95 protein-coding genes, 1 tRNA gene and 1 pseudogene (1 of these 97 running past the window's edge) are annotated in these 89,905 nt (G+C 67.8%); 61 read left to right on the top strand and 36 right to left on the bottom strand.

Annotated features, from left to right (window positions below):
- Positions 1 to 124: 124 nt before the first annotated feature.
- Positions 125 to 820 (top strand): annotated as a pseudogene (locus ACWETB_RS14450) (class I SAM-dependent methyltransferase); the annotation flags it as partial.
- Between the two features lie 459 nt (positions 821 to 1,279).
- On the opposite strand, the gene ACWETB_RS14445 reads toward ACWETB_RS14450, so the two are convergent.
- The 3 genes from ACWETB_RS14445 to ACWETB_RS14435 all read right to left on the bottom strand — a co-directional run bounded on the left by ACWETB_RS14445 (position 1,280) and on the right by ACWETB_RS14435 (position 2,631).
- Positions 1,280 to 1,352 (bottom strand) — tRNA-Ala (locus tag ACWETB_RS14445).
- Between the two features lie 118 nt (positions 1,353 to 1,470).
- A complete protein-coding gene (locus ACWETB_RS14440) occupies positions 1,471 to 2,115 on the bottom strand; it encodes a DsbA family protein (protein ID WP_348804562.1) in 645 nt (214 codons plus the stop codon).
- Between the two features lie 174 nt (positions 2,116 to 2,289).
- Positions 2,290 to 2,631, bottom strand: coding sequence for a histone-like nucleoid-structuring protein Lsr2 (locus ACWETB_RS14435; RefSeq protein WP_348804310.1), 342 nt, complete (start codon positions 2,629 to 2,631; stop codon positions 2,290 to 2,292).
- A gap of 755 nt (positions 2,632 to 3,386) precedes the next feature.
- Between ACWETB_RS14435 and ACWETB_RS14430 the strand changes: the two genes are divergently transcribed.
- The 7 genes from ACWETB_RS14430 (at position 3,387) to ACWETB_RS14400 (ending at position 9,168) form a co-directional block, all read left to right on the top strand.
- A complete protein-coding gene (locus ACWETB_RS14430; protein WP_449743137.1) occupies positions 3,387 to 3,593 on the top strand; it encodes a hypothetical protein in 207 nt (68 codons plus the stop codon).
- Positions 3,594 to 3,603: 10 nt separating this feature from the next.
- Positions 3,604 to 4,488, top strand: a complete 885-nt coding sequence (gene trhO / locus ACWETB_RS14425) for an oxygen-dependent tRNA uridine(34) hydroxylase TrhO (RefSeq protein WP_348804307.1) — start codon at positions 3,604 to 3,606, stop codon at positions 4,486 to 4,488.
- Positions 4,485 to 5,600 (top strand): CobW family GTP-binding protein, encoded by a 1,116-nt coding sequence (locus ACWETB_RS14420; protein WP_452211820.1) that lies wholly within the window; start codon positions 4,485 to 4,487, stop codon positions 5,598 to 5,600. Before trhO ends, ACWETB_RS14420 begins: the two co-directional genes overlap by 4 nt.
- Positions 5,601 to 5,794: 194 nt before the next feature.
- Positions 5,795 to 6,868 (top strand): N-acetylmuramoyl-L-alanine amidase, encoded by a 1,074-nt coding sequence (locus tag ACWETB_RS14415; protein WP_348804305.1) that lies wholly within the window; start codon positions 5,795 to 5,797, stop codon positions 6,866 to 6,868.
- A gap of 30 nt (positions 6,869 to 6,898) precedes the next feature.
- Positions 6,899 to 7,834: an SDR family oxidoreductase gene (locus tag ACWETB_RS14410; protein WP_452211817.1), complete on the top strand. Its 936-nt coding sequence runs from the start codon at positions 6,899 to 6,901 to the stop codon at positions 7,832 to 7,834.
- 6 nt (positions 7,835 to 7,840) lie between these two features.
- Positions 7,841 to 8,614 carry a fructosamine kinase family protein gene (locus ACWETB_RS14405; protein WP_452211815.1) on the top strand — a complete coding sequence of 258 codons (774 nt, stop codon included), beginning with the start codon at positions 7,841 to 7,843 and terminating at the stop codon, positions 8,612 to 8,614.
- Positions 8,614 to 9,168, top strand: coding sequence for a nucleosidase (locus tag ACWETB_RS14400; protein ID WP_449743132.1), 555 nt, complete (start codon positions 8,614 to 8,616; stop codon positions 9,166 to 9,168). The genes ACWETB_RS14405 and ACWETB_RS14400 overlap by 1 nt, the downstream gene beginning before the upstream one ends.
- 54 nt (positions 9,169 to 9,222) lie before the next feature.
- Here ACWETB_RS14400 and ACWETB_RS14395 read toward each other — a convergent pair whose 3' ends face one another.
- The 4 genes from ACWETB_RS14395 to ACWETB_RS14380 form a co-directional block, all read right to left on the bottom strand.
- Positions 9,223 to 10,089, bottom strand: a complete 867-nt coding sequence (locus ACWETB_RS14395; RefSeq protein WP_452211813.1) for a DUF6542 domain-containing protein — start codon at positions 10,087 to 10,089, stop codon at positions 9,223 to 9,225.
- 59 nt (positions 10,090 to 10,148) lie between these two features.
- Positions 10,149 to 11,324 (bottom strand): DNA recombination protein RmuC, encoded by a 1,176-nt coding sequence (locus tag ACWETB_RS14390; RefSeq protein WP_452211811.1) that lies wholly within the window; start codon positions 11,322 to 11,324, stop codon positions 10,149 to 10,151.
- A gap of 75 nt (positions 11,325 to 11,399) precedes the next feature.
- On the bottom strand, positions 11,400 to 11,954 hold the full coding sequence (locus ACWETB_RS14385) for a methylated-DNA--[protein]-cysteine S-methyltransferase (protein ID WP_449743129.1): 555 nt from the start codon (positions 11,952 to 11,954) through the stop codon (positions 11,400 to 11,402).
- The gene (locus ACWETB_RS14380) at positions 11,951 to 13,531 is read right to left on the bottom strand and encodes an AlkA N-terminal domain-containing protein (protein WP_452211808.1); all 1,581 of its coding nucleotides are present in this window, start codon (positions 13,529 to 13,531) and stop codon (positions 11,951 to 11,953) included. The genes ACWETB_RS14385 and ACWETB_RS14380 overlap by 4 nt, the downstream gene beginning before the upstream one ends.
- Before the next feature lie 130 nt (positions 13,532 to 13,661).
- On the opposite strand from ACWETB_RS14380, the gene ACWETB_RS14375 reads away from it, so the two are divergent.
- From ACWETB_RS14375 to ACWETB_RS14350, 6 genes are all read left to right on the top strand, one after another.
- Entirely contained in the window at positions 13,662 to 13,925 is a 264-nt protein-coding gene (locus ACWETB_RS14375; protein ID WP_449743127.1) for a hypothetical protein, read from the top strand.
- Between the two features lie 44 nt (positions 13,926 to 13,969).
- Positions 13,970 to 15,193: an AI-2E family transporter gene (locus ACWETB_RS14370; protein WP_452211806.1), complete on the top strand. Its 1,224-nt coding sequence runs from the start codon at positions 13,970 to 13,972 to the stop codon at positions 15,191 to 15,193.
- Between the two features lie 49 nt (positions 15,194 to 15,242).
- Positions 15,243 to 16,322, top strand: a complete 1,080-nt coding sequence (gene ychF / locus ACWETB_RS14365; RefSeq protein WP_452211804.1) for a redox-regulated ATPase YchF — start codon at positions 15,243 to 15,245, stop codon at positions 16,320 to 16,322.
- 51 nt (positions 16,323 to 16,373) lie between these two features.
- The gene (locus ACWETB_RS14360; RefSeq protein ID WP_452211802.1) at positions 16,374 to 16,496 is read left to right on the top strand and encodes a hypothetical protein; all 123 of its coding nucleotides are present in this window, start codon (positions 16,374 to 16,376) and stop codon (positions 16,494 to 16,496) included.
- Positions 16,497 to 16,778: 282 nt separating this feature from the next.
- On the top strand, positions 16,779 to 17,216 hold the full coding sequence (locus tag ACWETB_RS14355; protein ID WP_452211800.1) for a VOC family protein: 438 nt from the start codon (positions 16,779 to 16,781) through the stop codon (positions 17,214 to 17,216).
- A gap of 112 nt (positions 17,217 to 17,328) precedes the next feature.
- On the top strand, positions 17,329 to 18,264 hold the full coding sequence (locus ACWETB_RS14350) for a glycoside hydrolase family 43 protein (RefSeq protein ID WP_449743277.1): 936 nt from the start codon (positions 17,329 to 17,331) through the stop codon (positions 18,262 to 18,264).
- On the opposite strand, the gene ACWETB_RS14345 is transcribed toward ACWETB_RS14350, so the two are convergent.
- Positions 18,265 to 19,890: a cation:proton antiporter domain-containing protein gene (locus ACWETB_RS14345; protein ID WP_452211798.1), complete on the bottom strand. Its 1,626-nt coding sequence runs from the start codon at positions 19,888 to 19,890 to the stop codon at positions 18,265 to 18,267.
- 131 nt (positions 19,891 to 20,021) lie between these two features.
- Positions 20,022 to 20,987, bottom strand: coding sequence for a pseudouridine synthase (locus ACWETB_RS14340; protein WP_452211796.1), 966 nt, complete (start codon positions 20,985 to 20,987; stop codon positions 20,022 to 20,024).
- A 58-nt stretch (positions 20,988 to 21,045) separates the two neighbouring features.
- Here ACWETB_RS14340 and ACWETB_RS14335 point away from each other — a divergent pair, with 58 nt between their 5' ends.
- On the top strand, positions 21,046 to 21,558 hold the full coding sequence (locus ACWETB_RS14335) for a nitroreductase/quinone reductase family protein (RefSeq protein WP_452211794.1): 513 nt from the start codon (positions 21,046 to 21,048) through the stop codon (positions 21,556 to 21,558).
- Positions 21,559 to 21,564: 6 nt separating this feature from the next.
- On the opposite strand, the gene ACWETB_RS14330 is transcribed toward ACWETB_RS14335, so the two are convergent.
- Both ACWETB_RS14330 and ACWETB_RS14325 read right to left on the bottom strand, forming a co-directional pair.
- The gene (locus ACWETB_RS14330) at positions 21,565 to 22,929 is read right to left on the bottom strand and encodes a diacylglycerol/lipid kinase family protein (protein ID WP_452211792.1); all 1,365 of its coding nucleotides are present in this window, start codon (positions 22,927 to 22,929) and stop codon (positions 21,565 to 21,567) included.
- A gap of 88 nt (positions 22,930 to 23,017) precedes the next feature.
- On the bottom strand, positions 23,018 to 23,371 hold the full coding sequence (locus ACWETB_RS14325) for an HNH endonuclease (RefSeq protein ID WP_449743118.1): 354 nt from the start codon (positions 23,369 to 23,371) through the stop codon (positions 23,018 to 23,020).
- A gap of 145 nt (positions 23,372 to 23,516) precedes the next feature.
- Between ACWETB_RS14325 and ACWETB_RS14320 the strand changes: the two genes are divergently transcribed.
- Both ACWETB_RS14320 and ACWETB_RS14315 read left to right on the top strand, forming a co-directional pair.
- Complete coding sequence (locus ACWETB_RS14320) at positions 23,517 to 24,065, top strand: hypothetical protein (RefSeq protein ID WP_452211790.1); 549 nt, start codon at positions 23,517 to 23,519, stop codon at positions 24,063 to 24,065.
- A complete protein-coding gene (locus tag ACWETB_RS14315; RefSeq protein WP_452211788.1) occupies positions 24,019 to 25,209 on the top strand; it encodes a type III PLP-dependent enzyme in 1,191 nt (396 codons plus the stop codon). Before ACWETB_RS14320 ends, ACWETB_RS14315 begins: the two co-directional genes overlap by 47 nt.
- A gap of 267 nt (positions 25,210 to 25,476) precedes the next feature.
- Here ACWETB_RS14315 and ACWETB_RS14310 read toward each other — a convergent pair whose 3' ends face one another.
- From ACWETB_RS14310 to ACWETB_RS14300, 3 genes are read right to left on the bottom strand one after another with little or no spacing between them, the layout of a single operon-like run.
- Positions 25,477 to 25,830, bottom strand: a complete 354-nt coding sequence (locus ACWETB_RS14310; RefSeq protein ID WP_452211786.1) for a Fe-S protein — start codon at positions 25,828 to 25,830, stop codon at positions 25,477 to 25,479.
- 26 nt (positions 25,831 to 25,856) lie between these two features.
- Complete coding sequence (locus ACWETB_RS14305; protein WP_452211784.1) at positions 25,857 to 26,912, bottom strand: 2Fe-2S iron-sulfur cluster-binding protein; 1,056 nt, start codon at positions 26,910 to 26,912, stop codon at positions 25,857 to 25,859.
- Position 26,913: 1 nt separating this feature from the next.
- On the bottom strand, positions 26,914 to 28,125 hold the full coding sequence (locus tag ACWETB_RS14300; protein WP_452211782.1) for a cytochrome P450: 1,212 nt from the start codon (positions 28,123 to 28,125) through the stop codon (positions 26,914 to 26,916).
- 206 nt (positions 28,126 to 28,331) lie between these two features.
- Here ACWETB_RS14300 and ACWETB_RS14295 point away from each other — a divergent pair, with 206 nt between their 5' ends.
- From ACWETB_RS14295 to ACWETB_RS14285, 3 genes are all read left to right on the top strand, one after another.
- Complete coding sequence (locus tag ACWETB_RS14295; RefSeq protein WP_452211780.1) at positions 28,332 to 29,297, top strand: AraC family transcriptional regulator; 966 nt, start codon at positions 28,332 to 28,334, stop codon at positions 29,295 to 29,297.
- Positions 29,298 to 29,417: 120 nt separating this feature from the next.
- Positions 29,418 to 30,659, top strand: coding sequence for an acyl-CoA dehydrogenase family protein (locus ACWETB_RS14290; protein WP_452211778.1), 1,242 nt, complete (start codon positions 29,418 to 29,420; stop codon positions 30,657 to 30,659).
- A 33-nt stretch (positions 30,660 to 30,692) separates the two neighbouring features.
- Positions 30,693 to 31,838, top strand: a complete 1,146-nt coding sequence (locus ACWETB_RS14285; protein ID WP_449743111.1) for an acyl-CoA dehydrogenase family protein — start codon at positions 30,693 to 30,695, stop codon at positions 31,836 to 31,838.
- A gap of 12 nt (positions 31,839 to 31,850) precedes the next feature.
- On the opposite strand, the gene ACWETB_RS14280 is transcribed toward ACWETB_RS14285, so the two are convergent.
- Positions 31,851 to 32,945, bottom strand: a complete 1,095-nt coding sequence (locus tag ACWETB_RS14280) for an oxygenase MpaB family protein (RefSeq protein WP_452211776.1) — start codon at positions 32,943 to 32,945, stop codon at positions 31,851 to 31,853.
- Between the two features lie 112 nt (positions 32,946 to 33,057).
- Here ACWETB_RS14280 and ACWETB_RS14275 point away from each other — a divergent pair, with 112 nt between their 5' ends.
- Positions 33,058 to 33,669 (top strand): TetR/AcrR family transcriptional regulator, encoded by a 612-nt coding sequence (locus ACWETB_RS14275; RefSeq protein WP_449743109.1) that lies wholly within the window; start codon positions 33,058 to 33,060, stop codon positions 33,667 to 33,669.
- A gap of 29 nt (positions 33,670 to 33,698) precedes the next feature.
- Here the strand turns inward: ACWETB_RS14275 and ACWETB_RS14270 are convergent, their stop codons facing one another.
- The 3 genes from ACWETB_RS14270 to ACWETB_RS14260 form a co-directional block, all read right to left on the bottom strand.
- The gene (locus tag ACWETB_RS14270) at positions 33,699 to 34,811 is read right to left on the bottom strand and encodes a S1C family serine protease (RefSeq protein WP_452211829.1); all 1,113 of its coding nucleotides are present in this window, start codon (positions 34,809 to 34,811) and stop codon (positions 33,699 to 33,701) included.
- Positions 34,812 to 35,187: 376 nt separating this feature from the next.
- Positions 35,188 to 35,997 carry an ABC transporter permease gene (locus ACWETB_RS14265; protein WP_449743108.1) on the bottom strand — a complete coding sequence of 270 codons (810 nt, stop codon included), beginning with the start codon at positions 35,995 to 35,997 and terminating at the stop codon, positions 35,188 to 35,190.
- Positions 35,997 to 36,917 (bottom strand): ABC transporter ATP-binding protein, encoded by a 921-nt coding sequence (locus ACWETB_RS14260; RefSeq protein WP_449743107.1) that lies wholly within the window; start codon positions 36,915 to 36,917, stop codon positions 35,997 to 35,999. Before ACWETB_RS14260 ends, ACWETB_RS14265 begins: the two co-directional genes overlap by 1 nt.
- Positions 36,918 to 37,041: 124 nt before the next feature.
- Here ACWETB_RS14260 and ACWETB_RS14255 point away from each other — a divergent pair, with 124 nt between their 5' ends.
- Together ACWETB_RS14255 and ACWETB_RS14250 are read left to right on the top strand one after the other, a co-directional pair.
- Positions 37,042 to 38,223: a sensor histidine kinase gene (locus ACWETB_RS14255; protein WP_452211773.1), complete on the top strand. Its 1,182-nt coding sequence runs from the start codon at positions 37,042 to 37,044 to the stop codon at positions 38,221 to 38,223.
- Between the two features lie 16 nt (positions 38,224 to 38,239).
- Positions 38,240 to 38,890: a response regulator gene (locus tag ACWETB_RS14250; protein WP_452211771.1), complete on the top strand. Its 651-nt coding sequence runs from the start codon at positions 38,240 to 38,242 to the stop codon at positions 38,888 to 38,890.
- Positions 38,891 to 38,915: 25 nt separating this feature from the next.
- On the opposite strand, the gene ACWETB_RS14245 is transcribed toward ACWETB_RS14250, so the two are convergent.
- Complete coding sequence (locus ACWETB_RS14245; protein WP_452211769.1) at positions 38,916 to 40,172, bottom strand: multidrug effflux MFS transporter; 1,257 nt, start codon at positions 40,170 to 40,172, stop codon at positions 38,916 to 38,918.
- Between the two features lie 22 nt (positions 40,173 to 40,194).
- Here ACWETB_RS14245 and ACWETB_RS14240 point away from each other — a divergent pair, with 22 nt between their 5' ends.
- From ACWETB_RS14240 to ACWETB_RS14230, 3 genes are all read left to right on the top strand, one after another.
- Positions 40,195 to 40,704: a MarR family winged helix-turn-helix transcriptional regulator gene (locus ACWETB_RS14240; RefSeq protein WP_348804268.1), complete on the top strand. Its 510-nt coding sequence runs from the start codon at positions 40,195 to 40,197 to the stop codon at positions 40,702 to 40,704.
- A 223-nt stretch (positions 40,705 to 40,927) separates the two neighbouring features.
- Positions 40,928 to 42,187 carry a DUF222 domain-containing protein gene (locus tag ACWETB_RS14235; protein ID WP_449743103.1) on the top strand — a complete coding sequence of 420 codons (1,260 nt, stop codon included), beginning with the start codon at positions 40,928 to 40,930 and terminating at the stop codon, positions 42,185 to 42,187.
- A 253-nt stretch (positions 42,188 to 42,440) separates the two neighbouring features.
- Complete coding sequence (locus ACWETB_RS14230) at positions 42,441 to 42,857, top strand: hypothetical protein (RefSeq protein WP_348807195.1); 417 nt, start codon at positions 42,441 to 42,443, stop codon at positions 42,855 to 42,857.
- A gap of 21 nt (positions 42,858 to 42,878) precedes the next feature.
- On the opposite strand, the gene ACWETB_RS14225 is transcribed toward ACWETB_RS14230, so the two are convergent.
- Positions 42,879 to 43,304, bottom strand: coding sequence for an acyl-CoA thioesterase (locus tag ACWETB_RS14225; protein ID WP_348807256.1), 426 nt, complete (start codon positions 43,302 to 43,304; stop codon positions 42,879 to 42,881).
- Positions 43,305 to 43,464: 160 nt separating this feature from the next.
- Between ACWETB_RS14225 and ACWETB_RS14220 the strand changes: the two genes are divergently transcribed.
- Positions 43,465 to 44,733, top strand: coding sequence for a cation:proton antiporter (locus tag ACWETB_RS14220; protein ID WP_449743274.1), 1,269 nt, complete (start codon positions 43,465 to 43,467; stop codon positions 44,731 to 44,733).
- Between the two features lie 95 nt (positions 44,734 to 44,828).
- Here the strand turns inward: ACWETB_RS14220 and ACWETB_RS14215 are convergent, their stop codons facing one another.
- Positions 44,829 to 45,158, bottom strand: coding sequence for a transglycosylase family protein (locus ACWETB_RS14215; protein ID WP_452211766.1), 330 nt, complete (start codon positions 45,156 to 45,158; stop codon positions 44,829 to 44,831).
- 395 nt (positions 45,159 to 45,553) lie between these two features.
- Between ACWETB_RS14215 and ACWETB_RS14210 the strand changes: the two genes are divergently transcribed.
- The gene (locus tag ACWETB_RS14210) at positions 45,554 to 46,339 is read left to right on the top strand and encodes an enoyl-CoA hydratase (protein ID WP_452211764.1); all 786 of its coding nucleotides are present in this window, start codon (positions 45,554 to 45,556) and stop codon (positions 46,337 to 46,339) included.
- A 34-nt stretch (positions 46,340 to 46,373) separates the two neighbouring features.
- Here ACWETB_RS14210 and ACWETB_RS14205 read toward each other — a convergent pair whose 3' ends face one another.
- Positions 46,374 to 47,624 (bottom strand): AI-2E family transporter, encoded by a 1,251-nt coding sequence (locus ACWETB_RS14205; protein ID WP_452211762.1) that lies wholly within the window; start codon positions 47,622 to 47,624, stop codon positions 46,374 to 46,376.
- Between the two features lie 246 nt (positions 47,625 to 47,870).
- Here ACWETB_RS14205 and ACWETB_RS14200 point away from each other — a divergent pair, with 246 nt between their 5' ends.
- Entirely contained in the window at positions 47,871 to 49,079 is a 1,209-nt protein-coding gene (locus ACWETB_RS14200; protein WP_452211760.1) for an acyl-CoA dehydrogenase family protein, read from the top strand.
- A gap of 136 nt (positions 49,080 to 49,215) precedes the next feature.
- Here the strand turns inward: ACWETB_RS14200 and ACWETB_RS14195 are convergent, their stop codons facing one another.
- Both ACWETB_RS14195 and ACWETB_RS14190 read right to left on the bottom strand, forming a co-directional pair.
- Positions 49,216 to 49,671: a hypothetical protein gene (locus ACWETB_RS14195; RefSeq protein ID WP_452211758.1), complete on the bottom strand. Its 456-nt coding sequence runs from the start codon at positions 49,669 to 49,671 to the stop codon at positions 49,216 to 49,218.
- 2 nt (positions 49,672 to 49,673) lie between these two features.
- Positions 49,674 to 50,291 carry an RNA polymerase sigma factor gene (locus ACWETB_RS14190; protein ID WP_348807202.1) on the bottom strand — a complete coding sequence of 206 codons (618 nt, stop codon included), beginning with the start codon at positions 50,289 to 50,291 and terminating at the stop codon, positions 49,674 to 49,676.
- Between the two features lie 239 nt (positions 50,292 to 50,530).
- On the opposite strand from ACWETB_RS14190, the gene ACWETB_RS14185 reads away from it, so the two are divergent.
- The 8 genes from ACWETB_RS14185 (at position 50,531) to ACWETB_RS14150 (ending at position 55,402) form a co-directional block, all read left to right on the top strand.
- Positions 50,531 to 51,025 carry an Asp23/Gls24 family envelope stress response protein gene (locus ACWETB_RS14185; protein WP_348807203.1) on the top strand — a complete coding sequence of 165 codons (495 nt, stop codon included), beginning with the start codon at positions 50,531 to 50,533 and terminating at the stop codon, positions 51,023 to 51,025.
- Positions 51,025 to 51,393, top strand: coding sequence for a hypothetical protein (locus ACWETB_RS14180; RefSeq protein ID WP_452211756.1), 369 nt, complete (start codon positions 51,025 to 51,027; stop codon positions 51,391 to 51,393). Before ACWETB_RS14185 ends, ACWETB_RS14180 begins: the two co-directional genes overlap by 1 nt.
- Positions 51,386 to 51,568: a DUF2273 domain-containing protein gene (locus ACWETB_RS14175; protein WP_452211754.1), complete on the top strand. Its 183-nt coding sequence runs from the start codon at positions 51,386 to 51,388 to the stop codon at positions 51,566 to 51,568. Before ACWETB_RS14180 ends, ACWETB_RS14175 begins: the two co-directional genes overlap by 8 nt.
- A gap of 2 nt (positions 51,569 to 51,570) precedes the next feature.
- Positions 51,571 to 52,131, top strand: a complete 561-nt coding sequence (locus ACWETB_RS14170; RefSeq protein WP_452211752.1) for an Asp23/Gls24 family envelope stress response protein — start codon at positions 51,571 to 51,573, stop codon at positions 52,129 to 52,131.
- A gap of 4 nt (positions 52,132 to 52,135) precedes the next feature.
- Positions 52,136 to 52,792: a DUF6286 domain-containing protein gene (locus ACWETB_RS14165; RefSeq protein WP_449743097.1), complete on the top strand. Its 657-nt coding sequence runs from the start codon at positions 52,136 to 52,138 to the stop codon at positions 52,790 to 52,792.
- Positions 52,789 to 53,343 carry a hypothetical protein gene (locus ACWETB_RS14160; RefSeq protein WP_449743096.1) on the top strand — a complete coding sequence of 185 codons (555 nt, stop codon included), beginning with the start codon at positions 52,789 to 52,791 and terminating at the stop codon, positions 53,341 to 53,343. Before ACWETB_RS14165 ends, ACWETB_RS14160 begins: the two co-directional genes overlap by 4 nt.
- Positions 53,344 to 53,512: 169 nt before the next feature.
- Positions 53,513 to 53,710 carry a CsbD family protein gene (locus tag ACWETB_RS14155; protein WP_348807209.1) on the top strand — a complete coding sequence of 66 codons (198 nt, stop codon included), beginning with the start codon at positions 53,513 to 53,515 and terminating at the stop codon, positions 53,708 to 53,710.
- Between the two features lie 297 nt (positions 53,711 to 54,007).
- The gene (locus tag ACWETB_RS14150; RefSeq protein WP_452211749.1) at positions 54,008 to 55,402 is read left to right on the top strand and encodes a hypothetical protein; all 1,395 of its coding nucleotides are present in this window, start codon (positions 54,008 to 54,010) and stop codon (positions 55,400 to 55,402) included.
- Between the two features lie 12 nt (positions 55,403 to 55,414).
- Here the strand turns inward: ACWETB_RS14150 and ACWETB_RS14145 are convergent, their stop codons facing one another.
- Both ACWETB_RS14145 and ACWETB_RS14140 read right to left on the bottom strand, forming a co-directional pair.
- Positions 55,415 to 56,362, bottom strand: a complete 948-nt coding sequence (locus tag ACWETB_RS14145; protein WP_452211747.1) for a hypothetical protein — start codon at positions 56,360 to 56,362, stop codon at positions 55,415 to 55,417.
- A gap of 97 nt (positions 56,363 to 56,459) precedes the next feature.
- Positions 56,460 to 57,023: an HhH-GPD-type base excision DNA repair protein gene (locus ACWETB_RS14140; protein WP_449743093.1), complete on the bottom strand. Its 564-nt coding sequence runs from the start codon at positions 57,021 to 57,023 to the stop codon at positions 56,460 to 56,462.
- 104 nt (positions 57,024 to 57,127) lie between these two features.
- Between ACWETB_RS14140 and ACWETB_RS14135 the strand changes: the two genes are divergently transcribed.
- Both ACWETB_RS14135 and ACWETB_RS14130 read left to right on the top strand, forming a co-directional pair.
- Entirely contained in the window at positions 57,128 to 57,610 is a 483-nt protein-coding gene (locus ACWETB_RS14135; protein WP_452211745.1) for a hypothetical protein, read from the top strand.
- Between the two features lie 164 nt (positions 57,611 to 57,774).
- Positions 57,775 to 59,253, top strand: a complete 1,479-nt coding sequence (locus tag ACWETB_RS14130; RefSeq protein WP_449743091.1) for a sugar porter family MFS transporter — start codon at positions 57,775 to 57,777, stop codon at positions 59,251 to 59,253.
- A gap of 15 nt (positions 59,254 to 59,268) precedes the next feature.
- On the opposite strand, the gene ACWETB_RS14125 is transcribed toward ACWETB_RS14130, so the two are convergent.
- The 4 genes from ACWETB_RS14125 to ACWETB_RS14110 form a co-directional block, all read right to left on the bottom strand.
- Positions 59,269 to 59,958, bottom strand: coding sequence for a lysoplasmalogenase family protein (locus tag ACWETB_RS14125; RefSeq protein ID WP_452211743.1), 690 nt, complete (start codon positions 59,956 to 59,958; stop codon positions 59,269 to 59,271).
- Positions 59,955 to 61,211: an alpha/beta hydrolase family protein gene (locus ACWETB_RS14120; protein ID WP_449743089.1), complete on the bottom strand. Its 1,257-nt coding sequence runs from the start codon at positions 61,209 to 61,211 to the stop codon at positions 59,955 to 59,957. The genes ACWETB_RS14125 and ACWETB_RS14120 overlap by 4 nt, the downstream gene beginning before the upstream one ends.
- Positions 61,208 to 62,146, bottom strand: coding sequence for a hypothetical protein (locus tag ACWETB_RS14115; protein WP_449743088.1), 939 nt, complete (start codon positions 62,144 to 62,146; stop codon positions 61,208 to 61,210). The genes ACWETB_RS14120 and ACWETB_RS14115 overlap by 4 nt, the downstream gene beginning before the upstream one ends.
- 203 nt (positions 62,147 to 62,349) lie before the next feature.
- Positions 62,350 to 63,186, bottom strand: coding sequence for an Rv1157c family protein (locus ACWETB_RS14110; RefSeq protein WP_449743087.1), 837 nt, complete (start codon positions 63,184 to 63,186; stop codon positions 62,350 to 62,352).
- Between the two features lie 351 nt (positions 63,187 to 63,537).
- Here ACWETB_RS14110 and ACWETB_RS14105 point away from each other — a divergent pair, with 351 nt between their 5' ends.
- From ACWETB_RS14105 to ACWETB_RS14085, 5 genes are read left to right on the top strand one after another with little or no spacing between them, the layout of a single operon-like run.
- Positions 63,538 to 64,566, top strand: coding sequence for a thiamine ABC transporter substrate-binding protein (locus tag ACWETB_RS14105; RefSeq protein ID WP_452211827.1), 1,029 nt, complete (start codon positions 63,538 to 63,540; stop codon positions 64,564 to 64,566).
- Positions 64,566 to 66,194: an ABC transporter permease gene (locus ACWETB_RS14100; RefSeq protein ID WP_452211740.1), complete on the top strand. Its 1,629-nt coding sequence runs from the start codon at positions 64,566 to 64,568 to the stop codon at positions 66,192 to 66,194. The genes ACWETB_RS14105 and ACWETB_RS14100 overlap by 1 nt, the downstream gene beginning before the upstream one ends.
- Positions 66,194 to 67,264 carry an ABC transporter ATP-binding protein gene (locus ACWETB_RS14095; protein WP_449743084.1) on the top strand — a complete coding sequence of 357 codons (1,071 nt, stop codon included), beginning with the start codon at positions 66,194 to 66,196 and terminating at the stop codon, positions 67,262 to 67,264. The genes ACWETB_RS14100 and ACWETB_RS14095 overlap by 1 nt, the downstream gene beginning before the upstream one ends.
- Positions 67,261 to 67,677: a (deoxy)nucleoside triphosphate pyrophosphohydrolase gene (locus ACWETB_RS14090; protein ID WP_348807221.1), complete on the top strand. Its 417-nt coding sequence runs from the start codon at positions 67,261 to 67,263 to the stop codon at positions 67,675 to 67,677. Before ACWETB_RS14095 ends, ACWETB_RS14090 begins: the two co-directional genes overlap by 4 nt.
- A complete protein-coding gene (locus ACWETB_RS14085; protein ID WP_452211737.1) occupies positions 67,674 to 68,603 on the top strand; it encodes an EamA family transporter in 930 nt (309 codons plus the stop codon). The genes ACWETB_RS14090 and ACWETB_RS14085 overlap by 4 nt, the downstream gene beginning before the upstream one ends.
- Positions 68,604 to 68,798: 195 nt before the next feature.
- On the opposite strand, the gene ACWETB_RS14080 is transcribed toward ACWETB_RS14085, so the two are convergent.
- The gene (locus ACWETB_RS14080) at positions 68,799 to 69,446 is read right to left on the bottom strand and encodes a lysophospholipid acyltransferase family protein (protein WP_452211735.1); all 648 of its coding nucleotides are present in this window, start codon (positions 69,444 to 69,446) and stop codon (positions 68,799 to 68,801) included.
- A gap of 61 nt (positions 69,447 to 69,507) precedes the next feature.
- Between ACWETB_RS14080 and ACWETB_RS14075 the strand changes: the two genes are divergently transcribed.
- The gene (locus ACWETB_RS14075; RefSeq protein ID WP_452211733.1) at positions 69,508 to 70,128 is read left to right on the top strand and encodes a TetR/AcrR family transcriptional regulator; all 621 of its coding nucleotides are present in this window, start codon (positions 69,508 to 69,510) and stop codon (positions 70,126 to 70,128) included.
- Between the two features lie 92 nt (positions 70,129 to 70,220).
- Here the strand turns inward: ACWETB_RS14075 and ACWETB_RS14070 are convergent, their stop codons facing one another.
- Positions 70,221 to 70,397, bottom strand: a complete 177-nt coding sequence (locus tag ACWETB_RS14070; RefSeq protein WP_452211731.1) for a hypothetical protein — start codon at positions 70,395 to 70,397, stop codon at positions 70,221 to 70,223.
- A gap of 143 nt (positions 70,398 to 70,540) precedes the next feature.
- Between ACWETB_RS14070 and typA the strand changes: the two genes are divergently transcribed.
- The 7 genes from typA to cofG all read left to right on the top strand — a co-directional run bounded on the left by typA (position 70,541) and on the right by cofG (position 79,642).
- The gene (gene typA / locus ACWETB_RS14065; protein WP_348807226.1) at positions 70,541 to 72,451 is read left to right on the top strand and encodes a translational GTPase TypA; all 1,911 of its coding nucleotides are present in this window, start codon (positions 70,541 to 70,543) and stop codon (positions 72,449 to 72,451) included.
- A gap of 113 nt (positions 72,452 to 72,564) precedes the next feature.
- Positions 72,565 to 74,448 (top strand): ABC transporter family substrate-binding protein, encoded by a 1,884-nt coding sequence (locus ACWETB_RS14060; RefSeq protein ID WP_452211729.1) that lies wholly within the window; start codon positions 72,565 to 72,567, stop codon positions 74,446 to 74,448.
- Positions 74,445 to 75,317: an N-acetyl-1-D-myo-inositol-2-amino-2-deoxy-alpha-D-glucopyranoside deacetylase gene (gene mshB, locus ACWETB_RS14055; protein ID WP_449743081.1), complete on the top strand. Its 873-nt coding sequence runs from the start codon at positions 74,445 to 74,447 to the stop codon at positions 75,315 to 75,317. Before ACWETB_RS14060 ends, mshB begins: the two co-directional genes overlap by 4 nt.
- Positions 75,317 to 75,691: a facilitated glucose transporter gene (locus ACWETB_RS14050; RefSeq protein WP_449743080.1), complete on the top strand. Its 375-nt coding sequence runs from the start codon at positions 75,317 to 75,319 to the stop codon at positions 75,689 to 75,691. Before mshB ends, ACWETB_RS14050 begins: the two co-directional genes overlap by 1 nt.
- A gap of 76 nt (positions 75,692 to 75,767) precedes the next feature.
- A complete protein-coding gene (locus tag ACWETB_RS14045) occupies positions 75,768 to 76,892 on the top strand; it encodes an FO synthase (protein WP_452211726.1) in 1,125 nt (374 codons plus the stop codon).
- Positions 76,889 to 78,388 carry a flavin-containing monooxygenase gene (locus ACWETB_RS14040; RefSeq protein WP_452211724.1) on the top strand — a complete coding sequence of 500 codons (1,500 nt, stop codon included), beginning with the start codon at positions 76,889 to 76,891 and terminating at the stop codon, positions 78,386 to 78,388. Before ACWETB_RS14045 ends, ACWETB_RS14040 begins: the two co-directional genes overlap by 4 nt.
- A 9-nt stretch (positions 78,389 to 78,397) precedes the next feature.
- On the top strand, positions 78,398 to 79,642 hold the full coding sequence (cofG, locus tag ACWETB_RS14035) for a 7,8-didemethyl-8-hydroxy-5-deazariboflavin synthase CofG (RefSeq protein WP_348807231.1): 1,245 nt from the start codon (positions 78,398 to 78,400) through the stop codon (positions 79,640 to 79,642).
- A gap of 28 nt (positions 79,643 to 79,670) precedes the next feature.
- Here the strand turns inward: cofG and ACWETB_RS14030 are convergent, their stop codons facing one another.
- Both ACWETB_RS14030 and ACWETB_RS14025 read right to left on the bottom strand, forming a co-directional pair.
- The gene (locus tag ACWETB_RS14030) at positions 79,671 to 80,039 is read right to left on the bottom strand and encodes a rhodanese-like domain-containing protein (protein WP_348807232.1); all 369 of its coding nucleotides are present in this window, start codon (positions 80,037 to 80,039) and stop codon (positions 79,671 to 79,673) included.
- An 11-nt stretch (positions 80,040 to 80,050) separates the two neighbouring features.
- Positions 80,051 to 80,701: a cupin domain-containing protein gene (locus tag ACWETB_RS14025; protein ID WP_348807233.1), complete on the bottom strand. Its 651-nt coding sequence runs from the start codon at positions 80,699 to 80,701 to the stop codon at positions 80,051 to 80,053.
- A 359-nt stretch (positions 80,702 to 81,060) separates the two neighbouring features.
- Here ACWETB_RS14025 and fdxA point away from each other — a divergent pair, with 359 nt between their 5' ends.
- Positions 81,061 to 81,393 carry a ferredoxin gene (gene fdxA / locus ACWETB_RS14020; RefSeq protein WP_348807259.1) on the top strand — a complete coding sequence of 111 codons (333 nt, stop codon included), beginning with the start codon at positions 81,061 to 81,063 and terminating at the stop codon, positions 81,391 to 81,393.
- Between the two features lie 9 nt (positions 81,394 to 81,402).
- Positions 81,403 to 82,506 carry a succinyldiaminopimelate transaminase gene (dapC, locus tag ACWETB_RS14015; RefSeq protein WP_348807234.1) on the top strand — a complete coding sequence of 368 codons (1,104 nt, stop codon included), beginning with the start codon at positions 81,403 to 81,405 and terminating at the stop codon, positions 82,504 to 82,506.
- Between the two features lie 19 nt (positions 82,507 to 82,525).
- Here the strand turns inward: dapC and dapD are convergent, their stop codons facing one another.
- Positions 82,526 to 83,491 carry a 2,3,4,5-tetrahydropyridine-2,6-dicarboxylate N-succinyltransferase gene (dapD, locus tag ACWETB_RS14010; RefSeq protein WP_348809083.1) on the bottom strand — a complete coding sequence of 322 codons (966 nt, stop codon included), beginning with the start codon at positions 83,489 to 83,491 and terminating at the stop codon, positions 82,526 to 82,528.
- 73 nt (positions 83,492 to 83,564) lie between these two features.
- Complete coding sequence (locus ACWETB_RS14005) at positions 83,565 to 83,840, bottom strand: hypothetical protein (RefSeq protein WP_452211720.1); 276 nt, start codon at positions 83,838 to 83,840, stop codon at positions 83,565 to 83,567.
- A 222-nt stretch (positions 83,841 to 84,062) separates the two neighbouring features.
- On the opposite strand from ACWETB_RS14005, the gene ACWETB_RS14000 reads away from it, so the two are divergent.
- The 7 genes from ACWETB_RS14000 to ACWETB_RS13970 form a co-directional block, all read left to right on the top strand.
- A complete protein-coding gene (locus tag ACWETB_RS14000; RefSeq protein ID WP_348809117.1) occupies positions 84,063 to 84,569 on the top strand; it encodes a DM13 domain-containing protein in 507 nt (168 codons plus the stop codon).
- 54 nt (positions 84,570 to 84,623) lie between these two features.
- Complete coding sequence (gene dapE / locus ACWETB_RS13995; RefSeq protein WP_449743271.1) at positions 84,624 to 85,718, top strand: succinyl-diaminopimelate desuccinylase; 1,095 nt, start codon at positions 84,624 to 84,626, stop codon at positions 85,716 to 85,718.
- Positions 85,719 to 85,740: 22 nt separating this feature from the next.
- On the top strand, positions 85,741 to 86,571 hold the full coding sequence (locus ACWETB_RS13990) for an LOG family protein (protein WP_348807237.1): 831 nt from the start codon (positions 85,741 to 85,743) through the stop codon (positions 86,569 to 86,571).
- Positions 86,568 to 87,107, top strand: a complete 540-nt coding sequence (locus ACWETB_RS13985) for an LOG family protein (protein ID WP_348807238.1) — start codon at positions 86,568 to 86,570, stop codon at positions 87,105 to 87,107. Before ACWETB_RS13990 ends, ACWETB_RS13985 begins: the two co-directional genes overlap by 4 nt.
- 57 nt (positions 87,108 to 87,164) lie before the next feature.
- Positions 87,165 to 88,943, top strand: coding sequence for a long-chain-acyl-CoA synthetase (locus ACWETB_RS13980; RefSeq protein ID WP_452211718.1), 1,779 nt, complete (start codon positions 87,165 to 87,167; stop codon positions 88,941 to 88,943).
- 61 nt (positions 88,944 to 89,004) lie between these two features.
- Positions 89,005 to 89,883: a dihydropteroate synthase gene (gene folP / locus ACWETB_RS13975; RefSeq protein ID WP_452211716.1), complete on the top strand. Its 879-nt coding sequence runs from the start codon at positions 89,005 to 89,007 to the stop codon at positions 89,881 to 89,883.
- Positions 89,880 to 89,905: the start of a glucosyl-3-phosphoglycerate synthase gene (locus ACWETB_RS13970; protein ID WP_348807241.1), read on the top strand. It continues 1,039 nt past the right edge of the window; 26 of the gene's 1,065 nt are visible here — the first part of the coding sequence; its start codon is at positions 89,880 to 89,882; the stop codon falls past the right edge of the window. Before folP ends, ACWETB_RS13970 begins: the two co-directional genes overlap by 4 nt.

The raw sequence follows: 89,905 nt of genomic DNA, 5'->3' as shown, positions 1-89,905 counted from the left end.
CCACCCGTCGAGTACGAGGCCGCCTACTGGTCGACCTACACGGTCACCAGCTACCGTGAGAACCCGGTCCCGGCATCCGCTGGAACCAACTAACCAAGCCTCCAGCAAACCCGGGGCGATTCACTTCTCCTGGGTGGATGGACGAGCAACCGAGGAACGCCCCGCCTGGGGTTATGCCCGCCAGCTCGCCGAGCGGGTTGGCAGGGCATCAGCGTCGTTGGATGTCCAGACCGGCGGCGGCGAGGTTCTCGCCGAGGCCGAGTCCTTCCCTCCCACCGCTGTCGCGACGGAGTCGTGGCCGCCGAACGTCGCGAAGGCCACCCGGCTGCTGCATCCTCGCGGTGTTGTCGTCGTGGCAGGCCCGGACGAGCCTCCGTTGCCGTTTGCTGACGAGGGGTTCGATCTGGTCACCAGCAGGCATCCCGCGACGATCTGGTGGGAGGAAATTGCCCGCGTGCTCCGGCCCGGCGGCACCTACTTCGCCCAGCACGTCGGACCGGCGAGCGTGTTCGAGCTGATCGAGTTCTTCCTCGGCCCGCAACCCCAAGCCAGGCGAGGACGCCACCCTGACGACGAGGCAGCCGCGGCAGAGGCCGCCGGGTTGGAGATCGTCAATCTGCAAACAGCGAAGCTGCGGATCGTGATCCACGATGTTGCGGCCGTGGTGTACCTGCTGCGGAAGGTGGTCTGGTGGGTGCCAGGGTTCACGGTGGAGAAGTACCGGGATCGGCTCCGTGACCTCGACGAACTCATCCGGCAGGACGGACCGTTCATCGCCCACTCCACTCGTCACCTGATCGAGGCCAAGCGTTCGTCGTAGTTGTGCATTGCGCGAATGTCGGAGGCGCGGAAGCGGAGATTTGCGCCGGTTAACACGAGCTGCACGGCCTTCAGGGTGCGTCTGACCTGGATGGTCTGTCGCTTACTCCACGCGTACTCGCGGGCCCTGCGATAGAAGAAGTGGTCGGTGCGGCTGGTGATATCGCGCAGCCAGGGTCCATTTCATCGCGTGGTCATCCCTTCGAATCGGGCTTCCGGCTGTTGGTCGCAATCGTCTCAGTGATGGTTCAGAGATCCAGAATTGAAGTGACGGAATGGATTCTGCGTCTGGAGCACCTAGCCCGCTGAGCGATAGAGCTACCGCGGGAGCGTCTGGCCCCCGCCGCGGTCACGATCTCGAATGCGAAAAGACAGGGCCAGGACAGACCGGCCGCGGCCGAGTCCGCTCAGGACAGAGAAAAACCCGCTCCGACCGAAGTCAGAGCGGGTTTCTCGATTGTGGAGCTAAGGGGACTCGAACCCCTGACCCCCACACTGCCAGTGTGGTGCGCTACCAGCTGCGCCATAGCCCCGTATTGTGTTGATCTCGCCCCTCGAAATGGGCACTGAGGAAGTTACACCATTGTGTCGGCGGGCAACAAATCGCCTGGTCAGTGAGTTGGTTGGCGACGCCGCGTATTCACCGGAACGTCACTGGGTCTCCTTGGTCAGGATCGTTGCCAACCACTGCGGGCCCTCTGTGATGTCGGGCACCGATTCTCCGTTGAGCAACACCGTCGGAGTGGCGACGGCACCGTCGAGTGCCTTCTGCAACTGCGTCGTCGACTGTTTTGCGGCCGCCTTGGCCTCGACGAGCTTCGCGTTGGCGGAGATGCATTGCTGGGTGGCCGGCGACGCCCCCTGGGTGGCGGCGATCCGGGCGAGATCGGCGTTGGAATGATCGGTGTCGCCGCCCTCTTTGGGCTGGTCGACGAACAGCGCCGTGTGGAATCGGAAGAACAGGGCGGGGTCTTTGGCATCGCCGATACATTGCAGTGCTCCGGCGGCTCGTTCGGAGTAGTCGCCCGACGCCGACTTCGAGTTGAGGAAGGTCAACATGTGGTACCGAACGCGCAGTGTGCCGGCGTTCACGGCGTCGACGATCGCCTGCCCGGACTCCTTCTCGAACTCCTGGCAGACCGGGCACAGGAAATCCTCGAAGACATCGATGGTGGTGGTTGCTGCCGGTTCGCCGACGATCAGTGCGGCGTTCTCGTTGAGAACGGTGTCGCTGACCGGCCCCAGATCCTTCTTGTTCGCGTTGAAGATGATGCCCATCACCACGAGCGCGGCCACCACGACCACGGCGACGCCGAGGAGGACGTAGGTGGCCTTACTCGACGTCGCTTTCGGCTGATGCCGCGTCGATGTATCGGTTTTCCGACGGCGCGAGGCGTCGGCGTTGGCCTTCTTCCGCGAGTCGGTCACGCACTCGACTGTAATGGGTGCGGCGCGGACCCCGTCGTCGGCTCAGTGGGCGGCTTCGAATGCCTCGAGGACATTCGCCGGGATGCGACCCCGGTCACTGATCTCGAAACCGTTAGCCACCGCCCACTTGCGGATGGCCTGGGTCTGCTCCTTGCTGCGGGCGCCGCCGACGATGCGACGCTTGGCGGCCACCGCACGACCGGCATCCGCGGTCCGCGAGACCTCGAGATACTTCGCCACCGCATCACGGAATTGCTGAGCGTGCTTGGTCGAAGTATCGAATTCGTACTCCTTGCCGTCAATCGCCCAGCGCACCGTTTCGTACTTGTCGAGAACCTTGCCGTCGATGTCGTCGACGATCTGGACGGACTGAACCTTTGCCATGTCAAATCTCCTGAGTCTGCGTGGGCAAATCGCTGTGGACAAATCGTGGGGACGCGTCTCGGTGAATGTCAAACCCTCTTCCGGAGACGGCTCCTCTGAGTTACCGCTGCCAGCGTCGATCATAGCCCCCGACTTTAAGACTTGGCTGAATTCGTGGACGTGAGCCTTACTGATTTTCGCTCCGTCGATTCGGTTATGATTCGGCGAATCAACTGGGGGTGGCGGTTGTCGATGGAATGGAATCTGTATCACTGGTTCCGATCAACGCCGCCGGGGCTCGTTCGTTTGCGTATATCTTGCGGTAACCCGTTGTGGTGAGCGCGAATCCGGTATCCGAACTCGATTCCAGGCAGTAAGTTCCATCGGTCTCGACCAAGCATGAGAATCGTCCGATTGCGATAGTCGTTCCGAAGTCGACTATCGCCGAACGGTAGAGCACCGTGGTGTCGTCGGCGCAGGCGCCGCGCTGGGGTCCGGAGGAGTCCAACACGGCGAGATTTGCCTCCCACTGGCACCCGGAGGGGGTCGACGCCGGCGGGTTTCCCTCGGCCGGCTGATCGTTGAGCCGACAGGCGAGTGTTGTGTTGCCGTTGACGCCGGTTGAGCAATTGACCGTGCGGTCGGGGGTGGAGAAATGGAAACCCGATGTCTGTTCCAGTGGCTGCTGCGGCCCGGTGGCCCCATCGTGATATCGAGAATTATCGGCGCGGGGTGCGAGTGAGATCACTCGGCCGATACTCCAATCGGGTAACTCGGTGGCGGTCTCCGCTATGCGGGAGGTCGATGACGACGAGGAACTCGATGTGTCCGATTCGGTTGTCAATTGGTCGGTCGGCGGCAGCACCAACGAGGTGGATTCGGTGTCGTTCGACATCGCACACGCGGTGATCACTGCGCCGGCTCCGACGATGAGCGCGGCACTCGCCGGGAGTGCCAGACGCCGACGTCGTCGAACTCCGTAATCTGACAACTGTGTCGACCCCCAAGATCGTCCTGTTCTATGTGTTCACCCCCTTGCCGGATCCCGAGGCGATTCGACTGTGGCAGCAGACGCTCTGTGAGTCGCTCGGGCTCCACGGCAGGATCATCTTGTCACCTCACGGCATCAATGGCACCGTGGGCGGAAATCTGGCCGAGGTCAAACGTTACGTCAGAGCGACCCGCGGTTACCGGCCATTCGCCGATGCCGACATCAAATGGTCCGAGGGCATCGGTGATGACTTTCCGCGATTGTCCGTGCGCGTGCGCCCGGAGATCGTCACCTTCGGTGCTCCGCAGGAGGTCGCCGTCGACGTGCACGGCGTGATCGACGGGGGAACCCGGCTCAGTCCCACCGAACTCCACGAGCTCATCGCCGCCCGGGGCGACGACGTGGTGTTCTTCGACGGCCGCAATCGCATCGAATCGTCCATCGGGCGGTTCGCCAACGCCATCACCCCGGATGTGGAGACCACGCGGGACTTCCTTCCGCTACTCGACAGCGGCGCATTCGACGATCTCAAGGACCGGCCGGTGGTCACCTACTGCACCGGCGGTGTCCGCTGCGAGGTACTCACCGCACTCATGCGCCATCGCGGGTTCGAGGAGGTCTACCAACTCGACGGCGGCATCGTCACCTACGGGGAACAGTTCGGCGACGACGGGCTCTGGGAGGGATCGCTGTACGTCTTCGACAAGCGGATGACCGTCGACTTCACCGAACGCGCCACCGTGATCTCCACCTGCGTCGAATGTGGCAGTCCGACAAGTAATGTGGCCAACCATCCCGACCGGCTGGGACGCGATCTCGCGGTGATCTGTGCCGAATGTTATTCGGCGAGTGCGGAATCGGTGTCCGGCCTCGTCGGGGAGCGATGAGTCGAGCCCCCATCCCGGTCATCGTGGTCGCCGGGTTCCTCGGATCGGGCAAGACGACCCTGCTCAACCATCTCCTGCGTACGGGAGGTGCGGCGTCCGGTACGCGAATCGGTGTGCTGGTCAACGACTTCGGGGCGGTGAACATCGACGCGATGCTCGTCGCCGGGCAGGCGGACGGGGCGGTCAGCCTCACCAACGGCTGCATGTGCTGTTCGGTCGACCGTGACGGTCTGGAAGCGGCGCTGGACTCGCTGTTGCGACCGTCGGCACGTCTGGACGCGATCGTCATCGAGGCGAGCGGGATCGCCGAGCCGAAGGCCCTGATCCGGATGGTCGTCTCGGCCGCCGATCCACGGATGCGCTACGGCGGTCTGATCTACGTCGTCGACGCCGCCATGTTCGCGCGTATCCGGACCGAGCATCCCGAGATCGACGGCCACGTGGGGGTTGCCGATCTGGTGATGGTCAACAAGGCCGATCTGGTCGACGCGGACGCCCTGGCGCACCTGCGCACCGCGCTGGCCGAGCTGAATCCGACCGCGGCGCAGGTGACGGTCACCGATGCCCGGATCGACCCGCAGGTGTTGTTCGATCCGGTGGCGGCCGACGGTGCGGGCACGGCCGGCCCAGGCCGTGGACCGCAACAGTTGACGCTCGATGCGCTGCTCGCCGAATCCGACGACGACCATGCCGGTGGCCTCGATCCCGACGACCATCATGCCGACGACCACGTCGGCCATGGCCATCCGCACCCGCACCTGCACGATTCGTTCACCTCGGTCCACTTCGGCACCGACGAGGCGATGGACCCACGAGCTCTGGCGGCCTTTCTGGAGCGGCCACCAACCGGCTGCTACCGCATCAAGGGAATCGTGTGGTTCGATCTGCCCGGATACCGGCAGCGTTTCGTCGTGCACGGGGTCGGGGGATTCGTGGAGGTCCGGCGCGAATCGTGGTCGGGTCGTCCACGATCGACGTCGCTGGTGGCGATCGGTGCGGGGATGGACGAGCAGCAGGTGCTCACGGGGCTGCGGGCGGCCGTCGCGACAGCGGCCACCGGCGACGATGAACACGGCATTCTGCACATCACCCGACATCTGCCGACGCGGTGACCGTCGCCGCTCGGTCTCGGCGCAGTCCGCGTCACGTCACAGCTGGCTAACGAATCCGATCGGGTCAGGTCACCGATTTCCCCTTCCGGACCAGGACTGTTTGACTGTGTGACAGCTGTGACTATTGTGGCCACTGTTGCTGGATGGAAGGAGTGTGGTGCGACTGCCGACCGGGCATGCGCACCCGTACCGCAATGACCCAGACACGATTCTCGCGACTGCGGCTGTCGATCGCGGCGGTCACCACCGCCACCCTGGCCGGTTCGGCGCTGCTGACCGCGACAACAGGAACCGCACCCGCCGCGGCGGCCCCGACGGTAGGAGCCCTGACCGGCAAGACGATCTTCCTCGATCCCGGTCACCAGGGCAGCGCCGCCGGACATGACCTCGCCAAGCAGGTCCCCGACGGTCGCGGCGGCACCAAGGACTGCCAGACCACCGGCGCGACGGGAGTCAACGGCACACCGGAGCACACGGTGAACTGGGACATCGCCCAGCTGGTGAAGGCCGGACTGGAAAGTCAGGGCGCCCGCGTGGTGCTCAGCCGCAACGACGACACCGGCTGGGGAGGATGCGTCGACGAGCGGGCCGCGGCGGCGAGCCGCTCGGGTGCGGCCGTCGCGGTGAGCCTGCACGCGGACTCCACGACAACCGGATCGGATGCCACCAAGAAGGGCTTCCACATGATCGTGCCGACGCTGCCGGTGCCGGACGCCACGGTCAACCAGGTCCAGGGCAGTGGCGGACGCACCGCGTCGAACCTGATGCGCGATGCGTTCCTCAAGGCCGGGTTCCCGGCAGCCAACTACGCCGGGGTCGTCAATGGCATCCAGACCCGCTCCGACATCGCGGCGGTCAACCTGACCAAGGTGCCCGCGGTGTTCATCGAGATGGGCAACCTGTCCAACCCGCAGGAAGCCGCAGCGTTGTCCGGGCGTGACGGCCAGCTCAAGTACTCGATGGCCATCACCGACGGCATCCTCAACTACGTCTCGGGTGCTGCGGCCACCTCGGGGTCGAGCGCCCCGACGACAAGCGCTCCCGGCGCGGCGGCGACCACACCGCCGACGACCACGACCACGCCGTCGGGGGACGACTCCGAACTCTCGGCCGTGCTGCCGTTCATCCAGAAACTGCTGGGCACCGAGGATCCGGCCGAGATCGCCCAACTGATGCTCACCGAAGGGCAGGACGCCTCCGCGCAGGTGCTCAACGCGATGCTCGAGGTGATCTACGGGCTGTTCGGCGGAAAGCTCCCGATCGGCTGAGTGATCCGAACCCACGATTAGGGTCGAGGCATGGCACTTCGAGATCTCGTCTGGATGGCTCCGCCCGTACCGACCCTGCGCCGGCGCCGGGTCCTGATCACCGGAGCGGCGAGCGGGATCGGTCTGGCCACCGCGCGCGCTGCGGCGCGTGAGGGCGCCGAACTGGTTCTCACCGACCTACACGCGGATGCGCTCGATCGTGCCGTCGCCGATCTGGTGGGCGACGGCGCGAGTGTGGTGTTCCATGCCGCCGGCGACGTCTCCGACTTCGACTGGGTGTGCGGGTTCGCGCGGGAGGTCGACGCCGAGGTCGGCGTGATGGACGTGGTGATGAACATCGCCGGCGTCTCGGCGTGGGGAACGGTGGAGAATCTGGAGCACCGGCACTGGCGCACGATGGTCGATGTGAACCTGATGGGGCCGATCCACATCATCGAATGCTTTGTGCCGCAGATGGTCCGGCGAGGCCGCGGTGGGCAGCTGGTCAACGTGTCGTCGGCGGCCGGGCTGCTCGCGTTGCCCTGGCATGCCGCCTACAGCGCCTCGAAGTTCGGTATCCGCGGGGTGTCGGAGGTCCTCCGTTTCGACCTGCGGCGTCATCACATCGGGGTGTGCCTGGTCTGTCCCGGCGGCGTGGACACCCCGCTGGTCAACACCGTGGAGATCGCCGGCATTGATCGCGCGGATCCGCGGGTGGCCCGTCAGATCGACAACTTCCACAAGGTCGCCGTCAGTCCGGACAAGGCGGCGTCGTCGATCATCAAGGGCATCAAGAAGAATCGGTTCCTCGTCTACACCTCGTTCGACATCCGGTTCGGGTACTGGTGGGCGCGCAAGTTCGCCCTGCCCTACGAAATCGTCATGCGGATCGCCAACGACCGTTTCGCGCGACTGGCCCGGATCAGCGCTTCCGCCCGGGGCGAGGCGGTCGACTCCGACTCCGGGATCGGCTCCCCGCAAAGCTGATCTCCATTGACCGACAACGTCTTTCGGAAGTCGAGTCGCGGCTCCGATCCCGACTTCTTTGCCGCCGAAGCCGCCGGCCTGCGCTGGCTGGCGGCGGCCGGTGCCCCGGTCGTCGAGGTGATCTCGGTGTCCGGCGACGCCATCGAGCTGCGTCGACTGGCCGCCACACGACCCGACCCGGTCGCGGCCCGCACCTTCGGGGCCGCACTCGCGGCGATGCATGATGCGGGTGCGCCGGCATTCGGGTCGCCGCCGCAGGGATACACCGGCCGCCAGTTCATCGGGGAACGACCGCTGAGTTCCCGTACCCACGACCGGTGGGGCGAGTTCTATGCGCGCGAGCGAGTGGAGCCCTACCTCGACACCGCGGTGCGGGCCGGGTACCTCACGCGCGCGGACGACCGACTCACGCGACGCGCCTGCGAGGCGATCGCCGACGGCGCCTTCGACGACGACGAGGCGCCCAGCCGTCTGCACGGCGACCTGTGGAGCGGGAACGTGATGTGGACACCCGACGGGGTGGTGATGATCGATCCCGCCGCCCACGGCGGGCACCGCGAAACCGACCTGGCGATGCTGGCACTGTTCGGGACGCCGCAGCTGTCGGCGATTCTCGACGGCTACCTCGCGGCCCACCCGTTGCGCGCCGGATGGCGTGAGCGGATACCGGTACATCAACTTCATCCGCTCGCCGTCCACGCAGCCGGGCACGGACCGTCCTACGGTGATGAACTGGGGCGGGCGGCGCGGGCGACGCTGGACTTGGCGACAATCATCTGATGCACACCGATTCCACGGTCCTGATCGTGTCCGCCACACGGTCGGAGGCGGCTCACGTTCCCCCGGGCGCCCGTCTGCTCATCACCGGTATCGGGAAGGTGGCCACCTCACTGGCGCTCACCCGTGAACTCGCGACCGGACCCGCGGTCCGCGAGGTCGTCAACATCGGGACCGCCGGCGCGTTGCGCACGCACCACAGTGGGCTGTTCGTGCCGTCGGTGGTCGTCGAACACGACATCAGCAGCGCCGAACTGATCGCGATGGGCTATCCGGTCACCGATCGCTGGGATCTTCCCGAGGGCGACGGCACGGTACTGGCGACCGGCGACACCTTCGTCGCCGACCCGGCGCACCGGGACCGTCTCGCGCAGCAGGCCGACCTCGTCGACATGGAGGGCGCCGCGATCGCCCACGTCTGTGCCGCGTTCGGCGTCGGATGCCGGTTGGTCAAGGTCGTCACCGACACCGCCGACGAAGGCGCGATGGACTGGCCGGCGCTGGTCGACGACGCGGCCGCGCGCCTGGGGGCCTGGCTGACCGACAACGTTCGCTGATCGGCACCGTGCGCTGACCGACACCGGGCGCTGACCGCCACCGTGTCCTGGGGTTCAGGCGCGGTTGCCGCCCTCGCGGCTCGTCCGATAGGGCGCCGCGCCGGCGGCCCGGGGTTCGTATCGATCGAGATCGGCGGCGGCGGATCGGGCACGTCGGCGACCGGGGTCGGCGGATTCGGTTGCCGCGACCGGACGTTCGGTCCCGCGCGGCGGCGTCTCACCGGCGGGGCGACGGGTCGACGGACTCGCCGTGGCGGCAACCGCGGTCGGTTCGTCGGAGCGTCGGCGTCGGGGACGCTCACCTGCGCGCGACGCCCGTGTCGCGCTGCTTTTCTGAGCGCGCACCGTATCCGGGCGTGGCGACTGCTGACCCGCGGCGTCGGCCCGGGCCCGGGTTCGGCGACCGGGCTGGGCCTCGGGCGCCGGCGATCCGGACGCACGACGCCGGGTGGGTGTGCGCTTCGCCGTGGTCGGGGTCGGTGTGGAGGCGGGACGCGTCAGGTACCACCGCAGCAGCACCAGGATCAACGTCACCACGAAGGTGATGGCCATCCAGGGGAAGTTCGCGGTGATCGGTAGCAGCACCTTGAGCACCAGCGACCGCAGACCCGACGAATCGTCGGCGTTGAGTCCGTAGAGCGCGAGCATGCCGACGACGAAGGCGATCAGCGGAGGCTGAGCCGCTGCGGTGAACAGCGCGCGGCGACGCACCGCCAGCGCAGCGAGGCAGCAACCGACGAGCAGACAGAAGTTGAAGGTCGCACCCAGGCTGTCATTGTTCTTCGCGTCGATGACGGCACCGATCGCGGTCAGGATCGTCGCAATGAGGACGGCGCCCCACCAGGGCACACCACGGACGGTCGGCAGCACCGACTGCTGATCCAGTGGTACCGCGGAGGAGCTTCGTTGCGGAAAGGGCACCCCTAGACGGTACCGGTTGTGGGCTGCTTTCCCGGCAACCGACGTGTCGTGGTGATCCGTCAGGTATCGATGCCGACGCCGTGTGTCCGACTCGCGGTGCGGATGGGATCGTCGACATGACGTGGTGCCGTCGGCTCGGGCAGGTCGCCGAGCGCCTCGAGGGAGGCGAGTCGGCGGGCCGTCACACCCACGCGCGAATCCAGTGCCCCCACGGTCGAGTTGTACGCCTCGACGGCTCGACGAAGGCCCACGCCCACCCGATCGAGGTGGCCGAGGACGGTCTCGAGTCGGTGATGCAGTTCGACGCCGAGCTCGTGGATCACCGCCGCGTCGCGGGCCATCGCGTCGTGACGCCACCCGAGGGCGACGGTTCGCAACAACGACACCAGGCTCGACGGGGTGGTCAGGACCACATTCTTGGTGATGCCGAATTCGATGAGTGTCGGGTCGGCGCGGGCCGCCCACTCGAGCACGCCGTCGGCGGGCACGAACAGCACGACGAGTTCCGGTGACTGGTCGAAGGCCGACCAGTACGCCTTCGACGACAACGCCGAGATGTGCGACCGAACCGCCCGCGCATGATCGGACAGCAGGTCCCGATGCATCTCGGGATCATCGCAGTCGGCGGCCTGCAGGTAGGCCTGCAGCGGCACCTTCGCGTCGACGACGATGTCGCGGCCCCCGGCGAGGTGGACGACCATGTCCGGGCGCAGATCCCCGGTCAGCGTCGATCGCACCGAAACCTGCGTGTCGAAATCACAGTGCCGGGTCATGCCGGCAAGTTCCACCACCCGCTCGAGCGCCACCTCGCCCCACCGGCCGCGCAGGTGCGGGGTGTGCAGCGCGGTGGCCAGCGCCTGGGTCTGATCACCGAGACGCATCGACGCCACATGCATCCCACGCACCTGCTCGCTGAGTCCCGCGTAGGCGCTGGTCCGGTCGCGCTCGACGCGACGGAGCTCGTCTCCCATCTGCCCGACCAGCGAATGCAGTGGTTCGACGATGTGGGTCAGTTGCGCGCCGATCGCGGCCGACTGCCGCCGCGCGGCGTCCTCGGAGGCCGCGGCCAGGGACTGGCCGACGAGATCCTGCGACGACCGCAACGCCTTGGCCTCGGCGCGCGCCGCGGCGACGGCACCGGCGGATCGTCCGGTGCATGCGAGCCAACCGAGCACCACGCCGAGTGCGACGCCGACGGCGAGTCCGATGACGAGAGCGACGAGGGTGGATGTCATGGCCACGATCCTGTCGGATGCCACCGACAGAAATCGCCGACTGAATCGCCGACCACGAGCAGCACCTCGTCGACGTCAGTTCGTGGGCGTGGTGGCCTCGCGGTCGATCAGCCGCTGCTTGAGCTCCACCCCGTAGCGGAAACCGCCGAGTTTGCCGTCACGGCGCAGCACTCGATGACAGGGGACGAACAACGCCGCCGCGTTGCGGGCGCACGACGTGGCCGCGGCGCGTATCGCGGCCGGTTCGCCGGCGAGCCCGGCCAGATCGGAGTAGGTGACCGGGGCGCCGGCACGCACGGTGCGCAGGGCGGTCCAGGACTTCTCGAGGAACGGTCCACCATGCTGGAACACCGGGACCGACTGCGGTGCGTCGTGCTCACCCGCGTAGTACGCGTCGACGACCTCACCGATCGCCGACAGGCCGGCGGACCGGCCGATGTCGGCCGGCCGAAGGTCACGATGGACAAGTTGGAGGAGGTATTCGGGTTCCGACGTCCAGCCGGACGCCAGAACAGTGCCGGAATCGTTCACGACGACGGTGAACGGTCCGTCGGGGGTGGACACCGTCGTCCAGCCGGCCGTGGGCGCCGCGTCGGTGGTGTCGGAGCTGTCGGGTGCGGTGATCGTCATCGGGGATGTCCTGTCATTTCGGGGAATATGGTGGAGAGCAGCGGGGGCGGTGGCGTCGACACGCTCGGTGCCGGTGTGTCGGGTGCGGGTGATCGGGGCAGCAGGCGATGGCGCCACAGATGCATGGACGCATACGACCGCCAGGGCGCCCACCGGACGTGATCGTCGAGGTCGAGACCGAGATCGTCGGCGGCGTGCCGGATCACGAGGTCGTGGCGGAGCAGGATGTCGGGGTTGCCGGTGACCTGCATGGTGACGTAGTCGGCGGTCCACGGACCGACACCGGGAAGCTCGAGGAGGTGCGCACGTAGATCTGACGCAGCGGCCCCCGCATTCGGTTCCACCCAATTTTCGGCAATCGCCCGCGCGGCGTGGACGACCGCGTCGATCCGACGGCCCGGACCGCGCAGCACCTCGGTGCCGTGTTCGGCGATGGCGGTGGGCGTGGGGAACTGCCGCCACGAACCGTCCGCCCATCCGGTGGGCTCGCCGAGCGCCTCGACCAGGCGGGTGATGTGCGCACGCGCCGCCTTCACACTGATCTGCTGGCCGATCATGGTGCGGATGAGGGTCTGTGCGCCGTCGTCGGTTCCGGGAACCCGAATGCCGGGTGCGGCGGCCACCAGCGGCGCCAGGGCCGGATCGTCGGCGAGGACGTCGGTGGCGGCCACGATGTCGGCGTCGAGATCGAACATCCGCCGCACCCGGTTGACGGCGACGCCGAGATCGCGCAGGTCCAGATGATCGAGGACGACGCGCAGAAACCCTGTCGCAGGCCGTATCTCGGCGAGTGCGGGCCCATGGGGCAGGGTCAGCACCCGGCGATGGGTCCAGCCGCCGTCGGCGTCGACGTCGAGATGCTCGAGTCCGTCGACGGCGTGTGCCCCCAGATACCACCGGAACCAGGCGGGATCGAAGGGCTCCCGGAAAGCCAGCCGCAGTGACACCCCCGACGCCGACACCCCCGACGCCGACACCCCCGACGCCGACCCGGTGCCCGACTGCCCCGGACGCAGACTGCGCAGTGCCCGCGGCGTCGACGCGAACACCTCGCGGATGGTGTCGTTGAACTGACGCACGCTGCTGAACCCGGCGGCGAAGGCGACGTCGGCCATGGGCAGGTCGGTGCACTGGATGAGGACCCGGGCATTGGCCGCGCGGTGCGCGCGTGCCAGGGCGAGTGGACCCGCACCCAACTCGGTCGTGAGTACCCGGGTGACATGGCGTGGTGAATAGCCCAGTCGGGCGGCCAGGCCGTCGACCCCCTCGCGTTCGATGATGCCGTCGCCGATCAGTCGCATCGCGCGTGCCGACAGATCCTCGCCGAGATTCCATCGGGGTGATCCGGGTACCGCATCGGGCAGGCAGCGTCGGCAGGCACGGAAACCGCGGGCCACCGCGCTCGCCGCGGTCACCACGAAGTCCACGTTGTGTGTCCGGGGGGTTTGCGCCGGGCACGATGGCCGGCAGTAGATCCCGGTGGTGCGGACGGTGACGAAGAACTGGCCGTCGAAGCGCGCATCGCGTGCGCACAGTGCGCGGTAGCAGCTGTCGAAATCCAGGTCGGTCGTCGTCACCCCTCCACTCTGGCATTCCCGAACCGGAGAAATCTGGCGGGAATCGGACACGGCCGCACGACAGCTCTCCGTGCTCAATCAGTTCACCGATTCGGGTGACGTAGATCATATTTCATGTCACGATGTGCGCATGGGCACGTACTCTCGCGGCGTCCGACAGGTTCGGGGCGCACACATGGACCTGCACGACTTCCCCGAGTGGGCACTGGACATCATGCGCGGCCTGTACGGCCCGGATACCGTCGCCGCGGAATGTGAACGCGGGCGCGCGCGGACCCGGCCCGAGCCGCCGCCGGTGGACCGGGCCGAACCCGCCATCACCGCCCTGGAGGCCGAACTCCTGGCGTTCGACGCGCTCGGCGCGTTTTTCATGCGGCTCGTTCGTCGTCGCTGAGACACCCGCGTGCCCGGGTGTGCCGGGTATGTGAGGATCGACGCGTGACCGCAACTGGCGACGCGACCCCGGACGGACCGCCCGAGAACCCGACCCCACCCACGCGGCTGCGGGTGCTGCTCAACGGACTGCGGTCATCCGCCGTCGTCGGAGCGCAATTCGTCATCGTCGTCGCCGCCTTCGCCGTGCTGATGTGGGTGGTCGGCCGCGCCTGGGTGGTTTTGTTGCCGGTCCTGCTCGCGATCATCGTCTGTACGTTGCTGTGGCCGCCGGTGCGATGGATGCGTGACCGCCACGTCCCGGCGGCCGCGGCCTCATTGGTGATGATGCTGGTGGGGATCGGTGTGCTCGCGGGGGTCATCGCGGTGATCGTGCCGTCGATCGTCGATCAGTCGCCGCAGCTTGCCGACGGCGCCGTGAAGGGGGTCCACGAACTGCAGGAGTGGGTGCAGGGGCCGCCGTTCAATGTGCGCGACGAGCAACTCAACGACGCAGTGGCCGCGATCACCAGCAAGGTGAAGTCGAGTGCGAGCACCATCGCGGCCGGTGTGTTCACCGGTGTGGGCACCGCGACGTCGATGCTGGTGACCGTGTTCACCACGATCGTGCTGGTGTTCTTCTTCCTCAAGGACGGCCCGAAGTTCGTGCCGTGGCTTCGTCGGACGGTCGGCCACCCGGCCGGTGCGCACATCGGGGAAGTGTTGCAGCGCATGTGGAATGCGCTCGGAGGTTTCATCCGGACCCAGGCGATCGTCAGCTTCGTCGACGCCTCCCTGATCGGTATCGGCCTGCTCGTCCTGCAGGTGCCGCTGGCCGGTGTGCTGATCGTGATCACCTTCCTCGGCGGGTTCATCCCGATCGTCGGTGCGTTCGTCGCCGGGGCCCTCGCGGTGCTCATCGCGCTGGTCTCCAATGGATTCACCACCGCGCTGATCGTGCTCGCGATCATCATCGCCGTGCAGCAACTCGAGGGAAATGTCCTGCAACCATGGCTGCAGGCGAAGTCGATGGATCTGCATGCGGTGATCGTGCTGCTCGCGGTCACGCTCGGCGGCAGCCTGTTCGGCATCACCGGCGCGTTCCTCGCGGTGCCGGCCGCGGCGACGATCGCGGTGATCCTGCGTTACCTCAACGAGCAGATCGCCCTGCGTGCCGGGGAGGCCCTGCCGCCGTCGGGGGAGCCGGGCGACGGGGATGACGATGGCGGCGGTGGCGATGACGCCGATCCCGTCGATGACCCGGAACCGTCCGGCGCGCCGGCCACCTGAGGTGAGGGCGCGGCCTACCGCCGGCCCGCGGCGGATAGACTGATCGCCCGTGAGTCTTACCCTCGGTATCGTCGGATTGCCCAATGTCGGCAAGTCCACCCTGTTCAACGCGCTGACCCGCAACGACGTGCTGGCCGCGAACTACCCGTTCGCGACCATCGAGCCAAACATCGGTGTGGTCGAGCTGCCCGACGCCCGGCTGGGCCGGCTCGCCGAGATCTTCGGCAGCGAGCGCATCTTGCCCGCGACGGTGTCCTTCGTCGACATCGCCGGCATCGTGAAGGGTGCCTCCGAGGGGGAGGGGATGGGCAACCAGTTCCTGGCCAACATCCGCGAGGCCGACGCGATCTGTCAGGTGGTGCGCGTGTTCGCCGACGACGACGTGGTGCACGTCGACGGTCGCGTCGATCCGCTCGCCGACATCGAGGTCATCGAGACCGAGTTGATCCTCGCCGACATGCAGACCCTGGAGAAGGCGATCCCGCGGCTGGAGAAGGAGTCGCGCAAGAACAAGGACCTCGCCGAGACCCTCGCCGCCGCCAAGCAGGCGCAGGAACTCCTCGACAGCGGCAAAACCCTGTTCTCGCAGAAGGGTTCGTTTGACCTCGGGTCGGTGCGCGAACTGCACCTGATGACGGCCAAGCCTTTCCTTTACGTCTTCAACGCCGACGAGTCGGTCCTCACCGACGACGCGAAGAAGGCGCAGCTGCGCGAGACTGTGGCGCCGGCGGATGCGGTGTTCCTCGACGCCAAGGTGGAAAGCGAACTCCTCGAACTCGACGAGGAGGACGCGCAGGAACTGCTCGACTCGATCGGGCAGGACGAGCCCGGACTGCGGTCGCTCGCCCGCGCCGGTTTCCACACCCTCGGACTGCAGACCTACCTCACCGCCGGTCCAAAAGAGTCCCGCGCGTGGACAATTCACCAGGGCGACACCGCCCCCAAGGCGGCCGGCGTCATCCACACCGACTTCGAAAAGGGCTTCATCAAGGCCGAGATCGTCTCCTTCGACGACCTCGATGCCGCGGGCTCGATGGCCGCGGCCAAGGCCGCGGGCAAGGTGCGCATGGAGGGCAAGGACTACGTCATGGCCGATGGTGACGTGGTGGAGTTCCGGTTCAACGTGTAGTTGAGTGTCGAGCGTGCCCGAGCCCTCACGGGTGAGCGCTCGAACCGGGCCGTGATCGACCTCGCGTTGCGCAGGCTCATCGCCTCGAAGCAGCAGGCTGCGATGATCGAGGGCATCGCTGGACTGACCGACCTTGAAAGCGAACTCGGCACGTCCAGTGGCCTCACCGAGTGACACAGATTCTGCGTGACCGATTTCCCGTTCTCACTCATGTGGAGTTGCTGCACCTGGTCGAGGCTCGGCAACTGACGCCGTCGGTGGTCACGCGAAATGCGCGGGTGGGAACCACCTATCAGGCGAGGGGTGCTCGGATTGAGGAGATCGCAGACCGGTGAATCTGCGGGATCCGGCGCGCCGGTTCTGGCCGTTGGTCACGCGGCGCAAACCCCGAAAGAACTGAGCCGACGACTGCCGAAGGCAGGGGAAGGAATCTTGCTCCGCAGTAGGGTGTCGCCCATGGCCATCACACTCGAGAACGTCGGTATCGCAGTGGAAGATCTCGACGCCGCGATCGCCTTCTTCACCGACCTCGGCCTCACCGTCGTCGGGCGGGACACCGTCAGCGGCGAGTGGGCCGACACCGCCGTGGGACTCGACGGCAATCACGCCAAGATCGCGATGCTGCAGACCCCGGACGGGCACGGCCGCATCGAGCTCTTCGAATACATCCACCCCGAGGCGATCGCCACGTCACCCACCCTTCCCCACGAGATCGGCATGCACCGCGTCGCCTTCTCCGTCGACGACATCGATGCGGCCCTCGAGGTGGCGGCCGGGCACGGGTGCCATCCACTGCGTGGCGTCGCCACCTACAACGACGTCTACAAGCTCACCTACCTGCGCGGCCCGAGCGGCATTCTCGTCATGCTCGCCCAGGATCTGACCAAGGGCTGACATCTCGGGCCGGCGCCGTCGCGCATAACGATGTGGTGCGTCCGAGGCCGAAGTGATGCGCGGTGGGCCGGTCCTCACCGATACTGCTCCGGTGAGGTTTCCCGCTCGAACCATGCTGTCCATCGCGTCGGTGGCGTTGCTGACCGTCGCCGCGCTGCTGATCGCGGTGCCCGGAGTCGGTGCGGCGGCACCGCCAGCCGGGTGGCGCTACACGATGGTGGCGTTCAGCAACGCCAGCGACCGCGCCATGGACGTCTACGAATCGTCGGACGGCACCACGTATCACGTACTCAAGAAGGACGCGTTCACCCCTCCGGCCGGCAGCGTGCGCGATCCGAGCATCTTCCGCCATTCCGACGGGTGGTACTACGTCACCTACACGACGGCCGACGGGGCGAACATCGGGTTCGCGCGCAGCAAAGACCGCATCAACTGGACATTCCTGCAGAACCACCCGGTCCCGCTGTGCTGCTTTCTGCTTCCCGGAACGGGAGATGGCACGGGGTCGCTCGGGTCGGCGGGGTCGGTCGACATCCCGTCGCTCTCGCCGTTCACCACCAAGGCGTGGGCGCCCGACTGGTTCGTCGACGGTGGGCGGGTCCACGTCATCCTGTCGATGTCGACCGGCGGTGGCTTCGTGCCCTACCTGATGACCGCCAACGACTCGTCGTTGCGATCGTGGAGTGCGCCCGTCCCGATCCTCGGCATCGGCGCCGACCACATCGACACCACCATCGTCAAGGTGGGATCGACCTATCACGCATTCACCAAGAACGAGACGCACAAATTCGTCCAACACGCCGTGTCGTCGTCGCTGATCGGTCCGTATTCCTTTGTGACGCCCGGCAATTGGGGAACCTTCGTGGAAGGCCCCGAGGTTGTCCAGTTGCCGAACGGAACCTGGCGCATCTACCTGGACTCCTACAAGGCCGGGAAGTATCTCTACTCCGACAGCGGCGACGGGATGCGGACCTGGACCGCCCCGTCGGTACTGCCGGAGGTGTCGGGCATCGTGCGACATGCCGGGGTGATGCGAGAACCGGCGTGATCACCGGTCGGTGTCGGGTGCGGGGTCGGGTGGAGGCGGGGCAGGTGGCGGCTCCGTGGCACTGCGACCCACCTGATCCGCCAGTTCCAGGCCGGCACCCGAGTACACGTTGAACGCGATGTCGACGCCGTGATCCTTGGCCCATTGCACTTCGTCCTCGTATCGAGCAGCCGACGCGATGCGACCACTGAAACCGGACTTTCGCAGGCACTCGAGTGCGACCACATTGGCGCTGTGACTGGGCATGGCCAGCACCGCGTACCGGACCGAGTCCGAATGACGTAGCCGGATCCAGAAGTCCAGGTCGGTGCCGTCGGCCTCGATGACCCGGATTCGGCGATCGGAGAGTCGCTGAATCCGGCTGCCGTCGTAATCGACGCCGACCACGCGTAAGCGGTGCTGTTCGGTCAGGCGCTGGTAGGCGGCAAATCCGACGCGACCCATGCCGATGACGACGACCTCGGCGTCGCCGGCGTCGCCGGGCCGTTCCTCTGGCTGCAGAGTGTGTTCGTCCTGGTCGGGCAGACGCGCCACGATCTTCTCCGCCAGCGCATTCGCGCGCCCGTTGACCAGCGCGGAGATGACGAAGCTCAACGCGACGGCGATGGACAACTCGACCAGCCAGGCCTGGGTCAGCAGTCCGGCACTCACCCCGACGGACACCACGATCAGGCCGAACTCCGAATAGTTCATCAACCCCAGCCCGGCCAGAATCGCGGTGCGATACCTCAGCTTCAGCACGGCCAGCAGTGCGGTGTATCCGATCGCCTTCATGGGCAGCAGCAGCATCATCAGCAACGCGACACCGATGGTGGGTGCATCGGGGAGACCGGTCAGGCCGATCGACACGAAGAACGCCACCAGCAGCAGTTCCTTGATGTGGAACAGCGACCGGGACAGTTCGGTGGCGGCCGGGTGCGAGGCGAGCAGGACACCGACGATGAGCGCCCCGAGATCGCCCTTGAGCCCAACCGAGGAAAACCACACGTAGCCGGGCACCAAAGCCATGACGATCCCGAACAGTGACTGCATCTCACCGTGGCCCAGGCCGCCCCAGACCCGACGGGCGAGCAGGGTGACCGGCCACAGAGCCACCAGCGTCAGTGCCCACGGGCTGGGCGCGTGACCGCTGGTGGCCGTCAGGAAGATGACGGCGATGAGGTCCTGCATCACGAGGATGCCGATGCAGACACGCCCGTACAGCGAGTGCGATTCGCCGCGTTCGTCGAGGATCTTGACGACGAACACCGTGCTGGAGAACGACAACGCAAAACTCAACAGTGCGATGGTCGTCAGGCTCGCGCCGGAGAGCATCGTCACGCCGACGACCGCGGCCAGCCACAGGAACGCACCCCCGATGACGACGCTGACCAGCATGTGGATCGAGGTGGTCAGCCACACCTCCCGGCGCAACAGGATGCGCACGTTGAGCTTGAGACCGATGGCGAACAGGAGCAGGGTGACGCCGAGATCGGCGAGGGTGTCCAATCCCGAGAGATGTTCGACGTGCACCGCGTTGAGTACGAATCCGGCGGCCAGGAAACCGACGAGCGGCGGCAGGCGGATCGCGAGGGCGAGGCCGCCCAGTCCGAAGGTGACGACCAGATAGATGGCGACGACGCTCACACGTCCCCCTTTCTCACTCGGTGGGTGACGATCACGACCGACGTCGACCGGCGGTCACGACCGCCCGCGGTGCGCTGCTGACGGACTCTCAGTATCGACGATTCGTCACCTGGCATGAACGACCCATCGGCTCAGCCGTGTCGCACGGGCACCTCGCTCAGCGTCCGGCGGGTGACGAACCGGCGTCGTCGTCCGGTCAGTGGATCGGTGAAACCCAGTTCGCGGGCCAGTAATTGGAGGGGCAGCCGATGATCGTCGGGCTCCTCGGGTTGCAGGTCGGGATACCAGCGGTCGCCGAGGATGCCCAGATCGAGAGCGGCGAGGTGGACGCGCAACTGATGCATGCGTCCGGTGTGGGGCCGCAGCCTCGTGTGTACGACGGTCCGTCCCGAGGCGCTGGTACCGGTACCGTGCACCTCGATCAGCGTCTCCGCGTTGGGTTCTCGTGTGTCGTCGACGATCACCCGCAGTTCCCCACGGCGCGAACAGATGTGGTTGCGGTACGCGAACGGAGTGGCGTATCGCGCCGGGATCTGCGCGTCGGCATCCCAGGCGGCCGGCCGCCCCGAGACCGCCTCGTAGACCTTGGTGACTTCCCTCTTCTCGAACAGCGACTGGTAGGCGCCGCGCGACGCCGGCCGGGCCGAGAACATCACCAGCCCGGCCGTCGCACGATCGAGCCGATGGATGGGCGTCACGTCGGGGTTGTCGAGGCGGGTGCGCAGTCGGACGAGGGCCGACTCCCGAAGGAAGCGGCCGCCCGGTGTGGTCGGCAGGAAGTGTGGTTTGTCGATGACGACGAGGTCGTCGTCGACATACAGGATCTCCTCGTGAAATGGCACCGGCTCCTCGGCCGGAAGTTGTCGGTAGTACCAGAGGAATTCGATTGTGCCCAGCGGGGTCTCGCGTGTGATCGGCGTTCCGTCGTCGTCGACGATCTCGCCGGCGTCGAATCGTCGGCGAAGGTCGTCGGGGTCGAGGTGGTCGAACCGCTCGACGACGAAGTCGGCGACCGTCGACCACGGTCCCGACGTCGGGACGCGCAGGCGCGTGGGACCGACACCGTCGCGGACCGGCAGGGGAGCAGACAGGGCCACCACGGGGAGGCTATCGGATACGCGGGCCGGTCCACACCGGCGCACTACACTCGGCGGTATGACGTTCGACCGGGCGGTCCGCGCGCTCGTCACCCGCCGCGGCGACGCGTTGCGCGCGATGTATGCCGGCGGCAAGGGCAATGCCACCGCACGACGGTTCGCCCGGGTCTGGGCGTGGGCGTTCGGCAAGGGCATCATGCCGGGCAGGCGCTGGGTGACGCTGGAGGTGCCCGGCCGAAAGACCGGGAATCCCAACCGGTTTCCTCTCGGAATGGCCACCGTCGACGGGCAGGACTATCTGGGCGCGATGCTGGGCAACGACTGCAACTGGGTGCGCAACGTCCGCGCCAACAACGGTGACGCGATCATCGAGAGACGCGGGCGACGCCGGGTGCACCTGGTGGAGGTTCCGGTCGCGGCGCGCCCACCCCTGCTCCGGGAGTACCTTCGGCAGGTTCCCGGAGCCCGTACTCACATACCGGTGGCCTACACACAACCCGTCGCCGACTTTGAGTCGATCAGCGCGGACTACCCCGTCTTCGCGGCCCGGTCCGCGCGCCCGGTCGATTGAGGCGGATCAGCGAACGGTGCTGTGCTGCAGCGCGATCTGGACGATCGCCCGCAGATCCACGTTACGGGCGCGCCGACGCGACTCGGCCAGCGGATTGTCGGCGGGCACCAACAGTCGCAGACCGCGGTGATGACTCCGGAATACCAGGGGCGTGGCGAGATCGAGTGCCTCGCCGTCGATTCCCGCATACGCCTGGCCGCCTCGGGAGCGCACCTCGAACTCGTCGGTGGTGAACTCGTGCCACGCCGGGCTGGTCTTGCGCAGGCCCACCGCCGACAATGCGACCAGTCGGGCGGCGTCGGCGCCGGTCTGTGCCGAGACGGCGACCACCCCGAGGGTGCCGGTGTCCATCCGCCGGCGACTCCCGGCGTCGAACAGCGCACCCGAATACGGATTGTTGGACACCAGGATCAGGAAGGACCCGTCGATGTCACGGCCGTCCGGGGTCCGGAACTGCAGATCGAAGGGTTGCGCCGTGCTGCCGAGCAGTTCGGGCAGCATGGCCGCGGTGGTCTGGGCCTTCTCGTTGCGATACGAGTCCTGCTGCACGATCGCGGCGTACACGCCGAGGGAGACGTTGTTGACGAAGACGCGGTCGTTGACCGTCGCGTAGTCGACGTGTCGTTGCACCCCGTCGACGAACGCCGTCAGGTTCGTGCGTGGATCGAGCCGGTCCAGGCCGAGATCGAGGGCGAAGTGATTGCGTGTTCCCGCGCTCACGCACACGAACGGGACGTCGTGTTCGACGGCCACCGAGCACACCAGCGCCTGTGAACCGTCGCCACCGGCCATCCCCAGACAATCGGCACCCCGGGCGATCGCATCACGGGCGAGTTGTTCGAGATCGTCGCCCGGCGCCAGGACGATCGTCTCCACACCCAGATCCCGTGCGTGCTCGACGAGGCCGAAACGTTCGACCTTGCCGCCGCCGGACTTGGGATTGCAGATCAGCACCGGATGGCGTGGCCGCAACGGTTGGTGCAGCCGGTCGAGTTCGTGCAGATGTGGTGTCAGTGCGTGCCGGGCACAGCCGGTGGCCACCGCGAAAAGCCCGACCAGGACGATGATCGTGATGACGAACCGTCCGGTGTCGACGATGGCGAGCACCAAGGCGAGGATGACGATCGCCAACCCGATGATCGCCACGGACGAACCGATGATCCTTCGCCGGTCGCGCTCGGTGATCGCGAACCACGCGCCCGTGGCGGCGATCCCCAGACCTAGGAGTCCGAACACCAGGTACACCCCGTGGTGGATCAGGAACAGCGCGGTGACGACGATGAGGGCGGCACCGGCGATCAACGCAAGAGCGGCGCTGAGCCGTCGTTCGGTGCTCACCGGGGCCGGTGCGTCGGGCCGGTCGGTCTGCATGGAGATTCCTTTTCGTCACGGGCTCGGCGTATTGCCGCCAGAAGTATCACCATCGACTCCGGTGATGAGGGTTCCGTGAGTGAAACCCTCACTCGTCGTCGGAGCCGATCAGCGCGCAGATCTCGGCATGGCGCAACAGGAACCGGCGTTCGTCGAGACGCTTGCGGCGCATCCAGGCGGTGACCTCGAGATTGCACTTGCCGGCGTTACAGGATCGGCAACTCGGCACCACGTTGGTCACCGTGTAGCGCCCGCCTCGGGAGATGGGCAGCACGCAATCCTTCTGGACGGGTGTCCCCGTCTGTCCGCAGTAGGCACACCCGTCCCACAGCGACGTCAGCCGATACCACTGCGCCGCGGTGAGGTCGTGCTCGACGGCATCCATCCGGCGTTTGCGGCGTCGAGCGTATCGGCGTGCGCGGGTGCGGTTGGGCGTGGCCACGACGACCACCGTAATCCGACCGGCGTACCCGACCTTTCGCGACGCGCCGATGAGGTAGTGGATGCGACGCGCTCGGCTTCGGCCGGCGTCGGACGGGTAGCGGCCTACTCGTGCCGTTTTCCTTCGCAGCCGCGACGGTTGTGCCATGTCCGAACAGAGGTGGCGGCACAAGGCCCTCGAGTGGTGCACACGGTATCTACCCGGCGAGATCATCGGCACCGCAGCCGAACTCGGCGGCGCGGCGCTGGTCTATCTGGCGACCGGGTCGCTGGTGGCGGCCGCGGTCGCGGCCACGATCAGTGCCACGGTGGGCTATTACGCGACCAACTATGTGCGGGCGATCCGTGCCTATCGGGCACAGGGCGTCGGGATCCTCGCCGCGAACGGATGGTCGTTGCGCAGCATCCTCATCGAGTTCGGGCCGGGTGAGATCGTCGACTCGATGATCATCCGTCCCCTTGCCTACTATCTGCTGCCGCTGCTGCTGGCCGGCTCGGCGTCGTCGGGTTCGGCCGGCTGGACCGCGCTCGGCTGGGTCATCGGAAAGCTGTTGTCGGACAGCATCTTCTACGCCTGCGCCATTGTCTCCTACGAACTGAATCGTTCTCGCGTCGTGCGCTACGACGCAACCCCGGAAGGACACCCGCATGGACTCACGGTATCGCCGGCAGCTGGTGAGGACGCTGGCCGATAGCGCCGCTCGCCACGACTGGTCGCGACTCGTCGCCGAGCACGGTACCCCGCTGCTGGTGTTCGACCCGGCAGCGGTCGGCGACGTCATCTGCGAGCTGCGCTCGCTGATGCCCGACATCGACTGGCATTTCGCGGTGAAGTGCCAATCGCACCGGGAAATGTTGTCGGTGTTGCGGGATCATTCGGCGGCATTCGACCTCGCGTCGCGGTCGGAGGTGACGCTGGCGGTGACGTCGGGCATCGCACCGGATCGCTGCATCGTGACCAATCCCCACCTGACACGCTCGGACGTCGAGTACGCCGTCGCCGCCGGGATCCGGACCTTCGTGGTCGATTCCGAGGAACAGATCGAGCGGTTCGCGGCGCTGCCGGTCGTCCCGGAGCTGCTCGTGCGGTTCGCGCCGCCGGATACCGGCGACGCCGCTATACCGGCCGCTCACCTCGATCTCTCCGCCAAGTTCGGCGTTACGCCCGACGAGGTGGTCGCGCTGGTCAAGCGCATCCTGGCCGTTGGAGCGCGGCCGGGCGGGGTGAGCTTCCACGTCGGCAGCCAATGCGTGCACCCGGCCGCGTTCTCGGTCGCGATCGGCACCGCCCTCGAGATCGTCGACGCCGTCGCCGCGGCCACCGGTGCGTCGATGGCGACGATCGACATCGGAGGTGGTTTCCCGGTGGCCTACCGGGCGGCGTTGCCGTATTCGCTGGCCGATTTCGCGGTGGCGATCGACGCGGCATTCGGCGCGCGGCGTACCGACTTCCGGATCATCGCCGAACCCGGACGAGTGCTGGCCGCCCCGGCGATGACGCTGCTGAGCAGTGTGATCGGGTCGACCACTCGGGCCGGTCGGCGGTGGCATTTCCTCGACGACGGGATCTACGGCACGTATTCCAACATCCTCACCGAACGGATCTGGCCGGCCATCCTCGCCGGCGCCGAGCTCTTCGACGGTGTGGACGCCGTCACGCCGGTGGTGCTCGCCGGCCCCACCTGTGACAGCACCGACGTCATCGTCGTGGATCATCCGATGCCGCCCATGGCCGCCGGTGAATTGGTGATCAGCCCGATGATGGGGGCGTACACGACGGTCACCGCGTCGGCGTTCAACGGGTTCGGTGCGGCTCGGGTGGTCACCGTTCGGCACTGACCTCACATGCACTGACCTCACGTGCGCTGACCTCACATGCGCTGACCTCACATGCGCTGACATCATGGGGCGGTCACGACCACCGCCCCGCCGCACCGCGGTCGCCACCACCGTGGGCGTGTTGTCGGCGTTGTCCTTCGCCCAGAGTTTAGGTAGTAGTCTGCCGATCTCCGGGATCGGTTGTGGTACTGATTCTGGCGCTCGACCGCGGTGCCGGGACCGCCGGCGTGCGGGCCGGATACCGCCTGCGGTGGTGACCGGGCGCACTCACCAGATGACCGCGACCGCCGCTGCCCCCGCCGACAGGACCATCGCGAGGACGAACAGCGCACGTGCAACGGGTTCACCGGTCCGACGCTGACGTGCGCTGCCCATCCCCAGCACACCCCCGAGGATCAGCAGAATGACCAGCTTGACGCCGATCTTCGGGTAATTCGGCTCGAAGTCCGCGGGCCACGGTGCGGCCAGGGCAATGCCGGTCAGCAGCGACACCAGCAGTCCGTAATCCATCACGCGGGTGAAGCGGAACCGGCGTGCCGCGGCCTCGGCGACCAGCGCGCCGAAGGTCACGGCGAAGCCGATGATGTGCACCAGGACTATGACGCTGCGTAGTACATCCACGGTGTCAGGGTAGCGAGCGTCACGGATCAGGCGGTGAGTTCCGTCGACTCGGGGGTGGTGGCGGCAGCGGAGTACCGCTCTCGGTTGATGTTTCGTCCGGCCATCCGGCGGCGCTTGCACGCCTTGACCGTCGCGTCGACCATCGCCGGCGGCCCACACAGGTAACCGACATATCCCCGCAGCGATGCGAAGTCCTCGAGCAGTGCATCTCCCACGTAGCCACGCCGACCGTCCCACTCCTCGCGACTCAGACACGGCGTGAACCTCACGTGCGGATGGTTCCGCGTGAGTTCCGCCCAAAAGTCCAGGTCGTAGAGATCCCCCTGGTGGCGAACGCCGTGATACACATGTATCTCGTGGTCGGGGTTGATCGTGAGTGCTTGCCGCGCAATCGCTTTCAAGGGTGCGAGCCCGGTGCCGCCGGCCACCAGGACCAACGGTGCATCGGTGGCGTCGTCGTGGACGAAGTCACCCCACGGGCCGCGTACCCGGACGCGATGGTCCACCGCCAGCTCGGCGAAGATCCAGTTGTCGGTGGCCGCGCCGCCCGGCACCCGCCGGATGTGGAACTCCAGCGTCGAGTTCTCCGATGGTGTGTTGGCCATCGAATACTGGCGTCGATGACCTGTCCCCGGAATCTCCACCTCGACGTACTGTCCGGCCGAGAACTCCAGCGGCTCATCGAGTTCCAGATGCATCGCCACGGTGTCCTCGGCGACGCGCCGCAGTGCCGTGACGGTGCCGTCCACATCGCGAAGACGGTGTGCCGGACCGGAAACGCTTGCGGTGTCCACGACGATCCGGGCGGCCGACCGTGGCCGCGACTGGCACGCGAGAACGTGGCCGGCGGCCCGGTCGTCGGCTCCGAGGACGGTGTCGGGGATGTCAGGCGTGTCGACGCTCCCGGTGCACAGTCGCACCTTGCAGGTTCCGCAGGTGCCCTGATTGCAGGAGTTGGGCAGGTAGACACCGTTGCGGAGAAAGGCGTCGAGCAGCGTCTGATCCTCGGTGCAGTCCACCGAGCGTTCGGCATCTCCGGCGACCGCGCCATCGATGACGATCTGATGGGTCACGGGGTCCATCTCAGGCCTCCCACACCACGTTCAACGAGGTCGGTCCGCGGAAACCCCAGCCCCAGAACTCCACGTCGGAGGACGTGTCACGCTCGAGGTTCGGGATGGACTCGAAGAGTTCCTCGAGACCGATCCGGCATACGTGATTGGCGAAGTAGATGCCGGCGCAGGCGTGGTTTCCGGCACCAAAGGCCAAGTGCGGCAGCGGTGGTCGCGACAGGTCGTACTCCGACGGCGCGGTGTAGGTGGCGCTGTCGTGATTGGCCGACCCATATGACATCAGCACCACGGTGCCCGCCGGCAGTTCGACGCCGGCCACTTCGACGTCGGTGATCGCGACCCGCGCGGTCGCCGACCAGATGGGGGAGGTCCAGCGCATGCCCTCGGAGATGGCGCGCGGGATGAGGCCGGGCTCGTCGACGACCTGCTCCATCTGATCGGGCCGGGTGAACAGTCCGACCAAGGTGGAGGCCATCGCGTGGCCGGGTTCCTGCATCGCGCCGAGCAGGTACACATACAGCGTCGGGTAGATGTAGTCGCGATCGCGGGTCTGGCCGTCGGGCATCCCGTCGTGCAGCCAGTGCGAGATCGCGCTGTCGTCGGGATGGGCGATCCAGTGATCGATCTTGGGGTCCACGATCGCCCGGATCTCGGCCTTCGCCGCGTCGCCCTCACGGAATCCGTCCGGGTTGGTGAACTCGCCGTTCTCGTCGACCCCGGCGTTGGTGAACGAGTGCGACAGTTTGTGGAACCACTCGCGCAGCGTGTCGGAGCTGACGTCGTGCAGTCCGAGCAGGTCTCCGAGGGCGCGAACGCTCACCGGTTCGCAGTACTGGGCCACCAACTCGGCGCTGCCCACGTCCTCGAACTGCTCGAGGTAGCGTCGCGCGATCGGACGGACCAGATCGTCGATCCACCGATCGACCTCCTGCGGCTGCAAGGCCGGATCGACCATCGACCGAAGGTCCTCGTGGATCGGCCCGTTGACGCCGATGACGGCGGGATGCCCGAAGGTACGGCCGCCGGCCTTGGTGATGATCGCCTCGAACCGATCGCTGGTGGCGATCGTCCGGCAGATCTCCGCGGTGCTGGCGACGTAGGAGCCCAGCACCGGGATGTAGGCGAGCGGTGCCTCGGCCCGCAGCCGTTCGTACACCGGGTACGGGTTGCGTTCGAGTTCGGTCATGGTGATCTCGTCGATCCAGGTCAGCCTCGTGGTCATGGTGCGTTCCTCACAAGTCGGGGACTGATGACGTGTCGCCGACGGTAGGGGTGTGCGGCGTCGGTCCACGACACCGACCACGCGGCGGTGGTACGAAATGCGCGGCGAGATTGTGACGGGCATCGCTATCGCGGGTGACTGTGAGGTAGACAAGGTGTGGGTCGGTTCAGCCCGCCGACTCCAGAACAGACCGAAAGACGCACTCGATGTCCACCGAACGCGCTCACGGTGACGGCTCCGCCACCCGTGACTGGGACAGCGCCCACCGGGCGGTCGCCGCTGCGTACTTCCCGCACGAGCTCACCGATCTCGACGGCGACGGAAAGGTCGACCTGTCGCTGCAGACCGTCGAACTCGGCGCGGTGACCATCGGCCGCCTGTCCTGGGGCACCGACGTCGCGATCGAATGCGCCTATCCGGGTGCCTACGAGGTCAACATCCCGCTGTCGGGACGCCTGCATTCCCGGTCGCGGGCGTCGCGCGGTGACGTCACCGACATCGTGTCGACACCCGGCCGGGGCACCGTGTTCACCGCGGGCCGGGCGTCGCTGATCAGTCGCTGGACGGCCGACTGTGACGTGATCGGCGTGAACTTCGACGCCGCTCATCTGGAGCGGGAGGCCGACCGCGTGCACGCGGCGCGCTCGCACGGACGACTGGTCCTCCCCGAGCAGGTCGACCTGCGGACCGACGAGGGCCGCTCGTGGCTCAACCTGGTGACCGCGTTGTCGGCGCAGCAACGTGAACCCGTCGATCTGCTGGCGAATCCGCTGGTCGGTCCACAACTGGCGACCGCGGTCACGGCGGCGTTCCTGCTGATGGTGGGTCCCGAACCCGTCGACGCCGCGCGGCCGCTGCGTCCGCGCACGGTCAAACGTGTCCTCGATGCCCTCGAAGCGGACCCCGCGCATCCGTGGACCCTCGCGGAGATGGCCGCGCAGGCGCCGACGAGTGTGCGGCGCCTGCAGGAAGCGTTCGCCGAACATCTCGGGGTGAGTCCGACGGTGGCGCTGCGTGACATCCGGCTCGCGCGGGCACACCGCGACGTGGAGGCCTGCGCGGGAACGGTCAGCGACATCGCGGCCCGCTGGGGATTCAGCAGCGCGAGCCGGTTCGCGGCGGCGTACCGACGACGGTACGGCCGTCCACCGTCGACGGCGCTGCGGAGTTGAGTTCGCGCATGGGCTGTGTGAGGCGGCCCCGCGGTGTACGCAGAGTGATCTATGTCGTAGATTGAGTGCGATCATATATGTGATACGTATACTGGCCGACACGGACAAGGTGGCACACCGATGGACATGAACTTCTCGGACGCGGACATCGCGTTCCGCGACGAGGTGCGCGAATTCCTCGACGCCGAACTCACGCGAGAGCTGCGAGAGGCGGGCCGCCTGCGCACCAGCGTCTACACCGACCACGAGGCGTCGATGGAGTGGCAGGCGATCCTGCACAAGCGGGGGTGGGCCGCTCCGGCATGGCCGGTCGAGCACGGCGGCTGTGACTGGTCGCTGACCCAGCACTACATCTTCAGCCGGGAATCGGTGCTCGCCGGTGCGCCCGCGCTCTCGCCGATGGGTATCCGGATGGTGAGCCACGCGATCATCGCCTTCGGCACCCAGGAGCAGAAGGACTACTTCCTGCCCGGCATCCTCACCGGGGAGGTGTTCTTCTGCCAGGGTTACTCCGAACCCGAATCCGGCTCGGACCTCGCGTCGTTGTCGATGTCGGCCGTTGAGGACGGTGACGACCTCGTCTGCACCGGCTCGAAGATCTGGACAACCCATGCCGCAGAGGCGAACTGGATCTTCTGCCTGGTGCGCACCTCACGCACCGGGAAGAAGCAGGAGGGCATCACCTTCGTCCTCATCGACATGAACTCGCCGGGCATCGAGGTGCAGCCCCTGGTGATGGCCTCCGGTGAGAAGGTGCAGGCGCAGGTCTTCTTCGACGGAGTTCGCGTGCCCAAGAAGAATGTCCTCGGCAAGATCGACGACGGCTGGACCGTCGCCAAGTACCTGCTGGTGTTCGAGCGTGGCGGCGGCGCGGCCGCACCCGCCCTGCAGGTGATGGTGGAAAACCTCACCGAGCACGCGGCGACGGTCATCGGGCCCGCCGGCGTTCCGTTGGCCGACGATCCGGCGTTCTCCGCGAAGATCTCCGATGCGCGGGCACGCGCCAAGGTTCTCGAGATTCTCGAGTTCCGTGCCCTCGCGGAGATGAACGCCGGCCGCAACCCGGGTGCCATCTCGTCGATGCTCAAGGTGCTCGGCACCGAACTGAGCCAGGAGATCACCACCCTCGCCGTGGAGGCGGCCGGAACCCGCGGTCGCGCCTACCAGCCCGGTGCGGCCAAGCCGGGCGGCCCGATCGCCGACTACGTGCCTCCGGCCGACGGATACGTCTCCGGCGAACCGTGGCAGGCGGTTGCGCCGCTGCTGTACCTCAACGATCGCGCCGGCTCGATCTACGCCGGCAGCAACGAGATTCAGCGCAACATCCTCGCCAAGGCCGCTCTCGGCCTGCCCCAATTCTGACCGGCCGCGCGGCCCGATACCGAGTAGGAACCCATGGACTTCGATCTCACCGCCGAGCAGCAGTTGCTCTCCGACGGACTCACGAAATTTCTCGACTCCCGATATGACCTCACCGAGAGCCGCAAGGCCGCGAAGGTCGGCGACGGCTGGCAGCCGGCGATCTGGCGTGCCTTCGTCGACGAACTAGGCGTGGTCGGCGCCTGCCTTCCGTCGTCGGTCGGTGGTTTCGACGGCGGCCCCGAGGAACTGATGGTGGTCACCGAGGCGCTCGGCCATGCGCTGGTCGTCGAGCCGTTCGTCGACACCGTGGTGTTGGGTGCGGCCCTGCTGGCCCGGACCGGACACGAAGGCGCCCTCGCGGTGGCCCGTGCCGTCGCCGAGGGCGGCGAACTGCTCGCCACCGCGGCACTCGAGGAGGGTTCGGGCGGTCGGCTCCATCACGTCACCACCACCGCCGATCGCTCCGGTGACGAATGGATCATCAACGGCGCCAAGACCGTTGTCACCACCGCCCCGATCGCCGGGCATCTGATCCTGACCGCGCGCACCGCAGGCGAGGCCGACGACCGCGACGGCACCGCGCTGTTGTTGATCCCGCTCGGTGACGCGACACCGGACGGTTTGACGCTGCACGCGTTCCGCACCGTCGACGACCGGCAGGCCGCCGACATCAACCTCGACGGTGTGCGCCTGCCGGATTCGGCGCTCATCGCCTCCGGCGAGGAGGCACTGGGCCTGCTCGAGCAGGCCTGGGACACCGCCACCGCGGCGGTCGTGTCGGAGGCCGTCGGCCTGATGCGCAAGGTGCTGGCCGACACCGTCGAGTACACCAAGCAGCGTCAGCAGTTCGGCCGCCCCCTGGCCGGATTCCAGGCACTGGCCCATCGCATGGTGGACATGTACATCGAACTCGAACAGGCCGTTGCCGCACAGTATCTCGCGATACTGTCACTGAATTCTGAACCGGCCGAACGTGCGGCGGCGGTGTCGGCGGCCAAGGCCACGATTAGTCGGGCGGCACGGTTCATCGGGCAGAACGCGGTGCAACTGCACGGCGGGATGGGGATGACCGAGGAACTGGCGGTGGGACACTACTTCCGTCGGCTGACTGTCATCGAGTACGAATTCGGTTCCGCCGATGCGCATCTGGCTCGATTCGAGCGGCTGTCGCGGGCCTGATCGCCCGGCGACTCAGAACTGGGCGGCGGAGATGCGGCGCTCGACCTCGGTCCGATCCAGTGGGAGGTCGCTACCGGGAACGTGTGTGGGCTCGGTGTGGTCGGCGGTCGTCCCGGCCGGCACCCGCCGTCGGGCCTGCTCGAACTCCGGGGTGACGCCCATCGTGGCCCGCAGACCGTTGAGCAGACTCCACACGATCGCGCGACGCGCGCGCCGTTCGATCGGTGACGGCGGCCGGTGCATCACCAACTGGGCCGCCCACCGTGGCATGGTGTCGCGGATGGCCCAGTCCACGGCGGCCTGAGTGGGATCGGTGACGTTGCTGCCGGTCGCCATGGCGGCGCCGTAGGTGAGGGACAGTCGGGGAAGATATTCCCGCAGACAGGTGAGGGTGTCGGCCTTGGTCGCCGGCAGGTCGGTGGCGCCCAACGCGTGCCCGACGCGCACGAACTCGGCGTAGTACCGATCAAGGTCGTCGCCGCGCAGCGGGCGCGGGTGATAGATCTCGTGGGCGGTGGCGATTCCCCAGACGACCGTCGCATAGTTCCAGCGCAACCAGTCCGGGTCGTCGGCGTCGTAGGCCGCGCCGTCGGGCCGGGTGCCCTTGATCGTGTGGTGCATCGCGCGCACGGTTCGCGCCAGACGTTCGGCGGTGTCGGTGGTGCCGTAGGCGGTGCCGATGAAGAAGGCGAGCGAGTGGCCGAGTCGGGTGGCCGCGCCGTCGGGATCGAGACGTGGCAGTGCTGCTGGGTCGTCGGACTGCTCGACGAGTCGGGAATGGTGCATTCCCATCCAGTAGATGCTCGGATCGAGGCGTTCGAGATACGACGCGCACTGCAGGCCGAAGATCAGCGCCGGCGTGTGCGAGTGGACATACCACGTGGCGCTGTCGGGACCGAACCACCCGGGATCGCCGGTGGGCTGATCGAACACCATGCCGCGGAAGAACTTCGAGCGCACGTTGGTATCGAAGAACTGGTTGAACCACTGTCCGAGGAGCTGGTGTGGCAGGGGGACCGGCGACCCGACGGGCACGACCGGCAACTCGGGCAGGCGCAGCGGGCCGGTGGGTGTGAGCCGGCGGGGCAGTGTGGCGAGCGACAACATCGGCAGGGCCTCCCGGGTAAGAGGGTCTGGTCACAGGTGTACCCAGACTACATTCTGGTCACGGACGTGACCAGGGTTTCGCCGGGCGCCGATCCCGTCGTACGGTGATGCGATGGCGAATGCGACCCGATGGGCGGGGGTGCCCCTGAGTGATCGGCGTGCCGATCGGCGCGCCCGGCTCATCGATGCCGCGTTTGCCGAAGTCGGCGGCGAGACCCCCGATGTCCTGTCGGTGCGGTCGGTCTGCCGCGCCTGCGGGTTCAACACGCGATACTTCTACGAGAGTTTCACCGGCGTCGACGAATTGCTCGGAGCAGTCTATGACGAGGTCGCACGGGACTTGGCCGGGGAGGTGTCGGCGGCGGTGACGGCCGCCGGCCGTTCGGCTCGGGCGCGTACGGCCGCCGGAATCCGTGCGGTTCTCGGATTCTGCTCGCAGGACGTGCGCCGTGGCCGCATTCTGTTCACCCACGGTCGGGCCAATCCGGTGCTGGCGGAGCGCCGAGCGGCCACCGAGGAACTGCTGATGACCTCGGTGCTCGCGGAAACGCTGAGCAGACAGCAGATCTCGGGTGGTCGGGGTCGGGATGTCGTGGGCGGCAGAGTGGCTGCGGCGATGTACACCGGTGCGATGACCGCGCTCGCCGAACAGTGGATCGGCGGTCACCTCGGTGACGACCTCGACGAGGTGGCCGCCGCCGCAGTGACATTCATCCTGCGGTGACGGCTGCTCGTCGTCGGGTCTCGAGGCGCTCAGGGTGTGCCGTTGCCGGGCACCGTGGTCTGCTCGGTGTCGACGGCGCTGCCGAGCGTCACCGACACGGTGCGTTCGCCCCCGCTGCCGGACACGGTCACCGGGACGGACTCACCGGGCGTGTGGGTGAGGACTTGGGCCATCAGATCGGCATACGAGTCGACCTTTTGGTCGCCGACCTTGGTGATGACGTCGCCGGCACCGATACCCGCCGCTGCCGCGGCGCCGTCGCGGGTCACGCCGGTCACCTGCGCGCCACTGACCCCGCCGGCGGCGGCATTGCGCGTATCGCTGATCGAACCGGTCACGCCCAGAACGGGTTTGGTGGCCTTCCCGTCCTGGAGTAGTTCGTTGGCGACGCGTCGTGCGGTGTCGATGGGAATGGCGAAACCGAGGCCGAATGCCTGGACGCCACCCTGCGCGGACTGGCCGGTGTCGACGGCCGAGTTGACGCCGATCACCTGTCCGGACAGGTTGACCAGCGGCCCACCGGAATTGCCGGGATTGATGGGCGTGTCGGTCTGCAGGCCGTTGTACACCGTCACCTGCGAACCCTGCTCGTCGCCGGCGGTCACCGTCCGCGACAGCGCGCTGATGATGCCGGAGGTCACCGTGTTCGAGAGGCTCTCGGGGCTGCCCACGGCGACGACTTGCTCGCCGACCTGGAGATTCGCCGAGCTGCCCAGTGGTGCCGCGGTGAGACCGGATACGTTCTGCAGCTTGATGACCGCGAGATCGTAGGACGGTGAGGTGCCGATAACCGTTGCCGCATGGGTGTTTTGATCGGCAGTGGTGACCTGGATCCGGGCACCGCTACCCACACCGTTCACGACGTGATTGTTGGTCAGGACGTAGCCGTCTGGGGACAACACGATCCCGCTGCCGATCGCGGTGCCCTGGGCCGTCGCCACCTCGATGTCCGCGGTGAACTTCGAGGCCTGAGCCGCCGCGTAAGTCACCGAGCCCGGTTGTGACGGTAGCGCCGGAGCGGTGGCCGCCGTCCCCAGTTGTGGTGTAGCGGTGGTGGTGTGATCGATCAACGTGGCGCCCCCGAGCGCCACCGCCCCGCCGAAGAGGCCGGCGATGAGGGCGGTGGCGATGATCGGCTTCAGCGTCGATCTCCGTCGCGCGACGGGTGCAGGTGCGGCGTGGTGCGGCAGCACTCCGGTGACCGGAGGCATCGGCGGCGGCGCGTATCCTCCCGGCACCTGGTGGGTGCCGGGAGGATACGGGTCGGTCCACTGCGTGTCCGGACGGCGCCACTCCGGCGGGACGTCGGCGGTCGGGCCGGGGTGGGCGCCCTGTGTCATCGGGATGGTCGGCTGGGGTCCGATCGGTCCGGTGGTGTCCGGTCCGGTGGTGCCCGGTCCGGTGGTCTCGGAATGGGGATCGCTGGTCACCAGACCACGTTGCCGACGCTCGCTGAGAGGAGGCCAAGCGAAACATCAAGAATTCTCTGACACTTCGCCGTCATCTGCGGGTGCAGATCTATTTGATCTCACTGCGCAGGATGCGTGCGACACCGATCGCGAGGGGGACGGCGATCCAGATGAGCGCGGTGACCGCGATCCTGGCCCACTCGCCGCCGCTCGGCCAGAACTCGGTCTGGAACGGTTCCTGGGTGGCGGCCATGTCGATCCACTGGCCGAGGTGGTCGGCAAACCACGGGACGACCTGGCTGATGAGGGTGAACAGGGTGGGCAGGGCGAAGTACGCGACGATCGCACCGGGAGTACTGAGCAACAGGGCGGCGAACCCGAAACCGAGGAGCAGGCCGAACAATTGTGTGACAAAGGAATTGACGAGTCCGGCGGCAGTGAACGACCACGCGCCCGCCGGGTCGGGCAGGGCGATCGCGGCGATCACGTTGCCGAGGGCTCCCATGGCCAGCGCCACCGCGACGGCCCCGACGGCCGCGAGGAGCGCCGTCGTCAGCTTCGCCGCGACGATGCGCTCACGGCGGGGTTCCATGGTGAAGGTGGTCAGTGCGGTGCGCTGGCTCCATTCACCGGTGACCAGCAGGATCGCCATCACCGGCAGAATGATGCTGATCGGGATGTTCATCATGCCGAAAAACTGGCCGAAGGTGAGGTTCGCGGGGTTGTCGCGGTTGGCGATCAGCATGGCGACCATGACGATCACCGAGCCGAGTCCGATGGAGGCGGCGAGCCAGAATCCGGCACGGGTGTCGACGAGCTTGCGGAGTTCGACCCGAATCAGACGGCTCATCGGAATGGCGGTGGCCCGTTCGGGGGCGACGGCCATGGTGGCGGTGGGGGATGCGGCGAGTGCGGTCATCAGAAGGCTCCTGCGGTGAGTCGTTGTTCGCGTTGGGTATCGGCGGTCAGGGACAAGAACATCTCCTCGAGTTGTGCTCCGTCGCCGCGCCGCAACTCGGTGAGCGCGATGGAGTGTTCGGCGGCGATGCGTCCGACGTCGACGGGTTCGGCGTCCACGGACAGGCCACCGGTCGCGGTCTGCGTGACGGTGAGGCCGGCGCGATCGAGCGCGTCAGCCAGTGTTCGGTCGTCGGTGGAGGCGACGACGGTGCCGGTGCCGGCGAGCAACTCCGACTTGGTGCCCTGGGCGACGATATGGCCGTTGCCGATGACGACGAGGTCGTCGGCGATGATCTCGATCTCGTGGAGCAGGTGGGACGACAACAGGACGGTGCCACCGCGATCGGCGTAGTTGCGCAGCAGTGACCGCATCCAGTGGATGCCTGCGGGGTCGAGACCGTTGGCGGGTTCGTCGAGGATCAGGATGCGTGGGTCACCCATCAACGCGTTGGCCAGACCGAGACGCTGACGCATGCCCAGGGAGTAGTTCCGGACGCGTCGTCCCGCCTCGTCCGGGGTGAGGCCGACGAGTTCGAGCATGTCGTCGACCCGGCTGCGGGGTGCGCCGATGGTCATGGCCGCGAGGCGGAGGATCTCGTCGCCGGTACGCCCGGCATGCTGGGCGGACGCGTCGAGCAGGACGCCGACCTCGGCAGCCGGATTCGGGATGTCGCGGTAGGCGACCCCGTCGATGAGTGCGGTGCCCGACGTCGCGGGAGTGAGCCCGGTCATCACGCGCATGGTGGTCGATTTCCCTGCGCCGTTGGGGCCCAGGAAGCCGGTGACCTGCCCCGATCGGCAGGTGAAGGTGACGTTGTCGACGGCGGTGTACTCGCCGTATCGCTTGGTGAGTTCGGTGACGGTGATCATGTGACCCATCGTCGGCGTGACGAATGGTCGTGTGCATCGGGCATGAGGCCGGGATCGGTCTACGACCAAAGTCGGATGCACGGTGGCCGCCGGTGGGACGCGGATCAGGGTTGCCCCCCACTACGGTGAGGGGGTGCGCCCCGAGGACTATCAACCACCACTGACGTGGTGGAGTCACATCTGGCGTCTGCTGCTCATGCTGGCGATCTCGGGCCTGGTGGTGAGCTCACGGGCCGACACCGGATTGGGCGGTACCACGTGGTGGTTGGCGGTGGACCTCGGACTCGGCGTGGCGAGTTACGTGGCCACCTGGTGGCGGCGCTCGCACCCGGTTCTGGTGTGCACGTTCACCACCCTGTGTGGTGCGGTGTCACTGAGTTCGACCGGTGCCGGTGCGCTCGCCCTGGTGTCGCTGTCGACGCGGCGGCGCTGGCGGGAGATCATCCCGCAGGCCGTGCTGGGTCTGGTCTGCGGGCTGATGTCCGAGGAGATCTTCCGGACGTCGAGCGATGGCGGTGCGAGAGAACCCCTTCTGGTGCTGCTGGTGTTCCTCACCGCCATCACCGCGGTCATGGTGGCCTGGGGTATGTACATCGGATCGCGTCGAGAACTGCTGGCCACCTGGCGATCTCGGGCGATGCTCGCCGAACAGGAGCAGCAGGCCAAGGTCGCCCAGGCGCGCTCGGTGGAGCGGGCGCGTATCGCACGGGAGATGCATGATGTTCTGGCGCATCGGATTTCGACCGTCAGCATGTTCGCCGGGGCGTTGGCCTACCGTACCGATCTGAGCTCGGACGAGGTGGCCGACACCGCGAGGACCATCGAGGAGAATTCCCGGCTCGCGCTGACCGAACTGCGTGAGGTGCTCGGCGTGCTGCGTGAGGGTCCGGGTGACGCCGATCCGGAGCAGCCGCAGGTGGGTCCGGCCGAGATCGATGATCTCGTCGCAGCGGCCGACGACACCGGTATTCGGGTGACCTACACGCGCACAGCGGATCTCGACGAGATGCCGGCGAGCACCGTGCGAACCCTGTATCGCTGTGTGCAGGAGGGGTTGACCAACGCGCGTAAGCACGCTCCGTCGTCGGCGGTGACCGTGCGGATCGAGGCGGGTGCGCAGTCGGGGGTGGATCTGCTCGTGGTCAATCCGTTGCCGATCGGCGGTGTCCCCGCGGCCCTGCCGCGTTCGGGTCTCGGGCTGATCGGTGTCGCCGAACGAGTGGAACTCAGCGGCGGTCGGCACTCGACGACGCGCACCGACGACGGGATGTTCATTCTGCATGTGTGGCTGCCCGGCACGGGTGCGCCCGAGTGAGGGAGTGGTGACCGCCATGGCACGTCTGATGATCGTCGACGACGATCCACTGGTCCGATCGGGGCTGAAGTTGTTGCTCGGTGGCGATCCGGCGTTGTCGATCGTGGCCGAGGCACCCGATGGTCGTGCGGCACTGGAGGTCTTCGCCGCCGATCCGGTGGATCTGGTGCTGATGGATCTGCGGATGCCGGTGATGGACGGGATCGCGGCCACCGCGGCGCTCAAGGAACTCGAGGCACCGCCCGCGGTCATCGTGCTGACCACCTTCGACGCCGACGACTATGTGATGCGTGCGTTGGCCGTCGGCGCCGACGGATTCCTGCTGAAGGACACCCCGCCGGAGAAGATCGTCGCGGCGATCGCCGATGTGCTCGCCGGTCAGCCCGCACTCAGTCCGTCGGTCACGGCGGCGTTGATCAAGCAGGTGGTGGATTCCCCCGACCGCGCGGGCACGGTCCGGGCCCGGGCGAACCTCGACTCGCTGACCGAACGGGAACGGACCGTGGCGATCTGGTTGGCCAAGGGGGCATCGAATGCGGAGATCGCGGCGGCGCTCTACATGAGCGTGGCGACGGTCAAGGCACACATCACCCACATCTTCGCGAAACTCGGTGTCGCGAACCGGGTTCAGGTGGCGATCCTCGTCCACGATGCCGGGTGGGAGTAGCGGGGTCGGCCCGGATCTGTCCGTGTCAGACGGGTTCGGGGACCGGTGTCGGCCTCCCGCGTCCGGCGGCGAGGAAGGAAGCGATCGCGATCACGGCGGCGATCAGCATGACCACGGCCAGTGGGGCGGCGGTGTCCGGGCCCTGGATGCTGACCAGTGGGGACACCAGTGCGCCGAGACCGAATTGCAGCGCGCCCAGCACCGCCGAGGCGCTGCCGGCGTGCGAGCCGACCGCCGACATCGCGAGGGCGGTCGCGTTGCCGAAGATCATGCCGAGGCTCCCGACCATGACGAACAGCGGCGCAGCCAGCCACATCGCCGGTGCAGCGGTGACGACGAGAACTCCGAAGGTGATGACCGCCAGGGACATCACCGATAGTCCGATGCCGACCAGGTGGCGGACCTGGCGGGTGGCGACCAGTCGTGCGGCCAGTGCACTGATGGCCATCAGGGCGAGCGCGTTGGCGCCGAATGCCAGCCCGTAGCCGCCGCTGCTGAGTCCGATCATGTCCTGATAGACGAACGGCGACGCGGAGATGTAGGCCATCATGACCGCGAACGAGAACGCGAATGTGCCGGCGTAGCCGAGGAATCCCGGCCGGAGCAGCTCACGCGGTGAGGCCGCGGCGGCGGCCGTGGCGGTGGTGGCCGCGGCATCGCGCCGACGTCGGTCCGGGGGCAGTGTCTCGCGGACGACGCCGATGATCGACACCAGCATGAGGACCGAAATGCCCAGTACCACAACGAGAATCCCGCGCCAGCCGATCGGGTTCACCAGGAATCCGCCCAGCAGTGGTGCGAGGACAGGGGCCACGCCACCGACGATCATCATCAGGCTGAACGCCCGTGCCGCGGCCCGGCCGGCTGTCAGGTCGGAGATGATCGCCCGGCCGATCACCATTCCGGCCGCACCGCCGAATCCCTGCGCGAAGCGTGCGGCCACCAGGACGCCCACCGACGGCGCGATCACCGCGACGATGCCGGCGGCCACGCACAGTGCTGCGCCGAACAGCAGGGGACCGCGACGACCGAACCGATCCGACAGCGGGCCGAACGCCAACTGCCCGGTCGTCACGCCGACCAGAAAGGCGGTCAGCGTCAGCTGGATGGCGGTCGCCGAGGCCGACAATTCGCCGGTCATCTCGGGGAATGCGGGCAGGTACAGGTCGGTGGCGAAGGGTGCGACCGCCGACAGCAGCGCGAGTACCAGCAGCAGCGGACCGGTGATCGCTCGCTCGGTGCGCGGTTCGCTGGTCACGGACGCGGTGGTCGACGAGGTCATATAGTTATGAGATCATATCCAAATGAGTGATGTCGAATCGTACGGCCCTGCTGCGGGGTCGATGGGCGACGCCGGGTTGAGCGTGAACCTTCTCGTCGATATCGCCGAGGTGGTTCTGCGGGTGGCACGAGAGATCGAACCCCATGGGCCGGCCGGAGTCAGTGGGGTCGTTCCGCTCAATGGCAGCGAAGTCCTGGTGATGCGCTGGATTCATCACAATCCCGGGACGTGTCCCGCCGAGGGGGCCACGGCGACGGGCCTCAAGCGCAGCAACTTCTCGGCCGTGCTGCGTTCACTGGAGGCCAAGGACATGGTGCGACGCAGTCCCGATCCCGACGACGCGCGGTCGGTGCGGTTGTATGCGACACGACGAGCCGAGACCTCGATCGCGCGACTCCACGACTTCTGGCGGCGGCGACTGACCGGTGCTCTCGACCAGGCTTCCGCGGATTCATCCCTCTCTGAAGCTGAATTACTCACCGCGCGAATGGTTCTCGAGCGACTCTCGGCGGGCCTGCGCACCGCGCGCTGAGTTGTTGATCGGGTCGGGGCTTCGTCGGAGGGGCGTACATGCGCGCCCGTGTGAATTCTGTTCACCACAGGGGCTTGCGTTCACCACAGTTCACCGCAGGGGAAACTGTTCACTGAAGGTACGAAATGCATTGCAACCGTTACATATTCATCTTGTGATCCACCCCATGGCGAACTGGTGATCGGCTATAATAGATGGCAGCGGCACTCACACAGGGGGACGAATGAGCGACCACGATCTCGCCGAGATTCTCGACGTCATCATCGACAACCTCACCGAACCGAGCATCGACCAGAAGTCGCTGACCGACCGGCACGCCACCGAGGTGATGACCCAACTGCGCCTCATCCGCAACCTCGTCGACCACCTGTGCGTGGTGTTCACCGGACACCTCGAACAACTCCACGTCGCCACCCGCCAAGGACGGAAACTCCGAGAACTGTTGATCTGCATGGGATATCCACCCGCCGTCGCACAGCGCTACCTCAGACTAGCCGCCGCCACCGACATCCCCCGCGTCACCGCAAGCACCGCACTCGGCTCCCTCAGCTCCGAACACGCCGACGCCATCATCCGCGGACTGACCCACATCGCCCACCGCTCCCCCGAAGACGTCACCTCCGACATGCGGCACGACCACACCATCACCCTGCTCTCCCACGCCGGAGCCGGAATGGCCCCCTCCGACATCCAGAAGTACGCCCGACAACTCGGCAACCACCTCGCCGCCGACGCCGACGGCGGCCTCCCCGCCGCCGAGGACCGCAGCGTCAACGAACTGTCCCTGCACCATGATGCGGACGGACGACTCGCCGTGAAAGCCGACCTGGATGTCACCGTCGGAGAGAAACTGTGCACCGCGATCGACGTGCTGTCCGCCCCCGTACCCCAACCCGACGGCAGCAACGATCCCCGCTCCACCGAACGCCGCCAAGCCGACGCCCTCGAAACCCTCCTCGACGCGGCCGTCCGCGGCCTGGCCGATGACACCATCCCCACCACCGCCCGCCTCGAGGTCCTCATGATCCGCTCCGCCGACGACCCGGCCGCAGCGTCACTGCCGCACTCCGGGCCCGTCACCGAATCCACCGCCGACATGCTCAGCTGTGACAGTGCCGTCACCGACATCACCACCAACGGTGACGGCGTCCCACTGAACGTCGGCCGCCGCAAACGGTTCTTCACCAACGCCCAACGCAAGGCCTACATCGTCCGCGACGACGGCTGCATCAAATGCGGCGCACCCGCCTCCCGCTGCCACGCCCACCACATCCAGGCGTGGAGCGAGGGCGGCGCCACCGACCTCGACAACGGATGCCTGCTCTGCCCGTCGTGTCACGACGACATCCACCACGGCGGATGGGCCGTCATCATGGGCGCCGACCGACACCCATGGCTCATCCCACCAGCCACCGTCGACCCCAAGCAACGTCCTCAGCCCGCCTACAACCGCCGCACCATGCGACTCGACGACGCCGCCTGACCCACCCCCGCAACAGACCAGCGCGCGACGTCTGACCCGGTACCAAACGGGCCACCACAAGTCTTCGTTCTTTGACAAGTCCACAGAGAAACTGCGCGGGTTCGCATCCGACGATGAGCAGCACACCACTGCGGCACTCGGATCCGAACCCGGCCGGCCCCGCCATGTGGTGGCGAAGTCGCTCGTCCGTCGGCACACTGGATCGCAGTAGATGCCTGTCACCGATGCCGGGCCGCGACAAGGGAGGCCCTCGATGGCTGGTCAGAACGGACCCTTCGGATTCGATCCCGAGGATTTCGACCGCTTCGCGCGGGAAGCCGGGGAAGGGCTGCGGCAGGTCTTCGGACGTGCGATGTCCGAACCCGGTGCGGCGAGTGTGTTCTCGACGTTCATGGAGGGATCGTCGGCGCGACGGTCCGCACCCCAGCCGAAGACCGCCGGCGAGGCCGGCGCCGGCGTGTGGGCCGTGTTCGTCGTCGACGAGCCGGGCGGTGCCCGAGTCGAGCAGGTGTTCTCCAGTGAGATCGACGCGCTGCGCGCCAATCAGCACAACACCGACCCCAAGCGCCGGGTCCGCTTCCTCCCGTACGGGATCGCCGTCAGTGCGCTGGAAGGATCCGCGCTGGATTCAAGCGACGGAGATGCCGACAACGGCGCCGATCGCGGCTGATATGCAGCGGCACTGGTGAACTCACTGCGCTGAGCGCAGCGCCTCGCGGCGCGCCTTCGCCTCGGCGAATCGTCGCTGGGCCACCGGTGTCTGCGGATTCAGCTGCGGTACCTCGATGGGGCGACCGTCGTCGCCCATCGCGACCATCGTGAAGTAGCAGCTGTTGGTATGACGGCGCTCCCCGGTCTGGATCGACTCGGTCTCCACCCGGATGCCGACCTCCATGGACGTGCGGCCGGTGAAATTGACCGACGCCGACAGGATCAGCAGTTCCCCGACGCGGATCGGTTCGCGGAAGATGACCCGATCCACCGACAGCGTGACGGCGTAGTGCCGCGAGTACCGACTGGCACAGGCGTAGGCGACCTGGTCGAGGAGTTTCAGCAGTGCTCCGCCGTGCACGTTCCCGGCGAAATTCGCCAGGTCCGGCGTCATCAGCAGCGACATCGACAACGTGCACCGGTCGGCTCCGGGCTGGACGGACGGGTCGACGTCAGGGCCCGCCGTCGTCGGCGTGCTGGGGGAGGACATGGGCAATCTTAGGCACAGACACCGGGGCCCTGCAGGACCATCGACTGCACCCGGACTCGCCGCCTGCGGCAGGATGATGCGGGTGCTCACACTCGCCGAGGCCGCGGTCAGTCCCGACCGCACCAGCGCCGTCACCTTATTCTGGATCGCCCTGGCCGCGGTGATCGCACCACTGGTCGCACGCGCAACCCGCCGGTACGTGCCGGAGGTGGTCGTCCTGCTGGTGCTGGGGATGGTGGTGGGTCCGCACCTTCTCGATTTCGCGGACCCGGCATCGGTGTCGGCGGTCAGTCAGTTGGGTCTGGGCATGCTGTTCCTGCTCGCGGGATACGAACTCGATCCGCAGTTGTTGCGCGGCAAGCCGGGTGCGGTGGCGGGCGGTACCTGGCTGATCAGTCTGCTCATCGCGACCGCGGTGGTGGCCGTGCTGACCGGTATCGGCGACTTCTCCGCCCATGTCGCGATCGCCATCGCGATGACGTCGACGGCACTCGGCACCCTGCTGCCGATCATCAAGTCCGACGGACTGCTCGATCAGCCGTTGGGGCGTGCGGTGATGTCGCACGGTGCTGTCGGCGAACTGGGCCCGATCATCGCCATGTCGTTGCTGTTGACCAGCCGCAGTGTGGGCTCGGCGGCGTTCGTGCTGGTGTTGTTCGCTGCGGCCGCGGTGGTCATCGCCGCCGTTCCGCGTCGTGCGGCCCACGTCCCGGCCCTGCGTGCGGCCGTCGAGGAGATGAACGGCGGCACCTTCCAGCTACCGGTTCGGGTGGTGGTGGCGCTGCTCGCGGCCCTGATGGCCGTGGCCGCGGTCTTCGACCTCGACGTGGTGCTCGGTGCCTTCGCGGCGGGAATCGTGTTGCGCCGCTTGCTGCCTCAAGGGACGACGGTCGTCGAACGGTTGGAGACCATCGGTTTCGGCATGCTGATCCCGGCCTTCTTCGTGACCTCGGGCATGAACATCGATCCCAGTGCGGTGATCTCGCAACCGCTGGTGTGGGTGCTGCTGGTGCTGGGAATCGGTGTGGCGCGCGGGCTTCCGGTATGGATCGCCGAACGCACGATCACCCACGAGGCGAGTCTGCGGGTGGGACGGGAACGCGTGCAGCTGGCGCTGTACGCGGCGACGGGATTGCCGATCATCGTCGCCGTCACGCAGGTTGCTGTTGCGGCGGAACTGATGTCGCAGACCCTGGCCTCCACCCTGGTGGCGGCCGGGGCCACGACCGTGCTGGTGTTCCCGATGGTGGCGCGGCTGATCACGCGCGCCGACGCGGCGGACCCGGCCGGGCCCGACGTCGTCGCCGACCGCGCTGACGACGGCCGGCCGGGCGTCGGCGGCTGACGCCCGAGACCGCGCGGCGGCGTCAGACATGGGCGAGGGGGCGACCCACGATGTGGATCGCCCCCTCGCCGTCATGCGTGTGGCGCGGCGCTACCTCAGAGGTACTGGCCGCAGACCGGCCAGGCGCCGGGACCCTGGGTGGCCAGGGTGTTCTCCGCGACGCGGATCTGCTCCTCGCGCGAGGCGTTGGCCGGGTTGCCGTAGCCGCCGTTGGCCTGCCACGTCGACTGCGTGAACTGCAGGCCGCCGTAGTAGCCGTTGCCGGTGCTGATGCCCCAGTCTCCGCCGCTCTCGCACTGTGCGACGGCATCCCAGTTGTGGCCGGTGTCGGCCGACGCGGTCGCGGTGGCGACTCCGAAAGGTGCCACGGCCAGGGCGCCGATGACTCCGGCGCGGACGGCGAGCTTCTTCATGGTGGTCGTCATCTTTCCTCCTCTCATCCACCCGGTGTGGGGTGGGTGATTCTCGGACCGGTGGCGACCATACGGGCTCGGTAACGGCAAGGTCACGTCGGACATCGCGACCTGCGGCTTGTTGATCACGGTGAGATAACGCTGTGAACCCACCGGGAAACCCCTGCGCATCGCGGCGTGTCGGTCGGCGGCATTCCGGCGAGCGATCCGCCCCTGACGTGACCAAGGTCACGGCCGATATGTGGTGCCCGTCACCGCGGCTGGTGGCCCCCTGTGGCTCCTCGATGCGGCTCCGGCGCTGCCGCGATCGCGAGCGTGAACCGGGCCCGGTGAGGCAGTCTGATTGGCGGCCACCACCGGACACCGCATCGGAATCCGGGGACCACCGCACCTCGAGGAGCATCGGCATGACGCAGACGGACACAGCATCGATCGAGACCATCGTGGACGGCCCACTGGGCATTCTCACGCTGGCCAACCCGCGTCGCCGCAACCCCCTGTCGACGGGCACGATGCGTGCGATCACCGCGGCCCTGCGGGCGTTCGCCGAGAATCCCGCAGTCCGCGTCGTCATCATCCGCGGCGACGGCCCCGCATTCTCCGCCGGACACGACCTCGGCGAACTCGTCGAGCGCACCCTCGACGACGAGCGCGCCGTCTTCGACACCTGCGTGGAGATGATGACCGCCGTCCACGAACTCGACAAACCGGTGATCGCCGAGATCGCCGGTGCGGCCTTCGCGGCGGGATGTCAGCTGGTTGCGACGTGTGATCTCGCCATCGCCTCGTCGGCGGCGACCTTCTCGACCCCCGGCGTGCGCATCGGGCTGTTCTGCTCGACGCCGATGGTGGCGCTGACCCGCGCCGTCGGCCGGAAAAGGGCGATGAAGATGCTGATGACCGGTGACCCCATCGACGCGCAGACCGCCGCCGACTGGGGTCTGGTCAACGATGTGGTCGCCCCCGAGAAGCTCGCCGAGACCGTGCGAGAGCTCGCCCTGCGGATCGCCTCGTCGAGTGCGTCCACCCTCGCCATCGGCAAGCGTGCGTTCTACCGGCAGATCGATGAGAGTGAGTCGCGCGCTTACGAACTCATGGCGGAGACGATGGCGACCAATGCGGTCACCTGCGACGCGCAGGAGGGGATGTCGGCGTTCCTGGGCAAGCGCACGCCGGTGTGGACCGACAGCTGAGGGCCGCCGGGGTGCGGCTCGGCCCACTGCATGATCAGCCGCGGTCCGAGGCGTCATCCGCGGGCGGATCGGCCGGGCCGGCGGGCGAATCGCCGTCGCCGGGCCGGTCGGCGTCGGGAACCGACGCGCCGACGGCGTCGTCCGCCGGGGCGTCGGGCGTGCTCGCGTCATCGTCGGCCGGCGTGGCGGGATCACCGCGCTTGGGTAGCGAGGAGCTCAGCAGCACGTCGGCCCAGCGGGTCGACGGGTCGATGTCGAGCAGCAGGGCCTTGCACATGATGGTCAGCGGTACTGCGAGGATCGCGCCGAGCGGCCCGAGCACCCACGCCCAGAACATCAGCGACACGAACGTCAGCGTCGTCGACAATCCGACAGCGTCGCCGACGAACTTCGGCTGGATCACCGACTGGATCACCACGTTGATCACGCTGTAGACCGCGATCACCACGATCATCTGGGACACGCCGCCATCGAGGAGCCCGAGCAGGGCCGGCGGGACCAGACCGATGATGAACCCGATGTTGGGGATGTAGTTGGTGATGAACGACAGCAGGCCCCACAGGATCGGCAGCGGAGTGCCGATGATCGCGAGGGCGACACTGTCGAAGACCGCGACGATCAGACCGAACACCGTCGACACCCAGAGGTAGCTGCGGGTGGCCTGGGCGAAGGCGCTGAACGCGGCGGCGATATCCGGCCGTTCGGCGGTCAGGATGTTGATGCGGTCACCGAAGTTGACGGTGTCGGCGGCCATGAACAGCAGCAGTGCGAGGACCAGCACCAGCATCGAGGCGACACCGGCCGTGGAGGACACGACGTCGCCGACCGCACTGATGATCTTGCTGGAGTCCACGTTGTGGACCATGTCGTGCACTTTTTGCTGACTCACACCGTGGGAGGTGAGGAAGTCCTGGAACTGCTTGACGAGGTCGTTGAACTTGTCGCTGTAGGTGGGGAGGATCGTCGCGAACCGGGCGATGGAGAAGGCCAGCGACGCGAAGAGCCCGATGATGATCGCGTAGACCAGCAGCAGGGTGACCAGGAATGCCACCCACGCGGGTGCGCCCTTCCGGCGTATCCAACTCGCAACCGGGGACACCGCGACGGTGAGCATCATCGCCAGGAAGATCGGCGCCACCAGACCCGCGATCGACCGGATGCCCGCCACCGCCACCACCAGACCGGCCAGGGTGATCAGGATGATGGTGCCGCGCGGCATCGACCATGCCGGGGCGTCCATCCGGATCGCCATCTCCGTGGGCTTCGACTTGTGGCCTTTGGCCATCGTGGTGCCTCTCGTCCGGACCGGTGCCGCACACGGGAATCCGCGGACGCACACAGGTGGTGTCGCAAACGGTGATGTTAGGCCAGAGATGCCGGATCCGGGAGGGTCGCCGCGATATGGCGGCCGACAATCATCCGGGAGGGATGAGACCCGAATCGTGCTTACGCGCGCGGTGATCGCAAGGGTGGGCGCGAGATTGCCGCGGGGGCAGACTGTCGTGGCTTGGTTCGCGATGAAAGGAACTACGTGAGCACCACGACCGTTCGTGAATACACCGACACCGACCTCGACGAGATCTTCGCCCCGGTGTTCGCCCGGATCGCGCAGGGGGCGGTGAGCCGCGAAGAAGACCGGCGACTGGCCCACGACGAGATCGGCTGGCTCAAGGACGTCAAGTTCGGTGCACTGCGTGTGCCCGTCGAATTCGGTGGGTACGGGGCGTCGGTGCGCTCGCTGTTCCGCCTCCTGATCGACCTGGCGACCGCGGAATCCAACCTGCCCCAGGCCTTGCGGGTGCACTGGTCCTTCGTCGAGGATCAGCGCCTCTCCACCGACGCGGCCGAGCGTGAACAGTGGCTGCGGGCCGTCGCCGACGGCACGCTGGTCGGCAACGCGATCACCGAACCCGGTGTCGGTGCGGTGGACCGCTACCGCACCACCGTCACCGACGTCGACGGCGGATACCGGCTCGACGGCACCAAGTACTACAGCACCGGCAGCCTCTACTCCGATCACATTCTGGTGGCCGCCGACCACAATGGCGAACGTGTCTCGGTGCTGGTCGACGCCGACGCCGAGGGCGTGCACCGGCACGACGATTGGGACGGCTTCGGGCAGCGTCTGACCGCCAGTGGCACAACGGAATTCACGGGCGTCCAGGTCCGGCCGGAACGGCTTCTCGGTGCCGGATACGGCGCGCCCGGCCGCACCTACGCCACCTCGTACCTGCAGCTGGTGCAGCTGTCCGTGCTCGCCGGGATCGCCGCCCGCGCACTGGATGACACCGTCGAATGGGTACGTGCGCGCACCCGAACCTTCACCCACGGTTCGGCGGATCTGCCCCGAGAGGATCCGTTGGTCCAGCAGGTCATCGGCCGACTGACCTCGGCCGCCTACACCTCCCGTACCCTCGTCCTCGACATCGCCGAGAAGCTCGATCTGCTCCTCGACGGCGGGGCGACCGACGAGGCGCTGCTCGACGAGCTCGAATTCGATGTCGCCAGAGCGCAATACGCGGTCATCACCACCGTGCTCGATGCCACCACCGAGCTGTTCGAGGTCGGCGGCGCGTCCATCACCTCCGAACGACTTCGCCTCGACCGGCACTGGCGCAACGCGCGGGTGATCTCGGCGCACAACCCGTTGATCTTCAAACTGCGTGCCCTCGGCGATCACGAACTCAACGGCACCGAACTGCCCTACGCGTGGAGCGCGGGAAGTCGCAAGACCGCATAACCCACCCGGAAGTGGCTATTCGGCAGGGATATTGACTCGGCAGGGATATTGACTCGGCAGGGACATCGACTCGGCAGGGACATCGACTCACCGGCCCGGAGCCGCCGACACACCGTCGGAGGCCCCGGGCCGGTCGTCATTCGCCGGTGTCGAGATCGCCCCAGCGCACGTCGATGGCGCCGGCGGCCGTGCGTGCGTGATCAGGTCCCAGCAGCAGCGTCAGCACATCGGTGACGACATCGCGGATCAGATCGGATTCCTCGGGCAGGATGTCGTGGTAGCGGGCGACGAGTCCCAGCCGAATCCGCTCGACGCGGCCGTCGCTGCCCTCGGCGGTGATGCCGACCACCAGCCGACCCACGGTTTGCCGCACCCGCACGGCCACCACCTGGGTGAGCACACGGTCGGAGATCCACACGCCGGGGGAGTCCGTGAGCAGCGGACGCCCGGGGCGCCGAGCGCGGGGCAGGCGCGCGCTGATCGAGGCGACCAGGCGCGACGCATCGAAATTCTGCCCGTCGGCGGGGTCGAGTTGTCGACCGGCATCGCGCAGCCAGACGTCTGTGTGGTCGTCGTCCATCCGAGAGGTCATGTCTACGCTCCTTCCGGTGCGCCGGTGTGGGTGCGATCGGGCCGCCACGGTTCCAGCCGGGTCGCCAGATACTTACGACTGCGTTGCAGGTGTCCCCGGACCGAGCCGGTCGAGATGTTCAGTACCCGCGCGATCTCGGAGAGGGACATGCCCTCGACCTCACGCAGCCACCACACCGCGCGGGAGGTCTGTGGCATCGACCGCAATTCGACACCGAGGGCGTCGACCAAGGTGTGCCGCAGTGCCTCATCCGACGGTAACGGTTCCGCCGCGGCGAGGTCGACGAAACGGGTGTCATCGGTCGGGATGTCGCGCTTCTTGCGGCGGTGATCGACGGTCTTGCGATGCGCGATGGAAAACATCCAGGTCTTGAACGTGGAACGAAATGCGAAGTCCGGCAGCCCTCGCCACGCATCGAGCAGGGTGTCCTGGGCGAGATCCTCGGCGACCTGAGGATCATTGACCATCCGGCGGAGGTAGCGCAGCAGTACCGGCAGCAGCCGGGTCACCAACTCGGTGAAGGCCTCGGTGTCACCGACTCCGGCGGCCGCCGCCAGCTCCTCGTCGGACAGGTCGGCCACGGCCAGCGGCGATCGCGGCGACTCATCGGTGGCAGGCACCCCCGGTGCGGCCGAGAGTGCCCTGTGATCAGGGTCACCCGAACTCACGCGTGCAGATTTCGGTTCCACTACGACTGACTTTATACCGGCACGCCGATACCGGGATCTCGCCGAGGATGGGACCCGCACACGGTCTTTCATCACGTGGAGTGCACCGATCGGCGTACCGGACGACCGCAGTGTCCACTGCGGGCCGGCCCATGGGGCAGCGGCCCGCGCCCGAGTACAGAGGAGTTCTCATGAGCGACGCAGCCCAGACCGACACCCGGACCACCACCGCAACGGGTCCCGACACCGACGCCGCCGGCAAGGGCCTCGCCTTGGCCCGCACCGACACGCCGGCAGGTGATCGAGGTAAGACGATGATCGCCGACGCCGTGGTCGCCAAGATCGCCGGCATCGCCACCCGCGAGATCGACGGTGTGCACGACGTCGGCGGCGCCGCCGAGCGTGTGGTCGGCAAGGTTCGCGGGGTGATCCCGGGTACCTCGGTCAGCACCACCCAGGGCATCGGCGTCGAGGTCGGCGAGCGACAGGCCGCCGTGGACGTCTCCATCGTCGCCGAGTTCGGGGTCGCCATCCACGAACTCGCCGCCGCGATCCGACGCAACGTCATCAACGCCATCGAGTCGATGACCGGACTCGAGGTCACCGAGGTCAACGTCACCGTGCACGACATCCACTTCGGTGACGACGATGACGATCAGGCGTCGGACACCCCGCGGGTGCAGTGATGTCGGAGGGCGCCGACGCCGGGATCGGCACAGCCGAGGCGATCGAACGCGCCGTGTCGGTGATCGACGGGGTCACCGGATTGCACGGCGGGGTGTTCGGGGAGATCGCGACCTACCTTCCCGGCGGCCGGGTCAACGGCGTGCGCCTGACCGATTCCGGCGGCGAGGTCCACGTGATCGTCGACATCGGCCACGACCTCCGTGCGGTCGCCGAACAGGTGTCGCAGGTGGCGGGCGAGATCGCCGGAATGCCCATCGACGTCACCGTCGAGGATGTGAGCCTCACCCCGCGCGACGAGGACGAATCCGCCGGGCACCAACAACTCTCATCACGTGATGACATGACAGAGGTGAAAAACGATGGGTAACAACGCAACGATCGGACTGTTCGCGGGTCTGCTGCTCGCGCTGGCGGTGACCACCGGTGGTTTCGGTGGATTCGTTCTCGCGCTGGTCCTCGGCGCGGTCGGGTTGGCGCTCGGACTGCAACGCGACGGCGCCATCGACCTCGGCGCATTGCTGCGCAGCCGGAATCGGGGCTGACGGTGGCCGCAACCGCAGCCGCGCACGACACCGTCACCCGTGGCAGTGCCGACCACGACCCGGCCCGGGTCGGTACGGCCGCACCCGCCACCGCGGATGCCCGCGGCTCGTTGGTGATCGCCGACCGCGTCGGCACCAAGATCGCCGGCCGCGCCGCACTCGATGTGGACGGCGTGATCAGCCACAGCGGTGGACTCGCCTCACTGCTGGGACCCGGGGGCATCGGCACCTCGTATCCATCTGCGCGCGTAGACATGTCGGAGACAGCGCCGGTCGTGTCGGTGACCGTCGCCCTGTCGTGGCCCTGCGCGGTCGCCGAGGTCTGCCGACGGGTCCGCACCCACGTGGCCGACGAACTGGCCCGGCAGACCGGCATCCGTCCCGGGCATGTGGATGTGACCGTCGCGGCGCTCGTCGCGCCCACCGAGACCGACGATCGCAAGGACGGCTACGTCGCACTGCCGCCCGTCGGCGACGATGGGCCGGGCGACGACGATCCGCTCGAGACACAGACACACGACACACAGACACACGACACACAGGCACACGGGACAGGAGGGTGAGCTCATGAGCGCAACCGTCGATTCGACCCCGCCGGCCCAGACCGATGCCACGCCACCGGCCGACACGGAACCGTCGCGTGAGGTGGAGGCAACCGACATCGCCGATATCGGCGAGGGCAAGGTGTTCGCACCCGCCGCCTACCCGGGAGCGGCGATCGTCGGCTCGATCATCGGTCTGCTGCTGTTGGGTGTGGCCGCCATCGGCATCCGCGATCACATCGTGCGGTTCGGCTGGATCTCCGGCAGTCCGTGGTCGGAGAACGCCGCCGACTGGATCGCCCGGAGCACCTGGCAGACCTGGATGTGGCCGGCCGCCATCGGCCTGGTGATCGTCGGACTCGCGATGTTGTGGATCGCCGTCAAACCCCGGCGGAGAACCCATGTGCCACTGGGGGATCACCAGGTGATGTGGACCCGCCGCGGCGACGTCGCCCGGCGCGTCAGCGCGTCGCTGCTCACCGTCGCCGGGGTCGAACACGCGACCACCGTCGTGGGTCGGCGCACCGCCCGGATCACCGTCACCACCACCGGCGACGTCGACGTCGCCGCGCTCACCGCACCGGCGGAGAAAGCGGTGGCCGCACTGAAACATCCGCCGAAGATCAAGGTACGCAAGGTCGTTCGCGCGAAGGTCGCGCGGGAGCAGGAGGGACGCTCATGAACAGAGGTCCGGTCATCGTGCACCGGCTGACGGTCGGACTGTTCGGCCTGCTCTTCCTCGCGGTCGGCGGCGCGGCGCTCGCCTGGCAGGCCGGGCTGGAACCCGTCAAGGGATGGGTGGACCGGCTCGACCCGACCTGGGCAACCACCGTGACGACCGCATCCTGGTGGTGGGCGGTCCTGCTCGGCATCGTCGTCGTGACCCTGCTGTGGGGGCTGTGGCTGCTGTCGGCGGCGTCGCGTCCAGGCAAGGTCGACGACCTCGTCCTGACCGGCAGCGGCGCCGACGGCATCATGACGGTGCCGCCGAAGCTGATGGCGTCCGCCGTCTCCGACGAGTTGTCGGCGCACACCATGTTCGACGCGGCGTCGGTGAAGGCCGTCGACGACCGTGGTCGCAGCCTCATCCGCATCGAGGTCACCGCACCACCGCGCTACTCCTACGACGAGGTGGCCGCCACACTCGACCCCGCGATCGAGCACATCCGAGCGGCCGTCGACGGAGCCGACATCCACGTGCAGGCGCTGGTGCATCTGCAGAATCCGTCGTGAGGGCATCGATCACGACCCATGACGTCGCGGCGGCGTTTACGGGCGGACAGTCATCCCGATACCGGGGATAGATCCGCCCGCCGTCGCGCAACGAATGACACGTGCCGGGAATGGCCCGGTGCGTTCACGCGCCCCACTCCACACGGGGCTCAACAAGGAGGGATACGCAATGGCCATCGAGGACAAGGTCTCCAACAAGGTCGAGGACGCCAAGGGCAAGGCCAAGGAGGTCGGCGGCGACGTCACCGGCGACGAGGACCTGAAGAACGAGGGCAAGGCAGATCAGGTCTCGGCCGCCGTCAAGGACGGCATCGAGGACGTCAAGGACGCCGTCGGCAACATCAAGGACAAGCTGACCGGCAACTGACCTACCCCCGCGGGGCCGATCACCCGGCTCCCCGGCTGCCTACGACGGGCGACGCGACGGACACCACGGTGCTCCTCGCGTCGCCCGTCCGCGCGTGTGTGGGCCACCGTAACCGGCGCGCCTTCGGTGCACCGGAATCCATGTACCTTCGGTGCACCGGAATCCATGTACCTTCGGTGCACCGGAATCCACGTACCTTCGGTGCACCGGAATCCACGTACCTTCGGTTCACCGGAATCCACGTACCTTCGTACACCGGAATCCACGTACCTTCGGTACGGTGATGCGGTGGAGCGGATGCAACCCTCCGACGCGCTGTGGTACTGGATGGCGAGCCGGGCGCACAGCGACCAGTTCCTGGTGTACGCCTTCACCTCACCGACGACCGAGAACGCGGACCTGGCCGGCACCCTACTCCGCCGAGCTCGGCTGATCGGAGATCTCAACATCCACGTCGTTGACGTCCCGGCGAATCTCGACCGTCCCTGCTGGGCCACGAGATATGCAGCGGCCGAACAGATTCGACGACGTCCGGGACCGATGCGATGGCAGGACTGTCTCGATCGGATCGCCGAGGAGATGACCGCACCGCTCGACGCGCGGGAACATCCCTGGCGGCTGCACCTCTTCGAAGGAGTGTCCCCACCGGACGATCCGGCCCCGATCGGATGCGACATCGGCTCCGGTGGCACAGATCTTGTGGTCGCGGTGCTTCAGGTCGTGCATGCGCTGGGAGATGGTCGTCGCACGAGCGCCCTTGCACGACAACTGTTTTCCGAGGATCGGATACCTCCCGATGACCGGCCGCGGCAGGCGGTGGTGCCGTCGGCGCTCGCGACCGGGCTGGCCGGTGTTCGTGCACTGGCATGGCTGCCGATCCAGACGTTGCTCATGTTCGGTTGGGGTGCAGTCGCATTCGATCGCCATCGGCGCCTCGCCGCGAGACCGCCGGCAGGCGCCGAACCATCCGGTGTTGCACCGTCTCGCATCAACAAGGTCCCGGGTGACGCCCGGGTGTTGCGGACGGTGACCGTCGACGCCGGGCGACTGCGGTGCGGCGGCGCGCTCACCGTGACCATCGGTGCACTCCTGGTGATCTCGATGGCACTGCCCCGCTACCTCGGCGACGATCTCGAACGTTGCGTGGTGACCTTGCCGGTCGCGCGCACCGGAGCCGAACGGCGCTCGCGGAACACCTTTCGCAACGCGAGTATCGATCTGCGCATCGACATCGCCGACCTCGGCGAGCGGTCCAGGGCCATCGCGGCCGCGATCGCCGCCGCTCGTCAACCCGAGACCGGCGCCGCGCGCGCATCGCGTCGGGCCGAACACCTCACGCCGGCGCCGCTGCGGATACTCGGGGTGCGCAGCGCCGACCTGGGCACCGTTCCGGCGCGGATCGACGGACTCACGGTGGTCTCGTCGGTCGATCGCGGCGACGCCGACCTGACGATCGGCGCCACCGATGCCGGCGGTGCAGGGGGAGGACGTGGCGGTCGGTCGGTGTTCACCGCGGGATTCCCGGCCCTGTCATCGGTGCACGGCCTCAACCACGGAGTGCACGGACTCGGTGACACGGTGACGATCTCGGTGATCGCCGACCCGCGGATCTGTCCGGATGTGGATCGGTACGTGCAATTGCTCACCGCAGCCGTCGGCGAGGTGTACGCGGCGCTGAGCCGGGCCGAATGACCGCCCGCGGCGCTACGGCGAGATCTGTGGTTGGTCCGGGGTCTCCCGGCCGCCCCGCTGCGGCCCGGTGACGTCGCCGGTGCCCTTTGCCCCGCGCGTCAGGCGCTTGGGCAGCCGGTCGGCGAGCCCACCGAGCGGCGCCACCGACTGATTCAGCAGATCGACGGTCTCGGCGAGCTCATGCACGGTGTCCTGCATCGCCAGCAGATTCGGGGCGAGTTCGCTGATGACCTCGGTCAGCTGGGTGATCAGGTCCAGGGGGCCGCCGGGTGCGATGGCACGTTCCACCGCACCGTTCTCACCGACGAGCTGATCGAGAAGCCCGTCGTCCTCGGCCATCCGATCAAGGATGCCGCCGGCAGCGGTGACCTTCTCCAGGACGCCGTCGGGTGCGGTCAGTTTGTCGACGATGCCGCCCTCGGAGGTGAGACGTTCGAGGATTCCCTCGTTCTCGGTGAACTGATCGACGACACCGCCCGTGCGGGTGAGTCGGTCCAGCGGTCCGTCCTTCGCCGTCAGCCGCGTCAGGATGCCGCCGTCCTCGGTCATCTGATCGAGGATGCCGCCCGGCGCGGTGAGCTTGTCCAGCAGGCCGTGTTCGGCGGTGAGTCGGTCGATCACCCCGCCGGGGACCAGAAGGCGTTCCAGCGGCCCGCCCGGCGCGACGATCCGCCCGAACGGCCGGTCCGGACCCAGCAGGTCGGCGAGTTGGCCGAGGAGCGCCAACGGAGCCCAGGTGCTGCCGAGTTCGTCACCGGAGATGCCGAGGGCGTGGTTGACCTCGCTCTGCACGCTCGCGGCGGTGATACGGGCGATGTTGATCGCCGATTCCGCGGCGGTCAATGTCACGCCGGTGACGGCGAAACCGATCTGGAAGGGGAACTCGACCAGCGCGCGTACATCGATCTGAGCGCTACCCGTGTCGCGTCGGCCCGCATCCTTGCCCGTGGGTGAACCCATGAGCGCACTGTAGGCCATCGGAGGCGGCGATCGTCGCCGGCGTCACTCCTCGGTGGCGTCATTCCACGGTGGCGTCATTCCACGGCGGGGTTGCGGCCTACTTCTTGGCGGCCGCCTTCGCGGCCTTCTTGAACTCGCGCACCTTCAGCAGGGATTCCGGGTCGGTCACGTCGGCGACCGACCGAAAGCCCTTCTTGCCGTAGTCGCCGACGACCTTCGTCCACCCGGTGGGCGTGACCCCCAACTGCTTTGCCACCAGCGCGGTGAAGATCTTGGCCTTCTGCTCACCGAAGCCGGGCAGGGCACGCACCCGCGCCAGCAGATCCGCGCCGGTGGACGCTTCGGTCCAGATCCGTTCGGCATCGCCGCCATACTCCTCGACCACGACACGCGCCAGTTCCTGCACACGCCCGGCCATCGATCTGCCGTACCGGTGAATCGCCGGTGGGGTGGCGCACAGGTCGGCGAAGGCCTCGGGATCGGCGTCGGCGATCGCGGCGGGATCGAGGCTGCCGAAGCGGTCGCGGATCTTCGCCGGCCCGGCGAAGGCGCGCTCCATCGGAAACTGTTGATCCAGAAGCATCCCGGTGAGCAGCGCGAACGGGTCGGTGGACAGCAACTCGTCGGCGGCCGGGTCCTGGGCAATCTGCAGTTTCGCCATGCCCCGAGGGTAGTGCCCCTAGAATGAGCGCCATGCTGCGTGGGTCCGGACGTAGACGATCGGGGAGTGGGTCGGGGTTGTCGATACGACGAGGTGGAGTCCTCATGCGTCGCATCGGTTCGGTCGTGGTGGCGATGATGATGGCGGCCACGGCGTTGATCGGGGCGTCCTCGACGGCCGGTGCGGCCCCGAGTTCGCCGTCCAACTACGTCACCACCATCCGCTGTGACAGTGCCAATCCGTGGCCGGCGCCGCCGATTCCGGTGTGGGTGGACGTCTACAACCAGATCGCCTTCCCGTCCGACGGGCTGCCGGGACCGGCTATCGCACTGATCGGATCGTCGCGGAGCAAACCCGGCGTGCTCGAGTTCACCGTCGAGGTGATGGTCACGTGGCGCAACAACGCGACCGGTCGCACCGGGACGGTGCGCGTGCCGAGCCGCGCGCAGACGGTGAGCTGGGAGGTGGTGCTGCACCCCGGTCGTGGTCCGGTGTCGTTCACCATCCATCAGAAGATCGGTGCGCTGGCGTTCGTGCCGATGGTCAACGCGCAGACCTCTACATGTGGTGGCCGGGCCACGGCCTGAGCGGCTGCACCCGACTGAGGGCGAACCGTTTCCCCGGGTAACCATCGGACATCGAACGGCGGGTCTCCGGGTGAAACCCCGCGGAATGCACCACTTGGCCGAGTAGCGTAAGCCGCAGTCGTCCGATCGATTCCAAGCGACGGACCCGGACAGATGGGTTCTGCATGTCTGAAGCGCACAACGCGGAGATCGCGGAGCAACATACGGCCAAGGTGATCGCGGTGTCGATCGCCGCGGCGGTCGGTGGTTTCCTCTTCGGTTTCGACAGTTCGGTCATCAACGGTGCAGTCAGCTCCATCCAGGACACCTTTGAATTGAGCTTCCTGGTCAACGGATTCGCCGTCGCGATCGCGCTGCTCGGGTGTGCGGTGGGTGCCTGGTTCGCCGGCCGACTCGCCGACGTCTGGGGCCGTAAACGGGTGATGCTGCTCGGCTCGATCCTGTTCGTCATCTCGGCGATCGGGACGGCCTACACCCAGACGCTGTGGGATCTGTTGCTGTGGCGCGTCCTCGGTGGTCTGGGCATCGGCATCGCGTCGGTCATCGCGCCGGCCTACATCGCCGAGATCGCGCCCGCCCGCTACCGCGGTGCCCTCGCGTCGATGCAGCAGCTGGCGATCACCCTCGGCATCTTCGCGGCGTTGCTCTCGGACACCTTGCTGCAGAACACCGCCGGCGGTCCCGAACAGGAATTGTGGTGGGGCCTGGAGGCATGGCGGTGGATGTTCCTCGTCGGTGTCGTCCCGGCGGTGATCTACGGTCTGCTCGCCCTGTCGATCCCGGAGTCGCCGCGATATCTGGTGGGCCGCAACCGAGATGAGGAGGCCGCCCGCATCCTGCAGGAGGTGACCGGTGAACCGAATCCGCTTGATCGGGTCAAGGAGATCCGACTGACGGTCAAACGGGAGAAGGCCAGTTCGCTCTCGGATATCCGCGGTCCGTCCTTCGGTTTGCACCCGCTGGTGTGGGTGGGTATCTGGCTCGCCGTCTTCCAGCAGTTCGTCGGCATCAACGCGATCTTCTATTACTCCACGACGCTGTGGGAGTCGGTCGGATTCTCCACCGACGACGCGTTCACGACCTCGGTGATCACCTCGGCGATCAACGTCGGCATGACATTCGTAGCCATCCTGTTCGTCGACCGCATCGGCCGCCGGGTGCTGCTGCTGTGGGGCTCGATCGGTATGTTCATCGGTCTGGTGATGGCGTGTGTGGCGTTCACCCAGGCGTCGACCACGGTGGTGGACGGCGCGCCGAAGACCACCCTCGACGACCCCTGGGGCACCATCGCCCTCATCGGTGCGAACCTGTTCGTCGTCGCCTTTGCCGCCACCTGGGGGCCGGTCATGTGGGTGATGCTCGGCGAGATGTTCCCGAACCGCATTCGCGGTGTCGCACTGGGCGTCTGCACTGCGTTCAACTGGATCGCGAACTTCATCATCTCGATGCTGTTCCCGCAGATGAGCAAGGTCGTCGGACTCGGCTGGATCTACGGTTTCTTCGCGTTCTGTGCGGCGGCGTCGTTCTTCTTCGTCAGGTTCAAGGTGCGCGAGACCAAGGGGATGGAACTCGAGGACATGGATGCGGTCGCCGACTCGGAATTGTCGGCACGGGCGAGTAGGACGGCCGCCAAGGCCAAGTGATCACCTCGGTGATCGTCAGTCCGCAAGGCCGTCGACGAGCAACGCCTGCGCCGCGAAATAGCTTGCCAGCACCCAGGTCTCGGTAAGTTGCCGCAGGACCGGGTGGCCGATCAGATGACGCCGGTTGAGGATCGTGAGATCCGATGCGAGGAACAGCAGCCCACCCACGCGCAGCGCGGGCTGATTTGTCGGTGCGTCGGCGGCAAGGGCCGACATGGTGGCGAGCGTGTTGCCGTAGGGGCCGAGCACCGCGAGCAGCCGAGGCCGGTGCGCGGCGATCACGGCGGCGGACTCGCCGAGGACCGCCACCCGTGGGAGCAGGGTTCGTGCACGGGGTCGAGCACCCCGTCGCCAGAGCAACGCACAGTAGGACAGTTGGGCACCAGCGAACAGGGTGGCGCCGCCCGCGAGCCGAGAGTCCTTGAGGGTCAACGGATGCCCCACTGCGAGCCGGCGCTCACCGTCGGCCGGCGACGGAGCGGTGAACTCCTCGAGGAGCATCGCCCGATCGCCGGCCGCCGAGGACGTCACTGCCGCGGTGAGCAACGCGTTGTCGATCCCCGACCGGCCCCGCCATCCGCGGATGACCGCCCCGGCCAACAGCGCCAACGGAATCGGCTTGGTGACGGCGGCGCCTCGTCGGGATCCGAGGGCGCCGACGACGGAGGCGAGCGCGGCGGCGGCGACGTAGGTTCGCGAGATCACCGGGTCACACGCGCGACGAAGGCGCGGACGTCGTTGTCCGACATGGACTCCGCCTGCGACGCGACGGGCGTGAGGTAGGTCCGGCCGTCGACGAGGCGGTCGGTGCGGGCGTCGGTGATGTACTTCAGCGTCAACGGCACGATCACCGCGGAGTCCTGCAGGGTCTGCGACATCAGCACCGGTCGGGTGAATCCGCGTGTCGGCAGAGTGGATGCGCTCGTCAGCAGCGTGGTGAGGTCGGTGTTGCCGGAGAGTGGTTTGCTGAACAACGAGCCGAGGTCGAGTCCGGTGGCCGCACGGGTGAGGTCTCCGACGCAGAGGTCCTTGGCCTTGGCGACCCAGGACCGCCCGGTGTCGGTCAGGTAGGCGTTCAGGCCGACCTCGGGGTGGGTCTCACCGATCGCGGCCAAGGTGTACAGCGCGTCGGCCACCCACACCGGGGGTGCGGTGATCGTGGTGGCGGGCCCGAGTTTGCCGATCACGGAAGCGAATTCGGCCGGGATGGAGGTGGCCGCGGAGCCGCGGTAGTCCATATCCGCACTACGGGCACCGGAGACGCCGCGAGCCAGGACGACCGCCGCGGACGCGCCCTGACCCTCGCCGACCACCGCCCACCTGCGGGACAGCTGGTCGGAGATGTCGTGCCCGGCCGCCACCGCGTCGACGATGTTGCGTGCGGTGGCCTGGAGGTCGAAATACTGTGGGGTGCCACTGGTTCCGAGCCCCGCATAGTCGGTGCCGACCACCGCGTAGCCACGGCTGAGCCAGGTGCGCAGCGCGTCGAGGTCGGCGTCGGTCGGGTGGACCGACGGCGCACATTCGTCGGCGATACCACGGGAACCGTGTGCCAACGCCACGACCGGGTAGCCGCCGCGCGGCGCCGAACGGGTGGGGAGGTAGAGCGATCCGGTCGACAGATGCGGCTGGGCGTCGGCACCCACGCTCCAGTACGTGAACTGATAGCCGCGCCCGGCGCCCGCATACAGCCGCGAGCCGGGGATTTCCCGATTGGCGTAGACGGTCCCGGGTTGTCCGCCGGCGGTCATCGCCGCGGTCCCCGTCGATGTTGTCGGCGCGGAGGTGGTGGTGTCGGCCGGGGATGCCGAATCGACGGCGGCCTCGGGATCGGCCTGGGCCAGGCCGATGACCGATCCGGTGACCCCGGTGGCCACGGCGATCACGGTGGCCACCGCGGCGGTTGCCGTCCGGGTTCTGCGTGCGACCCAGCGGGGTCTGCGTCGGATGGTGATCATGCGCTGACGACGCCGACCGCGGGAAGGAAGTAACAGGTGGTCTCACCGTTCTGGGCGGTTCCGTAGACGGCCGAGAGGATGGTGCCCTTGCCGGTGTTCACCGGTGCCAGACGTACGGCGCCGAGCTGGTCGAAGATCTTCGACATGATGGCGTTGTTCTGGCCGCCCAGGGGTTCGAGGTCGGCGAAACCGCCCTGCAGGGTGCTGGTGTTGAACCACGCCACCTGGATCTTGCCGCCGGTGGTCGCGGTGGCCGGCACGAACGCGTATGCGGTCTGGCCGTCCTGGACGAGATTGAACGGTTTGAGAGCGGGAAGGTTCGGGAAGAGCTGCTGCAGCAGTGTGTTGAGGGCGGTGGTCGGTTCGGTCTTCATCGGCCACGGGCCGGCCACCGCACCGGCGCCCGCGGTGACCAGACCGAGCGGGTTGTCGGCGGTGGGGGCCGCGCAGAACGGTGCCACAGAGGGCGTGAAGGACTGAATTCCCAAGGTGCGCAACACTGACAGTGGATCGGTGGAGGCGGCGACATCGGTGCTCGCGGCAACGGTGGTGCCGCCACCGGTCAGCCCGTCGAGAGGTAACTGACCGAGCAACGCGGTGATCTGATCCGGAGAGATCTGTCCCACGCTGTTCTTGATGGTCTCGGCGGCCTTGAGGGCGATCTGATCGGCGCCGGCATCCTTCAGCGTGCGCACGCCCTGGGCCAGTGCGCTGTCGAGGGGCACGGCGCCGAGTTCCATCTCATCGGGCAGCAGACCGTTCGGAGTCGAGGGCGTCGCCGTCGAGGGGGCGGCCGGGGATGCCGGTGCTGCCGGAGTGGTGGCCGGGGCCGCATGTGCGAGTCCTGCACCGCCGGTCGCGACGGCGACCGCGACGGCGAGGCCGGAGACGGTCCTCACCAGGCGGCGAGGTCGGGTACGGATGGCGCTGCTCATAGTTCTCCTCGGGCGCAAAAAACGCCCCACCCGGGAAGGTGGGACGGATGTGACAGATGATGCTTAAGTTAAAAGAGAACACGAATGTTGCGATGTGAACAAGCTGAGAAGCCGAGTTGTGATGTGGCCGCGATCGATGGGAGATGCTCGGAACGCAGCAGCGCCCCGGCCGATCGGCCGGGGCGCTGGCGTCGTGGGTGTGCTCAGATGATTGCGAGCCCGATGGTCGGCGCGATTGTGCAGGAGATGACGCGGCCCTTGGTCTTGGTGGTCACGTCGCCGTAGATCGTGGAGATGATGCGGCCCTTGCCGGTGCTCGCGATGCCGGTGAAGGTTCCCGGCCCGCTGGTCGCATTGATCTTGTCGTTGCGTTTGAGCTGCGTCTGCCCGGTACGACCGTTGTCGATGTTGATCCAGCTGGCCCACAGCTTCCGCGACGGGCTATTGATCGCCGGGCCCGTGCCGAGGCTGGTGTAGACGTATCCGGCCTGTCCACGCTTCGGGCCGGGGGCCGGCGCGGCCTGCGGGCCGGCGGTCACCAGGGCGCGGCCGAGGGAATTGCCGTTGCCCGGCATGCAGCCGAAGCCCAATGTCGGGTAGAGGAACTGCTGGATCTTCGGTGCGCCCGGTCCCTGCGGGATCTCCGGCTCGCCCGGCTTGGCGACCCGGCGCTCGGCGACCTGTGCGGCGGCGAGTTGCCGTTCACCCGGTTCGCCGAGGAAATCGACGATCTGCTGCCAGATCTCGCGGACCTGGGCGGGCAGCTGGCGATTGTCGGCCATGGCCTGGGCCTGGTGGATCAGATCGGGATTGATCTGCCCGTCGGGACCCGGCGTGGTCACCGAGCCGATGATCGCGGGTGCGAACGCGCCGAGCGAGTCGAGGGTGCGCTGATCCGGCTGGGGGGCCGGGGTGCTCGGCGCTGCCGATGTGGACGGGGCGGCGGGTGTCGTCGGTGCTGCGGAGACGACGGCAGGGATGGCCAACGACATCGCGAGGGCGGCGGTGGTGGCCGCGATCAGGCGATGGGGTCGTCGCATCGATGCATGATGTCGCACGAGGCTGGTGTCCTCACAAGAGTCGGTGTGGGCCGACATCGGAGCGGGCCCACGAGGTCGCGGATCAGTCTAAGCCCCATGGGAGGGGCGGTGTCCAGGCAGCCTACCGCGCGCCAGCTGTTGCAGATGTGACTATTGATGCAATTGTTACTGATGGTGCGTCGCTGGTGGTGTCGTGTGACGGGCGACGACCTGGTTAGATCGATCCGGTGTGCTCCCGCGGGCGCGCTGATCCTCACCGCACCATCCTTTACCGCATCACCGTCCAGCTTCACCCGTACAGGGAGTCCCGTGAGCAACCCATATGGCCGTGTCCGACCGCCCCGATCGGCGATGCCCGCACGACTCGTGCGTGTCGGCGTCGCGCTGATCACGATGATCGTCGGTGCGGCGACTATCACCGCCTGTGGCGACAACGCGCAGTCCGGCGCCGAGGTCACGATGCTCACCCACGACTCGTTCAGCCTGCCCCACGACGTCCTCGACACCTTCCGCAACGAGACCGGACTGACGCTCAAGGTGATCAAGAGCGGCGATGCGGGCCAACTCGCCTCGACGGTGTCGCTGACCCCCGGATCGCCCAAGGCCGACGTCGTCTACGGCATCGACAACACCTTCGCCTCCCGGCCCATCGACGCCGGGGCGTTGGAGGCCTACGCCCCTCCCGCGGCCGCCAATGGTGCCTCGGAGTTCGCGATCGCCGGCGCCGAAGATCAGCTGACGGCGGTCGACCGCGGTGACGTGTGCCTGAACATCGACGACACCTGGTACTCCAGCCGCGGCCAGCAACCGCCGAAGAGCATCCGTGACCTGACCGAGCCGACGTTCGCCGCGCAGGCCGCGCTGCTCGACCCGGGGACATCGTCGCCGGGAATGGCGTTCCTGCTCACCACGGTCGGAATGTTCGGGAGCAACTGGCAGTCCTTCTGGAAGGACGTCAGCGGCGGCGGTGCGGCCATCGTGTCCGGGTGGGAGATCGCCTACAACCAACTGTTCAGTGCGGGTGAGGGTCACGGGGACAAGCCGATCGTGCTGTCCTACGCCTCGTCGCCGGCCGCCACACCCGGCACGAGCGCCCTGCTCGACGGGTGCTTCCGTCAGGTCGAATACGTCGGCATCCTCAAGGGCACCCGCAACGCCACCGGGGCACGCAAGGTCATCGACTTCATGCTCAGTCCGACGGTGCAGCGCGCACTGCCGTCGTCGATGTACGTCTATCCCGTGCAGAAGAACACGCCGCTGCCCGACGGCTGGGCGCAACGTGCCCCGCTACCCCAGTGGACGGTGACCCTGCCGCCGGAGTACGTCACCCAGAACCGGGACTCGTGGCTCGAGCAGTGGCGGGCCGCGGTCGGTCGCTGATGGTCGCAACTCCCGGCCGGGCGGCTACCGCCAGTGGGGCAGTCGCGCTCCGGGTGATCCCGGTGGCGTTTCTGGCGATCTTCTTCCTGTGGCCGGTGGCGGCGCTGGTCCGGCGCGCGATCACCGTGCGCAAACCCGATGATTCGATCGGCGCGCTCATCGATCGGACCCACGCCTGGCACCTCTTGGGAGTCACGCTCGCCCAGGCGGGCGCCTCGACGCTGCTCGCGCTCGTCGTCGCAATCCCGATCGTCTGGCTGTATGTCCGGATGCCGGGCGCGGGGGCGGTGGTGCTCACGGTGATCGTGACGGTGCCGTTCGTGTTGCCGACTGTCGTTGTGGGCGTGGCATTTCGGGCACTGTTCAGTGGCCCCCTCGACGGGCTGGGTATCGGCGACGGGTGGACCGCCGTGCTCGCTGCACACGCCTTCCTGAACGTGGCGGTCGTGGTGCGGGTCGTCGGGGCGGCGTGGCGATCGCTGGACACCCGCGCCGAGGAGGCCGCGCGCACCCTGGGCGCCTCGCGGTCACGTGCGTGGTGGACGGTGGTGGCGCCACGGCTGATGCCGGCGCTGGGCGGCGCGGCCACCCTGGTGTTCCTGTTCTGCTCCACCAGCTTCGGGGTGATCATCATCCTCGGCGGCGGGGCGCTGCGCACCCTGGAGACCGAGATCTACACCCAGGCCGTCGGCTACTTCCGTATCCCCGAAGCGGTCCTGTTGTCGATGCTGCAGATCGTGGTGGTGGTCGCGGTCCTGGTGTGCAGCAGGGTCTTCAGTGATACCGGCTCGTCGTCGGGTTCGGCCCGGGCCGGTCGTCGCCCGCCGCCGATCGTCGGCGTCACCTGGCTCGCGATCATCGGCGCCTGGGCCTGGACACTGGCGCTACTCGTCGGGCCGATCCTGGCGCTCGCCATCCGTTCGGTGCGTCCGAGCGTCGGTGGGCGGTGGACACTCGACGGATACCGGGCCATGTCGGTGCCCGTCAACGGTGTGACGCCCCTAGCCACACTGCGGTATTCGTTGACGACCGCGCTGCTGGCGGTGGTGATCGCGGTGGTGGTGGGTCTGCTCGCCGGCCTCGCGTTGCATCGCTCGCGGGGAGTGGCCGGGGTGATCGGCAACGGACTTGCGATGATCCCGCTCGGAATCAGTGCGGTGACACTGGGTTTCGGCTATCTCATCGTGCTCGCCGCGCTCCCGCCGGAGGTCGCGGCGTCGCCGGTGGTCATCCCGTGCGTACAGGCACTGATCGCGATACCCGTCGTCGTCCGCATCGTCATCCCGGCACTGGAGGCGGTGCCGCAGCGGTTGCGTGAAGCGGCCGCGGTTCTCGGCGCCTCGCCGCTGCGGGTGTTCGCCACCGTGGATCTGCCTCTGATCGGCCGATCTGTCGGTGCGGCAGGAGGGTTCGCTTTCGTGATGGCGCTCGGCGAGTTCGGCGCAACCAGCTTCCTCGCACGTGCCGACACCACGACGCTGCCGGTCATGATCGGGTCGGCACTCAATCGACCGGGAGCGACCGAACTGGCCACCGCGATGGCGGCCTCGATGGTGCTGGTGCTCGTCACCGCCGGTGCAGTGCTCCTCGTGGAGTTCCTGCGGCCGCGGACGGGGGCACTGATCTGATGTTGGAGCTCAATGGTCTGCGCGTCTCCTACGGTTCGGAGACCATCATCGACGGTCTCAATTGGTCTGTGGGCGAACGTGATTCGCTGGTGACCGCCTTGCTCGGACCGTCCGGCTGCGGCAAATCCACCGTGATCCGGGCGGTCGCCGGACTGCAGCGACCCGACGCCGGGACGATCCGCTTCGACGGCGTGGATCTCGCCCGGATCCCCGCGCATAAGCGCGATTTCGGCGTGGTCTTCCAGGACGGTCAACTCTTCACCGGACGCAGCGTCGCCGCCAATGTCGCCTACGGTCTGCGGATGCGCAGGTGGTCACGGGCCGCCATCGCCGAGCGGGTGGCGCAGATGCTCGACCTCGTCCGGTTGCCCGGTACCGGGAATCGCCGGGTGGAGGCGCTGTCCGGCGGGCAGGCGCAGCGCGTGGCGCTCGCGCGGGCGCTGGCCCCGCGGCCGCGTCTGTTGTTGCTCGACGAACCCCTCGCCGCACTCGATCGGCGCTTGCGGGACAGCCTCGCGACCGAGATCGCCGAGATCGTGCGGGAGGCCGGAACCCCGACGATCGTGGTGACCCACGACCATGCCGAGGCGGCCCTGATGGGTGACTTGATCGCGGTCATGCGCGACGGTGCGATCGTCCAGTCGGCCACCCCGGCGCAACTATGGAGCACGCCCGTCGATGCCTGGGCCGCACGGTTTCTGGGATGCACCTCGGTGATCCCGGCGACGGCGACCGCCGACGCCCGCCCCGGCTCTGACGCCGGTCCGCGCCGGTTCGACACCGGCCTCGGGCACATCGACCTCGATGTCGCCGCGGACTCCGTGGAACTCGGCCTGCGGGCCGAGTCGGTCCGGGCGACGCCGGTCGGTGCGACCGCAAAGGGATCGTCGGCAGAAGGATCGGCGATCCGGGGCTCGGTCCTCGTCGTCGCCGACCTGCCGTCCGGACCGCGACTACGGGTGCGCACCGAGTCCGGCGAGTACGACGCGGTCGGGCCGGCGTCGGTCGGCGTGGGCGACGTCGTCACCTTGCGCCTGGTGCCCGAACGGGTGGCGGTGATCGGGTCATGACGCCCCGACATGTCCTGGCCGGGGCGATCATCGATCCCTCGGGCCGCAAACTTCTTCTCGCGCAACGTGACCGACCGCCCGAGGTTGCCGGGCTCTGGGAGCTGCCCGGCGGCAAGGCGGAGCCGGGGGAGTCCGACGCGGCGGCACTGCGCCGGGAACTGGCCGAAGAGCTCGGCGTCGACGTCAGCGTGGGTGAGGCTCTGCGCGAACATGTTTCGCTGAGCGGCGACCTCGTCCTGGTGGCGATGTGGGCGCGGGTCGTCGACGGCGAGCCGGTGGCGCTCGAGCATCGCGCCGTACGGTGGGTCGATGCCGAGGAGTTGACGGCACTGGCCGCCGCGGCACAGATGGTGCCCGCGGACACGGCGTGGCTGCCACAACTGGTGGCGACGCTGGGGGAGCGCTCGCGATGAGTCGTCGGCTCGCACAGACGCTGACGGCGCCGGGATTGATGCTCGTCGGCGGTACGTCGATGTACCTCGGGGCCGCGATCGCGGTGGGCCTGTTCGATCGTCTCGAGCCCGCCGCGGTGGCGTGGTTGCGGATCGCCGGTGCCGCCGTCGCCCTGGTGGTGTGGGTGCGTCCGCCGGTGGCGGCCTGGCGTCGGGACCGACTCGTGCTTGCCGGGGTGTTCGGCCTGATCACCGCCGCGATGAACATCGCCTTCTACGAGGCGCTCGACCGACTACCACTGGGAACCACGGTGGCACTGGAGTTCCTGGGTCCGGTGGCCGTGGCCGCGTTCGGCTCCCGGACGCGGCGCGACATCGCCGCCCTGCTGCTGGCCGTCGTGGGTGTCGCGTTGATCGTCGACGTGCAGTGGTCGGCGACGCCGGCCGGGCTGGCGTTCGCGCTCATCGCCGCCGCGTGCTGGGCCGGATACATCGTGTTGGGCAAACGGGTGGCGCTGCGCGGTTCGGGGATCGAGGATCTCGCAACGGGTTTCGTCGTCGCCGCGGTCCTGACCTCGCCGCTGGCCTGGGGCCTGACCGACGCGTTCGATCCCGACGCCCCGACCCTTCGGCTGCTGGGTCTCGGTGTGCTGCCGGGCATCCTGTCCACGGCACTGCCGTATGCACTGGACCAGGTGATCCTGCGCAGCGTCGGGCGCGCGCAGTTCGCCATCCTGCTCGCCCTGCTGCCGGTGACCGCCGCGGTCGTGGGAGTGATCGTGCTGCGGCAGATCCCGCCCGCCGTCGAGATCGTGGGTATCGCGGCGGTGGCCGCGGCGATCGTCGTCCAGGCGGTCCGGCCGTCCGGCGCCGTGAACGACGCCGACGGTGCCGAGACCGATGGTGCCGTCACCGGAGACGGCCGGGCGACGCCACCCCCGAGCTGATTGCCGGCCGGCGAACTCCGCTGCCCACCGTCGTTGACAGCGCCCTCCTCGACGCTGACAGCGCTCGGTTTTTCGATGACAGCGCTCTCAATCCCGTTGACAGCGCTCAGTTCTCCGTTGACAGCGCTCTTGATTCGTTGACGGCGTCCGGCTTTTCACTGACGGCGCCTCCGCTGAATGTCGCGGCGATGAGGCTCATGGTCGCGAGGCATACGTATCGACGTAGGGTTGCCCGGCCAGGACGGCCACCTCGCGCATGATCCTGTCGGTGGCGGCCCGGGGGTCGGAGTTCGCGATGTCTTCGCATTCGACGGGGCGTCCGATGACGACGGCGACGCGGTGCGGACGCCAGATCCGGGTGTGTGGTGGGTTCACCCGTGCGCTGCCCCGCAGGCCGATCGGGATGATCGGCGCACCGGTGGCCTGGGCCACCCGGACGACACCGGTGTGGCCCTGATAGACCGCGTCACCCGGCGTGCGCGTGCCCTCGGGGTGGATCGCCCAGACCTCACCGCGGGTCACCGTGTCGATGGCCGCACCGAGCGCGGAATCCGAGTGTGCGCCGCCGCGCCGATCGATCGGGATCTGGCCCATGGCCGAGAAGAACCATCGGGTGGCGGCGCCGATCGCACCCGGACGTTCGAAGTACTCGCTCTTGGCGACGAAGGTGACCCGTCGTCGGGAGATCAGGCAGAGCAGCAGGGAGTCGATGAACGCGTGATGGTTCGCGGCCAGGATGACCGGACCGTTACGCGGCAGGTGTTCGCGTCCGACGACCTGCGGGCGGGTCACGATGCGCAGGATCGGTCCGATCGCCGCGTACTTGGCGAGCGCGTACCACATGGTTCCCCCTCATCGGTCACCGTAGACAATGTCTACGCCGCAACTGGTAGACAATGTCTACATGACGAGTTCGACGAGTGCAACGCCGGCGGATTCCACGTCCGGCCGGATCGTCGCCGCCGGGATCGAGCTGCTGGAGTCCGAGGGCATCGACGGCGTGGGCCTGCGGGCGATCGCACGACGGGCAGGGGTGTCGCACGGGGCGCCGCGCCGATATTTCCCGACGCACCGATCCCTGCTGGCGTCGATGGCCCGGTCGGGTCTCGAGGACCTGGCGGGTGAGCTGGGGCCGATCCTCGGCAGCGATTGCGACCCGCGGACACGGCTCTTCGATGCCGCTTCCGCGTATGTCGATTTCGCGGTCCGGCGACGCGCCATGTTCGCGTTGATGTTTCGGCACGACATCCTCGACGGTGCCGGAGGTGACCTGCGCAGCCTGTCGGTGCCCTTGCTGACCGAACTCCGTCGGGTGCTCGACGCGGCGATCGACACCGCACCGTCGGGAAAGCGAGAGGCCCCCATGTCGGAGGGGCGTCGGTGGCGTCGCGCCGTGACGTTGTGGACGTCGATCCACGGCATCGCGGTGCTGGCCTCCACCCGCGCACTCGACCCGGTCGCCGACATCAGCGACCTCGATGTGCGCGAACTCCTCCTCGGCGTCGTCGAGGCTGCGATCGGCTGATCCCTGCAGGTGGGGGTGCTGTCAACGTCGGGTCGGGCGCTGTCAGTGAGGAGGTGAGCGCTGTCAGTGAAGAAGTGAGTGCTACCGGCGCCTCAGACCGCGCGTGCCTTCTTGAGTGCCTTGTTCAGGTCCTTCTTGCTCATGCCCGCGATGTCGAGTTTCGTCATCCGGTGGATGACGACGGGGCAGCGGACGCAGCGGGTCTTGGACTTGCAGCACTTCTTCTTGGGCGTCAGATCGCGTACCTTCGCCGGGTTGGGCTTGCCCATGCCCATGACCGTAGCATCGGCCCTGCCGGTGCCGGTCGACCTGCTGTGATCGCGGTCTCCCGGATGGACCCGATACCCTGTCAGCTGTCGTCAGTCCCATGGCCTGATCGTCGGCCCACCCCAAGCACACGAAAGAGATCTCAGTGAGCGCTGCTCCCAACTTCCGCAACGTCGCGATCGTCGCGCACGTCGATCACGGCAAGACCACGCTGGTCGATGCGATGCTCCGGCAGTCCGGGGTGTTCGGTGAGCGCGCCGAGCTCGTCGACCGCGTCATGGACTCCGGCGACCTCGAACGCGAGAAGGGCATCACCATTCTCGCCAAGAACACCGCGGTGCACCGTCGTCAGCCCGACGGCACCGAGGTCGTCATCAACGTCATCGACACCCCGGGTCACGCCGACTTCGGCGGCGAGGTCGAGCGTGGTCTGTCGATGGTCGACGGTGTGGTGCTGCTCGTCGACGCCTCCGAGGGGCCGCTGCCGCAGACCCGCTTCGTGCTGCGCAAGGCACTCTCGGCGTCGTTGCCGGTGATCCTGGTGGTCAACAAGACCGATCGCCCCGACGCCCGCATCTCCGAGGTCGTCGAGGAAACCCACGACCTCCTGCTCGATCTCGCCTCCGATCTCGACGAGGAGGCCGCCGCGGCCGCCGAGCTGGTGCTCGATCTGCCCGTGCTGTACGCCTCGGGCCGGGCCGGCATCGCGAGCACCGTCGAACCGGAGAACGGTCAGGTGCCCGAGGGAGAGAACCTCGACCCGTTCTTCGACGTTCTGCTCGAGCACGTCCCGGCGCCCAAGGGGGATCCGGACGCCCCGCTGCAGGCCCACGTGACCAACCTCGACGCGTCGCCCTTCCTCGGGCGTCTCGGGCTCGTCCGCATCCACAACGGCACCCTGAAGAAGGGCCAGACCATCGGATGGTGCCGCGAAGTCGACGGCGAGCCCGTCGTGGAGCGGGCCAAGATCACCGAACTGCTGGCCACGATCGGCGTCGACCGGGCACCCGCCGAGTCCGCGGTCGCCGGCGACATCGTCGCCGTCGCGGGCATGTCCGAGATCATGATCGGCGACACCCTCGCCGACGCCGAGAACCCGGTTCCGTTGCCGCGCATCACCGTCGACGAGCCGGCCATCTCGGTGTTCATCGGGACCAACACCTCCCCGCTCGCCGGCCGCGTCAAGGGCCACAAGCTGACCGCCCGCATGGTCAAGGACCGGCTGGATTCGGAGTTGATCGGCAACGTGTCGCTGCGCGTGCTCGACATCGGCCGCCCCGACGCGTGGGAGGTGCAGGGCCGTGGCGAGCTCGCCCTGGCGATCCTCGTCGAGCAGATGCGCCGGGAGGGTTTCGAGCTCACCGTCGGCAAGCCGCAGGTGGTCACCCGCAAGGTCGACGGCAAGGTGCACGAACCCTTCGAGCACCTGACCATCGATGTCCCCGAGGAGTATCTCGGTGCGGTGACCCAGCTCCTGGCGGCACGCAAGGGCCGGATGGACCAGATGAACAATCACGGCACCGGATGGGTCCGGATGGAGTTCACCGTGCCCTCGCGCGGCCTGATCGGTTTCCGGACCGACTTCCTCACCGAGACGCGCGGCACCGGCATCGCCAACGCCGTCTTCGACAGCTACGGCCCGTGGGCCGGCGAGATCCGGGCGCGGCACACCGGCTCGCTGGTCAGTGACCGGGCGGGCACCGTCACCCCGTTCGCGATGATCCAGCTCGCCGACCGCGGAACCTTCTTCGTCGATCCCGGCGACGACACCTACGAGGGTCACGTCGTCGGCATCAATCCGCGTGCGGAGGATCTCGACATCAACGTGACCCGCGAGAAGAAGCTGACCAACATGCGTCAGTCGTCGGCGGACGTGATGGAAACCCTGGCCAAGCCGATGCAGCTGGATCTGGAGGGGGCGATGGAGTTCTGCGCCGGCGACGAGTGCGTCGAGGCGACCCCCGAGGTGGTGCGGGTGCGTAAGGTGCACCTGGATGCCACGACCCGCGCCCGGGAACGGTCGCGCGCCAAGACACGCGACGCCGCCGCGGGCTGATCCGCGCGAGGCGTTGAGGTCGGGGGTCATGCAGGTGTGGGGGTGAATGGTTGGTGGAGGAGCAGGCACGGGTGCACCCACGGGAGAGTTCGAGGTGGCGTCGGTGGTCGCTGATGACGGCGGTCGTCGTCTCGGTCCTCGCGATGGCCGGGTGTACCGCCGACCCGCCACCGCCCGTGCGCGACACCGCCACCCCGCAGACCCCGGCCGAGTACCCGAACGAGAAAACCATCTACGTCGCCACCGAATCGATCGGTGCGGGATTCAACCCGCATCTCGGTGCCGATCAGAGCCCGGTGACCACGGCCATCGCCGCGATGACCCTGCCGAGCGCCTTCCTGCCCATCCAGACGCCCGACGGGGTGGTGTGGCAGCGCAACGATGCGGTGGTCACCTCGGCGGAGGTGACCTCGACGAGCCCGTTCACCGTGACCTACCGCATCCAGACGAACGCACAGTGGTCCGACGGGCTCCCCGTCACCGGGGACGACTTCAACTACCTGTGGCAGCAGATGTCGCGGCAACCCAATGTGGTGGCCCCCGCCGGGTACCGGCTGATCGATTCGGTGACGTCGAGTTCTGGCAGCAAGGTCGTCGAGGTCCGGTTCGCCCAGCCCTATCCGCGGTGGCGTGAGTTGTTCACCGATCTGCTGCCCAGCCACGTCCTGCGCGGCGCACCGGCCGGTTTCCAGACGGGCATGGACTCCGGGAAACCGGTGTCGGCCGGTCCTTTTCAGGTGTTCTCCATCGACACCACCCGCGACGAGGTGCGGTTGATCCGCAACGACCGCTACTGGATGACGCCGTCGACGCTGGATCAGATCGTGTTGCGGCGCGCGGGTACCGACTCGCAGATGATCGATTCGATCCGCTCCGGCGGTTCGGCGATGGCCACGGTCGGTGCCGGTCCGGCCACCTCCGCCGAACTGGCGGCGGTACCCGGCGTGACCGACCAGCGCAGCCCGACGTCGCGGGCCCTGACGATCAGCGTCAACGCCCGGACCCCGGTGATGAGCCGGGTAGAGGTCCGCCGCGCGATCCTCGGCATGATCGACACCAACCTCGCGACCCTGGCCGGCGCCGGTGACCGGGTGGTGGCGCAATACGCGAACACCGTGTACGCGCCGACCGATCCGGGATATTTCCCGGTCACCCGGACGCGTCCGGGCCCCGAGGCCATCGACGGTCTGCTCGCGGCGGCCGGATACCGGCGGGGAGCGGCGGCGTCGAACACTGCATCGAGCACTGCGTCGAACACGCCGGCGAGCGGCACGGCCTCCTCGGCCCCCACCTCCGGGTCGGCGAGTACCACCGCCCCGTCGTCCCCGGCCGACGAGTCCGCTCCGGAGTCGTCGGAGCCGTCGTCGACCACCACGATCCCGGCGGTTCCCGAAAGTGTTGCGCCGTATCAGCGCGACGGCCAGGACCTGGTGGTGCGGGTGGGCTCGATCAGCGGTGATCCGCGCTCCACGTCGGCGGCGTCGAACATCGTCGATCAGCTCCGTGCCAACGGGGTCCGCGCGGTGGTGGTACCGCTGCCCAACAGCGACCTCTACGGTGTCGCGCTCACCGAGTCCCGGGTCGATCTCGTCGTCGGCTGGACCGGACTGGGGGTGCCGCCGGCCGCGGCCCTCGCCTCCCAGGTCGATTGCGACCAGCCGAAGCCGGGAACCGAACCCTCCTTGTCGACGCCGCCGACCCCGACGAGTGTCGCGCCGAGTCAGGATGCCTCCGGTGCCGACAGCGTCTACGCCAGCAACATCTCGGGCGTGTGCGATCCGGCACTGATCGACCTTGCGCGAGCGGCACTCTCGGCCGAAGACCCCACCGACCTGCTCAATGACGCGGAGCCACTGCTGGCGGACGCGGCGATCTATCTGCCGCTCTACCAGGACAGCATGGTGGTCGCGTTGACACCCGCGGTCACCGGGGTGCCGCTGTCCGGACCCATCCAGGTCTCCGTCTACGGGACCGCGGCCACCTGGGATGTGCGATGACCCCGTCACGACGCCTGTTGCTCCTGCACGCCCATCCCGACGACGAGACGATCATGACCGGCGGCACCATCGCCCGCCATCTGGCGCAGGGCGTCGACGTGCGGGTGCTCACCTTCACCCTCGGTGAGGAGGGCGAGGTCATCGGCGACGAGTGGGCCCGGCTCGTCGCCGACGGAGGTGCCGATCAACTCGGCGGCTACCGCATCCACGAACTCACCCGCGCCCTGGCCGAACTGACCCCCGAGGGTCGGGAGCCACTGCGTCCGCGGTTTCTCGGCGGCGCCGGACGCTGGCGCGATTCCGGGATGGCGGGCACCCCGTCCGCCGAGCATCCCCGCGCCCTGGCCCAAGCCCCCTTCGAGGAGGTGGTGGCGGCACTGGTCGACGAGATCGTCGAATTCGACCCTCAGGTCGTGGTGACCTATGACGCCGCGGGCACCTACGGGCACCCGGACCACAAGACCGTGCACGAGGCCTCGGTGGCGGCTTTGCCGATCGCCGCCGCCCGCACCGGACGACAACCCGCGGTGTATGAGTCGGTGACGGAGCGAACGGCCCTGTCGGTGGGTCTGGCCGCCGCCGCCGACCGCGTTCCGCACGGCTGGCGGATGCCCGCCGACGGGGAGTTGCCCGATTACCCCGATGATCAGATCACCACCGAGATCGACGTCACCTCCGTGCTCGACCGCAAGGCGGCAGCGCTCGCGGCGCACGCCACCCAGGTGACGGTCTCGGCGTCGGGCACCGAGTACGCGCTGTCCAACAACATTCTGCAGCCCGTGTTCACCCACGAACATTTCATCCGGCGCGACGCGGCGCAGGCCGCGGGGACACGTGCCACCGACCTGTTCGCCGGGGTGGCGCGCTGATGCGTCCGGTCGACCGGATCCTGCTGGGGCTGCTGATCCTCGACGGTCTGGTCGTCGGTCTCCTCTCGGTCGGATTCTGCTACCTGCGGTTCTGGGGTCAGCCGATTCCCGTGGTGGCCGTCGCGGCCGGGATGGTCAACGTTGTGCTGCTCTGGCTGGCCGCTCGTCACACCGACGGGCCGCTGCGGTTCGGCCCGCTGGTGGCGTGGCTGATCGTGGTGCTCGTCGCCGCGTTCGGCGGGCCGGGCGGCGACGCCGCGCTCTACCTCGGCGGGACCACCGTGGCCGCCACGCTCATGCTGGTGGTGTTCGGTCTGGGTCTGCCGGTGGTGCTCATCTGGTCGGGGCGTTTGCCGGAACCGGACATCGAATAGGGCGGACGCCGGGTGACGCCACCGGGATGGGACCGGCGTCAACAGTCGGTGATCGGACGACGGTTACAGTGTGGACATGGTTTTGCGCGCGTGGGCGACCGATCGTCTCGCCCCCGTCGAGCAGGTGACGGCGGCGTTGGCCGCGGTGACCGCCGACCCGGTCGACGTATCGGACGAACACTGGGTCGCGCTGCTCGGTGCCGACGGCACGGCGCTGGAGCACCTGTGTGCACTCGCCGATACCGCCCGCCGCCGGGTCACCGATCCCGACTCACTGACCTTCGTCGTCAATCGGAATCTCGATACCGCCGTGGCCGCGACGCTTCCGACGCGGGGGCCGTCGCTGGGGGACCTCGTGCTCGAGGCGGTGGACGGCGGCGCAACCGAGATCTGCATGCAGGGCGTCTTGCCGGAAGATGCCCCGGCCGATGGATATCTCCGTTTGATCGAGCGGATCACCGCGGCGGCGCCGGTGCATCTGCACGCGTTGCGGCCGCCGGAAATCCGCGACGGTGCCCGCCGGATGGGTATCGGCATCGACGACTTCCTGCGCAAAGCCCGTGATGCCGGGCTCGGATCGGTGCCGGGCACCGCCGCGCAGGTCCTCGACGACGAGGTGCGCGCCGCGCTGGCGCCGCCCGGGGTCCCCAGCGCGGTCACCGAGTGGACCGAGGTCATCGAAGCGGCGCATCGGGTGGGGCTGTTCTCCACCGCGACACTGCTCTACGGGCATCTCGAGACGCCCGCCCACCAGGTGGCCCACCTTCGAATTCTCTGTGACATCGCCACGCGGTCAAAGGGATTCAGCGAATTGATCCTGATGCCGATGGTGGCGCAGAACACGCCGGCGCATCTGCGTGCCGAGGCGGTGGCGACGGCGTCGACACGGGAGACCCGTGCGTTGCACGCCGTCGCCAGGTTGATGACCCTCGGGTGTTTCGACCACCTGCAGGTCGCCTGGACCAAACTCGACGCCGACACCGTCGACGCGCTGCTCGCCGGCGGTGTCGACGACATCGGGGGAGTGCTGCTCGACGGCATCCTGTTGCCGCAGGCCGGTGCCGAGGCGGGCCGCGTCCTCGACGTCGAGGCCCTCGCCGGGTTCGCGGACCGCGGCGGGCGGATTCTGCGGCAGCGGACCACCGCCTACACCGACCCCGCGCCCGACCGCCTGCTGCGACTCGACGGGGCCGTTCGGTGACCGATACCATCGTCGACGTCGCCATCGTCGGAGCCGGCTTCGCCGGGATCGGGCTGGCGACCCACCTGGCCCGGCGCAGCACCGAATCCTTCGTCGTGCTCGAACGCGCCGACGCGGTCGGCGGAACGTGGCGCGACAACGTCTACCCGGGAATCGCCTGCGACATCCCGGCACATCTGTACTCCTTCTCGTTTCTCCCGCCCGCCGACTGGACGTCGGTGTATCCCAGCGGCGCCGAGGTCCGCGCCTACCTCGAACGGACCGTCGACGACGAAGGGCTCTCCGCGAGTATTCGTCTGAACACCGAATTGACCTCGGCGCGTTGGGATTCCGTAGAACGTCTGTGGCGGTTGACGACGGCGGGTCCCAGCGGTGCGGGCCGGTTGCACGCCCGTGTGCTGACGTTGGCGGTCGGTAGATTGTCCGAGCCCGTCATCCCTGACATCGACGGGTTGGCCACCTTCGACGGACCGGTGATGCACACCGCCGCATGGGATCACGCCCTCGACCTGTCCGGCATGCGGATCGGCGTCGTGGGGACCGGGGCGTCGGCGGTGCAGGTCATTCCGCACCTGGCCGACGTCGCCGACGAGCTGGTGGTCTTCAGCCGGACGCCACCCTATGTGGTGCCCCGTGACGACCGGGAACTCGACGCCGACGAGCGTGCCCGGCTGCGGGATCCGCGGGCCGCCGCACAATATCGCGACGAATTGTTGGCCACCGCCGACGCGGCGTTCGCCCAACGCCTGCGACTGCATCCGGACATCGACGAGATCCGCTCCCGCGCACTGGATCACCTGGCATCGCAGATCACCGATCCGGTGCTGCAGGCCGATCTCACCCCCGACTACGAGATCGGCTGCAAGCGCATCCTGTTGAGCGACGACTTCTATCCGACACTGTTGCGCGAGCACGTCGTCTTCGAGGCCAGCGCCCTCGAATCGGTGTCGGAATCGAAGGCGAGGGCCGCCAGCGGACGCAGTCACGACCTCGACATCCTGGTCATGGCAACGGGTTTCGAGGCGGCCCGACCGCCGGTCGCCACCCGGATCACCGGCCGCGGCGGGCATCTGCTCGCCGACCACTGGGCCCACGGGATGGTGTCCTACGCGTCGACGGTCGTCAGTGGGTTCCCCAACATGTTCGTCCTCGACGGCCCGAACGCCGCACTCGGCCACAACTCGGCGATCTACATGATCGAAACGCAACTCGATTACCTCCTCGGGGCGCTCGATCACCTGGCCGCCGACCCCACGCCGCTGGAGGTGACCGCCGCCGCCGAGCGGTCCTACACCCGCGAGATCGACGCGCGCGCCGCCGACACCGTCTGGCTGACCGGTTGTGACAGTTGGTATGTCGACCCCGACAGTGGTCGCCTGACGCTGCTGTGGCCGGGAACCGCGGCGTCCTTCCGGGAACGCAACGGCACTTTCGACCCGGCGCCCTTCCGCCACCCCGGCCACCCGGAATCGTCGCCCACCGACGCAGAGGAGTGACACCTGAGCATGCCCGCACCCGACATCGCCGCCGCACTCGAGCAGGCGCGCACCCGGACCGACCTCGACGTCGACGCCGTCGCCGCGCTCTTGTCCTGTGCCGGTGACGATCTGCAGTCCCTGCAGCGGATCGCCGGCCGGCTCCGCGACGAGGGTCTGGCCGCCGACGGCCGCGGCGCCCAGGTCACCTACTCACGCAAGGTGTTCATCCCGCTGACCCGACTGTGCCGGGACCGCTGCCATTACTGCACCTTCGTGACGATCCCCGGCAAGCTCACCCGCGCCGGTCAGGGCATGTACCTCGACCTCGACGAGGTCGTCGACATCGCCCGCAAGGGTGCCGAACTCGGTTGCAAGGAAGCATTGTTCACCCTCGGTGACCGTCCCGAGGACCGGTGGCCGCAGGCCGCGGAATGGCTTGCCGAGCGGGGGTATGCCTCCACGCTGGACTATGTCGCCGCCGCCGCGGTCGCGGTGCTGACCGAGACCGGCCTGCTGCCGCACCTGAATCCCGGCGTGATGAGTGCCGAGGAAATGCAGGCGCTGCGTCCGGTGGCCCCGTCGATGGGGATGATGCTCGAGACCACCGATCGCCGACTGTTCACCGAGAAGGGGCAACCGCATCACGGCAGTCCGGACAAGGACCCGCTGGTCCGCCTGCAGGTGTTGCGCGACGCCGGTGCGGTGCGGATTCCGTTCACCACCGGCATCCTGGTGGGCATCGGCGAAAGCCTCATCGAGCGTGCGCGATCCCTCCTGGAGATGGCCGACATCCACCGGGCGGGCGGCCACATCCAGGAGGTCATCGTGCAGAACTTCCGGGCGAAACCCGATACCGCCATGCGCGGCACACCGGACGCCGAGATGACCGAATTCCTCGCCGCGGTCGCCACCGCGCGAGTGGTCCTCGGACCGCACATGCGCATCCAGGCACCACCGAATCTGGTGTCGGCCGCCGAATGCGAGGCGCTGATCGCCTCCGGCGTCGACGACTGGGGCGGGGTGTCACCGCTGACCCCCGATCACGTGAATCCCGAACGGCCGTGGCCGAATCTGGACGCTCTCGCCGAGATCACCGCGGCATGCGGGTTCCGGCTCACCGAACGACTCACCGCACAACCGCGCTATATCCGTGACGGCGCCACCTGGATCGATGCCTCACTGGCCGAACACGTTGCGGCACTGAGTGATCCGAACAGTGGTCTGGCGGCGGACGTGTGCCCGGTGCCGCTTCCGTGGCCGGCGGTCGCCTGAGCGGGCCAGGAGCGTCGAGGTCGAGGCGTCAGTCCGCGATCTGCGCGAGTGCCTGGAATCCGCCGATCACGTCGGTGGCCCGATGAAGTCCGAGTTGCTGCAGCGACGCGGCCGCCAGGCTCGAGGTGTAACCCGCCGAGCACAGGATGATCCAGCGCACGTCATGGTCGACCGCCTGTGGGATGCGGGCGTCGCTGGCCGGATCGCATCGCCATTCCAGGACATTGCGTTCGATGACGAGCGCTGCGGGTACCTCGCCCTCGGCGGCACGTTGGGCCGCCGGACGGATGTCGACGAGGACGGCGCCCGCCTCGAGTTCGGCGGCGAGGTCCTCGGCGGGCAGCCGGACCAGACCGTCACGGGCCCGCAGCAGCATGTCATCGATCGTCATCGCCATGCCCGCCGACGCTACTCCGGTTCATTGGTCAGTTCGGTCCTGGTGCGGCGCAGCGAGCCGCTCTCGGTGACCTCGTAGAACGACATCGCCGTCAACGGCGGCGCATATGCGTGCACGCTCAGGGTGGGACCGGGATGCACGTCGATCGCGGTGTCGTCGCCGCGGCTGTCGGCGTCGAGCAGGTCCCGACGTGGTGGTGTGCTGTCGTGATGCTGCACGTCGTGCACCCAGCCCAGCGGGAAGGCCGCCTGGTCACCGGCGGTCAGGATGCGCAGGGCCAGGTCGTGTCCGGTCCAGCGGTACTCCCGCAGGTCGCCGGACAGAACCGTCAACGCACCCAGGGAACCGGCGTGGTCGTGCAGATCGGTGGAGCGGTCCGGGGTCCAGCTGATCAGCCACAGGTCCAGGTCGTCGTCGGACTCCAGGCGCGTCGACCAGCGTTCCACCGGGTCCCAGGACTCGGGGAGCAGGTGGTCGTATCGGCCGTCGATGACGTCGGCGACGCCCTGATCGGTGATGCGGAGCAGGTCGGCGGGGCGCAGGCGTGTCGGGAGGTTCGCCGTCGGGCGGGAGCGTCCGGCGCCGGCATGGGTGCCGGTGCCGGTGCTGGTGCCGTGGTCTCGGCTGGCGATGGCTCGGCGGGAGGGCAGGGTTGCGGTCATGAGGTCTCCTGGGTTCTACGGGTTGGTGGTCGCAGGGCGGGACATTCGACAGCGCCGGCGACACCAAAGCGATGGAGTGCTCACGTCGACCAGGGTGAATGCACGCAGATGTTTGCGCGAGGGTTGTCGTCATGGTGAGCGCAACGGGCAGGTGGTGTGATTTACACCTCAGGTGCGGGCGGTGACCAGGGGCGGGTGTCGAAAGCGACGGTGCCGGGGGCGATACTGTAGGACGACACGTGTGCGTGGCGTGAGCTGCCGTGCCACCACCCGCGTCGGGTGCGACCAGCCCTCGCACCGTCGATCGGCCGTTGACGAGGTGACGTGCCGACCCGAGAGCGTTTGCAGCGAAGGAGTGTCTGGTGACCTACATCATCGCGGAGCCCTGCGTGGACGTGATGGACAAGGCATGTGTGGAGGAATGCCCGGTCGATTGCATCTACGAAGGTGGTCGCAGTCTCTACATCCAGCCGGATGAGTGTGTGGACTGTGGTGCCTGCGAGCCGGTGTGTCCGGTGGAGGCGATCTTCTACGAGGACGACATCCCGGATGAGTGGGAGCCGTATCTGAGCGCCAATGCCGACTTCTTCGACGACCTGGGATCGCCCGGCGGTGCCAGCAAGGTCGGCAAGACCGATTACGATCCGCCGTTCATCAAGGAACTGCCCCCGATGAACACCGACGAGGACTGAGTTCGCACAGTGAGCCGTCGCCGCGTCAGCGCCGCGCTGCCCGACTTCCCGTGGGACACCCTCGCCGACGCGAAGGCGTTGGCGAACTCGCATCCCGACGGGATCGTCGATCTGTCCGTGGGTACCCCGGTGGATCCGGTCGATCCGCTGATCCGGGAGGCGCTGTCCGGTGCCTCGGAGTTTCCCGGGTATCCGACGACCGTCGGGACGCCCGCCCTGCGGGAGGCCGCCGCCGCGGCCCTGACCCGCCGTTACGGCGCCACCGGGCTCGACGAGTCGTCGATCCTGCCGGTCATCGGTACCAAGGAGGCCATCGCCGGGGTCGTCTCGCTGCTCGGGGTCACCGCCGGTGACACCGTGGTGATCCCCGAGGTGGCCTATCCCACCTACGAGGTGGGTGCGCTGCTGGCCGGCGCCACGCCGGTGCGCGCCGATTCGACCGTGGCGCTCGGCCCGATTCGTCCGGCCGTGCTGTTCCTCAACTCGCCGTCGAACCCGACCGGCAAGGTGCTCGGCGTCGATCACCTGCGCAAGGTGGTCGAGTGGGCGCGCGAACGTGACACCGTCGTCATCTCCGACGAGTGCTACCTCGGGCTGTCGTGGGATGCCGAGGCGGTCTCCATCCTCGATCCGCGGGTCAGTGACGGTGATCACCGCGGATTGCTCGCGGTGCACTCCCTGTCGAAGATCTCCAACCTCGCGTCCTACCGCGCGGGCTTTTTCGCGGGTGACCGCGACCTCGTCGCCGAGTTGCTGGCGGTGCGCAAACACGCCGGACTGATGGTGCCCTATCCGATCCAGGTTGCGATGACCGCGGCGCTGACCGACGACGGGCACGTCGACGCACAGCGCAAGCGGTACGAGACGCGACGTGCGGAACTCGCGGCGGCAGTGCGTGCCGCGGGCTTCACCATCGATCACTCCGAGGCCGGGCTGTATCTCTGGGCAACGCGTGGTCGCAACGGTCGTGACACCGTGCGGTGGCTGGCAGAACGCGGGATTCTCGCGGCGCCCGGCGACTTCTACGGGCCCGCCGGTGTCGACCATGTGCGGATCGCGCTCACCGCGACCGACGAACGGATCGCGGCCGCGGTGGCGCGGCTGGCGGAGTGACCCGCCACCGGTAGTTCTGTCAGTTCTTGTGCAGTGCCGCGTTGAGGGCGATGCCGTCGCCCTTCCACGCCACCACCTCGACCGCACCGGTGAGGCTGTTGCGACGGAACAGCAGGTTCGACTGGCCGGCGAGGTCACGTGCCTTCACGGTGGTGCCGTCCGGGCCGGTGACCTTGGTGCCGGCGGTGACGTACAGGCCGGCCTCGATGACGCAGTCGTCGCCGAGCGGGATGCCGCAGCCGGAGTTCGCGCCGAGCAGGCAGCGCTTGCCCAGGACGATGCGTTCCTTGCCGCCGCCGGACAGGGTGCCCATCGTCGACGCGCCGCCGCCGATGTCGGAGCCGTCGCCGACCACCACGCCCGCCGAGATGCGGCCCTCGACCATCGATTCGCCGAGGGTGCCGGCGTTGAAGTTGACGAAGCCCTCGTGCATGACCGTGGTACCGGGTGCCAGGTGGGCGCCGAGACGGACCCGGTCGGCGTCGCCGATCCGCACGCCGCCGGGTGCGACGTAGTCGACCATGCGGGGGAACTTGTCGATGCTGTACACGGTGACCGCGCCGCGTGCCTTCAGGCCGGCACGCACGGTTTCGAAACCGTCGACCGCGCACGGACCGTGATTGGTCCAGACGACGTTGGCGAGTTTGCCGAAGATCCCGTCGAGGTTCGCGCCGTGTGGTGCGACGAGCCGATGCGACAGCAGATGCAGGCGCAGGTAGACGTCGTAGGTGTCGATCGGTTCGGCGTCGAGATCGGCGATGACGGTCGAGACGGCAACGGTCTTCACGCGGCGGACGGCGTCCTCGCCGACGAGCGGGGCGAGGGTGGCCGGGATCGCGGACTCGGAGAGGATCTCGGTACCGCTCTGACCCTCGGCTCCCAGTGCCGGCTCGGGGAACCAGACGTCGAGAACGACGCCGGGATCACCGGAGCCCCCGTTGGTCACGGTGGCGATTCCTACTGCGTGTGCACCATTGTTCGTCACGGGGATTGAGCTTACCGGTCAGCCGCGCCCGGGCTTGACGGTGCCGGGCGCGGTCGCGATCCTCCGGTCGGCTCTAGCTGCGGTAGTCCCGCTGATAGTGCCGCTTGTCGGTGTCGGTGTAATCCGGGACCAGCGCGCTGTGATGGAGCTTGCGTCCCATCGTCGTCATCATCACGGCGGTGACGCCGAAGCCCACCACCGTCACCACGGCGGCAATGATTCCGAGCACGGTGTGCCCACCGGCGAACGCCACCAGCGTGATCGCCAGTGCCGCGAACGCGACGAGCATCAGGACGAAGGCACCGACTCCGGCCGGATGTTGGCCATGGGTGTCATGATGAGCGGACATGATGATCATCTCCTTGTAGTGGATCACCCGCTTCACTTCCAGTCTACGACTTCGGCGCCGACCCGTGGCCGATTGGTCCGGATTGATCAGATCATCCGAACGGTGGAAGTTCCTGGTCGGCGGCGGACCGCGGCCGTAGGGTCGACGGGCATGAGGCCCCCCGAATCGCGTGTGACACAGGCCGGTACCGCACCGGCCCGACGGCGTCGTCGATGGCCGTGGATCCTCGGGGGAGTGGGGATCGTCGTCATCGTCGGAATGGTCATCGGCGCGGTGATCTTCAAACCCTGGCTGATCTTCGTCAACACCGAGGTCGCCGACGAGATCCCGGTTGCGGTCAGCGCCGCGCCGGGCGGGGACGCGCCGACCGGTTCGCCGGTTGTTCTCTCCGGGGGAGAGTTCATCAGCCACGAACACGATACCACCGGATCGGTGTCGGTCATCGAGAAACCGGATGGCTCAAGGGTTCTCGCGATCGAGAACCTGGACACCACCACCGGTCCGGATGTGCACGTCTGGTTGTCGGCCGGCGAGGTGATCCCGGGGTTCTCCGGGTGGCGCACCGCGGGCGACGCGGCGTACGTCGATCTGGGGCCGATCAAGGGCAATCGCGGCGATCAGGTGTACGAGATCCCGGCGGGGACCGATCTGGCCACCTACCCGGCGGTGGTGTTGTGGTGCGTGCAGTTCAGCGTGTCCTTCGGCGCCGCGGAGTTGCACACGGTCTGAGCCGGTCGTCGCCGACGGCCGATCCGGCCGGGCTACCGTGGACCGGTGACCGACATCCCCGAGCTGGACCTGCATGCCGATCCCGTCGAACTGACCGCCGCCCTCGTCGACATCCCGAGCGAATCGCGCGACGAGTCGCTCATCGCCGACGCCGTGGAAGCCGCCCTGCGCACCCAGACAACGGGATTCGAGATCGTCCGACGTGGCAACCAGGTGCTGGCCCGGACCGACCGCGGCCTGGACAGCCGGGTGATCCTCGCCGGGCACCTCGACACCGTCCCGGTCGCCGGGAACCTGCCGCACCGGCGCACCGTCGACGACGCCGAGGGCGATGTGCTGCACGGCTGCGGCACCGTCGACATGAAATCCGGTGACGCGGTCTTCCTGCATCTGGCCGCGACGCTGGAGAACCCGGCCCACGATCTGACGCTGATCTTCTACGACTGCGAGGAGATCGCCGCGGAGTTCAACGGTCTCGGGACCATCGAGCGCGAGTTGCCGCAGTGGCTCGCCGGTGACGTCGCGATCCTCGGCGAGCCCACCGCCGGTCAGATCGAGGCGGGCTGCCAGGGCACCCTGCGGGTGCGATTGAGCGCCACCGGCACCCGTGCGCACTCGGCGCGAGCATGGATGGGCGACAACGCGATTCACAAGCTGGGCGATGTGTTGACGACGCTCGCCGACTACCGGCCCCGGTGGGTCGACATCGACGGCTGCGAGTATCGGGAGGGGCTCTCGGCGGTCGGGATCGGCGGTGGCGTGGCCGGCAACGTGGTCCCCGATGCGGCCTTCGTTGACGTCAACTTCCGCTTCGCCCCCGATCGCAGCATCGAGACCGCGCTGGAACATGTGCGTGCGGTGTTCGCCGGTCCGCTCTCGACCGGTGCGGTCACCATGGAACTGACCGACTCCGCCTCCGGGGCCCTTCCGGGGCTGTCCCATCCGGCCGCCGCGGCACTGGTCGCGGCGGCGTCGGGCCGCTTCCGCGCGAAGTACGGCTGGACCGACGTGTCACGGTTCTCTGCCCTCGGCATCCCGGCGGTCAACCTCGGCCCGGGGGACCCGAGCCTCGCGCACCGCGTCGACGAACGGGTGCCGGTGGCCCAGATCCGGGAGGTCACCGATCTGTTGCGGGCCTATCTGTCCTGATCGGGCGGATACCGTTGCGGTCATGACGAACCCAGGTGACGACGAGACCACACGAGAACTCCGCGTCGACGACGACCAGGAGGGCACCCGTTACGTGGGTCCGATGCGGATCCGTCAGGGCGAGGCCCCGGAGAAGACCACCGACCGCCGGTTCCTCGAGTGGGTCGATCCGCGCGATGCCGCCCTGCGCGCGGATCGCACGATGCGCGACTCCTGGCGGGTGCTGCGCATCCAATCGGAATTCGTGGCCGGTTTCGACGCGCTCAGTGAGGTGGCCGAGGCGGTCACCGTATTCGGTTCGGCCCGCTCGGCGCCCGACTCCGCGGAATACGCGCTCGCGGTTGAGGTCGGCCGGGCGCTCGGCGAGGCCGGGTATGCCGTCATCACCGGCGGCGGTCCGGGCGCGATGGAGGCCGCCAACCGGGGTGCGTGTGAGGCGTCGGCGAAGTCCATCGGGCTCAACATCGAACTGCCCTTCGAGCAGCACCTCAATCCCTGGGTCGACGTGGGCATGAACTTCCGTTACTTTTTCGTCCGCAAGACGATGTTCGTGAAGTACGCGCAGGCATTCGTGTGTCTGCCCGGCGGATTCGGCACGCTCGATGAACTCTTCGAGGCGCTGACCCTCGTGCAGACCAAGAAGGTCGTCCGGTTTCCGATCGTGCTCGTCGGCCGCGAGCACTGGTCCGGACTGCTGCAGTGGATGCGTGAGGTGCTGGTGGCCAAGAAGATGGTCTCCGCCGACGACCTCGACCTGCTGCATGTGGTCGACGAGCCGGCGGAGGTGGTCGCGATCATCGCCGCGGCGGCCGCGCAGCGCGATGCCGCACGTGAGACAGGGGGTGGGCAATGAGTGTGATCTGTGTGTATTGCGCGTCGGGCCGGCATGTGGCGCAACCGTTTCTGGACCTCGCCGCCGATCTGGGAACCGCGATCGGCGCGGCCGGACACACCCTGGTGTCCGGCGGTGGCAACGTGTCGATGATGGGTGCGGTGGCCACCGCGACCCGCGCCGCGGGCGGTCACACCGTCGGCATCATCCCGCGGGCGCTGATGGCACGAGAGGTCGCCGATCTCGACGCCGACGAGTTGGTCATCACCGAGACCATGCGCGAGCGCAAGAAGATGATGGACGACCGCGCCGACGGATTCATCACCCTGCCCGGCGGCGTCGGCACCCTCGAGGAACTGTTCGAGACATGGACCGCGGGATTCCTCGGGATGCACGACAAACCCGTCGTGATGCTCGATCCGGTCGACTTCTACGCGCCCCTGCTGTCGTGGCTCGGTGATCTGGTGGGTCAGGGGTTCGTCGCACAGAGTTCGCTGGATCGCCTGCGGGTGACCGATTCGGTGGACGACGCTCTGGCACTTGCTACTGCCCGGTAAGATAGCCGCACGCACCCGCGAAACACCGTCGTCGTCCACGGAGAGCGAGAACCTCGAATGTCGTCCCACGACACCCCATCGGTCGTCGGAGTCTCAGATCTGGTCAAAGGCGTCCTGAAGATGGCGCCGCGGGCCCATCAGATGATCAAGCATGCGCCCGGACTGATCCGGCGGCCCCCGGATGCCAAACGTACGATCGGGTCGATCTTCCAGAATCATGCGAGCAGCCACCCCGACCGGCCGTTCGTCCGCTTCGGCGGCAAGACCACCACCTACGGTGAGGCCAACCGCACGGTCAATCGGTACGCGGCGGTCCTCGCCGACAAGGGTGTGAAGACCGGTGACGTGGTCGCCATCCTGGCCAAGAACTCGGCCACCGACCTGCTGATCATGCTCGCCACCGTCAAACTCGGCGCCGTCGCCGGGATGCTGAACTACAACCAGCGCGGCTCGGTCCTCGAACACAGCATGAACCTGCTCGGGGCGCGGGTGCTCATCCACGATCCCGACTGCGCCGAGGCCTTCGAATCGATCGCGGACTCGGCGCTGCCCGACCACGTCCTGACCTTCGCCGACCTCGACGAGGAGACGACGGGCAAGCCGGAGACCGATCCCGAGGTCACCGCCACGCTGCCCGCCTCCACCGAGGCGTTCTACATCTTCACCTCCGGCACCACCGGGATGCCCAAGGCCAGCGTGATGAGCCACAACCGCTGGTTGGCGAGCCTGTCGGGAATCGGCGGACTCGCGGTCCGACTGCGCGCCAGCGACACCATGTATGTGCCGCTGCCGCTCTATCACAACAACGCCCTGTCGGTGTCGCTGTCCTCGGTCCTCGCGGCGGGGGCCTGCATTGCCATCGGCAAGCAGTTCTCGGCGTCGAAGTTCTGGGACGACGTCATCCTCAATCGTGCCACCGCGTTCTGCTACATCGGCGAACTGTGCCGCTATCTGCTGGCGCAACCGGAGAAGCCCACCGACCGGACCCACGGCGTTCGGCTGGTCGTCGGCAACGGCATGCGACCGGACATCTGGGACGAGTTCCGCGACCGTTTCGGCATCGACCGGATCGTCGAGTTCTACGGCGCCAGCGAACTCAACCTGGTCTTCGTCAACGCCTTCAGCGCGAGCCGCACGGCCAGCTTCTGCCCGCTGCCCTACGCGATCGTCGAATACGACGAGGACGGCAAGCCCAAACGCAACGACAAGGGACGGTTGACCAAGGTCGGGCGCGGCGGTACCGGCCTGCTGCTGTCCGGCATCAACGACCGGGTCCCGATCGACGGCTACACCGATCCGGCCGAGACCGAGAAGAAGATCGTCCGCGACGCCTTCAAGGACGGCGATGCGTGGTTCAACTCCGGCGATCTCGTCCGCGATCAGGGCTTCAGTCACATCGCCTTCGTCGATCGTCTCGGCGACACCTTCCGCTGGAAGGGCGAGAATGTCGCCACCACCGAGGTCGAGGCGGGCCTCGACGGAAGTCCGATGGTGGCCCAGTCGGTGGTCTTCGGGGTCGAGGTCCCGGGTGCCGACGGCAAGGCGGGGATGGCGGCGATCACGATCCGCGAGGGCGAGAGCTTCGACGGCGCACAGTTGGCCAAACATCTCTACGACGCCCTGCCGAGCTACGCGATGCCGCTGTTCGTCCGGATCGTCGGCGCGCTGGAGGCGACCTCCACCTTCAAGAACCGGAAGGTGGAGCTGCGTGAGGAGGGGTACTCCAAGCCGGGCGATGACCCGCTCTACGTGCTCGCCGGCCGGGACAAGGGCTACGTCGAGTTCTACGAGTCCTACCCGGACGATGTCGCCGCGGCCAAGGCACCCAAGGGCTGACGCGACCTCACCGGGACGACGCGGCGACCGCGTGCAACTGCACTCTCCGTAGGCTGTCGGCATGTATGGACAGACCTTGTGCGGGCGCCCGGTCGCCGTTGACCGTGCGCTGGTGATGGCCATCGTCAACCGCACACCGGACTCCTTCTACGACCGCGGCGCGAGCTTCTCCGACGCGGCGGCGCAGGCGCGGATCGACCAGGTGGTCGCCGAGGGCGCCGACATCGTCGACATCGGCGGGGTGAAGGCCGGACCGGGCGAGGAGGTCGATGCCGCCACCGAAGCGGCGCGCGTGGTGCCGATGATCGACTGGATCCGCTGCCGGTACCCGGATCTGCTGATCAGCGTCGACACCTGGCGTTCGGAGGTCGCCGATGCCGCATGCGCGGTGGGAGCCGACCTCATCAACGACACGTGGGCCGGAGCCGACCCCGATCTGGTGTCGGTCGCCGCGGCCCGCGGCGCGGGCATCGTCTGCTCGCACACCGGTGGCGCGGTGGTCCGTACCCGCCCGCACCGGGTCGGATACGGCGATTCGGTGGACGCGGTGGTGGCCGACGTGCTCGACGCGGTGACCTCCGCGGCACGCCGCGCCGAGGCCGCCGGGGTGGCCCGAGACTCGATCGTGATCGACCCGACACACGATTTTGGCAAAAACACTCACCACGGTCTGGCCTTGTTACGCCACGTAAAAGATCTTGTTAAGAGCGGCTGGCCAGTGCTGATGGCACTGAGCAACAAGGATTTCGTGGGGGAGACTCTGGGTGTGGATCTCGCACATCGGGTGGAGGGCACACTCGCGGCCACGGCTCTGAGCGCCGAACACGGCGCACGGATCTTCCGCGTCCACGAGGTCGCCGCCACCCGACGTGTGGTCGACATGGTCGCCGCGATAGCGGGCACACGGCCTCCAGCCAGAGCAGTCAGGGGACTCGCATGACCAAGAAGGTACGTCGAACCCA

Source organism: Gordonia sp. NPDC003950 (assembly GCF_053605205.1).
This window is presented reverse-complemented; position numbering and strand designations above follow the sequence as displayed.

Coding starts and splice junctions, on each gene's coding strand:
- ACWETB_RS14435 (WP_348804310.1), bottom strand. CDS start 2,631: ATGGCAAAGGTTCAGTCCGTCCAGATCGTCGACGACATCGACGGCAAG.
- ACWETB_RS14420 (WP_452211820.1), top strand. CDS start 4,485: ATGAGTCGAGCCCCCATCCCGGTCATCGTGGTCGCCGGGTTCCTCGGA.
- ACWETB_RS14415 (WP_348804305.1), top strand. CDS start 5,795: ATGACCCAGACACGATTCTCGCGACTGCGGCTGTCGATCGCGGCGGTC.
- ACWETB_RS14410 (WP_452211817.1), top strand. CDS start 6,899: ATGGCACTTCGAGATCTCGTCTGGATGGCTCCGCCCGTACCGACCCTG.
- ACWETB_RS14400 (WP_449743132.1), top strand. CDS start 8,614: ATGCACACCGATTCCACGGTCCTGATCGTGTCCGCCACACGGTCGGAG.
- ACWETB_RS14390 (WP_452211811.1), bottom strand. CDS start 11,324: ATGACATCCACCCTCGTCGCTCTCGTCATCGGACTCGCCGTCGGCGTC.
- ACWETB_RS14385 (WP_449743129.1), bottom strand. CDS start 11,954: ATGACGATCACCGCACCCGACAGCTCCGACACCACCGACGCGGCGCCC.
- ACWETB_RS14375 (WP_449743127.1), top strand. CDS start 13,662: ATGGGCACGTACTCTCGCGGCGTCCGACAGGTTCGGGGCGCACACATG.
- ACWETB_RS14355 (WP_452211800.1), top strand. CDS start 16,779: ATGGCCATCACACTCGAGAACGTCGGTATCGCAGTGGAAGATCTCGAC.
- ACWETB_RS14350 (WP_449743277.1), top strand. CDS start 17,329: ATGCTGTCCATCGCGTCGGTGGCGTTGCTGACCGTCGCCGCGCTGCTG.
- ACWETB_RS14335 (WP_452211794.1), top strand. CDS start 21,046: ATGACGTTCGACCGGGCGGTCCGCGCGCTCGTCACCCGCCGCGGCGAC.
- ACWETB_RS14330 (WP_452211792.1), bottom strand. CDS start 22,929: ATGCAGACCGACCGGCCCGACGCACCGGCCCCGGTGAGCACCGAACGA.
- ACWETB_RS14320 (WP_452211790.1), top strand. CDS start 23,517: ATGTCCGAACAGAGGTGGCGGCACAAGGCCCTCGAGTGGTGCACACGG.
- ACWETB_RS14315 (WP_452211788.1), top strand. CDS start 24,019: ATGGACTCACGGTATCGCCGGCAGCTGGTGAGGACGCTGGCCGATAGC.
- ACWETB_RS14305 (WP_452211784.1), bottom strand. CDS start 26,912: ATGGACCCCGTGACCCATCAGATCGTCATCGATGGCGCGGTCGCCGGA.
- ACWETB_RS14300 (WP_452211782.1), bottom strand. CDS start 28,125: ATGACCACGAGGCTGACCTGGATCGACGAGATCACCATGACCGAACTC.
- ACWETB_RS14295 (WP_452211780.1), top strand. CDS start 28,332: ATGTCCACCGAACGCGCTCACGGTGACGGCTCCGCCACCCGTGACTGG.
- ACWETB_RS14290 (WP_452211778.1), top strand. CDS start 29,418: ATGGACATGAACTTCTCGGACGCGGACATCGCGTTCCGCGACGAGGTG.
- ACWETB_RS14285 (WP_449743111.1), top strand. CDS start 30,693: ATGGACTTCGATCTCACCGCCGAGCAGCAGTTGCTCTCCGACGGACTC.
- ACWETB_RS14280 (WP_452211776.1), bottom strand. CDS start 32,945: ATGTTGTCGCTCGCCACACTGCCCCGCCGGCTCACACCCACCGGCCCG.
- ACWETB_RS14275 (WP_449743109.1), top strand. CDS start 33,058: ATGGCGAATGCGACCCGATGGGCGGGGGTGCCCCTGAGTGATCGGCGT.
- ACWETB_RS14265 (WP_449743108.1), bottom strand. CDS start 35,997: ATGACCGCACTCGCCGCATCCCCCACCGCCACCATGGCCGTCGCCCCC.
- ACWETB_RS14260 (WP_449743107.1), bottom strand. CDS start 36,917: ATGGGTCACATGATCACCGTCACCGAACTCACCAAGCGATACGGCGAG.
- ACWETB_RS14250 (WP_452211771.1), top strand. CDS start 38,240: ATGGCACGTCTGATGATCGTCGACGACGATCCACTGGTCCGATCGGGG.
- ACWETB_RS14245 (WP_452211769.1), bottom strand. CDS start 40,172: ATGACCTCGTCGACCACCGCGTCCGTGACCAGCGAACCGCGCACCGAG.
- ACWETB_RS14240 (WP_348804268.1), top strand. CDS start 40,195: ATGAGTGATGTCGAATCGTACGGCCCTGCTGCGGGGTCGATGGGCGAC.
- ACWETB_RS14235 (WP_449743103.1), top strand. CDS start 40,928: ATGAGCGACCACGATCTCGCCGAGATTCTCGACGTCATCATCGACAAC.
- ACWETB_RS14230 (WP_348807195.1), top strand. CDS start 42,441: ATGGCTGGTCAGAACGGACCCTTCGGATTCGATCCCGAGGATTTCGAC.
- ACWETB_RS14225 (WP_348807256.1), bottom strand. CDS start 43,304: ATGTCGCTGCTGATGACGCCGGACCTGGCGAATTTCGCCGGGAACGTG.
- ACWETB_RS14220 (WP_449743274.1), top strand. CDS start 43,465: ATGCGGGTGCTCACACTCGCCGAGGCCGCGGTCAGTCCCGACCGCACC.
- ACWETB_RS14215 (WP_452211766.1), bottom strand. CDS start 45,158: ATGACGACCACCATGAAGAAGCTCGCCGTCCGCGCCGGAGTCATCGGC.
- ACWETB_RS14210 (WP_452211764.1), top strand. CDS start 45,554: ATGACGCAGACGGACACAGCATCGATCGAGACCATCGTGGACGGCCCA.
- ACWETB_RS14205 (WP_452211762.1), bottom strand. CDS start 47,624: ATGGCCAAAGGCCACAAGTCGAAGCCCACGGAGATGGCGATCCGGATG.
- ACWETB_RS14195 (WP_452211758.1), bottom strand. CDS start 49,671: ATGACCTCTCGGATGGACGACGACCACACAGACGTCTGGCTGCGCGAT.
- ACWETB_RS14185 (WP_348807203.1), top strand. CDS start 50,531: ATGAGCGACGCAGCCCAGACCGACACCCGGACCACCACCGCAACGGGT.
- ACWETB_RS14180 (WP_452211756.1), top strand. CDS start 51,025: ATGTCGGAGGGCGCCGACGCCGGGATCGGCACAGCCGAGGCGATCGAA.
- ACWETB_RS14175 (WP_452211754.1), top strand. CDS start 51,386: ATGGGTAACAACGCAACGATCGGACTGTTCGCGGGTCTGCTGCTCGCG.
- ACWETB_RS14165 (WP_449743097.1), top strand. CDS start 52,136: ATGAGCGCAACCGTCGATTCGACCCCGCCGGCCCAGACCGATGCCACG.
- ACWETB_RS14160 (WP_449743096.1), top strand. CDS start 52,789: ATGAACAGAGGTCCGGTCATCGTGCACCGGCTGACGGTCGGACTGTTC.
- ACWETB_RS14155 (WP_348807209.1), top strand. CDS start 53,513: ATGGCCATCGAGGACAAGGTCTCCAACAAGGTCGAGGACGCCAAGGGC.
- ACWETB_RS14150 (WP_452211749.1), top strand. CDS start 54,008: ATGCAACCCTCCGACGCGCTGTGGTACTGGATGGCGAGCCGGGCGCAC.
- ACWETB_RS14145 (WP_452211747.1), bottom strand. CDS start 56,362: ATGGGTTCACCCACGGGCAAGGATGCGGGCCGACGCGACACGGGTAGC.
- ACWETB_RS14140 (WP_449743093.1), bottom strand. CDS start 57,023: ATGGCGAAACTGCAGATTGCCCAGGACCCGGCCGCCGACGAGTTGCTG.
- ACWETB_RS14135 (WP_452211745.1), top strand. CDS start 57,128: ATGCGTCGCATCGGTTCGGTCGTGGTGGCGATGATGATGGCGGCCACG.
- ACWETB_RS14130 (WP_449743091.1), top strand. CDS start 57,775: ATGTCTGAAGCGCACAACGCGGAGATCGCGGAGCAACATACGGCCAAG.
- ACWETB_RS14120 (WP_449743089.1), bottom strand. CDS start 61,211: ATGATCACCATCCGACGCAGACCCCGCTGGGTCGCACGCAGAACCCGG.
- ACWETB_RS14115 (WP_449743088.1), bottom strand. CDS start 62,146: ATGAGCAGCGCCATCCGTACCCGACCTCGCCGCCTGGTGAGGACCGTC.
- ACWETB_RS14110 (WP_449743087.1), bottom strand. CDS start 63,186: ATGCGACGACCCCATCGCCTGATCGCGGCCACCACCGCCGCCCTCGCG.
- ACWETB_RS14105 (WP_452211827.1), top strand. CDS start 63,538: ATGCCCGCACGACTCGTGCGTGTCGGCGTCGCGCTGATCACGATGATC.
- ACWETB_RS14100 (WP_452211740.1), top strand. CDS start 64,566: ATGGTCGCAACTCCCGGCCGGGCGGCTACCGCCAGTGGGGCAGTCGCG.
- ACWETB_RS14095 (WP_449743084.1), top strand. CDS start 66,194: ATGTTGGAGCTCAATGGTCTGCGCGTCTCCTACGGTTCGGAGACCATC.
- ACWETB_RS14090 (WP_348807221.1), top strand. CDS start 67,261: ATGACGCCCCGACATGTCCTGGCCGGGGCGATCATCGATCCCTCGGGC.
- ACWETB_RS14085 (WP_452211737.1), top strand. CDS start 67,674: ATGAGTCGTCGGCTCGCACAGACGCTGACGGCGCCGGGATTGATGCTC.
- ACWETB_RS14080 (WP_452211735.1), bottom strand. CDS start 69,446: ATGTGGTACGCGCTCGCCAAGTACGCGGCGATCGGACCGATCCTGCGC.
- ACWETB_RS14075 (WP_452211733.1), top strand. CDS start 69,508: ATGACGAGTTCGACGAGTGCAACGCCGGCGGATTCCACGTCCGGCCGG.
- ACWETB_RS14070 (WP_452211731.1), bottom strand. CDS start 70,397: ATGGGCAAGCCCAACCCGGCGAAGGTACGCGATCTGACGCCCAAGAAG.
- ACWETB_RS14060 (WP_452211729.1), top strand. CDS start 72,565: ATGACGGCGGTCGTCGTCTCGGTCCTCGCGATGGCCGGGTGTACCGCC.
- mshB (WP_449743081.1), top strand. CDS start 74,445: ATGACCCCGTCACGACGCCTGTTGCTCCTGCACGCCCATCCCGACGAC.
- ACWETB_RS14050 (WP_449743080.1), top strand. CDS start 75,317: ATGCGTCCGGTCGACCGGATCCTGCTGGGGCTGCTGATCCTCGACGGT.
- ACWETB_RS14045 (WP_452211726.1), top strand. CDS start 75,768: ATGGTTTTGCGCGCGTGGGCGACCGATCGTCTCGCCCCCGTCGAGCAG.
- cofG (WP_348807231.1), top strand. CDS start 78,398: ATGCCCGCACCCGACATCGCCGCCGCACTCGAGCAGGCGCGCACCCGG.
- ACWETB_RS14030 (WP_348807232.1), bottom strand. CDS start 80,039: ATGGCGATGACGATCGATGACATGCTGCTGCGGGCCCGTGACGGTCTG.
- ACWETB_RS14025 (WP_348807233.1), bottom strand. CDS start 80,701: ATGACCGCAACCCTGCCCTCCCGCCGAGCCATCGCCAGCCGAGACCAC.
- ACWETB_RS14005 (WP_452211720.1), bottom strand. CDS start 83,840: ATGTCCGCTCATCATGACACCCATGGCCAACATCCGGCCGGAGTCGGT.
- ACWETB_RS13990 (WP_348807237.1), top strand. CDS start 85,741: ATGACGAACCCAGGTGACGACGAGACCACACGAGAACTCCGCGTCGAC.
- ACWETB_RS13985 (WP_348807238.1), top strand. CDS start 86,568: ATGAGTGTGATCTGTGTGTATTGCGCGTCGGGCCGGCATGTGGCGCAA.
- ACWETB_RS13980 (WP_452211718.1), top strand. CDS start 87,165: ATGTCGTCCCACGACACCCCATCGGTCGTCGGAGTCTCAGATCTGGTC.
- folP (WP_452211716.1), top strand. CDS start 89,005: ATGTATGGACAGACCTTGTGCGGGCGCCCGGTCGCCGTTGACCGTGCG.